Source organism: Nocardioides alpinus (assembly GCF_900112035.1).
GTDB lineage: Bacteria > Actinomycetota > Actinomycetes > Propionibacteriales > Nocardioidaceae > Nocardioides > Nocardioides alpinus.
This window is the reverse complement of the sequence record NZ_FOKC01000015.1, coordinates 1-101,014: the sequence shown is the minus strand read 5'-3', so window position 1 is coordinate 101,014 and position 101,014 is coordinate 1. Positions and strand designations below refer to the sequence as shown.

The following is a 101,014-nucleotide window of genomic DNA, read 5'->3' as shown; positions in this document are numbered from 1 at the left end:
TGCTGCGCAACGCAGTGGCCTGGTTCGCCGAGCGTGGAGTCACCGTCCAGCGGGTGTTGAGCGACAACGGCAGCTGCTACAAGTCGAACCTGTGGCGCGACACCTGCCACGACCTGGGCATCACGCCGAAGAAGACCCGGGCCTATCGGCCACAGACGAACGGCAAGATCGAGCGCTTCCATCGAACCCTCGTCGAGGGCTGGGCGTTCAAGAAGTTCTACAACTCCGAATCCGCAAGACTCGCCGCTCTGCCAGCATGGATCCACGAGTACAACCACCACCGGCCCCACTCAGCAATCGCTGGGCGCTCACCCATCACCAGGTTGGACAACCTGGCTGGGCATCACAACTAGGAGAGACGCCATGGGACTGTTGAAGACTGCGGGAAAGGTGGCCGTGGCCACCAGGGTGCACGGCAACGTGCAGCGCCGCCAGCAGCGGCGGTGGGCCCAGCAGGACCTGGCGGCAGCGGCTGCGGCGCCACCGCCACCGGCGACGCCGCCCGTGGCGTCGAGCGCACCACCACCCCCGGCTGACACGTCGATCGCCGACATGCTGGCTCTCCTGGCCCAGCTCGGGGCGCTGCGCGACAGCGGTGTGCTGACCGACGACGAGTTCGAGACGCAGAAGGCGCACATCCTGAAGAACGCACAGCGCCAGTGAGTGCGGACGGTGGCGCCGAAGACCCACACGTCTCCTGATGGCCCCGGGGTCTGCCCTGCTGAGGGTCGTTCAGCGCACGCGGTCCGATCCGGCGCTGCGGCGCGAGTCGGACATGATGGGCGTCTACGTCTCCATCGCGCTGCTCGCCGCCCTGATCGCCGGCAACGACCACGCGGGCGACAGCCAGTTCGGGGTGCTCAAGGTCGTCTGGGGCACCACCCTCGGCCTGGCGCTCGCGCACTGGTTCGCGGTCACCCTGTCGGCCCGGCTGGTGCACGACCCCGACCCGCACCACACGGCAGCGGAGCTGTTCGCCTCGCAGGTGGTCGTCGTGGGCCTGGTGACGGTTGCGGCCACTCTCGTCGTGGCGTTGCTGCCCGTGGACGTCGAGCGGCTCGGGGCGCGTCTCACCGCCGCGGCCTTCCTCGGTGTGCTGGTCGTCGTGGAGAGCCGAGCCGGTGGGTCGAGCACCGGGCGCGCCGCGGCGTACGGGGTCGGTGCGCTCGCGGTCGCCGCGCTGATCGCGACCATCAAGTGGTTCGTGTCCTACTGACGATCGTCCGGCTCAGTGGTCCCCTCACCCGCTCCGGGTGAGGTCGGCGCGCGTGCGTCCTCCTACATTGCTGACTGGCCAATGGAGCACGGTGCCGGTGCCGTGGTCGATCACCGAGCTGGAGGCTCCGATGAATCCTGTGGTGGCATTCGTAGTCGTCATGCTGGTCTGGACGGTCAGTGACTTCGTCGCCAAGAAGACCCAGTCGTTGCTCTCGTCCCTCTTCGTCGCCTCGATCATCTTCCTGATCGGCTTCCTCTCCGGGATCTTCCCGGAGGACCTGCTGTCGAGCTCGTCGCTGCTCGCGCTCGCGGGGGTCGTGGTGGGCTTCATCATCGTGCACCTCGGCACCATGATCAGCCTCGACGACTTCAAGAAGCAGTGGAAGACACTCCTGGTCGGGATCGCCACGGTCCTCGGCATCGGCGTCGCGCTGCTCGTCGCCGGGTGGGTCTTCGGGCCGCGCATCAGCGGGAGCACGGCCGACGGCTACGCCCAGGCGATCGACTTCGTCGTCGCGGGCACCGGCGCGCTGAGCGGTGGCACGATCTCGGTCCTCATCGTGCAGGACGCGGCGCTCGGGGTCGGGCTGACCAACATCGCCGTGTTCCCGGTGCCGATCGCCGCCCTGCAGGGGCTCATCGGGTTCCCACTCACGTCGATCATCCTGCGCAAGGAGGCGGCGCGCCTGCGCGACGAGTACCGCGCCGGCAACATCGAGGCCGTCGTCGTCGAGGAGAAGGACTCCGCCGGCACCCGCCTGCCGGACGCGCTGACCACCACCGCCGGCACGCTGTTCGTCGTCGGGCTCGTGGTGCTGGCCAGCCTCGGCATCAACAACCTCACCAACGGCGTCCTCAACACCTTCGTCGTCGCCCTCGTCTTCGGCATCACGCTGCGGTCCTTGGGGATCTTCAAGCCCTCCGTGCTGGGCGGCATCGACGCGTTCGGCCTCATGATGATCGCGATCATGATCCTGGTGTTCGGTCCCCTCGCCACGGTCGAGCCGTCGGACGTCAAGGCCCTCGCGTTCCCGTTGCTGCTCGCCTTCGTGTTCGGCGTGGCAGGCATCGCCGGCTTCTCCGCCCTCGTCGGCAAGCTCCTCGGCTACAGCGTGCCGATGTCCGTGGCCATCGGCCTGACGTCCCTCTACGGCTTCCCGGGCACGATGATCCTGTCTCAGGAGGCGGCCAAGGGAGCCGGCGAGACCCCCGAGGAGGTGGCCGCGATCGAGGGCCAGATCCTGCCGAAGATGATCGTCGCGGGCTTCTCGACGGTGACCATCACCTCGGTGATCGTGACGAGCATCATCGCCGGCCGGATCGGCACCGGCTGAGCCGTCCGAGCTGCCTCCGTGCCACGGACCTCGCCGGGCGTGCGGAAGAACTGCGGCCGTACGACGCCCTCGGCGCCTTCCGGGAGGTCGTACGGCCGCAGTTCTTCGGACCGGCGGCGGGCGGCGCAGTCGTCAGAGCGGCCAGACGAGCGGCACGACGACCAGCGCGACGAGGAACCACCAGATCATCACGGGCAGGCCGAGCTTCCAGTAGTCGTCGAAGCGGTAGCCGCCCGGGCTCATGATCATCATGTTGCCGGGGGTCGAGATCGGCGTCAGCAGCGCCGCGCAGCCGGCGATCGCCACGGCCATCAGCAGCGGTTTGGCCGACGTACCCGTGGCGTCCGCCGCGGCCATCGCTATCGGTACGACGACAAGGACCGTCGCGGTGTTGCTGACGACCTGTCCGAGGACGGCGGTCAGGACGAACAGGGCGGCGAGCAGCAGGATCGGACGACCGGACCCGACCGCGTCGATGAGCAGCGAGGCCACCCGGTCGGCTGCACCGCTGGTCTGGATCGCGGTCGACAGCGGGATGAGGGCGCCGACGAGCACCACGGTCTGCCACGACACCGAGCGGTAGGCCTGGGCCACCGAGACCACCCGGAACAGCACGAGGCTGACGGCGGCCGCCATGCCGGCGATGGCAGGCGGCACCTGGCCCGACCCCAGCATCGCGACGAGCGCGGCGAGGACGACGACGGCGCGGGTGGCCTTCGCACCCCACGGGACGGTCTGGCGGCGCACGAGGTCCGGCGAGTCCACGAGCAGCACGTCGCGGTCGCGGTTGAGCTGGTCGAGCGCCGACCACCGTCCGTGGAGGAGGATCGCGTCGCCCTCGGCCAGCTCGATGGGCCCGTCGCCGCGGTCGGTGCCGAGCCGCTGCACCGCGAGGATGATGAGCGCGTTCTCCCGCTTCATCCCTCGGTGCACGGTCTCACCGACCAGCCGCGAGCGGGGAGGTACGACAACCTCGGCCACGCCCGCCTCGCGATTCATCAGGTCCTGGCCGTCGCGGCTTCCGACCATGCTCACGGCCAGGCCGTGGTCGAGGGCGAACTGCGTGATGTCCTGGTGCGGCCCGGTCACGACGAGCGTGTCGTCGTCACTGACGGCCCCGACGACCGAGCGACCGTCACGGCTCTCCGCCGCCACCACCCTGACCCCGGAGTCCTTGCCGAGGGTGTGGGCCGGTCCCTGTCCGATGAGGTCCGAGCGCGAGCGGACCCGCAGGCGGTAGAACCCGTCGGTGATGAGGTACTGGCCCTCGAGCGTCTCCGCCAGGGCACCCAGGTCGGGCGCGGCGTGCGCGGGCGTACGCCGGGGGAGCAGGCGAGGGCCGAGGACCACGCAGAGTCCCACCGTGCCCACCAGCAGGGGGATCCCCACGAGGGCGAACGAGAAGAAGGGGAACGGACCCTCGCCCGCGCCCTTCGCGGCCTCCGAGATGATCACGTTGACCGGGCTGCTCATCAGCATCAGCATCCCGCCGGCGCTGCCGGCGAAGGCGACGGGCATGAGGAGCTGGGAGGGAGACAGCCCGACCCGGTAGCTGATGAGCACCACCAGGGGCAGCAGCGCGGCGACCGCGCCGTTCAGCGTGATGAGCGACGTCAGCACCGCCGACAGGAGGCAGACCGCCACCAGCACCTGCGTGGCGCCCGTCCCGGCCCGCTCCAGCAGCTTCTGGCCGGCCCACGTCGTCACACCCGTCGAGTCGATGGCCTCGCTCACCACGAACAGGGTGGCGATGAAGACGACGACAGGTTCGCCGAACCCGCCCACGGCCTCCTCGGTCGTGACCAGACCGGTGGCCCACAGGCCCAGCGCCGCCAGGAGGGCGACGGTGCCGACCGGCAGCTTGTTCCAGATGAAGAGCGCGACAACGACGGCGAGGACGACCAGGGCCGTCGTTGCGTCATCCATCCGAGCGCCTCATCGCGAGCAGTGGCGTGACCTTCACCGTGGCGTGCTCGGCGGGGCGAAGCGGGTGGCGAGCTCGATGAGGAGCTTCGCGCCGAACCCGCTGGCACCCTTGTTCCGCCACGTGCGCTCCTGGGGCTGCTGGGCGGTGCTCGCGATGTCGACGTGGGCCCAGGGGGTGCCGTCGACGAACTCCTCGAGGAACAGCGCTGCCGTGATGGAGCCGGCGTTGGCGCCGCCCATGTTGGTCATGTCGGCGATCGTGGAGTCGAGCTGCGAGCGGTAGCCGCGGTGCAGGGGCAGCTCCCAGACGGGCTCGTCGGCCACGTCGCCCGCGTGCCGGAGCTGGTCGATGAGCCCGGAGTCGTTGCCCATGACTCCGGCGATGTCGACGCCGAAGGTGCGCAGGCAGGCCCCGGTCAGCGTGGCCACGTCGACCACGGCGTCGACCCCGTCCTCGACGGCGAGGCAGAGTCCGTCAGCCATGACCAGGCGACCCTCGGCGTCGGTGTTGAGCACCTCGACGGTCGTGCCGTTGCGCATGCTGAGCACGTCGCCGAGCTTCATCGCGGATCCGGACGGCATGTTGTCGGTGCAGCACAGGTAGGCCGTCACGGCGCTGGTGCAGCCCAGGTCGCGCAGTGCCGTCATCGCTCCCAGGATCGCGGCCGCCCCGGTCATGTCGTTCTTCATCTGAGCGTGCGACTCGTCGCTGGGCTTCAGGCTGATGCCGCCGGAGTCGTACATGATCCCCTTGCCGACCAGCCCGAGATGCCCGGTGGGGGAGTCGGGACGGTAGGACACCTTGATCAGGCGGGGCTCCTCGATGCTGCCCATGTTGACGCCGAGGATGCCGCCGCAGCCCATCTCCGCGAGCTGCTGGCGGTCGAAGAGCTCGACCTCCAGGTCGCCGAGTCCGGCCACGTCGAGGGCGACCTGACCCATCCGTTCGGCAGAGAGGGTGGTGGCCGGACAGTTGGAGAGGTCGCGGCTGAGCATCGCGGCGCGGGCCACGACCTGGCCGCGGGCGGCGCCGGTGCTGGCCTGCTCGACCAGGTCGGTGGGCACGACGAGCGTCAGGGTGGTGAGGGTGGGCTCGTCGCCGCCGGCGCCGACGAAGAACCGCCAGCGGGCCAGGAGCACTCCTTCGACGACCGCCTGGGCGAAGTCGTCGGGCGAGATCCCCAGGTCGGCGTCCGGGAGCTCGACAGCGAGGGTCTTCTGGCCCGGTACGGCTCGCGCGAACGTCGCGGCGAGGTCGCGCACCAGCTGGAGGTCGACCGTCGCCGCGTCGCCCACGCCGAGCGCCACCAGGGCCCGGCCGTCGGGACCCGGCAGCACGACGACCTGATGGGCCTTCGCGGTGAAGCCGAGCACCGCGAGCTGCGCGGAGCTCGTACGCAGGTCCGGCGGAGGTTCGGCCCCCGCTGTCACCGGCACGGCGAGCGCGGCCGCGTCCGCCACGGTCGGTAGCGAGTCCACGACGGTGACCACCGCCGGGTTCCGCAGCGAGGACACGGGGTCGATGACGTGGAGCGCAGGACTGTTCACCAGGGACCTCCAGGGTGGGGTGGCAGACCTCGAGGATGGCTGCCCCGGCCCCCCGGGATGCTCCCCCGATTCGGGCGAACCCCACGGCGCTCAGCGGACGGGCGGCGACTCCTCGGAGGCGAGGATGTCGAGCCCGAGGCGCCGTGCGAGGTGACGGGCGGCGAGCTGGCCGCGGACGCTGTTGCCGGCACCGTCGAGCAACGGCGAGAACGTCCCGAGCGCGCCCTTGCCGGGGGAGACCGTGACGATCCCGCCCCCGATCCCGCTCTTGCCGGGCATCCCGATGTCGAAGAGCCAGTCGCCGGAGGTCTCGTACATCCCGGCGATGGCCATCACCGCCAACGTGGCGTGGGCGGTCTCTGGGTCCACGACCCGCTGACCGGTCACCGGGTTGGTCCCGCCGTCGGCGAGGGCCGCACCCATCACCGCCAGGTCGGTGGCGGTCACCGACAGGCAGCTCTGGCGGGTGTAGACCTCGACGGCGTCGGCCGCCTCGCCCTCCAGCGCTCCCACCGCGGCCAGCATGTTGGCCAGGCCGCGGTTGCGGTGGTTGGTCGCCCTGGCCGACGCCAGGGTGTCGTGGTCCAGCTCGAGGCGTCGGCCGGCGAACCTGGACAGGGCGTCGTGGACGACCTCCCAGCGCGCCTCGACGCCGTCGCCCGGAACGAGGCTCGCGGTGGCGATGGCGCCGGCGTTGACCATCGGGTTGGTGCGGCCGCGCTGGTCACGCTCGACGGGGACCGTGGAGTCGAAGGCCATCCCGGTGGCGTTGACGCCGACGAAGCGTCGTACGGACTCGATACCGCGCAGCTCGCACGCCAGCGCGAAGACGAACGGCTTGGCCACGCTCATGATCGTGAAGGGCGTCTGCGCGTCGCCCGCGGAGATGACGTCCCCGGTCGTCGTGACCACACTGAGGCCGAAGAGCCCGGGATCGACCGTCGCCAGGGCCGGGTACGTGCCGGACAGGGCGCCGCTCGACTCGGAGCGGAACAGCTCGTGGGCCTCGGTGACGCGATCCTGCGTCGTGGGCGTCGCCGGGAGCCGGCCTGGCGAGACGTGGCGTCGGGCGTCCGTGGTCACGTCGCCGACGGTGCCCGTGAGCGGGTGCGCGCACCACCCCTGAAGCGGGTGAGTGCCCACCGGCGCGGGGGAGCGGACCGGGTCCCGCTCGCGCGTCCTAGGGTTGGGGTGACGTACGGCTCCGCACCACACCACCCGGAGGGCACCCTGAGCACCACCGATCCCCGCGTCGCGCCCACGCTCGCCGCCGTCCTGTGGGACATGGACGGCACCCTCGTCGACACCGAGCCCTACTGGATCGCCACCGAGTACGCACTGGCCGAGAAGTACGGCGGCACCTGGTCGCAGGAGCACGCGCTGAACCTCGTCGGCAGCGCGCTGCTCGACTCGGGTGACTACATCCGCGTGCACATGGGCATCGACCGGACGCCGCAGCAGATCGTCGACGAGCTGCTCGACGGCGTCGTGGCCCGGGTCGAGGACGACGTGCCGTGGCGTCCCGGCGCTCGCGAGCTGCTGACCGACCTCCACGAGCACGGCGTGCCGTGTGCGCTGGTGACGATGTCGTGGCAGCGCTTCGTCGACCCGATCCTCGCCCAGCTGCCGCCCGGCACCTTTGCGACCGTGGTGACCGGCGACCGGGTCGAGTTCGGCAAGCCGCATCCGGAGCCCTACCTGACCGCCGCCGCCGAGCTCGGCCTGGCGCCGGAGGACTGCGTCGCGATCGAGGACTCCAACACCGGCGCCAAGTCCGCGGCCGCCGCCGGGTGCACCGTCCTGTGCGTCCCGCACCACGTGCCGATCCTCGAGGGCGAGGGTCGGGTGTTCGCCGAGACCCTGGACGGCATGGACACGGCCACGCTGGCAGAGATCACCGCTCCCTGACGAGACCCCTCAGTCGGTGGACTCGTCGGTGGACTCGTCGGTCGAGGCGTCCGGGGTCACGGCGACCTGCTCCGGCAGCGGAGGGGTCACGCCGCCCTTGGTCGGGCAGAACTCGTGGTAGGAGCACCAGTCGCACAGCCGTGACGGGCTCGGCTGCCAGTCCCCGGTCTCCTGCGCGAGCCGGATCGCGGCCCACACGGCCTCGACCTTGCGCTCGGTCGCGCGGAGGTCGTCCTCGTCGGGCTCGTAGCGCAGGATCTCGCCGTTGCCGAGGTAGATCAACTGGAGCATCGCCGGGACCACGCCCCGCAGCTTCCAGATGACGAGGGCGTAGAACCTCATCTGGAAGAACGCCTTGGCCTCGTAGCCGACGCCGGCAGACCTTCCGGTCTTGTAGTCGGTGATCCGGATGCGCCCGTCGGGTGCCACGTCGATACGGTCGACGAAGCCGCGCAGCAGCAGCCTGGAGTCGAGGAGGGCCTCCACGTAGAGCTCGCGGTCGGCCGGCTCCAGCCGCGTCGGGTCCTCGAGGTCGAAGTAGCGCGCCAGCGCGGTGCGGCACGACGTCAGCCAGGTCGTGAGGTCGGCACCCTCGGCGCCGAACATGTCAGCGAGCCCCGGCTCGGCCTCGAGCAGCGTGTGCCACGCGGGGACCAGCATCTCGGCCGCACGGTCGGGGGTGCGGTCGGGCGCCGGCAGGTCGAAGAGGTCCTCGAGCACCTGGTGCACGACGGTCCCACGCACCGCGTCGGGCGAGGGCTGCTCGGGGAGCCGGTCGATGGTGCGGAAGCGGTAGAGCAGGGGGCAGGTCATGAAGTCACCGGCCCGGCTCGGCGAGATGGCCCCCAGCACGTCGATGCCGTCGACCGGCGTCGAGACCCGGTCCGCAGGTGAGGGTCCTGGGGCGGGGGAGAGGGGGGCAGCAGGGATCGTCATGGCATCGCAGACCCTAGGCGAGGGGTACGACAGCGTCCGTGCGGCGCCGGCGTCCCCCGTCGGTGTCGCAGGCGTTGAGTAGGCTCGTGCTGTGCCCGACCCCACCGATCCAGCCGCCGCCGAGCCGCCAGCTCCGCGTGGGCCGCGCCCTCCGGGAACGCTCCGGATCGGCTCCATCGCGGGCATCGACGTGCTCATCACCAGCTCATGGATCATCGTGGCGGCCCTGATCTCCGTGGGCTTCGCGCCGCGTATCGAGATCGAGCAACCGGGCCTCGGCGTCTGGAAGTACGTCGCCGGCTTCGTCTTCGCCGTCGTCCTCTACCTCTCGGTGCTGCTGCACGAGGCCTCGCACGCGATCGTCGCCCAGCGCCTGGGCTACGGCGTCACCTCCATCACGCTCCACTTCCTCGGCGGCATGACCGAGATCGACGGGGCGTCACGCAGGCCCCGCCACGAGTTCTGGATCGCGGTCGTGGGACCGCTCACCTCCATCGCCGTCGGCGCCGTCGCCCTCGGAGCGTCGTTCCTCATCCCCGACGGCCTCGTCCAGGTCGCGATCGAGGCACTGGCGGCCGCCAACCTCGTGATCGGGGTCCTCAACCTGGTGCCGGGGCTGCCGCTCGACGGCGGCCGGGTCCTCAAGGCGCTCGTGTGGGGCGCCTCGGGCAACCAGCACCGCGCCACCCTCGTGGCCGGCTGGGGCGGACGCCTCGCCGCACTCGCGCTGCTGGTGTGGCCGTTGGTCCAGGAGCCGCTGATCGGGGTCGAGCCCACCCTGATGGACATCGTGCTGGTCTTCATCCTCGGCCTGTTCCTCTGGACGGGGGCGACCGCAGCGATGGCGCACGCCAGGATCCGGGAGCGCCTGCCCGCCCTCGTCGCGCGTCCCTTGGCGCGACGCACGCTCACCGTGCCGGAGGACCTGCCCCTCGGCGAGGCCGTACGGCGCGCCCAGGAGGCGCAGGCCGGGAGCATCGTCACGATCGCGCCCGACGGCAGCCCGCGCGGCATCGTCAGCGAGGCCGCGGTCACGGCCATGCCCGAGGACCGCCGCCCCTGGGTGCCGGTGTCCGCGGTGACCCGGGCCATGGAAGCCGGCCTGAGCCTGCCCGCGGACGTGGCCGGCGAGGAGCTGATCCTCGCGATCAGCCGCCGACCGGCCGAGGAGTACCTCCTCGTCGAGCCGGACGGCCAGATCTACGGCGTGCTGTCCACCGCAGACGTCGACCGGGCGTTCCGGGCGAACGCCGCCGGCTGAGTGGATCGGCTGCTTCCCCACTAGGGTCTGGCGCATGTCCGAGCCCCGCACCGATGACCGAGTCGACGTCCCCGCCGAGGCCTGGTCCGGCGTCCACCGCGGCCCCCTGCGCGAAGGGGAGTGGGTGCGGCTCGTCGACCAGAAGGGTCGCAAGCACAACTTCGAGCTGGTCGCCGGGAAGCGCTTCTTCTCCAACAAGGGCCACCTCGACCACGACGACATGATCGGTCGCGAGGAGGGCTTCACGCTGACCTCGTCCGCGGCCGGCCAGTACCTCATCTTCCGGCCGCTGCTCAACGAGTTCGTGGTGTCGATGCCCCGGGGCGCAGCCGTGGTGTACCCCAAGGACGCGGCGCAGATCGTCGCGCTGGCCGACATCTACCCGGGGGCGCGCGTCGTCGAGGCCGGTGCCGGCAGCGGCGCCCTCACCTGCTCGCTCCTGCGGGCCGTCGGACCGTGGGGCAAGGTGACGTCGTACGAGCTGCGCGAGGAGTTCGCCGACGTCGCGCGCCGCAACGTCCACCAGTTCTTCTCCGCCCCCGAGGGCCAGACGCACCCGGCATGGGACCTCCGGCTCGGCGACCTCAAGCTCGGCCTCCCCGAGCTCGGACACCAGGTCGACCGCATCATCCTCGACATGCTCGACCCGTGGAACTGCGTCGACGTCGTCGCCGATGCCCTCGTCCCCGGCGGGATCGTGTGCGCCTACGTCGCCACCACGACCCAGCTCTCGCGCGTCGTCGAGACCCTGCGCGTCCACGGCGGCTTCACCGAGCCGCAGCCGTGGGAGTCGCTGGTGCGTGACTGGCACGTGGAAGGACTCGCCGTACGACCGGGGCACAAGATGATCGGTCACACCGCGTTCCTGGTCACCGCGCGCCGGATGGCCCCGGGGGAGAAGGCACCTCGCAAGACCCGACGTCCCGCGCCCGGCGCCTACGGCGTCGACTACACCGGCCCTCGCCCGGCCGACATCCCGCCCGTCGAGACCGACGCCGGCGCCGCCGAGGCCCACGAAGCGTGAGTCCCATCGAGGTGGTGGACTGGTCACCTCGATGGGCCGAGCAGTTCGAGGAGGTCGCGGACGTCCTTCGCCGCGCCCTGGCCGACGTACGCTCCGCGACCGTCGAGCACGTGGGCTCCACGTCGGTGCCGGGGCTGGCCGCCAAGCCGATCCTCGACATCGACGTGATCGTCGACCACGCAGACGTGCCGGACGCGGTGGCCGCGCTGGAGGGCGTGGGCTACGTCCACCGGGGTGACCTCGGAGTGGCCGGTCGCGAGGCGTTCCACGCTCCCGACGACGGACCGCGACGCCACGTCTACGTCTGCACGGCTGGCACCACCCACGTCCGCAACCACCTCGCCGTCCGGGAGGTCCTGCGCACCCGCGACGACCTGCGCGATGCCTACTCGCAGGTGAAGCTCGCCCTGGCCGCCGATCCTCAGATGGACATCGACACCTACCTGGCGGGCAAGTCCGAGGTCGTCCAGCAGGTGCTCGAGGTGTCGGGGGAGTTCAGCGACGACGAGCTGCGCGCCATCCGGCGGCTGAACGACGCGAACGCCTGACGCATCGCACCACCTGTGCGCGCCGTTGCGAAACGGTGATCAACTCAGGCGTGTATTCACTTCCGTCCCACGAGCGAGTGGGTAGTGTCGCAAGCGGAGGAGGAGGTGCCCATGTCCGAACCGACACGCGAGCAGCTTGCCACTCAGGTGCGCTACCTGGAGGCCGAGGTCACCGACCTGCGCCGCCGACTCGACGACGTACCCGGTCAGGCCCGCGGCCTCGAGAGTCGCCTGGCCGACGCCCAGCGGTCCCTGGCGGCCGTCTCGGGCCAGAACGAACGCCTCGCGCAGACGCTGCGCGACGCCCGCGACCAGATCACCACGCTCAAGGAGGAGGTCGACCGGCTGGCCCAGCCGCCTGCCGGCTTCGGCACCTTCCTGTCGCGCAACGACGACGACTCCGTCGACGTGTTCACCGGCGGGCGGAAGCTCCGCGTCAGCGTGAGCCCGGCCGTCGACCTCGACGGTCTCGTGCGCGGCCAGGAGGTCATGCTCAACGAGGCGCTCAACGTCGTCGCCGCGCTCGACTTCGAGCAGATCGGCGAGGTCGTGATGCTCAAGGAGATCCTCGCCGACGGCGAGCGCGCCCTGGTGATCGCCAACGCCGACGAGGAGCGCGTCGTACGCCTGGCCGAGCCGTTGCGCGCCGAGGACGTCACGATCCGCGCCGGTGACTCGCTGCTGCTCGACACCCGCGCCGGCTACGTCTACGAGGTCGTGCCCAAGTCCGAGGTCGAGGAGCTGGTGCTCGAGGAGGTCCCGGACATCGACTACTCGCAGATCGGCGGTCTGGTCGCCCAGATCGACGCCATCCGCGACGCGGTCGAGCTGCCCTACCTCCACCCCGAGCTCTTCAAGGAGCACCAGCTCAAGCCGCCGAAGGGCGTCCTGCTCTACGGCCCACCCGGCTGCGGCAAGACGCTGATCGCCAAGGCCGTGGCCAACTCGCTGGCCAAGAAGGTCTCCGAGCGCACGGGTTCCTCGGGCAAGTCCTACTTCCTCAACATCAAGGGCCCCGAGCTGCTCAACAAGTACGTCGGGGAGACCGAGCGCCACATCCGGCTGGTCTTCCAGCGGGCGCGGGAGAAGGCGTCGATGGGCACGCCGGTCATCGTGTTCTTCGACGAGATGGACTCGCTGTTCCGCACCCGCGGCTCGGGCGTCTCCTCCGACGTGGAGAACACGATCGTCCCGCAGCTCCTCAGCGAGATCGACGGCGTCGAGGCCCTGGAGAACGTGCTCGTCATCGGCGCCTCCAACCGCGAGGACATGATCGACCCCGCGATCCTGCGCCCCGGCCGCCTGGACGTGAAGATCAAGATCGAGCGCCCGGACGCCGAGTCCGCGCGCGACATCTTCTCCAAGTACCTCACCTCCACCCTGCCGCTGCACAGCGTCGACCTCGCCGAGTTCAACGACGACCGCGAGGCCACCGTCGCGGCGATGATCCGGGCGACGGTGGAGCGGATGTACACCGAGTCCGAGGAGAACCGCTTCCTCGAGGTCACCTACGCCAACGGCGACAAGGAAGTCCTCTACTTCAAGGACTTCAACTCGGGCGCGATGATCCAGAACATCGTCGACCGCGCCAAGAAGATGGCGATCAAGGACTTCCTCGACAGCGAGCTCAACCCCGCGCAGCGGGGCCTGAGGGTCCAGCACATGCTGCAGGCGTGCGTGGACGAGTTCAAGGAGAACGAGGACCTGCCCAACACCACCAACCCCGACGACTGGGCGCGGATCTCGGGCAAGAAGGGCGAGCGCATCGTCTTCATCCGTACGCTCATCACGGGCAAGCAGGGCACCGAGCCGGGACGGTCGATCGACACGGTCGCCAACACCGGCCAGTACCTGTGAGGTCGCGGTGACCCACGAGCAGGACCTCGGCCACGGCGACATCGAGGCCGCCCTGGCCACCCGCCGCGAGCTGGGAGCCCGCTACGACGCCGAGCTCGTGGACGGCTTCGCCGAGCGCATCGAGCGCACCGTCGAGCGACGGGTCTCGGAGCAGGTCGCCCTGCAGCAGCGGCGTACGTCCGACGACTCCGGTGGCCGTGTCCGCCAGTTCGCCCTCGGGGTCATCTCCCTCGGGGTCGGCGTGCCCGTGACGATCGTGCCGATGGTGGCGACGGACAACGGACTGCCCGCGGTCATGGTGGCCTGGCTCGGCATCGTCGGCGTCAACGCGGCGCACGCTGCCGCGGTGAACGGCACCCGGCGCCGCGACCACTAGCGGGACGACACGCCCGGTGCGGACACCCCTCGGGAGGGGTTGTCCGGCCCCGCGCAGGACTAGGTTGTGCAGATGCGAACCATTCTGATCATCGTCGTCATCGTCGTCATCGTGCTGTTCCTCGCCGGGTTCCTCCGCCGCGGACGCTGATCCGGAGGCGGTCTCAGACCGCCACCAACCGATATCCGTAGGTCCACGGCCGGGCCATGCCCGGGCCGGGGAGGTAGGACTGCTCGGAGTCCTGGATCCGCCATCCAGCGGCCTCCACGAGCCCGGGGATGTCCCGTGTGAGGTGACAGCCCCCGGCGACGGCGCGCTGCACCGGCTCCCACCGGCGCTGCCACCGGCTTACGGACTCGTCGGGCGCCAGCCCGTGCTCGAGCGCGTGCAGCCGACCGCCCTCGCGCACCACGCGCCGCGCCTCGCGCAGCGCGAGCAGCGGGTCGGGGATGGTGCACAGGCTGAACGTGACGAGCGCGGAGTCGTGCGAGTCGTCGGCCAGGTCGAGGCGCTGCCCGTCGAGGCCCGCCCGCTCGATCGTGGTGGCAGTGCGCGCCCGACGCCGCTCGGACAGCTGCCAGCCGAGGTCCGAGGGCTCGATCGCGGTCACCGAGCTGACCTCCGGCGGGTACCAACGCACGTTGAGGCCGCTCCCGAAGCCGATCTCGAGCACCCGCCCGGTCAGCCCCGCGCAGGCGACCTCGCGCATCTCGCCGACCTCGTGCCCGCGCAGGCTCAGGTCCGTCAGCCGCGGCACCACACGCTCGTCCCACACCCGTAGGCTCATGGCATGAGCGTACGACGCGTGATGGGCACGGAGGTCGAGTACGGCATCTCGGTCCAGGGGCAGCCCTCGGCCAACCCGATGGTCGCGTCCTCGCAGATCGTCAACGCCTACGCCTCCTCGACCGCCAAGGCCCGTCGGGCGCGGTGGGACTTCGAGGAGGAGTCGCCGCTGCGTGACGCCCGGGGTTTCGACATGGCCCGCCAGATCGCCGACCCGACCCAGCTGACCGACGAGGACCTGGGCCTGGCCAACGTGATCCTGACCAACGGGGCCCGGCTCTACGTCGACCACGCGCACCCGGAGTACTCCTCGCCCGAGGTCACCACGCCGCTGGACGTGGTGCGGTGGGAGAAGGCGGGGGAGCAGGTCATGCTCGACGCCTCGAGGATGGCCGCACAGGTGCCGGGCGCCGCCCCGATCGTGCTCTACAAGAACAACACCGACAACAAGGGCGCGTCCTACGGCGCCCACGAGAACTACCTGATGCGCCGCTCGACGCCCTTCGCGGAGATCGTGCGGCACCTGACACCGTTCTTCGTCTCCCGCCAGGTCGTCACCGGCGCCGGCCGGGTCGGCATCGGTCAGGACGGTCGCGACCACGGGTTCCAGATCAGTCAGCGTGCCGACTACTTCGAGGTCGAGGTCGGTCTCGAGACCACCCTGAAGCGGCCGATCATCAACACCCGCGACGAGCCCCACGCCGACCCGGCCGTCTACCGCCGCCTCCACGTGATCCTGGGCGACGCCAACCTCGCCGAGATCTCGATCTACCTCAAGGTCGGCACCACCTCGCTCGTGCTGGCGATGATCGAGGACGGCTTCATCGACCGCGACCTGGCCGTCGAGGGTGCCGTGAAGTCGCTGCGCGAGGTCTCGCACGACCCCACCCTGCGCCACCTGGTCACCCTGCGCGACGGGCGCCGGCTCACCGCCGTACAGCTCCAGCTGGAGTACCTCGACCTGGCGCGCAAGTTCGTCGAGGACCGCTACGGCTCCGACGCCGACGCGCAGACCGTCGACGTGCTGACCCGCTGGGAGTCCGTGCTGACCCGCCTCGAGCGGGACCCGATGGAGTGCGCCACCGAGCTCGACTGGGTCGCCAAGCTCAAGCTGCTCAACCAGTACCGCGACCGCGACGACCTCGACTGGGACGACGCCAAGCTGCACCTCATCGACCTGCAGTACGCCGACGTCCGTCCCGACAAGGGGCTCTACCACCGCCTCGCGGCCTCGGGCCGGATCCAGCGGCTGCTCGACGACGCGACCATCGAGGCGGCCATGCACGACCCGCCGGTCGACACCCGCGCCTACTTCCGCGGCCGCTGCCTCGACAAGTACGCCGACTCCGTGGCCGCCGCGTCCTGGGACTCGGTGATCTTCGACCTCCCCGGCCGCGAGTCGCTCCAGCGCGTCCCGACCATCGACCCCCTCCGCGGCACCCGCGCCCACGTCGGCGACCTGATCGACCGGTGCGACACCGCCCAGGCGCTGGTGGCTGCGATCACCCGCTGAGGCGGCCCCCTCTTGCAGGAGTCACCGCTTACGCGGTGACTCCCGCGCGGATGGGCCGTTGCAACAGCCGAACCGCGCCAGACTTCCCCCACCCGCGGTGCCAGAGGGATTGCTGGGACACAGCTCGCAGCGCGAGCCCAGGTCGGCGAGCGGTGGTGGAGCCACCGTCGAGCGGCCGGGACCGTGGCTGGACCACCGCACCCCGCGGGTCGTACGTCGCCGCGCCGGCGAGCGGTGCTGCAGCCACCGTCGAGCGGCCGGGACCGTGGCTGGACCACCGCCCCCGCTCGCGCCGCACCGCGTACGCCGTCGCGCCAGCGCCGGCGACTCGCGGGGTCCGCCCACGGCGAACGTCCTTGTGGCGTCGGTGCGAGTGGATAGGGTCGAGCCATGGCCCAGGAGCAGAAGCAACCGCGCAGGTCCTCCCAGGAGGAGACGGCGACCGAGGAGGTCGTCGAGACGGACGTGGCCGAACGCAAGGAGATGATCGACGAGGACGTCGACGCGATCCTCGACGAGATCGACGAGGTGCTCGAGTCCAACGCCGAGGACTTCGTGAAGTCGTTCATCCAGAAGGGCGGCCAGTGAGCGACTCCCGCCTGCCCTCCTCCTTCATGGCGCCGGGCACGTCGAGCTTCGCCGACTTCCTCGGCATCGAGGCCCCCGACCTGCTGCCGTCGCGCCGCGCCGTCCCGACGGGCAACGCCGGCGACCTCGCTCCGCACGGCACCACGATCGTGGCCGCCACGTTCGACGGCGGCGTCGTCATGGCAGGAGATCGCCGCGCGACGATGGGCAACATCATCGCCCAGCGCGACATCCAGAAGGTCTTCCCGGCCGACGAGTTCTCCGTCGTCGGGATCGCCGGCACCGCCGGCCTCGCGGTCGAGATGGTCCGCCTGTTCCAGACCGAGCTCGAGCACTACGAGAAGATCGAGGGCACGACGCTCTCCATGGACGGCAAGGCCAACCGCCTCGCGGCGCTCATCCGCGCCAACCTCGGCCTCGCCATGCAGGGCCTGGCCGTCGTCCCCCTCTTCGCCGGGTACGACAACGCCGCCGGCCAGGGCCGCATCTTCAGCTACGACGTCACCGGTGGCCGCTACGAGGAGACCGCGTTCCACTCGGTGGGCTCCGGCTCCCTGTTCGCCCGCGGGTCGCTCAAGAAGCTCTACCGCGACGACTTCAGCGCCGACGAGGCCGTGATGGCCGTCGTCCAGGCGCTCTACGACGCCGCCGACGACGACTCCGCCACCGGCGGCCCCGACCTGACCCGGCGGATCTTCCCTGTCGTGCACCTGATCACGCCCGACGGCGGTCATCGGATGCCGGACGACGAGGTGTCCGCCATCGCCGACCGGATGATCGCGTCGCGGATGCAGCGTCCCGACGGCCCGGCCGCCCCCCTGACGTAGGAGCCCCTCCACATGTCCATGCCGTTCTACGTCTCGCCCGAGCAGATGATGAAGGACCGGGCCGACTTCGCCCGCAAGGGCATCGCCCGCGGTCGTTCCGTCGTCGCGCTCCAGTACGCCGACGGGATCCTGTTCGTCTCGGAGAACCCGTCCAAGGCGCTGCACAAGGTGAGCGAGATCTACGACCGCATCGCCTTCGCGGCGGTCGGGCGCTACAACGAGTTCGAGAACCTCCGCATCGCCGGCGTACGCCTGGCCGACATGCGCGGCTACGCCTACGACCGGCGCGACGTCACCGGTCGGGGGCTGGCCAACGCCTACGCGCAGACGCTCGGCACGATCTTCTCCTCCGGCGGCGAGAAGCCCTACGAGGTCGAGATCTTCGTCGCCGAGATCGGTGACGTCGCCGACGACGACCAGCTCTACCGCCTCACCTACGACGGTCAGGTCGCCGACGAGCACGGCTTCGCGGTGATGGGAGGAGCGGCCGACGTGGTCGCCGGCCACCTGCGTGAGCACTACGTGGCCGGCTCCTCGCTCGAGGACGTCCTCCGCGTCGCTGTCTCTGCGCTGGGTCACAGCGAGACCGACGACCGGGTGATCCCGGTGGGTGACCTCGAGGTCGCCGCGCTCGACCGCACCCGGACCCAGCCACGCAAGTTCCTGCGGCTGCGCGAGACGCGTCTGGCGGAGATCCTCGGCACCCGGGGCGCGGAGGAGGCGGGGGACCCCGCCCCCGAGGACGCGATCGCCGGGAGCGGCCCGCACCACAGCGGGGAGGACGACCCGGCCGACCCGACCGACCAGGTCTCCGGTGCGGTCGCGCCCCTCGAGGACCCGGTGACCGGAGAGCCGACGGCCCAGGCGCCGGTGGCCCCGCCGGCAGATCCTCCCACCGAGCAGGCCCAGCCCCCCGCCGATCCGGATGTCCCACCGACCACACCCCCTGCCACGCCACCGGCGGACTCCGGACCCGCCCGACCCTGACGAGCCACGGAATGTCCCGGCCACGTGCCCGCCACCGCCGTAGGGTGACGACATGGACCGGCGGATCTTCGGTATCGAGAACGAGTACGGCGTCACGTGCACGTTCAAGGGGCAGCGCCGCCTGAGCCCCGACGAAGTCGCCCGCTACCTCTTCCGCAAGGTCGTCAGCTGGGGCCGCTCGTCCAACGTCTTCCTCCGCAACGGCGCCCGCCTCTACCTCGACGTGGGCAGCCACCCGGAGTACGCCACCCCCGAGTGCGACGACATCGTCGAGCTCGTCACGCACGACAAGGCGGGGGAGCGGATCCTCGAGGGGCTGCTCCTCGACGCCGAGCAGCGTCTCCACGAGGAGGGCATCGCCGGCGACATCTACCTCTTCAAGAACAACACCGACTCCGCCGGCAACTCCTACGGCTGCCACGAGAACTACCTCGTCGGTCGGGCGGGCGAGTTCAGCAAGCTCGCCGACATCCTGATCCCGTTCCTCGTGACCCGCCAGATCGTGGTCGGCGCGGGCAAGGTGGTGATGACCCCGCGCGGGGCGTCGTACAGCGTGAGCCAGCGCGCCGAGCACATCTGGGAGGGCGTCAGCAGCGCCACCACCCGGAGCCGCCCGATCATCAACACCCGCGACGAGCCGCACGCGGACGCCGAGCGCTTCCGCCGACTCCACGTCATCGTCGGCGACTCCAACATGAGCGAGACGACCACGATGCTCAAGGTGGCGTCCTGCGACCTCGTGCTGCGGATGATCGAGGAGGGGGTCGTGATGCGCGACCTCACCATGGAGAACCCGATCCGCGCGATCCGCGAGATCAGCCACGACCCGACCGGCCAGCGCAAGGTGCGCCTCGCCAACGGCCGGGAGGCGAGCGCGCTGGAGATCCAGGCCGAGTACCTCGGCAAGGCCCGCGACTTCGTCGACCGGCGCCAGATCTCGACCCCGACCATCGAGCGAGCCCTCGACCTCTGGGAGCGCGGGCTCAAGGCGATCGAGTCCGACGACCTCGGCCTCGTCGACCGCGAGATCGACTGGGTCATCAAGTGGAAGCTCATCGAGCGCTACCGCGCCAAGCACGGGCTGTCGCTCGGTGACGCCCGCATCGCCCAGCTCGACCTCGCCTACCACGACATCCACCGCGGGCGCGGCCTCTACTACCTCCTCGAGAAGCGCGGCGCGGTCGCCCGGGTCAGCACCGACCTGAAGATCTTCGAGGCCAAGAGTGTCCCGCCGCAGAACACTCGCGCGCGGCTGCGCGGCGAGTTCATCCGCAAGGCCCAGGAGCGCCGGCGCGACTTCACCGTCGACTGGGTGCACCTCAAGCTCAACGACCAGGCCCAGCGCACGGTGCTGTGCAAGGACCCGTTCAAGGCGTACGACGAGCGCGTGCAGAGGCTGATCGACGGGATGTGACCCACCCGCGATCTCCACAGCCGAGGTGTCGCGGCACCGCGAGTGGGAGGCGCTGGATAGGGTGACCCGGCAACGCCGTCGAACTGTTTAGGTGAATCCGTGTCTCGTGCTCGTTCCGCTGCCCTCAGCGGTGTCCTTGCCCTCAGCCTGCTCGGCCTCGCCGCGTGCGGCTCGGACTCCAGCGACGCCGGGTCGGGCGGCGCGCCCCTGAGCTCGGTCACGATCGAGGGCGAGCAGGGCGTCGAGCCCAAGGTCACCTTCGACGGCCAGCTCGACGGCTCCCAGGCCGAGACCGAGGTCCTCGTCGAGGGCGACGGCGACGAGGTCGCCGACGGTGACACCGTCTCGGCCAACTGGTGGATCGGCAACGGCTTCACCGAGAAGGAGGCGCAGAGCACCTACACCAAGGACGGCGCCCCGCAGTCGGTCGAGCTGTCCGACGACATCCTCCCGTTCCTGCGCGAGGCGATGATCGGCAACCAGGTCGGCGACCGGGTCGTGCTGCTCACGTCGGCCGAGGAGGCCTACGGCGAGGCCGGCAACCCGAGCATCGGCATCGGCAACAAGGACGCCGTCCTCGTGATCGTCGACATCCTCGGCACCAAGGAGACCGTCCCGCCGCTCGACGGCCCCCAGGGCGAGGAGAAGACGCCCGCCGGATGGGCGCCGACCCTCATCGAGGAGGGCGACGTCATCACCGGCCTCGACTTCACCGACGCCCACACGCCCACCGGCAAGCTCATCGCCACCACCCTGATCAAGGGCGACGGCCCGGTCGTCAAGGAGGGCCAGACCCTCACCGTCGACTACCTCGGCCAGGTCTACAACGCCGACAAGCCGTTCGACGAGTCCTACAGCAAGGAACCGGCCGAGTTCCCGATCGGCGTCGGGCAGGTCATCGACGGTTGGGACCAGCGCCTCGTCGGCCGCACTGTCGGCTCGCGCGTGATCCTCGAGATCCCGCCGGCCCAGGGCTACGGCGCCGAGGGCAACGAGCAGGCCGGCATCAAGGGCACCGACACGCTGTTCTTCGTCGTCGACATCCTCGGCGCTTCCTGACCCAGCAGGACGACGACGAGCGGGCAGGGGACCGGCGATGGCACAGCCTCGGGCAGAGCGTCTGATGAACCTACACATCCTCCTGCTCGGCGCCAAGCGCTTCATCGGCAAGGACGCCATCCGTGAGGCCTGCTACGCCGACCACCCCCGCGGCCCCGCCGGGGACGAGGCCTTCGAGCGCGCCTTCGAGCGCGACAAGGACGCCCTGCGCCAGATCGGCGCAGTGATCGAGGTCGGCAGCGCCGATGTCTTCTTCGACGACGAGATCGGCTACCGCATCCCGTCCGAGCAGACCTCGCTCCCCGAGATCCGTTTCGAGTCCGACGAGGCAGCCGTCCTCGGGCTGGCCGCCCAGGTGTGGCAGCAGGCGACCCTCGCCAAGGCGACCACGCGGGCCCTCGCCAAGCTCAAGGGCCAGGGCGTCGAGATCGACCCGTCCCGCCTCGAGGTCGTCGCTCCGGCGATCACCGCCGACGAGCCTGCCTTCGAGCCGCTCTGGGACGCCGTCGGCAAGCGCCGCCAGGTCACCTTCCCCTACCAGCGCGCGAGCGAGAGCGGTCCGACCATCCGTCGCGTGCAGCCGTGGGGCCTGGCCCGGTCCTCGGGCCGCTGGTACGTCGTCGGCTTCGACGTCGACCGCGGCGCCGAGCGCGTCTTCCGCCTGTCGCGCATCGTGGGACCGGTCCGCGGCGTCGGCAAGTCCGGGGCGTACGACGTCCCCGCCGGCACCGACGTCCGCGAGCTCGCCCGCCGGCTGTCGCCGTCGTTCCCCTCGGTCCGTGCCGAGATCCGGGTGCGGCAGGGGACGGGCATCGGGTTGCGCCGCCGTGCCGAGTCGGTCACGCCCTTGGACGACCACGCCGGCTGGGACAGGCTCGTGGTCGAGGGACCGGTGAACGAGCTCTCCGACGAGGTGCTGACCTACGGCGCCGACGTCGTCGTCGAGTCCCCGCCTGCGCTGCGCGCCGACGTGGTCACCCGCCTGCGCGCCGTTGCCGGAGGCCGTCGATGACGACCCAGCCCGGTGACACCGCACCCGACCAGGTGGCCCGACTCCTCGCCCTGGTGCCCTATCTCCTCGCACGTGGAGAAGTACGTCTCGACGACGCGGCCGCCCACTTCGGCACCGACGCCGAGCAGATCGAGCGCGACCTCCGGTTGCTCTTCATGACCGGTGTCTCGCCGGGCCTGCCGGGCGACCTCATCGAGGTGGACCTGGAGGCCCTCGAGGGCGATCGCATCATCCGGGTCGACAACGCCGACTACCTGGCGCGACCGGTGCGGTTCTCGCCGGCCGAGGCCACCTCGCTCGTCGTGGCGCTGCGCACCATGGTGGAGAGCGCACCCGAGGAGGCCCGTGACGTCATCCAACGCACGCTGGCCAAGCTCGAGGACGCCGCCGGCCAGGACGGGCAGGGGCTGCTCCGGCTGCACGTGAGCCCCACACCGCTCGAGAGCAGCGCCGTCGTGCCGGTGCTCGAGTCGGCCCTCGCGCACGGGCACCAGGTCGAGATCAGCTATCACGTGCCGTCGCGCGACCAGGAGTCGCGTCGCATCGTCGATCCACGAGGACTGGCCCGCGTCGAGGACCTGCTCTACCTCGACGCGTGGTGCCACACCGCGGCGGGCGACCGCGCCTTCCGGGTCGACCGGATCCTGGCGGCCCGCGAGCTGGACACGGCCGTCGCCGACCCGGGAGCACGTGCCAGGGACCTGACCGGCGGCTGGTTCACCGACGCCGAGACCACCACGGTCACGCTCCGTCTCGGTCCGCCCGCGCGATGGGTGATCGAGTACTACCAGGTCACGGCGCAGCGGCCCGGTCCGGACGGGACGGTCGAGGTGGACCTGGAGGTCGCGAGTGAGCAGTGGGCGCAGTCGCTTCTCTTTCGCCTCGCGCCGCACGCCGAGCTGCTCGCGCCCAGCGACTACGCCGACACGTTCACATCCGCGGCACGGGCAACCCTCAGTCTCTATGGGGCTGACGGCGTAGACTCTCCGTGAACGCTGCACGGTCCACGACACGCACCCCCACACTTATCGGAGTGAGCACATGATCAACCCACTGGTCGGTATGCCGCAGGGTCTCGAGTGGCTGGTGATCCTGGCGATCGTCGTGCTGGTGTTCGGTGCGGCGAAGCTGCCCGACCTCGCCCGCAGCTCGGGCCAGGCGCTGAGGATCTTCAAGACGGAGACCAAGGACCTGCGCGACGACACGTCCTCGACGGACGCGACCGTCACGCCCGAGCAGCGCGAGATCGAGGCCCGCAACGAGGCCGCCAGCCATGAGACCACGGGTGACGTGGTGCGCGAGCGGCGCGACGACACCACCGCCTGACCCGGGTGAGGATCACCGGTCTCGTCGGACTCTTCAAGGGTCCGGCGCCCGATGCTGTGGGCCCGGACGGGCGGATGGCGCTCGGCGACCACTTCCGTGAGTTCCGCGCCCGTCTGCTGCGCTCCCTGCTGGTCCTCGTCCTGGCGTTCACCGTCGCCATCATCTTCCGCTACACGTTGCTCGATGCGGTCTACGGACCGTTCACCGACGCGCAGGAGAGGCTTCCCGACGGCGCCACGGTGGCCACCACCAGCGGTCCGGCCGCCGGTCTCCTGCTGTGGCTGACGCTGTGCGGCTTCGCCGCCGTCGTGTTCACCGCGCCCTACTGGCTCTACCAGGTGTGGGCGTTCGTGCTGCCCGGTCTCTACGCGCAGGAGCGCAAGATGAGCCGGATCTTCGTCGGGGTCGCAGGCCCGCTGTTCCTCGCCGGCGTGGCTCTGGGCTACCTCACCCTGCCCAAGGCGTTGGAGGTGCTGATCGGGTTCAACCCCGACGGCGTCACCAACCTCACCGACTTCAACGGCTATCTCCAGTTCTTCACCCGGACGCTGTTCGTCTTCGGGCTCTCGTTCAACATCCCGGTGTTCGTCGTGCTGCTCAACTTCGCCGGTGTGGTCAAGGGCTCGACGCTCACCGCCTACCGTCCGTGGATCGTCATCGGCACGTTCGTCTTCGCCGCGGTGGCCACGCCGTCGGCCGACCCGTTCTCGATGACCCTGATGGCCGTCCCGATGGTCCTGCTGTTCTTCGTCTCCGAGGCCATCGCCCGGATCAACGACCGGCGTCGCGCTCGCAACGCCCCCAACGCCGGGCTGTCTCCCGACGAGCTCTCCTCCATCTGAGGGGCGGCCCACGGGCCTCTGGCAGGCTGGGCCCATGCAGGCCGTCATCATCGACATCGATCCGTTCGACCTGCCCGAGTGGCTGGGCGACCGCGACGTGGTCTGGCGCGCCGATGCCGGTCTGCGCACCGGACACCTGGTGCGGGGGCGCCTGACCGGTGAGGGCGCCGACGACCTCGCGTGCGACCTGCTGGCGGTCGACGAGGCCTATCCCGAGCCGGTCGTCGACGACGCGAGCCGTCTGCGCGTGCACCAGGCCTGGCGCCACGGCCAGGTGGTCATCGGCTGCCTCGATGACGGTGCAGGCGTACGCACGGTGCTGGCCGTGCCCGGCACCGGCTTCGGTCCCGACCTGGTGCTGGATGCCCTCGGGCGCCTGGCGCGTGCCGTCGGCGCACACTCCGAGCGCTACGCGGCCCTGCTGCGGCTGGGTGGCTAGAGGCGGGGGATAGGGTCGCGCTCATGCACGACCCGGCAGCGCCCGACCACCCTGTGCGGGGGCGAGAGATCGCGCTGCTGACCAACCCCACGTCCGGCGGGGGCAAGGGCGCACGACACCGCGACGCGGCCCTCGCCCGGCTGCGCGAGAGCGGGTTCGTGGTCCGCAACCTGCAGGGTCGCGACGCCGACGAGGCCTCCGACCTGGCCCGCGGTTGCGTGGCCGACGGCGTCGAGGCCCTCGTGCTGTGCGGCGGGGACGGCGTGGTCCACCTGGGCGTCCAGGCGGTCGCCGGCAGCGGCGTACCCCTCGGCCTGATTCCCGCCGGCACCGGCAACGACGTGGCCCGCTACCTCGACCTGCCGCGCACCGACCCGGTCGCCGCCGCGGACCGGATCATCGCCTCGCGCCGGCGCACCATCGACCTGGCCCGCAGCGGCGACCGCTACTTCGTGACCGTCCTGGCGGCCGGCTTCGACGCGATCGTCAACGAGCGCGCCAACGCCATGACGTGGCCTCGGGGCCAGATGCGCTACAACCTGGCCACGCTGGCCGAGCTGCGCACCTTCAGGCCCATCCACTACACCCTCGACCTCGACGGCGAGACCGTCCAGCACGAGGCGATGCTCGTGGCGGTGGGCAACGGCCCGTCCTTCGGTGGCGGCCTCCGCATCACCGAGGGCGCCCTGCTCGACGACGGCCTGCTCGACGTCGTGGTCATCACCCGGATGAGCAAGTCCAAGCTGGTGCGGTCCTACCCGCGACTGTTCACCGGCCGGATCGACGGCGTCGCCGAGTACGTCCACCGGCGGGTGCGCTCGGTGACCGTCGCCGGCCCCAGCATCGTGGCGTACGCCGACGGCGAGCGCTTCGGTCCGCTGCCCCTCACGATCGAGTGCGCCCCGGGCGCACTGGAGGTTCTGGCATGAACACCCCGACCGACGACGAGACCAGCCCCGCGGAGCGCTACGCCGACTTCATGCGCAGCAAGGACTTCCCGATGCTCCAGGACTTCGCCGGCCTCTACGGCTTCGAGCTCGACGACTTCCAGATCCGGGCCTGCCAGGAGATCGAGGAGGGGCGCGGCGTGCTCGTCGCGGCGCCGACCGGTTCGGGCAAGACGATCGTGGGCGAGTTCGCCATCCACCTGGCCCTGCAGACCGGACGCAAGGCGTTCTACACGACCCCGATCAAGGCGCTGTCCAACCAGAAGTACCACGACCTCGTGAAGCGCTACGGCGCGGACAACGTCGGCCTGCTGACCGGTGACAACGTCATCAACGGTGAGGCGCCAGTGGTCGTGATGACGACCGAGGTGCTGCGCAACATGCTCTACGCCAGCTCGCGCACGCTGCTGGGGCTCGGCTTCGTCGTGATGGACGAGGTGCACTACCTCGCCGACCGGATGCGCGGAGCGGTCTGGGAGGAAGTGATCATCCACCTCCCGGAGTCGGTGACCCTGGTGTCGCTGTCGGCGACGGTGTCCAACGCCGAGGAGTTCGGCGAGTGGCTGGCGACCGTGCGCGGCGAGACGACCACGATCCTCGAGGAGAAGCGGCCCGTGCCGCTCTTCCAGCACGTCATGGTCGGGCGTCGGCTGCTCGACCTCTTCGCGTCCTCGGACGTCGACGCCAGCGCGGGCTTCGTCAAGGAGGGAGCGCCGGTCAACGAGGAGCTCACCCGGATCGCCCGCGACGACTGGGCCAGCTCGCGCCTCATGCGTGACCGACGCTCGCCCCGCAAGGGCAAGCCGGGATCGTCCAAGAACCCCCGCGCCGTCGGCAACGGCCGGCGGGTGTGGATCCCCAGCCGCGTCGAGGTGGTCGAGCGCCTCGACCGCGAGGGCCTGCTCCCCGCGATCTGCTTCATCTTCAGCCGGGCCGGCTGCGACGCCGCGGTCACCCAGCTGGTCTCGGCCAACACCCGTCTCACCACGGCGGCCGAGCGCGACGAGATCTTCCACCGCGTCGAGCACGCGTCGACGTCGCTGCCGGAGGAGGACCTGCACGTCCTCGGCTACCACGAGTTCCTCGACGGCCTGACCCGCGGCATCGCCGCCCACCACGCCGGTCTGCTGCCGGCCTTCAAGCAGGTCGTGGAGGAGCTCTTCCAGGAGGGCCTGGTCAAGGTCGTCTTCGCGACCGAGACGCTCGCGCTGGGCATCAACATGCCGGCACGGACCGTGGTCATCGAGAAGCTGTCCAAGTGGAACGGCGAGACCCACGCCGAGCTGACGCCGGGGGAGTACACCCAGCTGACCGGTCGCGCCGGTCGCCGGGGCCTCGACATCGAGGGCCACGGCGTCGTGCTCTACCAGCCCGGGATGAACCCCGGCGAGGTCGCCGGCCTGGCGTCGACCCGTACGTATCCGCTGCGCTCGTCCTTCCGCCCGTCCTACAACATGGCGGTCAACCTCGTGCACCAGTTCGGCCGCGCGCGTTCGCGCGAGCTGCTGGAGCAGTCGTTCGCCCAGTACCAGGCCGACAAGGCCGTAGTCGGGCTCGCCCGTCAGGTGCACAAGGCCGAGGAGGCGCTCGAGGGCTACCGCGAGGCCGCGACGTGCCACGTCGGTGACTTCATGGAGTACGCCGACCTGCGCCGCCAGATCTCCGACCTCGAGAAGGGCGCTTCCCGCGAGCGTCGCCAGGACCGACGGGCCGAGGCCATCGCGTCGCTGGGCAAGCTGCGCCCGGGCGACGTGATCAACGTCCCGGCTGGCAAGTTCAGCGGCCTCGCCGTCGTGATCGACCCGGGTGAGTCGGGCGACGAGCCCCGGCCCTACGTCGTCACCGCCGACCGGCAGGCGCGCCGGCTGGCGCCGATGGACTTCCCGGTGCCCGTCGAGTCGATCGGCCGGCTGCGGATCCCGAAGTCGTTCAACGGCCGCAACCCGGCCATGCGGCGCGACCTCGCCACCGCGCTCAAGGCCAAGTCCCACGACTTCGCCAGCCCCGGCTCCCGGCGTACGAAGTCCGCGGACTCGTTCGGCGACACGCCGACCGACCGCAAGATCGCCCAGCTGCGCGCCGAGCTCAAGTCGCACCCGTGCCACCAGTGCCCCGAGCGCGAGGACCACTCGCGGTGGGCGGAGCGCTACTACAAGCTCCAGCGCGACACCGACACCCTGAAGCGCCGCGTGGAGAACCGCACCAACACGGTCGCGCGGACCTTCGACCGCGTCTGCGACGTCCTCACGGCGCTCGGCTACCTCGACGGCGACAAGGTGACCGAGCGGGGCTCGCACCTGCGGCGGATCTACACCGACATGGACCTCGTGGCGGCCGAGGGGATCCGCGCGGGCCTCTTCGACGAGCTCACCCCCTCGGAGCTCGCCGCAGTGCTGTCGGCGCTGGTGTTCGAGGCCCGACGTGCCGACGACGCGTCGTCGCCCAAGCTGCCTGGCGGTCGGGTGAAGCCGGTGCTGGGCGAGCTGGTCAAGCTGTGGAGCCAGCTCGACGCCCTCGAGCGCGACCACAAGCTCGACTTCCTCCGTGAGCCCGACATCGGCTTCGCGTGGGCTGCCTGGCGGTGGGCCGAGGGCGACGACCTCGACGAGGTGCTGCGTGTCACCGGTCTGTCCGCCGGCGACTTCGTCCGATGGATGAAGCAGCTGCTCGACCTCTGCGGTCAGGTCGCCGACGCCGCCGGGGACAGCCCGCTGCGCACCACCGCGCGGGCGACGGCGAAGTCGCTGAAGCGCGGCGTGATCGCCTACAGCGTCCTGGCGGAGTGAGTCTGTGGCAGGCTCACCGACGTGACGGACCAGCGCCTCCTGCTCCTCGATACGGCCTCGCTCTACTTCCGCGCCTTCTTCGGGGTGCCGGACTCGGTGAAGGCCCCTGACGGCACCCCCGTCAATGCCGTCCGCGGCCTGATGGACTTCATCAGCCGCCTGGTGGGGGAGTACGACCCGACCCACCTGGCCTGCTGCTGGGACGACGACTGGCGCCCGCAGTGGCGCGTCGACCTGATCCCGTCCTACAAGGCGCACCGGGTCGTGCAGGCCCGCCCGGGATCGTCGCCGGACGTGGAGGAGGTGCCCGACCCGCTCGAGACCCAGATCCCGATCATCATCTCGGTGCTCGAGGCCTACGGCATCCCGATCGTGGGGCACGCCGAGATGGAGGCCGACGACGTGATCGGCACGCTGGCGACGGACGCCGGCATGGCCGTCGACATCGTCACGGGCGACCGCGACCTCTTCCAGCTCGTCGACGACGAGACCGAGGTGCGGGTGCTCTACGTGGCTCGCGGCGTCAGCAAGCACGAGCGCGTCGACAACGCCTGGGTGCGGACCAAGTACGGCGTCGACGCCCACCAGTACGCCGACCTCGCGACGTTGCGTGGCGACGCGTCCGACGGTCTTCCCGGTGTGGCCGGGGTCGGGGACAAGACGGCCGCGACGCTGCTCAACCGCTTCCACACCGTCGATGCGATCGTCGAGGCTGCGGGTGACCCCGACTCCGACATGGGCCCCGGACCGCGGGGGAAGATCAAGGCTGCGGCCGACTACCTCGCCGTCGCACCCCAGGTGGTCGCCGTGCGCCGCGACCTCGACCTCGGGTCGCCCGACCTGGCTCGGCCACGTACGCCGGTCGACCACGCGGCGGTCGTGGCCCTGGACGAGCGGTGGGGCCTCGGCTCGTCGGCGGTGAGACTCGTGGAGGCCATGTCCGGCTCCCACTAGTGTGACGCGTGTGAGCTCCCACGAGGTCGAGGCCAAGGACCGCCAGATCCTGACGCTGCTGGCCAGCGACGGCCGGATGTCCTTCACCGACCTCGGCAAGGCGACCGACCTCTCGACCTCTGCGGTGCACCAGCGGGTCAAGCGGCTCGAGCAGCGGGGCCTGATCACGGGCTACGGCGCCACCGTCGACCACGACCAGCTCGGCCGCCCGCTGACCGCCTTCATCTCGATCACGCCGATCGACCCGTCGCACCCCGACGACTACCCCGAGCGGCTCATGGGGATCAAGGAGATCGAGTCCTGCTGGTCGGTGGCGGGGGAGGAGTCCTACATCCTCAAGATCCGCGTCCCCACGCCCCGCGACCTCGAGGACCTCCTCGCCCGGATCCGTGGCGCGGCCAGCGTCTCCACGCGCACCACGATCGTGCTCTCGACGCCGTACGAGAACCGCCCGATCGACTGAGCTCCTGCATGAGTCACCGCTGGAGCGGTGACTCCCGCACTGTTGGGCCGTTGCAACGGCCCATCCGCGTCAAGGTCGGCCCACCCCTGGGACCAGAGGGAGTCGTGGGGCTCGCCCGCGGTCGGTGCGGCTCCGTGCTCGGCCCGGTCAGGACGGCAGCGTGTACGAGGGCGCAGCCAGGGCGGTGCCGCCACTGGCCGACGCGGTGAAGGAGGGAGTGACAGGCACGGCGCCGGGATAGGGGTTCACGATCGGCACGCGGAAGACCATCGTGCCGGTGTTCCCGCCCGGAGCTGCGGTCCCGACCCAGTCGAAGCGGTAGACCCATTGGGTCCCGGAGGACGCGACGCTCGTGTACGACCAGCCCACGCCGGACACCGACGTCGCGGCGCCACCTCCGACGACCGTCTTGGGGTAGGACACGGTCAGGATCAGGCTCGTGACCGTGGGAGCGCCGGCGTAGTAGGAGTTCTGCACCTGGACGTTGGACTCGAGCTTCTTCGGGCGGGAGCCGGCGTAGTCCGCCCCGAAGACGTTGGCCGTGTTGAAGGTCAGCTGGGCGCCCAACGGGGACGCCGCATACGCGGGCGCGGTGGCCGCGACCGCCACCACCGGTACCGACCACGCAGAAGCGCGGATCACCGTACGACGAGCGAGGTGCTGAGGCTCCACGTGAGGCTCTCCTCCCGAGGTCACACGGCATGGATGCCTGCGCTCATCGTACGCGCGTGAGCGCCTCTCCGCGGGGACGGTGAAGATGGGAAGCGGTCGCTCTCCGTTGCGGGAGTCACCGCTGAAGCGGTGACTCCCGCACAGATGGGCCGTTGAAACGGCCCATCCGCGTCAAGGTCGGCCCAGCCCTGGGACCAGAGTGAGTCGCGGGCTTCCACCCGGCTCGGCCCGGGAGTACGTTCGGTCGACATGGAGGCCTCGAGCCCGCTGCCCGACCTGGTGCGACAGGAGCGGCGCGCCTTCATCGATCGGCTGCAGTCCCTCACGCCGCAGCAGTGGGAGGCACGATCCCTGTGCAGCGAGTGGCGTGTCATCGACGTCGCCGCGCACCTGGCGTGGGCGCCGACCCTGGGGCCCCTCGAGGGTGGGAGGGCGATGCTGCGCAGCCGGTTGTCGGTCAACAGGATGATCGCGTCGTCGGCCGTCCGGTGGAGCGATCGTGGACGCGTCGCGATCACCGAGCAGCTCGAGCACAACCTCGAGTCCGGAGCGAAGCCGATCGGCATGCCGACCGTGGCAGCGCTCGCGGACGCCGTCGTGCACGGCATCGACGTACGACATCCGCTGGGGCTGGTCCAGCCGCTGTCGGCAGAGGTGCTTGGTCCTGTCGCTGACTTCGTGCTGCGCACACCGTGGCCGCTCAACGGCGTGGTCGGCGGCAGCGCGGCACGGAGGGTGGACGGCGTACGACTGGCGGCGAGCGACGTCGACTGGTCCCACGGAGTCGGACCGGAGGCGCGGGCGTCCGCGGAGGCGATCGCGCGGCTGCTCTACGGCCGCCCGCTGGCGGCCGACGAGCTCACAGGTCCCGGTGCAGACGTGGTGCGGGCCCGGCTGTGACGATCAAGCAGCAGTCGGAGCGCGCTTGTCCAGGATCGCGAGGATCCGGCGAGCGGTCGCCTGCGGGTTCTCCAGGTCGGACCACCCGATCCGGATGCAGATCCAGCCCGTCTCCTGGCAGATGCGTTCCTCCCGCTTCTTCTCGCGCATCAGGTAGTCGGCGAGCGTCTCGCCCGGGCGGCGGAACAGCTCGTACTTGATGCGGCCGTCGAACTCCAGGAACACCCCCTGCTTGGGCCACAGGAAGTCGACGCACCCGAGGAGCGTGCCGAGCGCGTCGTGCACGTCGACCTGCGGCACCGGTAGCGGGACGTTCTCGCGGTAGAACAGGTGGAAGGTGCGACTCTCGGCGATGCTCGAGAGCCTGGGATCGGCCAGGCCGATCGCGATGCGTACTGCGAGGGTGTGGGGCCAGTGCTCCGTGCGGGCTGCCACGGCCCGCACCTCGTCCAGCGTCGTACGTCCGGTGTGCAGCAGGGCGTTGAGCAGGCAGAGGCCGAGCTCGGTGTCGTGGGTGGAGAGGATCTCGATCGCCGTCCTGGGCGGGGTCGAGACCGGTACGCCGTTGCGCACCGTGATGTCGGGCAGGTGGAGGCCACCGGAGTGGTGGACGATCCCCGACTCGTGGCGTCCCGCCACGCCGTCGGTGCGGGTCAGGGCGACGTCGTCGAGGCAGAGGCGCCACAGCAAGTCGATGTGCTCCGCCAACGCCGACTGATGGGTCAGGACGCTGCTGGGGTGAGCCGTCCTGAGCACCGCGCGCGACCGTGCGCGATGCCGGTCCCGGTCCGAGTCGAGCATCCTCCAGAGCTTCGCGTCCACGTAGGCGCCGTAGCGGACGCGGTGGATGAGGCCGCTGCGTACGGCCCGCGCGATGTCGCGGTCCGTCCACCCGGCGGCGATGAGCTCGCGGCGGAGGCTGATGTCGTGGGTCCCGATCGGGAAGGCGTCGTTGGTGTCCATCCGACGAAGATGAACGGCTGCGGGGACATCGAGCAGCCCATGACGGTCTCGCCTGTGGACGACGCGGTTTACCGCCTCCCTGTGGACGGATCCGGGCCCATGGCCGGCAGGCGGGGGGGAGGCCGGGTGGGGGAAGTTGTGCGCGGGTGGGCCGTTGCAACGGCCCACCCGCGCGGGAGTCACCGCTGAAGCGGTGACTCCTGCACGAGCAAAGCGCCCTCAGTAGGCCTGGAGGGCCGCCGTACGCCGCGAGGCCTCGGCCATCTCGGCGGCCTTGAGCGCGGACTCGTCGAGGCGACCGTGCTGCTCCCACCACTGCTGGCCGGACTCGGGCAGCGTGTGGATCGGGTCGTAGTACTCGTAGTGGCGCGAGAGGGCGTCGGTGTCTTCTGCCTCGATGGAGGTGCGGTAGTTCTTCGTCCAGTAGGAGATGCCGCGCTCGGTGTCGTAGTCGGCGAGCTGGTGGACCCAGCGCTTGCCGACGAAGGGCACGTCGCACACGATGCGCGGCGTCGCGAAGCCCGGCAGGTAGCCCATGATGTGGTGCTGCAGGTGCTGGGCGTCGGCGACCGAGACCCGCCAGTGCTCCGAGAACGGGATCATGTCGCACATGTAGAAGTAGTAGGGCATGATCTGCGCGCCGTCGAGCAGGCGGAAGCAGAGGTCGAGCAGGGCGTGGGGGTCGGCGTTGACGCCGTTGAGCAGGACCCCCTGGTTGCGTACGTCGCGCAGGCCGGCGTCGAGCATCGCCCGCGTCGCCTCGGCGACGATCGGCGTCACGGAGTTCGCGTGGTTGGTGTGGGTGTGCATCGCGAGCGATACGCCGCGCGAGCGGGCGATGGTCGCGACGCGGTTGACACCCTCGACGACGTCGGGCTGCAGCCAGTGCTGCGGCAGGCCGATGAGGGCCTTGGTGGCGAGACGGATGTCGCGGACGTTCTCGATCTCCATCACCTCGGTGAGGAATGCCTCGAGGCGGGGCCACGGCATGTTGGCCACGTCGCCGCCGGAGACCACGACGTCGCGCACCGACGGCGTACGACGCAGGTAGTCGAGCATGTCGCCGATGCGGTCGTTGGGCTTGCCGCCGAACTTCAGCTTCTCGATGACCGGCGTCGAGTTGCCGACGAGGTCCATGCGCGTGCAGTGGCCGCAGTACTGCGGGCAGGTCGGCAGCAGCTCGGCGAGCACCTTGGTCGGATAGCGGTGGGTGAGCCCCTCGGTCGCCCACATGTCGTGCTCGTGCAGCGAGTCGCGGGCCGCGTGCGGGTGCGAGGACCAGTCGGTGCGGCGGTCGGAGAAGACCGGGATCATGTAGTGACGGATCGGGTCGGCGTAGAACGCGTCGGTCAGCGAGCCGGCACCACGCGGCTCGACGCCCGGGGCCATCGTGTTCATCATCTGCGGCGGCACGAGCATCGACATCGTGGCCCGCTCGGCCTGGTCGCGCTCGAGGTCGGCGTAGAACCGCTCGTCGAGGAGGTCGCCCATGAGCTCGCGCAGCTGCTTGACGTTCTTGACGCAGTGGGCGCGCTGCCACTGGACCGAGGCCCACTCCTCGCCGGTGACGTCCTTCCACCCCGGGAACCGCGTCCAGTCGGGCTCGACGAGCTCGACCCGCTGATAGGGGTAGGGCTGGTCGGTGGCGAGTGCCAGCTCAACGGGGCTGACGGTCTCGATGCTCATGGTTCTCCTCGGGGTGTTCTGCGCCGGTGAGGCAGGCGTGCGGCGCGCCGGTTGTGTGGGCGGCGACACATCTGGAAGAGTACGTGGAGAACCTGCGGCCAGTCCAATGCCACGCCGCAAGATTTGCTGCCTGTGTGGCGCTCGACGAGAAGGATCATCTGTTGTGACCATCCCCGCGGACCATCGCACCGGCGATCCGACCGGTCTGCACCGCGTGCTGGACGACCGCGCGGTGCTGCCCCAGGCAGCGGAGCGGCTCGATGCCCGCGCCGACCTGTGGCCCGACGAGGTCCGGGTGCGCGTCGAGCGGCTCAACCTCGACGCCGCGTCGTTCCGCCAGCTCGAGCGCAAGCACACGAAGTACGGCGAGACCAGCGGTGACGCAGTACGCGCCGAGGTGCTCGACATCGTCGCGACGCGCGGGAAGATGCAGAACCCCGTCACCGGCTCCGGCGGCATGCTCGTCGGCACCGTCGAGGAGGTCGGTCCCGAGTCCCCACTGGGCCTCGCCGTCGGCGACCGGGTCGCCACCCTCGTCAGCCTCACCCTGACGCCCCTCGTCATCGAGGACGGCCTCTCCAGCTGGGACGGCCGCAGCGAGCAGGTGCCCGCCGACGGGTACGCCATCCTCTTCGGGCGCTCGATCGCCGCGGTCCTCCCCGACGACCTCGACCCGGCGCTGTCGCTCAGCGTCATGGACGTGTGCGGTGCGCCGGCCCTCACCGCCCGCGTGGTGAGGGAGTGGTCCCGGCTGCGCTCGACCGGCGAGGCGGCCGTCGTCGCCGTCATCGGCGGGGGAGGGAAGTCCGGCTCCCTGAGCCTGGCAGCCGCACGCGATGCCGGCTGCCGGCGTGCGATCGGGGTCGTCCCGACCGAGGCCGAGGCGGAGCTGCTGCGCGACTCCGGCCTGGCCGACGCGGTCGTCGTCGCCGACGCGCGCGACCCGATCGCGCTGCGCGACGCCGTCACCGCTGCGGGCGGACCGGCCGACGTCACCGTCGTGTGCGTCGACGTCCCGGGCTGCGAGGGCGGCGCGATCCTGGCCACCGCCGAGGGCGGGACCGTCATCTTCTTCTCCATGGCCACCAGCTTCAGCGCCGCCGCACTCGGCGCCGAGGGCCTGGCCGCCGACGTGCAGATGCTCGTCGGCAACGGCTACGTCCCCGGCCACGCGGCGTACGCCATGGAGCTGCTGCGCGCCGACGCCGGCGTCCGCGGACTCTTCGAGCGGAGGCTCTGATGGCCCGCAGCACCCCGAGCAGGGCGACCAGCCGGCTCGGCATCGACCGCGCCGACGTACGCCGTGCCCGCACGCTCGCACGGCAGGTCGGCAAGCCGATCGTCGACCTCGCCACGCGGCACACCACCGTCTCGGTCGAGCGGGCCACGCTGCGCCTCGCCGGCCTCGGTGGCGCGGACCCCGACGGCACGCCGTGGGTCAACCGCCTCGCCGACGCCGTACGCGCCGACGTCGGGCTCGAGCACGGCGTCAGCCTTCCGGTGTGGGACGCCCTGCTCCGCGGCGAGGGCGACGACCTGCTCACCCTCGCGCAGAAGGCCGCTGCCGGATCGGTGACCTTCCGCATCCCGGAGGGCAAGGACGCCACCCGAGCGATCGCCGCTTCCCGCAAGGCGGTCGGCACCGGAATCAAGCAGATCGACCGGCAGCGCGTCGCGCGGGAGAAGATGGTCGCCAAGGTCGGCGACGCCCCCAGCAAGCCGTGGATCTACCTCATCGTCGCCACCGGCGACATCATGGAGGACATCCCGCAGGCGCAGGCTGCCGCCCGCGAGGGTGCCGACGTGATCGCGGTGATCCGCTCGACGGGACAGTCCCTGCTGGACTTCGTTCCGGAGGGGGCGACCCGCGAGGGCTTCGCCGGCACCTATGCCACCCAGGAGAACTTCCGCCTGATGCGCGCCGCCCTCGACGAGACGTCGCGCGAGCTGGGCCGCTACGTCCGGCTCACCAACTACGCCTCCGGCCTGTGCATGCCGGAGATCGCGGCGCTGGCCGGCCTCGAGCGCCTCGACATGATGCTCAACGACTCGATGTACGGCATCCTCTTCCGCGACATCAACCCGATCCGCACCTTCGTGGACCAGCGCTTCAGCCGCCAGGTCCACGCCCGCGCCGGGATCATCATCAACACCGGCGAGGACAACTACCTCACCACGGCGGACGCGATCGAGGCCGCCCACACGGTCACGACGAGCCAGCTCCTCAACGAGTACTTCGCCAAGGAGGCCGGTCTCGAGGACTGGCAGCTCGGGCTGGGCCACGCCTTCGAGATCGACCCGGAGGTGCCCGACTCCTTCCGCCTCGAGCTCGCCCACGCGATGCTGGCGCGCGAGCTCTTCCCCGACGCCCCGCTGAAGTGGATGCCGCCGACGCGCCACATGACCGGCGACATCTTCAAGGGCTACCTCCTCGACGGCTTCTTCAACCTCGTCGGCGCCCTCACCGGCCAGGGCATCCTGCTCGTCGGGATGATGACCGAGGCAGTGGTCACCCCGTGGATCTCCGACCGCGACCTGGCCCTGCAGAACGTCCGGTACGTCATGAACGCCGCGGGCAAGCTGCACGAGGACTTCCACCCCGCACCCGACGGCTTCATCGCCCAGCGGGCCCGCGAGGTGCTGGGCGAGGCGGTCGCGCTCCTCGAGGAGATCAAGGGCGACCGCACGGTCAAGGGGCAGCCGCCGCTGCTCTCCGCGATCGCGGACGGCACGTTCGGCCTGATGAAGCGACCCCCGCACAAGGGTCGCGGGCTCGACGGCGTGGCCCGCAAGGCGCCTGACTACTACAACCCGGCGACCGAGATCCTGGAAACCCCCGTCCATCGAGCGGAGTCGAGCACATGACCGGACTGATCCGCCCCTACGGCGACACCACCGGCGACGGCATGGTGCAGCTGTCCTTCACGCTCCCCATCGAGCACTCCAAGGTCGCCGAGGGCGCCGCGGTCCAGCTCGCCAACAAGATGGGCATGGACCCCGCCCTGGTCGTGCACGCCAAGCCGATGGGGGAGGGCTTCACGTTCTTCGTCGTCTACGGCCGGGTCAACCACCTCGTGGACCCCAGCGTCGTGGAGGTCGTCGAGCGCGACTACCCGCTGCTGACCCCCAAGGAGGCGAACGCGGCGATCAAGCGATCGATGCGACGGCGCCTGGTCGTGGTCGGCGGCTGCATCGGCACCGACGCGCACACGGTCGGCATCGACGCGATCCTCAACATCAAGGGCTTCGCGGGGGAGAAGGGCCTGGAGTACTACCGCGAGCTCAAGGTGGTCAACCTCGGCGCCCAGGTCTCGGTGCCGGAGCTCGTCGAGGCGGCGCGCGAGGAGAAGGCCGACGCGGTCCTGGTCTCGCAGGTCGTCACCCAGCGCGACGCCCACCTGCTCAACACCCGCGAGATGTCCGCGGCGTTCCGCGAGGCCTACCCGGCCGCCAAGCGCCCCCTCCTGGTCGTCGGTGGACCGCGCTTCGACGAGACGATGGCCGACGAGCTCGGGGTCGACCGCGTCTTCACCCGCGGTACGACGCCGGGCGAGGTGGCGTCGTTCATCGTGCACCGCCTCACCTCGCCGCGTCCCCCCGCGGCGACCACCACCACGACCACCACGATCGAGACCGAGAAGGCGTCATGACCGAGAGCACCGCGGACCGCGTCGGCACCGTCGTCACGCACCGCCGCTACGTCCCCTACTCACACGCCCACTACGCCGGCAACCTGGTCGACGGCGCCTACAGCCTCGGCCTGTTCGGCGACGTGGCCACCGAGATGTGCGTCGTGCTCGACGGTGACGAGGGACTCTTCGCGTCCTACTCCGACGTGCAGTTCAAGGCCCCCGTGCGGGCCGGTGACCTCCTCGAGATCACCGCCACCCTGGTCAGGGAGGGGAGCCGCAGCCGGGTCATGGAGTTCGCCGTGCACGTGGTCGGACGGGGTGCTCCCACGCCCGAGGCGCCCGGCGCCGCGGAGGTGCTCGACCCCCCGGTCGTGGCCACCACGGCCACGGGCACAGTCGTCGTACCTCCCGCCTCCCGCTGAGGCCCCGCCGACCACCCGCTGGACCACCCGCTGAGACCGGGGTCGAGGGCAGGCACTGTCCCGGCGTGTCACCGGACGACACGCCGTGAGCGGCAAAATTGTCTCTCAAGATTTTTCCGAGCCGCACCGCGTTGACCTGCACTAACGCGTGTTCACGCAGGTCAGGCCCGTGTTGACACCCGCCACCGCGGGAGAGAGGGTCTCGGGGTCCGCCTGTGCAGCCCGCGGGTGGCGCGACCGGCAGTGAGAGGTCTGACGTGGGGTACGCGAAGCCAGCGATGCCCGTCGCCAGTCGTCTCGTCGTGCGTGCTCCGCGGTGGCTGGATGCGGGAGGAACCCCGGAGCCGTAGACAACTTCGCGCGATCGTCAGCCAGGCGGTCGTGTGTTGGTCCGAAGCCCCGCCGTTCCTCCCGCACCGCAGCAGGCGCGCAGGCGTCGGCTACGGTCTGGGACGTGCTGCTCCGCTGCCTCCTCGCCCTCGCGGGCGGTCTCGCCCTGGCAGCCGCCTTCGAGCCGGTCGGACTGTCCTGGCTGATGCCCCCGGCGATCGCCGCCCTGGTCTTCGCGGTCCGCGGCCTGCGTCCCGGCCTGGCCTGGATCCCGACGCTGCTCTACGGCATCACCTTCACCTATGCCGTCATGGTCTGGATGAGGGCGGTCGGCACCGACGCGTGGATCGCGATGTGCGCCCTGGAGGCGTCGTTCTTCGTGCCTCTGGGCCTCGGGCTCGCCTGGAGCCTGCGCCTGCGTGCCTGGCCCGTCTGGGCTGCGCTGTGGTGGGTCGGGATCGAGACCTGGCGCAGCGGCTTCCCCTTCAGCGGCATGCCGTTCGGCCGGCTCGTCTACGCCACCGCGGACACGCCGTGGGCCGACGCGCTCCCGTGGATCGGGATGACCGGGGTCAGCTTCCTGGTGGCCCTCACCGGGACCACGCTCGCGTGGCTCCTGCTCCACGTCCGCACCGCGGATCGCACCACGTACGCCGTCGTGGCCGGGCTCGCCGTCGTCACCGTCGCGCCGCTCCTGGTGCCGTTCGAGGTCGAGGAGAGCGGTACGACGACGGTCGCCGCGGTCCAGGGCGACGTGCCCGGCACCGGCCTCGACGTCGTCGCCGTCAACCGCGAGGTGACGGCCAACCACGTACGGCTCACCCAGGAGCTCGCCGACGCGGTCGCCGCAGGGGACGAGGTGCAACCCGACTTCGTGGTGTGGCCCGAGAACTCCACGGCCGTGGACCCCTTCACCGATGCGGAGGTCAACGCCGGGATCGTCGCAGCCACGGATGCCATCGGCGTACCGGTCATCGTCGGTGGCATGGCCAACGACCCGCTGGACGACGGGCAGGTCCTCAACCAGGGCATCGTCTTCCGCCCCGGTCTCGGCAGCGGGGATCGCTACACCAAGCGGCACCCGGTGCCCTACGGCGAGTACATCCCGTTCCGCGGGAGCCTGATCCCCGAGAGCTACGGCAAGCTGCGCATGGTGCCGCGCGACATGGTCAGGGGCACCAGCCTCGAGCCGCTGCGCGTCGGCGACCTGCTCGTGGCCGACGCGATCTGCTTCGACGTCGCCTACGACGAGGGGATCGGCGGCCAGGTCGCCCGGGGTGCGCAGCTGGTGACCGTCCAGACCAGCAACGCGATGTTCAGCCGGACCGGGCAGCTGGCCCAGCAGTTCGAGATCAGCCGCCTGCGCGCACAGGAGACCGGCCGCTGGGTCGTCGTGGCCGCCATCAACGGCATCTCCGGTGTCGTGAGCCCCGACGGCCAGGTCGTCGCCTCGGTGCCCGCGCGTGGTCAGGAGGTGCTCGTGGAGACCGTCGGGCTCAGCACGACCATCACCCCTGCCGTGCGGCTGGGCGTGTGGCCGGCCCGGCTCGCCCTCGTCTTCCTGGTCCTGCACACGGGGTGGGTCCTCGTCACCTATCGTCGTCGCCGACGGGGCGACCGCACCGTCGGGGGACCGGTCGAGCAAGGGAGCAACGCGTGAGTGTCGAAGGCCTCGGACGGTGCGTGATGGTCATCCCGACCTACAACGAGTCCGAGAACCTCGAGTGGATCGTCGGACGCCTCCGCGCCGCCCAGCCCGGCGTCGACGTGATGGTCGTCGACGACAACAGCCCTGACGGCACCGGCGACATCGCCGACAAGCTCGCAGCCGAGGACGACGCGGTCTCGGTCGTGCACCGCACCGAGAAGGCCGGCCTCGGAGCGGCCTACCTCAACGGCTTCGCGGTGGCGCTGGCCGCGGACTACGACGTCATCGGCGAGATGGACGCCGACGGCTCGCACCAGCCCGAGCAGCTGCAGCGGCTGATCGACGCCCTGCACACCGCGGACCTCGTCATCGGCTCGCGCTACGTGCCCGGCGGCTCGGTAGTCAACTGGCCCGTGCAGCGCCTGCTCCTCTCACGCGGCGGCAACCTCTACGTGCGGCTGCTCCTCGGCATCAACGTCAAGGACGCCACCGCCGGCTTCCGGCTCTTCCGCCGCACCACGCTCGAGGCGATCGACCTTGGCGCGGTGCTGTCTACTGGATACGTGTTCCAGACCGACCTCGCCTACCGCACGCTCACCCGTGGCCTGCGCATCACCGAGGTGCCCATCGAGTTCATCGAGCGTGAGCGGGGCGACTCCAAGATGAGCGGCCAGGTGGCGAGCGAGTCGCTGAAGCTGATCACCCGGTGGGGACTGGCCGAGCGCCGCGCGAGGCTGCGCAGGAGCCGGAGCACGACGTGAGCCAGCCCGCCGCACCACGACGTACGCCGTCTCGTCGGCGCAGGTGGGTGCGCCCGGTGCTGGCTGCGGCCTTCGTGCTGGTGCCCCTCGTCGAGATCTGGGCGATCCTGCAGGTCGGCCAGCTCGTGGGCCCCTGGTGGACCATCGCGCTGCTCGTCCTGGACAGCATGATCGGGGCGTGGCTGATCAAGCGTGAGGGCGGACGCGCCTGGCAGGCGCTGCGTCAGGCCCTGCAGGGCGGCAAGATGCCGGCACGCGAGCTCGCCGACGCCGCGCTGATCCTCATCGGCGGCACCCTCATGCTCAGCCCCGGGTTCGTCCTCGACATCGCGGGGATCCTCCTGATCCTGCCGTTCACCCGGCCCATGGCCCGCCGGCTGCTGACCAGGGTCGTCGAGCGTCGGCTGGTCGCCGTACCCGAGTTCGGTGCGGGGAGTGGCTTCGGCACCGGGTTCGGCACCGGGTTCGGCCCGGGTTTCGACGCTGGCTTCGGTGCCGGAAATGCCGATCGCCCCGGACCCGGGCCCGAGGGCCCGATCGTCCGGGGCGACGTCGTCGACTGAGTCGAGGTCGTCAGCTGACGGCTGTCAGGAGACGCGCTTCTTCTTGTTGGCGCGGTGCAGGTGCGCCGGGCCGATCTCGCCGCCGCGCAGCAGCTCGAGGCGCTCCTTGAGGATGTCCTCGAGCTCCTTCTCCGAGCGACGCTCCAGGAGCATGTCCCAGTGCGTGCGAGCGGGCTTCTCGACCTTCTCCTCGGGCAGGATGCCTGCTGTGCTGAGCGCCTCGGCTCCGCAGCGCGGGCACTCCCACTTGGCCGGGATGTCGGCCTCGACCGACATCGTGACCTCGAAGTCATGACCTTGCTTGCACAGATATCCGACCTGCTGACGAGCTGCGAACTCAATGCCGCGCTCGTCCTCGAAACTCTGGCCGCCGAGCCTCGCGCCACGCAGTGTGCGCTCCGCCACCGTGCCCACCTCCAGTAGGGTTTGCTGACCCCGTTGTGTTTGTGTACCGGGTAAAGGTGAAACGAGCCGGACCGGAAAACGTGACGCCGGTCGCTGCGCCGCTCGTGACGACGCGGCTCGCCTCCTGTGATCTTCAACCGTAGCGGGGACGCCCACATTCCGCGGATTCACCGTGGCACGGGCCACGCTCAGGCGAGACGAACTTCACCCCGAGGGGTGGAGGCCCGATCTGGTGACCTCCGACACGACGATCCGGCTCAGATGACGGCCGGCAGGTCGTTGCCGGCCTCGCGGATGCCGCGCTCGGTGTCGACCCTTGTCAGCAGCAGGCCACCGATGAGGAAGAAGGCGATGAGAGCGAAGATCGCCGGTCGGTAGGAGTCGGTGACGGCGAGGACGATGCCGAACGTGGCGGTGCCGAACCAGGACGTCCCGCGGTCCATGGCGTGGTAGAAGCTGAAGTACTCAGCCTCCTTGCCGCGGGGGATGAGCAGCGAGAAGTAGGAGCGTGCCAGGGCCTGGGTGCCGCCGAGCACGATGCCGATCGCGGCGCCGAGGGTCAGGAAGAGCGGCACGTTGCCGGCCGGCAGCCACAGCGCGACGGTCACGATGACCATCCAGATGCCGAGCCCGATCAGGATCGTGCGCTTGGCCCCGAGGCGGCCGGCGAGCCGGCCGAAGAACAGCGCACCACCGAAGGCCACGAACTGCACCATCAGGATCGTCGCGATCAGGACCGTCTGCGAGTGCCCGAGCTCCTCCGCGCCGAAGACCGAGGCGGACGCGATCACGGTCTGGATGCCGTCGTTGAAGAACAGGTAGGCGAGCAGGAAGGTGAGCGCCATCGGGTAGTTGCGCATGTCGCGGAGCGTGGCGGCGAGCTGGCCGAAGCTGCGGCGGATCGCGCTGCCCTCGACCTGCTCGACGTCGACGGGCGGGTGGTCGCTGAGCCGGAAGAACGGGATGAGGGTGAACCCGGCCCACCACGCGGCCGCGGACAGCATGCAGAGCCGCGCCGCGAGCCCCTCGTCGAGCCCGATCGCCTCGTGCCCGAGGTAGACGCCCAGGTTGAGGACCAGCAGGAGGCCGCCACCGAGGTAGCCGAACGCCCAGCCGCGCGACGAGACGCGGTCGCGGTCGGACTCGTCGGAGATCAGCGGGAGGATCGAGTCGTTGACCACGCCGGCCGCGCCGAAGAACAGGTTGCCGAAGACGATGCCGACCGCGGCCAGCAGCCAGTTGTCGCCGGTGGCGAAGAAGATCAGCGCCGCGAAGAAGGAGCCGGCCCACGCGAGCGTGGCCAGCAACCGCTTCTTGTTGGCCACCCGGTCGGCGTACGCCCCCAGCGGGGGGAGCACCAGCGCGGACAGGATCGTGGAGACGGTGATCAACCAGAAGAACAGCGAGTCGGGCGGGAGCGAGAAGGAACCGACCTCGAAGCGGCCGTCCTCGCCACCGACCGCGTTCTCGGCGAGGTTGATGAAGTACGGGCCGAAGAAGACCGTGCCGATGGTGGTCGTGTAGGCGCTGTTGGCCCAGTCGTACCAGTACCAGGCCTTCTGCTCCTCCGCCTGGGCCAGCGGCCTGAGGTTGGCGATCTCGCTGGTCACGTCGCTCATGAGTCACCTTCCGGAGCCGGCTCGATGCCGTGCCACTGTCCGCGGGCGCGGAGCACGTCCCTGAGTATGTCCGTGCGATCGGTCATGATGCCGTCAACACCACGGTCCAGGAGGGTGTTCATCTCGATCGGGTCGTCGATGGTCCAGACATGCACCTGGATGCCGGCCGCGTGCGCACGGCGTACGAGCCAGCCGGAGGCCACCGTCAACGGGCCCTGCCGGTGGGGGATCTGCAGCGCGACCGGTCGTCCCCGCGTCAGCAGGCGCGCGAGGCGTCCGCTGGGGGAGAGGACGAACGCCACCACCTCGAGCGGGTGGGCCGACGTCGCGACCCGGCCCTGCGTGCGCCGACGGAACGCCTCCATCCGCCGTGCCGAGAACGACCCGATCAGCACCCGGTCCCACGCCTCGCGCTCCTCGATGAAGGCGGCCAGCGCCTCGACCGACCCCTCCGACTTGAGGTCGATGTTGAACCGGGCTTGAGGGAACGCATCGAAGAGCGCGGCCAGGGTGGGCACGGGCTCGGCCCCACCGATCAGGGCGTGCTGCACCTCGGCGTACGTCGAGTCCGCGATGCTCCCGGTGCGGTCGGTGACCCGGTCGAGGACGGTGTCGTGGAAGGCGAGCAGCACCCCGTCGCGGGTCACGTGGACGTCGGTCTCGAGGTAGGTGTAGCCGAGGTCCACCGCGTGGGTGAACGCGGCGAGCGTGTTCTCGAGGCCCTCGATCTCGGGATGGTAGGCACCGCCCCGGTGGGCGAAGGCGAGCGGTCGGGGGGAGTCCAGGTAGCGCGGCGCGGTCACGGGAGAAGTATGGCTGCGAGGAGTACCTTCAGGGGATGGAGAGCATCACCTGCCCGCAGTGCGGCGTCGAGATGGACGAGCGGAGCCTCGGCCAGGCCACGGTCAGCCAGTGCCCCGAAGGACACGGCGTGTTCCTCGCGCGGGCCGACCTGGGCCTGCTGATCGAGGCGGAGACCGACTGGCACCGCAACGCCGGCCAGCACACCGCCCCGATGCCGCGGATCACCGCCGACATGACCGCCCCGCCGTCCGCGAGCAAGGTCTCCCGCGCCTGGGTAGAAACCCTCTTCAACTAGCGAGCTCCGCCCGCGGACACCGCGAGCGGAGCTCGCTCTTATATGTCTCTAAAAGTCTCGATGTTGGCGCCGAGCTGGTTGAGCCGCTCGGCGAGGTCCTCGTAGCCACGGTGGATGACGTACGTCGAGCGCAGCACCGACGTGCCCTTCGAGGCCAGCATCGCCAGCAGGATGACCACGGCCGGGCGCAGCGCCGGCGGGCAGACGATCTCCGCGCCGGAGAAGTGGGTCGGTCCGTCGATCAGCACGCGGTGCGGGTCGAGCAGCTTGACCTGGGCGCCGAGCTTGTTGAGCTCGGTGAGGTAGATGGCGCGGTTCTCGTACACCCAGTCGTGCAGCAGCGTCTGGCCCTCGGCCACCGCCGCGATGACCGCGAAGAACGGCAGGTTGTCGATGTTGAGGCCCGGGAACGGCATCGGGTGGATCTTGTCGAGCGGTGCCCGCAGCTCGGAGGGGTGCGTGGTGAGGTCCACCAGCCGGGTCATGCCGTTGTTGGCGACGTACTCCTCGGTCCGGTCGTAGCGGAAGCCCATCTCCTCGAGGATGGCGAGCTCGAGCTCGAGGAACTCGATCGGCACCCGGCGGATGGTGATCTCGGACTTCGTCACGATCGCCGCGGCGAGCAGCGACATCGCCTCGATCGGGTCCTCGGAGGGGGAGTAGTCGACGTCGACGTCGATGGACGTCCTGCCAGTGATGCGCAGGGTGGTCGTCCCGATGCCCTCGATCTGCACGCCGAGCTTCTCGAGGTAGAAGCAGAGGTCCTGGACCATGTAGTTGGACGAGGCGTTGCGGATCACGGTGGTGCCGGGGTGGAGCGCGGCGGCCATGAGCGCGTTCTCGGTGACCGAGTCGCCGCGCTCGGTGAGCACGATGGGGCGCACGGGCTCGATGGTCCGGTTGACGCTGGCGTGGTAGCTGCCGTCGGTCGCCTTGACGTCGAGACCGAAGGGGCGCAGCGCCGACATGTGCGGCTCCACCGTGCGCTCGCCGAGGTTGCAACCACCGGCGTAGGGGAGGTCGAACTCGTCGTAGCGGTGCAGCAGCGGGCCGAGGAACATGATCACCGAGCGCGTACGCCGCGCTGCCGCCTCGTCGATGGCGGCGAGGTTGAGCTCGGCGGGCGGGATGATCTCGAGGTCGTTGTCGTCACCGATCCAGCGGGTCGCCACGCCGAGGGAGTTGAGCACCTCGAGCAGCCGGTTGACCTCCTCGATCCGCGCGACCTTGCGCAGCGTCGTACGTCCCTTGTTGAGCAGGGAGGCGCACAGGAGCGCGACACCGGCGTTCTTGGACGTCTTGACGTCGATCGAGCCCGAGAGCGTGGTGGGACCGTCGACGCGCAGGTGCGTGGGGCCGGCACCGAGCGCGACGATCTCGGAGTCGAGCGCTGCGCCGATGCGGGCGAGCATCTCGAGGGACAGGTTCTGGTGCCCTTTCTCGATGCGGTTGATCGCACTCTGGCTCGTGCCGAGCAGCTCCGCGAGCTGGTGCTGGGTGAGTCCGCGGTGCTTGCGCGCGTCGCGGATGAGGTTGCCGATGCGACCCTTGTAGTCAGCCATGCCGACACTTTATCTCAGATATGAGATAAGGCCACTCCGCCACGCACCCCCCGGAGCGGAGAGGGGGTGGGAGCCCCGTGGCAGGATCGCCGCCATGCGAGCAACCACGATCCACGCCCCTGGTGACATCCGCTTCGAGGAGGTTCCCGACCCCGTCATCGAGGAGCCCACGGACGCGATCATCAAGGTCGTCGCGGGCTGCATCTGCGGCTCCGACCTGTGGCCCTACCGCGGCGCCAACGACATCGACAGCGGCTCCACGATCGGCCACGAGTGCGTGGGCGTCGTCGAGGAGGTGGGGTCGGCCGTCAAGGACTTCACGCCGGGCGACTTCGTCATCGTGCCGTTCTGCCACTGCGACAACACGTGCGCCCACTGCGCTGCCGGCGTGCAGTCGGGTTGCGACAACCTCGGCTTCACCGCGAGCGGCCAGGGCGAGTACGCCCGGGTGACGCAGGCCGACGGCAGCCTGGTCAAGACCGACGGGATGCCCGACGCGTCCTTGATCCCGTCGCTCCTGACACTGTCCGACGTGATGGCCACCGGCTGGCACGCGGCCGTCGCCGCCGGCGTGAAGCCCGGCGGCACCGCGGTCGTGATCGGTGACGGTGCGGTGGGCCTGTGCGGCGTGCTGGCCGCGGCCCAGCTCGGCGCCGAGCGGGTCGTCGCGATGTCGCGCCACGAGCCACGCCAGGCGATCGCCCGCGCCTTCGGCGCCACGGACATCGTCGCCGAGCGGGGCAAGGAGGGTGGCGCCCGCATCGCCGAGCTGACCAAGGGCATCGGAGCCGACGCCGTGCTGGAGTGCGTCGGCACCGACGAGTCGATGAAGACCGCCTTCGCCATCGCCCGACCGGGAGCCACGGTCGGCTTCGTCGGCGTCCCCCACGGGGTCGAGCTCCCGGTGCGGCGGATGTTCCAGAGGAACGTCGGCCTCGCCGGCGGCATGGCGCCAGTGCGGCGCTACCTGCCCGACCTGCTCGAGCGTGTGCTCTCCGGGGCCATCGACCCCGGGAAGGTGTTCGACCTGACCCTGCCGATGGCGGAGTCCCCCGAGGGCTACCGCGCGATGGACGAGCGTCGCGCGATCAAGGTCCTCCTCCAGCCGTGAGCGGGACCGACAGCCCCCTGCTCCTCGGGCCCCTCCTGCGCTACGTCGACGACTCCTCCGCCTCCGTGTGGGTGGAGACGCGCGGACCCGGCACCGTGTCGGTGCGCCGCGGCGACGCCTCCGCGAGCGCCCGCACGTTCGTGGTCCACGGGCACCACTACGCCCTGGTCGAGCTGGACGGACTGGCTCCCGGCACGTCGGAGGCCTACACCGTGGCCGTCGACGGGGAGCAGGTGTGGCCCGAGCCCGACTCACCCTTCCCCGCCCCGGTCATCGCCACCCTCGAGGACGGGCGTCCGCTGAGCCTGGCCTTCGGCTCGTGCCGCACCTCGGTGTCCCACGACGCGAAGGGCAACGAGACCCACGGCGTCGACGCCCTCCGGGCGTGGGCCCTGCGTGCCGCCGACCAGGTCCCGGCCGCGGACCCGGACGACCACGACCTGGCCCCCGACCGCCTGCCCGACCTGGTGCTCTTCCTCGGCGACCAGGTCTACGCCGACGAGACGACCGACGAGATGCGGGCCTTCATCGAGTCGCGGCGCGACATCGAGGCGCCGCCGTGGACCGAGCTGCAGGACTACGAGGAGTACGCCCACCTCTACGCGCTCGCGTGGTCCGACCCGGCCAACCGCTGGCTGCTGTCGACCGTGCCGAGCGCGATGATCTTCGACGACCACGACATCCGCGACGACTGGAACACCTCGCAGGAGTGGCGCCGCGAGATGGAGTCCACCTCGTGGTGGCACGGCCGCATCGTCGCGGGTCTCGGGTCCTACTGGGTCTACCAGCACCTCGGCAACATGTCCCCGGCCGAGCGCCGCGGGGACGAGCTCTACGCTCAGGTCCTGGCGCACACCGGCGACGACGAGTACGACTTCGGCCCGATCATCGACGCGTTCGCCGAGCGGGTCGACCAGGAGCCCCAGACCTACCGCTGGAGCTACACGCGTGAGTTCGACACCCAGGCCCGGCTGGTCGTGGTCGACTCGCGCGCAGCCCGGCAGCTGGATCCCGACCACCGGGCGCTGCTCGACGCCGACGAGGCGTCCTGGCTCGACGAGCAGCTGCGCGGCGACGTCGACCACCTGCTCGTCGGCACGTCGCTGCCCTTCCTGCTGGCTCGCGGCCTGCACCACCTCGAGGCCTTCAGCGAGGCGCTCGCAGCGGGGGCATGGGGTGACCGTGGTGGCCGGATGGGTGAGAGGCTGCGGCAGGTCGTGGACCTCGAGCACTGGGGCGCCTTCCAGACCAGCTTCCAGGAGGTGGCCTCACAGGTGATGGAGGTCGCCGCGGGGGAGCGGGGGCGCGCACCCTCGACGGTCACGTTCCTGTCCGGCGACGTGCACCACAGCTATGTCAGCGAGGCCCAGCCCGTCGACGGCCGCCGACCGCTGCAGTCGACGATCCTGCAGGCCGTCTGCTCGCCGATCCGCAACCCGCTCTCGCGCAACATGCGCTTCGCGACGGCGGTCCTGTCCTACGGCGTCGCGGGACCGGTCGGGCGGCTGGCGTCGAAGTCGACGCGCGTGCCCGACGCGCCCCTCACCTGGCGCTACGCCGAGGGGCCGTGGTTCGACAACAACCTCGCCTGCCTGCGGGTCACCGGACCCAGCCTGAAGATGTGGTGGGTCACCGGTGAGGTGATCGACGACCACGAGCGGCCGAGACTGGCGAAGGTGGCGAGCTACGAGCTCGACGAGCAGGGCCGTCCGCCGGCGCACGAGAAGGTGCGCGAGCGGTTCGGGCGCGGTCTGCGGCGCCGCTACCGCGACAAGGTCAAGGACCGGGTCAGACAGCGCTGAGGACGCGGTCGCGTCCGTGGGCGCAGGCGCACGTGTCGGAGCACGGCAGGTAGGTGTGACGTGCGTGGCCGCAACCCGTGCACGGAAGATCGTGCGACAGGTGCACCGGATTGGTCTCGACGGTGTCCCACATGGTCGTGCTCCCCACTGCTGTGACGCTCCGGGCGTTCGCCCGCTGATGCTGGTGTGACGTCCAGAGTGGCACCCGATGACGCGATGGAGCGCCGAACACGCCCTGAACTGCCCGATCAAGGGGAGGAATGACCCGATCGGGCCATGGTCGGGTGGTCAGGATGAGTCCCGGCTGCCAGTGGGCAGACTCGATCACGCGGCGAGCCTAGGATCGCCTGCATGGCTTCGGCGAAGGTGCATGAGCTCACCCCGCAGCAGGCCCGCCGGATCGCCGTACGCGCGCAGCTGCTGGACGCACCGCGGCCCACCGACCCCCTCGACGTGGTTCGGCACCTCGGTTTCCTGCAGGTCGACCTGACCCAGGTGGTGGCCCAGCACGCCGACCTCGTGCTCTGGTCGCGGATCGGGCACGGCTACGAGCCGGAGGACCTCGAGGAGCTCCTCGGTGACGGCGCGCTCGTCGAGCACCACGCCCTGCTCCGCCCCAGCGAGGACATCGCCCTCTTCCGGGCCGACATGGACGCGTGGCCGGGCCGGCCGCCGCTGAAGGTGTGGCAGGAGGACCTGGCCGACTGGGTGGGCGCCAACGACGGTTGCCGGCGCGAGATCCTCGACGTCCTGCGCGCCGAGGGACCCACCGCCGCCCGCGACATCCCGGACGGCTGCGAGGTGCCGTGGCGTTCGAGCGGCTGGACCAACAACAAGAACGTGATGAAGCTCCTCGAGTGCATGGAGCAGCGCGGCGAGGTGGCCGTCGCCTCCCGCGAGGGCCGCGAACGACGGTGGGACCTGGCCGAGCGGATCCACCCCGGCGACCCGGCCGTGCCGGCGGAGGAGGCGCACCGGACCCTCGCCGGGAGGCGGCTCCGGTCCCTCGGGCTCGCTCGGCCGCGTGCACTGGAGGCGTGGCACGAGCCGTACGCGGTCCGCGACGTCGGCGAGGCGGCGCGCGTGGAGGGCGTACGCGGTCTGTGGCGGGTCGACCCCGCCTACCTCGACGGCAGCTTCGAGGGACGTACGGCCGTCCTCTCGCCCCTGGACCGCCTCGTCTTCGACCGCAAGCGCATGGAGGAGCTCTTCGCCTTCGACTACCAGCTGGAGATGTACAAGCCCGTGGCCCAGCGGCGGTGGGGCTTCTGGGCGATGCCGGTCCTCGACGGCGACGAGCTGGTCGGCAAGATCGACGCGACCGCCGACCGTGGGGCGGGGGTGCTGGTCGTCGACGCGGTGCACGAGGACGGCGACTGGTCCTCCGGACGTCGCAGGCGCGTGGACGCGGAGCTGGGGGCGCTGGGGGAGTGGCTGGGCCTCGAGGTCGTCCGGGACTGATCGGGACCACCTCCGACCGCCACCCCTAGGGGTGTATCAGCGGCTGGGCCCACCTCTCCTCAAGAGGTAAGGACACACCCAACTCGGAGGTTCTCATGCCTGACATTCCTGACGTACCGATCATCAACACCCTCGAACACCTCGCCCGTCAGCGGTGGGAGGTCGCCCGCCTCCGGCCGGAGATCTTCCGACCGTGGTGGAACCCGATCACGGTCAAGCTGCTGCTCGTCACCGACGGGCTCGACTTCGGTGACGGCGACTTCGGCCTGTCCGCGTTCGTCACCAGCCTGATCAACGACGGCCGCCGCTACGCCCGTTTCGACATCACCCTCGGCCACCTGCAGTCCACGGTGACCGACCAGCAGATGCTGATCCGGGAGTCTCGGATCAGCAATCGCATCAAGGGCTTCCGTTTCGACGTGGCCAGCCACTTCAGCGCCACGATGTACGACGAGGTGTGGCTGTTCGGGGTGGAGACCAACTTCAAGCAGTCCGCCTACGGGACCCGCGACACGAGCGCCGGCTATCCCGCGGATCGCCTCAGCGACGCCGAGCTCGACCGGTTGACCGCGCACATGAACGGCAAGCGCGGGCTGTTCGCCACCGGGGACCACGCGTCCCTCGGCGCCGGCCTGGGGAAAGCCGTGGACCGGGCGCGCAACATGCGTCACTGGGCGGACTTCGGCAGCGGTGAGACCAGCATGGGCGGGCCGAACCGCAACGACTCGAACGCCGTCGGTCATGACCCCGGCACCCAGTTCAGCGACCAGAGCGACGACGTCCCGCAGCGCCTCGACCTCGAGCTCTACCACTCACCGACCGGGTGGTTCCGCGAGGAGCGCTACCCCCACCCCATCCTGTGCAGCCCCACGGGACGCATCGACGTGTTTCCCGACCACCCGCACGAGGGGGAGGTACGCGTGCCGCCCGACCTCGGGCTCGCCTGTCGCGACGGCAGCGCGGAGTACCCCGGACGACTGGACGGAACCGGCCGCGAGGACCCCCGGGTCATCGCCCGGGGCAAGGTGCCGGCCGGGAACACCGCCGGCAGCAAGCAGGCCACCGTCGCCCACGGGTTCGGCGTGCTGTGTGCGTACGACGGACACGCGGCGGGCGTGGGCAGGGTCGTCACGGACTCGACCTGGCACCACTTCGTCAACGTTAACCTGATCGGCATCTTCGAGGGCGGCGTGTTCGACGACTTCGACCGGCCGGGGGAGGACCCGACCAAGCACACCGGCTTCCTGGCCAGTGCCCAGGGGCAGGAGGTGCTCAAGAAGATCCAGCACTACTACGTCAACACTGCCGTCTGGCTCGCGCCGCCCGACCTGGTCCGGGCGATGAACGACCAGTGGTGGTGGGACCTGGTCTGGAGCGACCGGGTCGTCGAGGCGACCCTGCTGGATCCCGCCACCACGATCGGTGACGTCCGGGTGCACGAGTTCTACGAGATCGGCTCGCAGGCCCGTGACGTGCTGGGTCGGCGCGCGACCGTGTGCCGGTCACTGCACTTCGTGTTTCCCTACCTCGACGAGGTCTGGGAGGAGTTCGTGCCCTGGGTGAACCCGTGGGACCCGGTCATCCGCGACGGTCTCCCCGAGCTGCCCTGGATCGACCCCGGTCCGCTGGTGTCCATCGCCCTCGGCGGAGCACTCGTGGCCCTGCGCGAGGCCCACCCGTACCCGACGGCGAAGCCGCCGAGGTTCGGGGAGGCGGAGGCAGCCATCGTGACCCGCGGCATCGCCACGGCCCTGGCGGTCGGGGTCCGCCACCTGCAGCGCGACCTCGCCTCGTTGTCCCTGGCCGTCGACGCGGGCGCGGGCAGGATCGAGAAGGCGGCGAAGGAGCCCGTGAGTGGGAAGTCCCCGGCCCGGCGCACCGCGAAGGCTGCGACGAAGCGCACGACGAGGACGAAGAAGTAGGCGGCGGGAGCCAGACCGACGGTCGGTCCTGATCCGTCCGGACCGGCCTCAGGCCAGGCGCAGGACGGCGAGCACGGTGCTGTCCGAGTCGCCCACGGTGCCGCTGAGGTGCAGGCCCCCGCCGAGCGGCGTACCCACGAGCCGGGCCAGGTCGATCTCCAGGCCCGAGCAGCGCACCGTGGTCACGCCGCCCTCGTCGCGCACCGAGTCGACGGACCTGATGGCCGGGCCGTCGACACCTGCGCCGCTGCCCAGCACCTCCATACGGGCAGGGATGTCGATGCGCTGGCCGTCCTCCTCGACGAACATCTGCGACTGGCGGGCGCCGGTGACGATGCCTGCGGCCAGGGTGGCGGCCCACACCGGGTCCCCGCAGCCGTCGTACGCCCAGCGCTGGCCGAGGACGGAGTGCTGGGTGGTGCCGATCAGGTGCTCCTCGGCCCCGGCGAGCGGGGCGGCGCGGTAGGTCAGGGGCGTCTGCAGGACGCTGCCGTCCTCGGTGAGCCAGAGGATCGTCTCCACACCGACCTCACCGGCCGGGTCGTCGAAGCGGTACTCGGCGACCTTCTCGGCGATCCGGTGGCCGTCGGCCCAGGGGCGGCCCGGCAGCCAGGACTCGACGAGCTCCTGCTTGGACGGCGACAGCGTGGCCTTGTGGATGATGCCCATGCGGCGAGACTAGGCACGCAGTCCGAGGGACTCGGCGAGTCCTTCGGGGTCGGCCACCGCGAGGGTGGCCCCCGGGTGGGTGATGGTCGCGGTCGGGTCGATCGCCGGCACCGGCTCGTGGAAGGACAGGCACAGCGCCCGGTCACCGTTGGTGGTGAAGGAGACGCCCTTGTCGCTCAGCGACAGGTGCGGCGGGCCGGCGGTCTTGACGAAGGAGAAGCCGCCCGTCACCTCCGCGGAGGCGATGTTGCTGCGGGGGGTCAGCAGGCGCCACGGCCCGAAGCGGACGAACAACCACACCGGACCGACCTCGACCGTCGTGGATCGTGGCGTGATGCCGAAGGGCCGCCCGGCGAGGGCGTACGTCGGGTCGAACGCGAAGTCGAAGGCCCGGACCGGTTCCTCGTCGGTGCCCAGCCCGCTCCGGTCACGGACGAGCCTCTTGAGGGCGGCCGACGCCGGGATCCGGTAGGGCTGCAGCAGCGCGGCTGATCGCCCGGGCACCCGGAGGAGGGCCCGGCTGCCGCCGCCGGCCGCGGGGACGACGTGATGGTCCATGTGCACGGCGGCGGGGCCTCTGCCGACCCTCCACGACCAGGACCGCTGGTCCGGGTCGACGGACGTGACCTCGAAGTCCACCGCCACACCGGGAGGACCCTGCACCCGGCCGGTGGTGCCGGCGGCGAGGACCGGCTCGGTCGCCTCGACCTCGCGGATGAGCGGTGCCCACACCGGCCACGAGGCCGGCGTGGTGAAGCGCAGCCATGCGTCGTCCGCAGCGGCCCGACCGTGCGCGTCGACCAGCATCAGAGGGTGACGGTGGCGTTGTCGCCCAGGTCGGGCTCGGCGTCGCTGACCAGGCCCTTGGCGAGCTGGATGGCGGTGCTCACCTTGCCGGGGGACTCCCAGAACTCCGCGGTCGCGCCGTCCACCGCGAGCAGCACGTTGGAGGCGTCCTCGGGCCCTCCCGACATGAAGATGCCGGCGGAGGCGTCCCACAGCTCCTTGAGCTTGGCCCGGTCCTCGTCGACGTGGGCGGTGCCGGTGAGCGAGACCCACCCCGACTTGCTGGAGAACGAGACGTTGACACGCGGGTCGGCCTCGATGGCGTGCACCTTGTCCGTGTCGCGCTCAGTGATGAACCAGATGGTGCCGGGGTGCTCGAAGTCCTGCATGCCCATCGGCGTCGACACGAGGGAGCCGCCGGGCGCCACGTAGGTCAGCACGGCGATCCGCGTGTCCTTCATGATCTGGGCAACGGTCCCGAGCTGGTCGTCGTGAGTGGTCGTCATGTCCTCGACGATGGCACCCACGGTGAAACCGTGCCTCATCCGCAGGGGCGTGCGGTCACATCGCGACCCCGTGGCGCGTCGTACTGGCAGGATTGCCTGCAGCCACCGGGTGGGCAGGCACCGGGCGGGCACACACGGGAGACGCGCAGATGACGAGCACGCACGCGGCAGACGACCACGACATGATCAAGGTCCAGGGGGCCCGGGAGAACAACCTCAAGGGCATCGACGTCGAGCTGCCCAAGCGCCGCCTGACGGTGTTCACCGGTGTCTCGGGCTCCGGCAAGAGCTCGCTGGTCTTCGCCACCATCGCCGCGGAGTCCCAGCGGATGATCAACGAGACCTACAGCGCGTTCGTGCAGGGTTTCATGCCGTCGCTGGCGCGCCCCGACGTCGACCACCTCGAGGGCCTCACCACCGCGATCATCGTCGACCAGGAGCGGATGGGAGCGAACCCGCGCTCGACGGTGGGCACGGCCACCGACGCCAACGCGATGCTGCGGATCCTCTTCAGCCGCCTCGGCGACCCCTACGTCGGTCCGCCGACGGCGTACTCGTTCAACGTCCCCACCCGCAAGGCGAGCGGGATGATGACCACCGAGAAGGGCGGTCGGACCGAGCGGAAGACCGTCAAGCAGGAGGTCTACCTCGGTGGCATGTGCCCGCGCTGCGAGGGGATGGGACGGGTCAACGACATCGACCTCACGGCGCTGTACGACGCCGACAAGACGCTCGCCGACGGGGCGCTGACCGTGCCCGGCTACTCGATGGACGGGTGGTACGGCCGGCTCTTCGAGGGCATGGGCCTGCCGATGGACAAGCCGATCAGGTCGTTCACCAAGAAGCAGCTCGACACGATGCTCTGGGCCGAGCCGACCAAGATCAAGGTCGAGGGCATCAACCTCACGTTCAACGGGATCATCCCGCAGATCCAGAAGTCGATGCTGTCCAAGGACCCCGAGGCGATGCAGCCGCACATCCGCCGCTTCGTCGACCGCGCGGTGACGTTCCAGACGTGCCCCGACTGCGAGGGCACCCGACTGACACCCGAGGCCCGGTCGTCGAAGATCGCGGGCAGGTCGATCGCGGACCTCTGCGAGATGCAGATCAGCGATCTCGCCGACTGGGTGCGCGAGCTGGACGAGCCCTCCGTGGCGCCGCTGCTGCGCGGTCTGCAGCACATCCTCGACTCGTTCTCCGAGATCGGCCTGGGCTACCTCTCGCTCGAGCGACCGGCAGGCACGCTGTCGGGTGGGGAGGCGCAGCGCACCAAGATGATCCGCCACCTCGGGTCGTCGCTGACCGACGTCACCTACGTCTTCGACGAGCCCACCATCGGGCTGCACCCCCACGACATCGAACGGATGAACCAGCTGCTCCTGCAGCTGCGTGACAAGGGCAACACCGTCCTGGTCGTCGAGCACAAGCCGGAGACCATCGCGATCGCCGACCACGTCGTCGACATCGGTCCCGGGGCCGGCGCGGCCGGCGGCACGATCTGCTTCGAGGGCGACATCGCGGGCCTGCGCGCCAGCAACACCATCACCGGCCAGCACCTCGACGACCGCGCCCACCTCAAGGACTCCGTACGCACGGCGACCGGGAAGCTGGAGGTGCGGGGGGCCGCGACGCACAACCTGAAGGACGTCGACGTCGACGTGCCGCTCGGGCTGCTGACCGTCGTCACCGGTGTCGCAGGCTCGGGCAAGAGCTCCCTGATCCACGGCTCGCTGGCGGGTCTGGACGACGTCATCGTGATCGACCAGGCGGCGATCAAGGGCTCGCGGCGCAGCAACCCCGCGACGTACACCGGGTTGCTCGAGCCAATTCGCAAGGCCTTCGCCAAGGCCAACGGCGTCAAGCCGGCCCTCTTCAGCTCGAACTCAGAGGGCGCCTGCCCGACGTGCAACGGTGCCGGCGTGATCTTCACCGAGCTCGGCCCGATGGCCACCGTCGAGTCACCGTGCGAGGAGTGCGAGGGTCGCCGGTTCCAGGCCGAGGTCCTGCAATACACCTTCGGCGGCAAGGACATCGCCGAGGTGCACGAGATGTCGGTGAGCGACGCGCTCGAGCTCTTCGGCGCCGGCGAGGCCCGGATCCCGGCAGCGGTCAAGATCCTCGAGCGGCTGACCGACGTCGGGCTCGGCTACCTCACCCTCGGGCAGCCGCTGACGACGCTGTCCGGCGGCGAGCGCCAACGGGTCAAGCTCGCCAACCAGATGGGCGACAAGGGCGCGGTCTACATCCTCGACGAGCCCACGACGGGACTGCACCTGGCCGACGTCGCCAACCTCCTCGGCCTGCTCGACCGGCTGGTCGACTCCGGCAAGTCGGTGATCGTCATCGAGCACCACCAGGCCGTGATGGCGCACGCCGACTGGATCATCGACATCGGTCCGGGTGCCGGTCACGACGGCGGCACGGTCGTCTTCGAGGGACCGCCCGCGGACATGGTCGCCGCGAAGGAGCCGACGCTCACCGGCAAGCACCTGGCGGCGTACGTCGGGCGCTGAGGACTCAGGCCTGGCAGACCGGGCACCAGAACAGCCGCCGCGCCGCGACCAGCGTGTCCTGGACGGGGGTGCGGCAGGTGCGGCAGGGGAGACCGGCGCGACCGTAGACGTAGTGCGAGTCCACCCGCCGGGGCCGCCCGGAGGGTCGTTCCCGGTCGTCGGGGGAGGTGGTGACGATGCGACCTGCGCGGACGCCCGCGCGCAGCAGCACGACGAGGTCGTCCCAGACGGCCCGCAGCTCACCGGCGTCGTGGTCGCGACCGAGGCGGAAGGGATCGAGGCGCTGGCGGAACAGCACCTCGGCCCGGTAGACGTTGCCGACGCCCGCGACGACCGACTGGTCCATCAGCAGCGTGCCGATCGGAGCACGGCTGCGCAGCACGCGGTCCACGAAGGCGTCGGCGTCGGGACGGCGGCGCAGCGGGTCCGGGCCGAGCCGGGCCAGGACGACCTTGCGCTCGGCATCGGTGAGGAGCTCGCACGCGGTCGGTCCGCGCAGCTCCAGCCAGTGCTCCTCGCCCACCAGCCGCAGCCGGAGGGCGCCGCGGGCCTCGGGTGCGGGCAGCAGCCCGTCACGGAACTTGCCGTAGAGGCCCAGGTGCACGTGCAGCCACACGTCGTCGTACTGGTGGAAGAGATGCTTGCCCCAGGCGTCGGTGGCGCTGAGGACGCGACCGTCGAGCAGGCGTGCGCCGTCCTCGAAGCGGCCCTGCGGGCTGTCGGCGGTGACGCGCTGGCCGACGAGCAGCCGGGCATGGCGGCGCGCGAGTCGGTGGATGGTGTGTCCCTCTGGCACTCCGTGATCGTGTCCGACCGGTCCAACCCGGACGCCGTACGTCACCTGCGACGATGGTGCGCATGAGCCGCACCGACCTCCGCTCAGCCATCGCTGACCGCCCCGTCGTCCTCGACGGCGGGCTCGCCACGCTCCTCGAGCAGCACGGACACGACCTGTCCTCCGACCTGTGGTCCGCGCGCCTGCTGCGCGACGACCCGGGCGCCATCGAGGCGGCGCACCGCGAGTTCTTCCTCGCGGGTGCCCAGGTGGCCACGACCGCGTCCTACCAGGTGTCGTTCGAGGGCTTCGGTGCCGTCGGCGCCGACCGCGACGAGGTCGGGCTGCTGCTGAGGCGCAGCGTCGCCCTCGCCGCCGCGGCGCGGGACGAGGTGGCGCCCGCCGGGTGGGTCGCGGCCTCGGTGGGCCCGTACGGCGCGGTGCTGGCCGACGGCTCGGAGTACCGCGGCGACTACGACCTCGACGTCGCCGGGCTGCGCGCCTTCCACCGGCCGCGGCTCGACGTGCTGGCGTCCACCGTCGGAGAGGGCGCCGACGTGCTGGCCATCGAGACCGTGCCCTGCCTCGCCGAGGTCGAGGCCGTGCTGGCGGAGCTCGACGGCACCGGCGTCCCGGCCTGGCTGTCCCTGTCGGCCGCCGACGGACGGACCCGCGCCGGCGAGCCGCTCGAGGAGGCGTACGCGATGGCGGCCGACGTCGCCGAGGTCCTCGCGGTCGGGATCAACTGCACCACTCCCGCCGATGCCGGACGCGCGGTGGCGCTGGCGGGGGCGGCTGGGCCGGCCGTCGTCTACCCGAACTCCGGCCAGGCCTGGGACGCCGAGGCCCGGTCGTGGACGGGGCGCTCGGCCTTCGAGCCGGCAGACGTGTCGGCCTGGGTCGCTGCCGGCGCCCGGCTCGTGGGCGGGTGCTGCCGGGTGGGACCGGCCGACATCTCGTCACTGCGCGCGACGCTCGTGCCATGACGTCCGACGCCGGCGCGTCCACGCGCCCGTCCTCCGTCCCGATCCTCGACGCGATGGGCATCCGGGTCCTCGAGGCCTCGTCGGGCAGGGCCGTCGCCGAGCTGCCACCCGAGCCCAACGTCAACCACTTCGGTGTGACCTACGCCGGCTCGCTCTACAGCGTCGCCGAGATGCTCGGCGGAATCCTGGCATTGAGCACCTTCGACCTCGAGGGCGAGCTCGCCGGCTTCGTGCCCCTGGTCAAGGAGTCGACCATCCGGTTCCGCCGACCCGCGCTGGGCGTCGTACGTGCCTCGGCGTTCCTCGCCGACGAGGAGGTCGCGCGGGTGCGTCGCGACGCCCTGGAGACGGGCAAGGGGGAGTTCGTGCTGGAGGCCACGCTGACGGACGCGCAGGGCGAGGTCGTGGCGTCGACCGTCGGTACCTACCAGCTGCGCCGCTTCTGATGCGGCGCTGCCGCCTGCACGTGGTGGGGGCCAGCGGGTCGGGTACGACGACGCTGGCGCGCACGCTGGCGTCGTACTGGTCGGTGCCGCACGCGGACGCCGACGACTACTTCTGGGTGCCCAGTGACCCGCCCTACGTCGCGAAGCGTGCCGAGGCCGAGCGGACCGCCCTCATGCAGCAGGTGTTCGTCCCTCGGGAGGCATGGGTGCTCTCGGGCTCGATGATGGGGTGGGGCGCGGAGGTCGTGGCCGCGTGCGACGCGGTGGTCTTCCTGACCCTCGATCCCGACGAGCGGATGCGACGGCTGCACGCCCGCGAGGTGCTGCGCCAGGAGGGACAGACCTTCGACCCGGTGGCGTGGGAGGAGTTCCTCACCTGGGCGCGCGGCTACGACGACCCACAGTTCGCCGGCCGGACCCTGAGGGCGCACCAGGAGTGGCTGGCCGGTGTCGGTCGACCGGTCCTCACGCTCGACAGCGCCGCAGGTCCCGAGGCGCTCCGCGACGCAGTGCTCGCCTGGGAGCCGTGACTCAGCCGAGCGGAGCCCGCGTGGCGCAGGAGGCCATCCCGAGCCACGTGTGCCGGTTGCCCCACCAGCACCAGCCGACCTTCGGTGCGTCCTTGCGCTCGCGGCCGTCGCGCCCGGTGCCGTTGCTGATCCACAGCGCCGGCGTGCGGGCGTCGTACGACCCGTTCGCCCGGCGCAACCGAGAGCCGATCGTCATGAAGCAGTGGTTGCGCTCCAGCACCTCGGGTGCCTGGAGGAGCCAGTGGATGCCCTCGCCGAGGGTGAGTGGTGAGCGGCCGGCAGCGAGGATCTCTGGGAGGCACTCGTCCGGGGTCCGGTTGGCGTACACGTCGCCGCGATCGAGGCCGGTGATGACGTACGACGTCGGCGGAACGGGGGAGGCGTCCGTCGGGAGGAACGCGTCGACGTCGGTCATGTCCTCCACCACGAACCCGGGCTTGTCACCGCGGCCCAGGAGCGGCGCGAGCTGCGAGGCGGGCGCCGGCGTGACGAGCAGGCCGTCCGGGCACGTCGTCGCTGTGGCGCGGAGCTCATCGGCGGAGAGGTCGGCGTACGTGTGCACGCCGAGGGAGATCAGTCGTTCGGCCTGGTCGACGGGGGAGGGCAGCATGAGGTCCTTTCGGAGGCGATGAGGGCAGACGTTCAACGCACGGTGCGGCACCAGGGTTCCCGCGCCTCGTGGCACAGTCGTGCCCATGGCGTCCCAGGCCCGCTTCGTACTCCACGACCACCGTCGCCCGAGCCCGCACTTCGACCTGCGGCTCGAGGAGGACGGCGTGCTGCGCAGCTGGGCGGTGCCCAAGGGACTGCCCGACGACCCGGCGCACGACCGGTTGGCGATCGCGGTCGACGACCACGAGCTCGACCACGTCGACTTCGAGGACGAGCACAAGTCGATCGCCGACACGGGCACCTGGCACGAACATGACCGGGACGAGCGCCGCATCGTCTTCTCGCTGCACGGGCGCAACGCCGTACGCCGGTTCGCCCTGATCCACACCGGAGGGAAGCAGTGGCTGCTGCACCTGACCAAGGAACAGCCCTGACGATACGTCGACCGTCGCGCCCATGACGCTGCGGTTCGCGATGCTTCAGCACGGATGCGCACGAGGTACGCGGACGTGCTGCGACGACTCGGCGAGTGACCACCTACCTGTCGCTCGAGGACCTGCTGACACTGGCGGAGGACCTCGGGATCGGGCCCGTGCGGGACCTCGGACTGCTCGACTCGGCCGGCCATCGACCACAGGCCCGACTGTGGGGATCCGACGCCTGGGCGCGGCCCACCTGAACGAACGTCGTGGAGCTCGCGAGCCGCCTCACGACTCACGAGCTCCACGATCCGGTGCTGACTTCCGTCGCCCCTGGAAATATCGCCGATAACTGACATTATGTCAGTTTGCACAGATCGAGCCGCCCTCACGCCTCGAGACCGCCGACCTCCCCTGCCAGGTGTGGACCCGCGAGGCACACAGCCGCCTGGGCCGCCCCGGCGTGCAGCGCCGCGGTCAGGTCGGCGCCGGCGAGACGAGCCACCAGGAAGCCGGCGAAGAACGCGTCGCCGGCGCCGTTGGTGTCGTCGACGTCCAGCGATGCACCCGGCACCTCGGCCCAGGTGCCGTCAGGACCCACAGCAGCCGAGCCGGCAGCGCCGTGCGTGACGACGACCGAGGTGCCGTCGGCTGCGGACCGCTCGGCGAAGTCGCGCCACCCGGGCATGGCGACGGACGAGAGCTGGACGTGGTCGGCCAGTGCGAAGGCCGCGTGGAAGGCGGATCTGCCGTCGAAGTCGTGCAGGTCGGTCCACGCAGGTACGCCGGCGTCCTGCGCCCACGCGACCCAGGGCCGGGCGTGCCACGCCAGATCGGCCACGACGACGTCCTTCCCCGCCAGGTGCTCGGCGGCATCTGCACGGGTCCACTCGGCGACGGGTTCGGGGAGGTGGGCGTAGATCGAGACCCGCTCCCCTGCGGCCATCAGGTTCACGTGGCGCTCGCAGAGCCCGCTACGGCTCTCGCGGCTGATCACGCGCACGCCCGCCGCCTCGAGCGAACGACGTACGCGCCTCGCCACGTCGTCGGTGCCGAGCACCGTCAGCAGGGTGACGTCGGCACCGAGGCTCGCGAGGTTGAGCGCCTTGCCGGCCGAGGTGCCGCCCAGGGTCGCCCATGAGCGCTCGGCGAAGTGGGTCCCCGGGACGGCCTCCGGCAGGGCGGCGAGGTGGATGATCTCGTTGCAGCTGGCGGGGCCCACGACGAGGACACGGGGCGTCATGCCCCCAGCATCTCCCGATAGGTCGGCACCATGTCCACCCAGCGCGCCTCGTCCTCGTCCCGCGCGCTCCCCGCCACGTGTGCGGCCAGGTCCTCGGCGTGCACCTGCCAGCCGGCACCGTACGTCGCGAGCTGGTCCAGCGGCACCCCTCGTTCCTCGATCACCAGCCGTGTGCCGCCCTCCACCTCGGAGAGGGTGGCCTCGATCGTCGACTCCTGGTCGGCCGCTTCGTCCTCCCAGGTCGTCAGCACCAGGCGGTGCGGTCGCTCGCAGACGTCGACGCGTCCGTTGCCCTCCCACCCGCTGGTGAACCGGGCCGTGAAGGCGCCGCCCACCTCGAGGTCACCCGAGACGCTCGCGATCCAGCGAGCGAGGCGCTCGGGCCGGGTGCACGCCTCCCACAGGTCCTCGATGTCGGTGGCGTAGACGTCCTCCACGCGCACCGCTCCCCTGGTCTCGTCGAGCCGGTGCAGGGTTGCCAGGATCTTCACGACTGCTCCTTCGTGCGTCGCGACGTCCCGCGCGCGACCTCGGTGTGCAAGGCATCGAGCCGGTGCTGCCACAGCGACCGGTAGGACTCCAGCCACGCGTCGACCTCGACCAGTGCCTCCGGGCGGAGGCTGTAGATGCGGCGCTGCGCATCCTGCTCGACCGACACCAGGCCCGCCTCGCGCAGCACCCGCAGGTGGCGTGAGACACCGGGTCGCGCGATCGGCAGCGCGTCGGCCAGCTCGGTGACCGTCGCCGGGTGGTCGCGGAGGATCTCCAGCATCGTGCGCCGGCTCCCGTCCCCCAGCGCCTGCAGTACCGCGTCCATACCCGCAACGTACCAGACATGGTACGTACCCGCAACGTTACGTACGGCGCAGCCGCCATTTCATCGACGCCACAAAGGTCAGCGCCTGACCTCGCACTGGCGCACGGTCTCGCCGTTGAGGCAACGGTCCCGCCCCGCATCACCGCGCAGGATGTCGCGACCGGGACCTCCGTCGAGCAGGTCGGCGAACCTCCCGCCCACCAGGTTGTCGCGACCCTGCCGGCCGAAGGCCTTGATCCGCAGGTTGGCGCCGGCGTAGAGGGAGTCCTGTCCGGCGCCCCCGTGGAAGGTCAACCGGCCCCGCGGCGCGGAGAAGCTGAGGTCCTCCGCGCCCTGGTAGACGAGGCGCTTCCGACCGTCCGCGGTGATCTTCTCCCGCGGGACGTCGACGACCCAGCGGGTGCCCGGGTCGAAGGTCGCCTTCGGTGCGGTCAGGCGTACGACGTCACGCCCGGGGCCCGCGTCGACCTCATGGCCCTTGCGCCGACCCACCACGGCGTTGATCTCGTCCCGACCACCGCCACCGTGCACGCTCACCCGATCGCCCGCTTCGAAGTAGTCCTTGCCGTCGCCACCTCCCAGGTCGCTCCCACGGCCCTCACCGAACAGGACGTCCTGGCCCTCCTCGCCGAGGACGCGGTCCCTACCGAGGCGGGAGAACACGTAGTCGGCGCCGCCGCCGGCCCGTACGACGTCATCGCCGGGGGCGAGGGTGGGGTCGTGCTGCTGCATGGTCCGCGGTCCGACCCGGTCCGGCTCGAGGGTGTCGTCGCCGCCACGTCCGAAGATGCGGTCGTCCCCACCCCCACCCTGGATGGTGTCGCGCGCGTCCGACCCGACGAGGACGTCGTCGAACGCGGTGCCCACGATGCCGCCGGAGTAGGGCGGCACCGCGATCGTGTCGGTCCCCTCACCCGTCGCCCGACCGGTCGAGAAGTCCACCGCGACCGGGCCGGCGGCGTCGCGGTAGGACACCCGGTCGTAGTCACCGGGCCCACCGTCGGCCGACCCGCCGGCGGACTGGGGGTCGTCGCCGAGGTCGACGTGGTCGTCGCCGGGGCCGGGCACCAGGAGGTCGCCCTCGTAGGAGTCGTCGGAGAAGTACTCGCCGTCGAGGCCACCGAAGAGCCGGTCGTTGCCCGGGCCGCCGATCAACGTGTCGCGCCCGTCGAGCCCGCAGATGGTGTCGTTGCCGGCGCCACCGTCGATGACGTCGCCGAGTGCGGTGCCCAGGATGACGTCGTCGCCGGCTGTCCCGGTCGTCGGTGTGCCAGCGACCGCGACGACGGTGGGGTCCTTCCCGTCGCAGGTGGTCTCGGCTGCAGCGGATCCGGCGGCCCCCATGACGATCCCCAGCGGCGCCACCAGGGCGATCAGCGGGACGAGGGCGTGGGTGCGGCGCATGGGAGCTCCTCCGGAGGTCGTCGTGCCCGCGTGCTCATCGGGCTGTCGTACTGGGGACGCCACGACCGCCGGAATAGTTGCGTCGGGTCGACGAGATGGTGCGCGGGCCTAGGTTGGAGGCATGGCTGACATCCCCACGTACGTCCTCAACGACGGCACCACACTGCCCGCCATCGGGTTCGGCACCTATCCCCTGCGCGGCGAGGACGGCACCGCCGCGATGGTCCGCGCGCTGGAGACCGGCTACCGCCTGCTCGACACGGCCGTGAACTACGAGAACGAGACGGAGGTCGGCGAGGCGATCCGGCGCTCGGGCCTGCCGCGCGACGAGGTGCTGGTCGCCAGCAAGATCCCCGGCCGCCACCACGCCTACGACGACGCCATCGCGTCCGTGCGCGCATCACTGGAGCGGCTGGGCCTCGAGCGCACCGACCTCCACCTCATCCACTGGCCCAACCCGAGCCGGGGCACGTACGTCGAGGCGTGGCGCGCGCTCGTCCAGCTCCAGAAGGACGGGCTCGTGCGGTCGATCGGCGTCTCCAACTTCACCGAGGAGCACCTGAGCCGCATCATCGACGACACCGGCGTCACCCCTGCGGTCAACCAGGTCGAGCTGCACCCACGCTTCCCGCAGGCGCACATGCGCGAGGTCCACGAGCGCCTCGGCATCCGCACCGAGGCCTGGAGCCCGATGGGCAAGCGTCGCGCGCCGCTCGAGGAGTCGGCCGTGACCTCCGCCGCGACGGCGTACGACGTCTCCCCCGGGCAGGTCATCCTGCGCTGGCACGTCCAGCTCGGGTCGCTGCCGATCCCCAAGTCGGCCGACCCTGCTCGGCAGGCCGCGAACCTCGATGTCTTCGGCTTCGAGCTCACCGACGACGAGATCGCGGCGATCGCTGCGCTGGCCGAGGACGAGGGCCGGCTGTTCGGCGGGGATCCGGACACCCACGAGGAGATGTGACGGGTCGCTGGCTACCATCGGCGCCATGCTGAAGCGACTTGCCGCCGTCACTGCCTGCCTCTCCGTCCTCGCCCTCGCGGGCTGCGGCAACGAAGGGGACGCCGACACCGCGTCCGACACGTCCAGCGCGTCGCCGTCGGAGTCGGAGTCCTCGGAGCCGGCCGCCGGTGGCGAGACCACCACGTGCGACTACCCCTCGGACGGTCAGGAGCCGGCCCGCGACGTCGAGCCCCCCGACGCCGAGGCCCAGGGCGAGGGCACGGTCGCGGCCACCATCACGACCAACTTCGGCGAGATCGGCCTGACCCTCGACGCCGCCGCCGCCCCGTGCGCGGTGGACTCGTTCGTGTCGCTCGCCGAGCAGGGCTTCTACGACGACACCCCGTGCCCGCGCATCGGTGACCAGGAGGGCTTCGGCATCCTCCAGTGCGGCGACCCGACGGGCACCGGCGCCGGCGGAGCGGGCTACTCCTTCGCCGACGAGCTGAGCGGCGATGAGACCTACCCGGCGGGCACGCTCGCCATGGCCAACGCCGGCCCCGACACCAACGGGTCGCAGTTCTTCCTGGTCTTCCGCGACTCGCAGTTCCCGCCGAGCTACACGGTCTTCGGGACCATCGACGAGTCCGGACTCGCGACCATCGACAAGATCGCGGCCGTCGGCAACGACGGCGCCAACCCCGCCGGCGGCGGCGCCCCCAAGGAGGACGTCACCATCGAGCAGGTCACCGTCGGCTGACCACCCGCTGGTCCAGGAAGCGCCCGGCAGCTCTCACGGGACCCGGTTCTCGTACACGACGTCCTCGCCGAGCTGCACGGTCCTCGAGACCGTGCACAGCCGGTCGCGCGACATCTCGATCGCGGCCTGGACGCGATCGCGCGCGGCGTCGCCCTCGGGCCCATCGGGGAAGGCGACGTCGAAGCTGACCCGCAGGCCGGTCAGGTGGTTGCCGTTCCCGTCGCGGACCTTGTGTCCCTCCGCCTGCACGGCGAAGGTCGTGCTGGAGGCGCGCTTGTGCGTGATCGCCTCGACGTCCAGGGCGCTGCAGCCCGCGATCGCGGCCAGCAGCAGCTCGACGGGAGTGAAGTCCGGGTCGTCTCCCCCGACGCCCATGAAGGTCTCTCCCCCGCGGTCGTTGGTGGCCTTGAAGCGGGCCGGCCCGATCCGGGTGAGCTCGATGCTGCGCAAGGTGTCGTCCGTCATGGCGAACACCCTGCCAGAGCAGGGCTCGGACAGGGTGTCGGTGACCCGGCGGTGGGGTCCGCGGGCGTCGTGCTGGGGGGGATCAGCGGGTGACGCGGCGCGCGGCGCGCCGGGCACGGCGCTCCTCACGACGGGCGATCTCCACATTGCGCAGGAGGGCGCGGTCCTCGGCCGAGTGAGCCCGCGCGTCAACGAGGCTGAGGGCGAGGTGCAGCTGCGGGTTCATGGAGATCTGTCCTTCCGAGGGGTTCTGGCCCTCGAGTCGTGAGTGAAGTTGTGTAAGACGTGGCCGCTCCGTTGCGACTCTTACATTCTACGGACGAAGAAGGTCCGGACCGGCATCAGCGCGTACGTGATCTCGGCCACCAGCCGTCACCCACCGACGGCTAGGGTCGGGGCGTGATGAGCCAACGGCCACGACGCCCCGGACCGTCGGTCCGCACCCGTGTCGTCGAGCACACGACCGACGCTGAGATCCCGCGCGAGGACCGGCTGATCACCGAGGAACCGCTCGAGATCCGGGTCCGCGCCGAGCTCGTGGAGCCGAGGCGCGCCTGGGTCACCATGCGCACCCCGGGACACGACTTCGAGCTCGCCGCCGGCTGGCTGGTCAACGAGGGCCTCGCCGCCCGCGACTCCGTGGCGCAGGTCGCCTACTGCACCGACGCCGACCTGGCCCCGGAGCAGGAGTTCAACGTCGTCACCGTCACCCTCGCGGGCGCGGCCGACCTCCCCCACCGCCACGTCGCCTCGTCCGCCGGCTCCTCGGCCTGCGGCGTCTGCGGCAAGGACAGCATCTCCGACGCGCTGGCCACCCGGACGGCGACCCCGTGGCCGGGGCCCCGCCCCGACGCGTCCGTCGTACGACGCCTCCCCGAGGCGCTGCGCGAGCGCCAGTCGCTCTTCGCGAAGACCGGCGGCGTCCACGCGGCCGGCCTCGCCGATGCCGACGGGGTCCTCGAGGTCGTCAGGGAGGACGTCGGACGCCACAACGCTGTCGACAAGGTGGTCGGCGCGCGCGTGCTGGCCGGCGCGGATCCTGCCGGGGCGTGCCTCGTCCTGAGCGGCCGGGTCGGCTTCGAGCTCGTCCAGAAGGCCGCCGCCAGCGGGATCGGTGCCATCGTCGCCGTCGGAGCGCCGACCAGCCTCGCCGCGCGGCTCGCCCACGAGGCGGGCATCGACCTCTGGGGCTTCACGTCCCCGGGACGCACCGTCCGCTACGGCTGAGCGCGGACGGTGGCCCTCCCAGCGGCGTGGTGGCCAGCGGGTGTCGGTGCGGCGTTCTAGGTTCGTCCTGTGCGCATCCTCCACACCTCCGACTGGCACCTGGGGAGGTCCTTCCACCGCGAGGACCTGCTCGGGCACCAGGGTGCGTTCGTCGACCACCTCCTCGAGGTCGTCGAGGACGAGAAGGTCGACGTGGTGGTCGTCGCGGGCGACGTCTACGACCGGGCACTCCCCCACGTCGACGCGGTCGCGCTGGCCGACGAGACCTTCGCCCGGCTGGCGGCCTCGCGCGCCAAGGTGGTCGTCAGCAGCGGCAACCACGACAGCGCCCAGCGCCTCGGCTTCGGCTCCCGCCTGATGGACGCCGCGGGTGTCTTCGTCCGCACCGACGCCTCCACCGTCGGCACCCCCGTCGTGCTGAAGGACCGGCACGGCGAGGTCGCCATCCACGCCATCCCCTACCTCGACCCGTCGGCGCTCCTCGAGCCGTGGAGCCTCGGGCACCGCAGCCACGAGGCCGCCCTGTCCGAGGCGATGACCCGCGTACGCCGTGACCTGTCGGCCCGCGTCAAGACCCGCTCGGTCGTGCTGGCCCACGCCTTCGTCGCCGGGGCCACGCCGTCGGAGTCCGAGCGCGACATCAGCGTGGGCGGTGTCTCGCGGGTGGCCACGTCGACCTTCGACGGCATCGACTACACCGCCCTCGGGCACCTCCACGGCCCCCACGAGCTCGCACCGGCGCTGCGCTACTCCGGTTCGCCGCTGGCCTACTCCTTCTCCGAGGCCGACCAGCAGAAGGGCACCTGGCTCGTCGAGCTGGGCGCCAAGGGCTTCTCCAAGGCCCACTTCGTCCCGGCGCCCGTCCCGCGGCGGCTGTCGCGGATCACCGGCTCGCTCACCGACCTGCTCGCCGACCCGGCCCTCGCCGAGCGGGAGCAGGACTGGGTCCAGGCCACCCTCACCGACGTCCCGCGTCCCGCGCGGGCGATGGAGCAGCTGCGCCAGCGCTTCCCCCACACCCTCGTGCTCCAGTTCCCCACCCCGGTCAGCGACCACCCGACACCGGGGCGCCCGGCGAGCGGCACGAGCGACCACACCATCGCCCTCGACTTCGTGCGGCACGTGCGCGGCGCGCCGGCCACGACCGCGGAGTCCGACCTGCTCCAGGAGGCCATCGACTCCTGCTGCCACGACCCCGACCAGGACGTGCTCGTCAGCGCCTCGACGGGTGGGGCCCGATGAGGCTCCACCAGCTCAGGATCATCGGGTTCGGGCCCTTCGCCGACCCGGTCACGATCGACTTCGACGCGCTGTCGGACGCCGGCCTCTTCCTGCTGAGCGGTCCGACCGGTGCCGGCAAGTGCAGCATCCTCGACGCGGTCTGCTTCGCCCTCTACGGCGACGTGCCGGGCGACCGCTCGGCGGCCAAGCGGCTGCGCTCCGACCATGCCGGTGACGACGTGGTGCCGCGGGTCGAGCTCGAGGCGACGTTGTCGGGGCGCCGCTTCCGGATCGATCGGTCGCCCGCCTGGACCCGCCCCAAGAAGCGTGGCACCGGGACGACCCTGGAGCAGGCCCGGGTGGTGATCTCGGAGCGGCGGTCGGCGGACGACGGCAGCGACGTGTGGCACCCCCTGAGCACGCGTCTCGACGAGACCGGCCACCTCGTGACGCGGCTCGTCGGAATGACGCTCCCCCAGTTCTGCCAGGTGGCGATGCTGCCCCAGGGGCGCTTCCAGGCCTTCCTGCGGGCCCGCTCCGAGGAGCGGCACGCGCTGCTGCAGCAGGTCTTCCAGACCGGGCGCTTCGACCGCACCGAGCGGTGGCTGCGCGACCGGCGCGTCGAGCTGCGTCGGACCGCGGAGCAGCACCAGGCTGCGGTCGCCGACCTGGTGAGCCGGGTGAGCGAGGTGGGTGGTGTGCAGGCGCCCGCCGACTGGCCGACCGACCCGACCTCGCTGGGCCGGTGGATGGACGAGCTGTCGACGACGGCCGTCGCCGCCTCGGTGGCGCAGGCCATCGAGGTGGAGGCCGCCTCGGCGGCCGAGGTCGCGGCGTCCGAGGCATCGGCCGCCGGCATCGAGCTGGCGGGGCTCCGGGCCACGCACGCGGCTGCCCGACGTGCCTGGGCCACCCTCGAGGCGGCGGCACCCGACCACGAGTCCCGCAGGCGCACCGTGGCGCAGGCGCACCGCGCTGTTGCCGTACGCCCGCTCCACGACCTCGCGGTGGAGGCCCGCCGAGAGGTGCGCGAGCTGGACCAGCAGGGGCGCGCGGCCAGGGAGCAGCTGGCTGAGCTCCTGGGACGGACCACCCTGGACGACCAGGAGATCGCCGAGCACCAGCGCGTGGCGACCCGGACCCTCACCGACATCGCCCGGATCCGACCCCTGCGCCGCCAGGCGGTCGACCTCGAGCGCCAGCTCGGGCGGCTCGCACGCAGCCAGCAGGAGACCGCGGCCCAGCTGCAGCGGGTGGAGACCCGCGCCGCGGAGATCCCCGACCTCCTGCTCAGCGTCGAGCCCGCACTCACCGCGGCGCGCGAGTCGGTCACCCTCGCCGCCGACCTCGCCGCCGACCTCGAGGTGCTGCGTTCCCGCACCCGCGCCGCCCGGTCCGCCGAGTCCCTCACCACCCAGCTCGTGACGGCGGAGCAGGCGATGGGTGCCGCCACCCAGGCCCGGCTCCTGGCCCGGGAGACGCTGGTCGCGATCCGTGAGCGTCGCCTCGACGGGATGGCCGCCGAGATCGCGCTCAAGCTGGCCGTCGGAGCGTCCTGCCCGGTCTGCGGGTCCGCCGACCACCCCTCCCCCGCTTCACCCGCGCCCGGAGCGCCCGACGAGGTGGCCGAGCGCGAGGCACGCCGCGAGGTCGACGACCTCGAGGTCGTCGTGGAGGCCCACTCCCAGCAGGTCCGCGGGCTCGAGGCCCAGCGGGCGACCGCGCTGGCGGAGTCGGGTGACTCCGTCGAGCACCTCCTCGTCGAGGAGGAGGACACCCTGGCCCGGCTCGAGCGTGCTCGGAGCCAGGCCGCCACCCTCGACGCCCACACCGCTCGTGCCGACGCGCTCCACGCCGAGCGGCTGGATCTCACCCGCGAGCGCGAGCAGCTGGCCACCGCCCTCACCCGGCTCGACACCGAGTCCGCCGTGCTCCGCGCACGGATCGAGAGCCTGAGCGACCAGGCCGCGGAGGTGGTCCCCGTGGGAGCCGACCTCGATGCGCTGACCGCGCTCCACCAGCAGGTCGAGGTGCTCGCCCAGCAGTGCTCCGCAGTGGCTGCCGACCTCGCCCGCGCCCGTGCCACCGCGACCAGCACCCAGGAGGCCGCCGATGCCCTGGCGGCCGCGTCCGGCTTCGACTCCTCGGCGTGGGCGGCCGCCGCCTGGCTCGCCGAGGCCGACATCGCCGCGCTCCAGCACCAGATCGACCGCCACGAGCGGGAGGTCGCCCGGGTCCGCGACCTGCTGACCGACGAGGCCCTGCTCAGCTCCGCAGCAGTCGACGCGCCCGACCTCGAGGCGCTCGCCCAGGCCCACCACCGCACCCGGGAGGCTGCCGCGCTCGCCCGTCAGACCGACATGGCGCTGCGCGACCGGGGCCGGCGGCTGCACGGCCTGGCCGCCGAGATGGCGGACGCGCTCGCCGTGTGGGGGCCGGTCCGCGCCGACCTCGACCTCGTCGCCGAGCTGGCTTCCCTCGTCGAGGGCAAGCACCCCGACAACCGGATGCAGATGCGCCTCTCCGCCTACGTCCTCTCCCACCGGCTGGGCCAGGTCGTCGAGGCGGCCAACCTGCGGCTGTCCACCATGAGCGACCAGCGCTACTCCCTCGTCCACACCGGCCAGCGCGGCGCCGGCGAGACCCGCGGCGGGCTGAGCCTGCTCGTCCGCGACGACTGGACCGGCGACACCCGCGACCCGGCCACCCTCTCCGGGGGCGAGACGTTCGTGGTGTCGCTGGCGCTCGCCCTCGGCCTCGCCGACGTCATCACCGAGGAGGCCGGGGGCACCGACCTCGACACGCTCTTCGTCGACGAGGGCTTCGGATCGCTCGACTCCGAGACGCTCGAGGACGTCATGGACACCCTCGACACGCTGCGCGACGGAGGCCGCGTGGTCGGCGTGGTGAGCCACGTCCCCGAGCTCCAGACCCGGATCCCGACCCAGCTGCGGGTGCACCGCGGCCGGCACGGCAGCCGTACGTCACTCAGCCTGGGCTAGCGGCGCGTCCTGGCCACGCGAGCCGGTCCGGCCTCGGATAGGTTCGGGGCCATGAGTGCGCCCGGGCTCGACCCGACCTTCAACGACCTGCCGCACCGCCGCCTCGGCGACGTGGCCCTGGCCCGTGCCCAGGAGCTCGGTGCCACCCACGCCGACTTCCGTCTCGAGCGGATCCGCTACCAGTACCTCGGCGCGCGTGACGGCATCCTCCAGACCGCGAGCGACGCCGAGGACCTCGGCTTCGCGGTCCGCGTGGTCCACGGCGGCGCGTGGGGATTCGCCTCCGCCGTGGTGCTGACCGACGCCGAGGCCCGACGCGTGGCGGAGACGGCGGTCGCGGTCGCTCGAGTTGCCGCCGCCATGACCACCACACCGGTCGAGCTGGCTCCCGAGCCGGTCCACGACGACGTCACCTGGATCTCCGCCTACGACATCAACCCGCTCGAGGTGCCGACCCGCGAGAAGGGGGACCTGCTCGTCGACTGGACCGAGCGGCTCCGCTCCGGCGCCGCGGTGGCGCACGCCACCGCGTTCCTCCAGCAGGTCCAGGAGAACAAGTACTACGCCGACCTCTCCGGCACCCGCACGACGCAGCAGCGCGTACGCCTCCAGCCCGGCTTCGAGGCCACCGGCGAGGACGAGCAGACCGGCATCTTCGACTCCATGGCCTCGATCGCACCGCCCGCCGGCCGTGGCTGGGAGTACCTCACCGGCGCCCACTGGGACTGGGACGCCGAGATCGCCGAGGTGCCCGACCTGCTCGCCGAGAAGCTCAAGGCGCCCAGCGTCGAGGCCGGGTCGTACGACCTGGTCGTCCACCCCTCCAACCTCTGGCTCACCATCCACGAGTCGATCGGCCACGCGACCGAGCTGGACCGGGCGCTGGGATACGAGGCCAACTACGCGGGCACCTCGTTCGCCACCTACGACAAGCTCGGCACGCTGCAGTACGGCTCCGAGGTGATGAACGTCCAGGGTGACCGCACCCAGGAGCACGGCCTGTCGACGGTCGGCTACGACGACGAAGGCGTGCAGACCCAGAGCTGGGACATCGTCCGTGACGGCGTGCTCGTCGGCTACCAGCTGGACCGCTCGATGGGCCACCTCAAGCCCGAGCTCAACGACGGCCGGTCCAACGGCTGCGCCTATGCCGACTCCTCCGGCCACATCCCGATCCAGCGGATGGCCAACGTGTCGCTCATGCCCGGCACCGACGACCTGTCCACCGACGACCTGATCGGCCGGGTCGAGCGCGGCATCTACGTCGTCGGTGACAAGTCGTGGTCGATCGACATGCAGCGCTTCAACTTCCAGTTCACCGGTCAGCGGTTCTACACGATCAAGGACGGCAAGCTCGGCGGCATGCTGCGCGACGTCGCCTACCAGGCCACCACCACCGACTTCTGGGGCTCCATGGAGGCCGTCGGCGGACCCGACACCTGGGTGCTCGGCGGCGCCTTCAACTGCGGCAAGGCCCAGCCGGGCCAGGTGGCCGCAGTCAGCCACGGCTGCCCGACGTCGCTGTTCCGCGGCGTCAACATCCTCAACACCCTCGACGAGGCAGGCCACTGATGACGATCTCCGTGGGCCACACGGCCCAGCAGCTGGTCGAGCACGCGCTCGCCACCTCGACCGCCGACGACTGCATCGCGATCGTCCGCGACGTCACCAGCGCCAACCTGCGCTGGGCCAACAACACCCTCACCACCAACGGCGTGATGACCGAGATGTCCGTGACCGTGGTCAGCTTCGCCTCCGTCCAGGGCGGCACCTCCACGGGCTCGGTGTCCGGCAGCGCCGCGACGACCGACCAGGTCACCGCGCTCGTGCAGGCCGCTGATGCGGCGGCCCGTGCCGGCTCACCCGCCGAGGACGCCGGCGAGCTGGTCGGCGACGTGACGTCAGCGGACTGGGACGTCGAGCCCGAGACCACCGACATCGGGGTGTACGACGCCTTCGCACCCGCTCTCGGTGAGGCGTTCCGCGAGGCCACGGCCGAGGACCGGCTGCTCTACGGCTTCGTCAACCACGAGGTCGCCACCACCTACCTCGGCTCCAGCCGCGGCCTGCGGCTGCGGCACGTCCAGCCCACCGGGCACTACGCCTGCACCGGCAAGGACACCTCGCTGTCCCGCAGCGCCTGGACCGGGGGCGCCACCCGTGACTTCCGCGACGTCGACGCGGCGGCGATGGCCGCGACGGTCGCCCAGCGGCTGCGCTGGGCCGAGCGCCGCATCGACCTGCCCGCCGGGCGCTACGACACGATCCTGCCGCCGTCCTCGGTGGCCGACCTGATGATCGACGCCTACTGGGGTGCCGGCGCCCGCGTCGCCCACGAGGGCGAGTCGGTCTACAGCCGGCGTGGTGGCGGCACCCGCATCGGCGACAAGGTCGCGGCACCCGGTGTCGGCCTCTTCTCCGACCCGGCGTACGCCGGACTGGAGTGCGCGCCCTTCGTGATCGCCGGCGCGTCCGACAACACCGACTCCGTCTTCGACAACGGCCTGGCGCTCCATCGCACGGACTGGATCCAGGACGGCCTCCTCACCGGGCTGCTGCAGACCCGTCACTCCGCAGGGATGACGGGGCAGAGCGTCACGCCGATGATCGACAACCTCGTCCTGGAGGTCGGCGACGGCGCGGGCTCGATCGACGACATGATCGCCGGCACCCAGCGCGGCCTGCTGCTCACCTGCCTCTGGTACATCCGTGAAGTGGACCCGCAGACCATGCTGCTGACCGGCCTGACCCGCGACGGCGTCTACGTCGTCGAGGACGGCGAGATCGTCGGTGCGGCCAACAACTTCCGCTGGAACGAGAGTCCCATCGACCTGCTCAACCGCTTCAGCGCGGCCACCGAGACGGTGCCGAGCTTCAGCCGCGAGTGGGGCGACGACTACTTCTCCCGCACCGCCACCCCGGCGCTGCGGATCCCCGACTTCAACATGTCGAGCGTGTCCCAGGGCGTGTGACCCGCCGGTCCACTGGACCTCGTGAGCGGTGCTGCACCCACGTTGGAGCGGCCAGGCCGTCTCAGCCCAGCCGCTCCACGCGCTCGCGGTGGTCCTCGCTGTTGTCGCCGTCGATGTCGGAGTCCCGGGTCCTGGAGATGTGGTCGACCTTCTCCTCCGACCCCTCCACCGGCTGCGCCTTGATCAGGGTGTCGCGCTCGAAGGCGTGGGACTTGTCGTTGTTGCGGTAGTAGCGGTAGAGCGACCAGTACGTCGCCACGGCACCCGCAGGACCGGCCGCGAGCAGCCAGATCGGGGCACTGTCGCCGGAGGTGGCCATCACGACCGCCATGACTGCCTGGTCGATCATGCGGTCGCCACCAGGATCGCTCCGGCGATGCCTTCGAGGAAGGTGCCGACGGTCAGGGCCGCCGTGATGAGCTTCCACTGCGCGACGGGGACGCTGCCCATCGTCTCGCCCGTGCGCGCGTTGACCGCGATGTAGTGCAGCATCTCGGTGTCCTCCTGGTAGTAGGAGTAGAGCCAGACCGGGAGGTACATCGCGATCCAGCGCGAGCCGCCGACGTCGATCTGCTCGCCCTCCCAGCGCACTCCGCGGTCGAACTTCCCGAGCGACTCGTGCACCTGCGAGCGCCCGATGGAGAGCAGCTGGCTCTCCAGCACGGGCTGCAGCGCACCCACGTCCAGGTCGCGCTTCTCGCTGGTGAATCCCACGAGATAGCTGGAGTTCCACTTCACGGCGTTCTTGGTGTCGAACGGGAGGACCGTGTTGATGATGTTGTTGGTGGTCCGAGCGTCGAACTTCGCCCGGCCCGCTGCGCCCTCGATCGTGAGGTCGTCGACGGTGAAGGAGACCGAGCGGTCGACGCGGTAGACGTCGGCCGCGTAGTAGGTCGTCGAGTTGTCCCCGACCTTCTCGGTCCAGCGTCGCGTCTGCACCTCCCCCTTCCCGACGTACGCCGCCTCGGCGCGGGCGTCGATCACGAGGTAGGGCAGGTAGACCCCGAGGACGTTCTCGGGGATGAACTCCTTCTTGAACCGGCCGAGCGCGAAGAGGCGCCGCTTCGAGGCGAACTCGCGGATCCTCTCCACGGCCTCGGTGTGCGTCAGCTTGAACGGCAGCACGGCGTCGGGCACCGCTCCGTTGGACGTCCGCTCGTTGACGTTGAGCGTGTGGCGGCACCAGTGGCAGCGTGCGTTGAGCGCGTGGGCCGTGTCGACCACCACCGAGGCGCCGCACCCGCCGCACGTCAGGGTCATGACGTCGTCGCCCGAGATCGTCGCCGCGCCGCCGGCGACGACGGTGCCCTCGAGGTCGTCGATGCCGACGCCGAGCCCGAGCTCCTCCTCGACCCGGGCCTCCTGCCACTCGTGGCGGCAGAACAGGCACACCAGCTGGCCGGTCGAGCCGCGCAGCCGGACGTCGGTGGACCCGCACTTGGGGCAGCGGTTGACGCCATCGGCCAGGGACTCGTTGAGGGTGTCGATGGCAGGGCCCGCCTCGGGCTCCGCACGCGCAGCCGCGAGCTCCTCCTCCAGGGACAGCGGAGGGCCGTCGAAGACGGGCGCGTCGGGATCTCGGTCCTGCTGGGGCTGCCCCTGGGCGTCCCCGTCTGCTTCCTGGGTCATCTCAGAGACCGAGCGCCTTCGCCTTCGCCGCGTCGTAGTCGGCCTGCGTGATCAGGCCGGCGTCCAGCATGTCCTTGGCACGCTTGAGCACAGCCACGGGGTCCTCGGCCGCCGGCGCGGCCGGGGCCGCGGGCGCAGCCGGTGCGGCGGGCGCGGCCGGCGGCTGCTGCAGTCCGCCCAGACCCATCCCACCGGTCGCCATGCCCATGCCGATCAGTCCACCCGGGCCGGCGTTCTCACCGGCGGACTCGATGCCCGCAGCGACGGAGGCCTGCAGGTTGGAGTTGCCGCGCGAGCCCGACAGGGCGTCGGCACGCTGGACGTTCTTGAGCAGCTCGCGGGTGTTCTCGTCGTACTCGATCGAGATGATCGCCGTCTTCGCGATCTCGAGGCCGCGGTCGGTGCGCCAGCGGTAGTTCTCCTCCACCGCCGCGGAGAGCGACTGCGCGAACCCCACGGAGTCCTGCTGGAGCCGGCTGATCCGGTTGCCCTTGGCCGGGTCGTTCGTGTACATCGAGAAGGCCGGCGCGAGCGAGCCGACGACCTCGTTGAAGAGCTGCTCGCCCGCCGGGTTGTCGAGGTCGGTGAAGTCAAAGATCGCCTGCCCGCTGATGACGCTCGCGGAGACGAAGTTGCGGATGAACGTGAGCGGGTCGGTGATCTTCAACGTGTAGGTGCCGCGGGTGATCGTGCCGACCTGGGTGTTGAGGAAGGCGTCGTCCCAGTAGATCTCCGACTGGGTGCCGAACTTGTTGTTGGGCAGCTCCTTGAGCGCCACGAAGAGGGCCGTCTGCTGCGACGCCGGCCGACCGCCGAACTTGAAGCGCTCCCAGCTCTGCTTGATGACCGAGTCGACCAGACCGCCGCCGGAGAAGACCGACTGCGACGCAGCCTGCTCCGAGTCCCAGATGTAGCCGCCCGGCTGCGCGGCGAAGCCGGTGAAGGCCCCGTCCTCCATCAGCACCAGGCCGTAGCCCTCGGGGACGACGATCCTCGACCCGTTGGTGATCACGCCGTCCGAGGCGCGGTCGTTGCCGCCGCGGCCCGCGTTCTCGCCCTTGCGCACGGCCGGGAAGAGGGCGGCCGTGGCCGGGAGCCCGTCCGGGACGCCGAAGAAGTCGAGCCACTGGTCGGCGAGAGCGCCGCCGATGGCCCCGGACACTGCCTGGAAGAGTCCCATGCCGATTCCCATCCGTCGGGTTCAGGTGGGCGGTGCCGCCCCCGTGTGGTCGACCGTCCTCAGCGGAGGCCGACGGCGGCAACAGTAGCGGTCGAGACACGGCCAGGCAGCCCGTTCCGGGTCACGAGGGGAGCCGCGGGTGACCACCCGGGATGTCCACCTCGGGGTCGTAGGGGGTGCGCGTGTAGACGAAGGTGGCGCACTCGAGGTTGCGGATCGACCCGTCGTCACGCCGTACGACCTCCAACCGCTCGCCGCGGTGGTAGCCGCTCACCCCGACCAGGCCTCCGTCGACGAGCTCGAAGCGCTCCTTCAGGAGCCCGCCGCGCGCCATCAGGCGCAGCTCGAGGCCCTCGTTGTGCCAGCGCACGTCGTACGCCGTGTTGCCCCAGAACCAGACGCCCGGCACCCCGACCACGTCGTCGGGCAGCACGAGCGTCGGTCGCCACGGCGCGGGTCGTGCGGAGTCGGCGTCGGGGTCGCCCTCGATGAGCGAGACCGCGAGCTCCTGCGGCGCGATGCCCGTCGTCGCGTTGGCGAGCACGACGGCGCCGATGCCGCTGTCGGGATCCACCTGCAGGGAGGCGAGGAAGCCCGGCATCGAGCCGTCGTGGCCCACCAGCCGCCCACCGGGATGGACGCCGAGCATCAGGCCGAGGCCGTAGCCGGGCTGCACCGCGCGCCCCATCTCCGCGAGGGTCCCTGCCGCCAGCACGTCGGGGCGGGCACCGCCGAGAAGCTGCCCCCAGACCACCAGGTCGCCCAAGGTCGACCAGAGCTGACCGGCCGGCGCCATGGCGCCGGTGTCCGTGAGCGGCTCGTGGACCCGGATGCCGGTGAAGTGGTGGACGCTCCAGCCCGGCTGCGCCCCCGGTCGCGGGAGGTAGGACGTCGCCCGCATCCCCAGCGGCTGGAGCAGCCGCTCCGCGACCAGGTGTCGCCACGGGGCACCGAGCCGTCGGGCCAGCACCTCGCCGAGGAGGCCGAAGCCCAGGTTGGAGTAGTGGAACCACTCCCCCGCTCCCGCGACGCGACCGGCGCCGTCGTTGGCCGCGACGAGTGCGTCGAAGTCGCCACCGCGGGTGCGTTCCCACCATGGTCCGCGCGGCTCGCTCTGCATGCCCGACGTGTGCGCGAGCGCGTCGCGGATCGACACCTCGGCGTAGCCGACGTCCCCGAGGTGGTCGCCCAGCCGGTCGGTGAGGTCCAGCAGCCCGGCGTCCCTGGCCTGCATGACCAGCACCGCCGTCATCGACTTGGTGATCGAGCCGATGCGGTACTGCCCGTCGATGCCGGGAGCCGTCCCGGCACCACCCGCCCAGACCGCGCCGTAGCGGTCGAAGACGGCACCGACCACCGACGTGAGCCGACCCTCTGCCTGGGCCACGTCGAGGAGCCGCTGCCGCTGGTCGCTCACTCGGCGAAGGCCTCCGGCGGCGGACAGGCGCACACGAGGTTGCGGTCGCCGTAGGCCTGGTCGATGCGAGCCACCGGCGGCCAGTACTTGTCGGGGTCGATCCCCTGGGGGAACACCGCCAGCTCGCGGGTGTAGGGCCGGTCCCAGTCTCCGACGAGGGCTCGCGCGGTGTGCGGCGCGTGGCGCAGCGGCGAGTCCTCGGGCGTCCACTCGCCGGCCTCGACCCGCGCGATCTCGGCGCGGATCGCGATCATCGCGTCGCAGAACCGGTCGATCTCGGCGAGGTCCTCGGACTCGGTCGGCTCCACCATCAGCGTCCCGGCCACCGGGAACGACATCGTCGGCGCGTGGAAGCCGTAGTCGACCAGCCGCTTGGCGACGTCGTCCACGCTCACGCCGCTGGCCTTGGTGATCCCGCGGAGGTCGAGGATGCACTCGTGGGCCACGAGGTCGCCGTGGCCGCGGTAGAGCACCGGGAAGTGCTCCTCGAGCCGGTGGGCGATGTAGTTGGCCGAGAGCACCGCGACGGCTGTCGCCCGGGTCAGGCCCTCCGCCCCCATCATCCGGATGTAGGCCCAGGTGATCGGCAGGATGCCGGCAGACCCGTAGGGCGCCGCGCTGATCGGGCCGATCCCCTGGCGCTTGGCGGCCTCCGGGTGCCAGCCGTGCGAGGGCAGGTAGGGCGCGAGGTGCTCGCGTACGGCGACCGGGCCGACGCCGGGACCGCCGCCACCGTGCGGGATGCAGAACGTCTTGTGCAGGTTGAGGTGCGAGACGTCGCCGCCGAACTCACCCGGCCGGGCATAGCCGAGCAGCGCGTTGAGGTTGGCGCCGTCGACGTAGACCTGCCCGCCGTGGTCGTGGACGATCTTGCAGAGGTCGGTGATGGTGTCCTCGTAGGCCCCGTGGGTCGAGGGGTAGGTCACCATGATCGCCGCCAGCGTCTCGGCGTGCTGGTCGCACTTGGCGAGCAGGTCGTCGAGGTCGATCGAACCGTCGTCGGCCGCCTTCACGACCACGACCTTCATCCCGGCCATCACCGCCGAGGCGGCGTTGGTGCCGTGCGCCGACGACGGGATCAGGCAGATGTCGCGGGCGGTGTCACCGTTGGCACGGTGGTAGCCCCGGATCGCCAGCAGTCCCGCGAGCTCACCCTGGGATCCCGCGTTGGGCTGGACGGACACCTTGTCGTAGCCGGTGACCTCGGCGAGCCAGCCCTCGAGATCGTCGACGAGCTCGCGGTAGCCGGTGGCGTCCTGCGCCGGGGCGAACGGGTGGAGGTCGGCGAATCCGGGCAGGCTCACCGGCTCCATCTCGGTCGTGGCGTTGAGCTTCATCGTGCACGAGCCCAGCGGGATCATGCCGCGGTCCAGGGCGTAGTCGCGCTGGGAGAGGCGCGCGAGGTAGCGCACCATCTGCGTCTCGCTGTGGTGGGAGTTGAAGACCTCGTGGGTCAGGAAGTCCGTGGTCCGGTGCAGGTCCTCGGGGAGCCCGGACGGCACGTCGTCGGTGGCGGCGGGCGCGCCGAAGGCCCGCACCACGGCAGCGACGGTCGACGGGCTGGTGCGCTCGGAGGTCGAGACGCCGACGTGGTCGGCGTCGATGAGCCGCAGGTGGAGCCCGACGGTGCGGGCCGCGGCGACGACCTCGCCGGCGCGGCCGGGGACCGACACGGTGAGGGTGTCGAACCAGCTGTCGTTGACGACTTCCACTCCCCCGGCCCGCAGTGCCGCTGCGATCCTGCTGGCGGAGTCGTGCGTACGACGTGCGATCCGCCGCAGGCCCTCGGGCCCGTGGTAGACGGCGTACATCGAGGCGACGACGGCGAGCAGCACCTGCGCGGTGCAGATGTTGGACGTGGCCTTGTCGCGGCGGATGTGCTGCTCGCGGGTCTGGAGCGCGAGGCGGTAGGCCGGGCGGCCCTCGGCGTCGACGGAGACGCCGACGAGGCGACCGGGCAGGTGACGCTCGAGCCCGGCGGACACCGACATGAAGCCGGCGTGCGGACCGCCGTAGAAGAGGGGTACACCGAAGCGCTGCGACGAGCCGACGACGACGTCGGCCCCGAACGTCCCGGGCGCCTCGAGCACCGCGAGGGCCAGGATGTCGGCGGCCACGACTGCCAGCGCACCACGCTCGTGGGCGGCGTCGATCACGGGCCGCGGGTCCGCGACCCGGCCCGAGGCGCCGGGGTACTGGATGAGCACGCCGCTGAGGTCGCCCTCGGGCAGGCCCTGGGTCAGGTCGGCCACGACCACCTCGATCCCCATGCCCTCGGCACGTGTCCGGACCACCTCGATGGTCTGGGGCAGGGCGTCGGCGTCGACGACGAACGGACCGGTCGCGTTGCGCTGCGCACGGCGTACGAGCGTCATCGCCTCGGCAGCGGCGGTCCCCTCGTCGAGGAGCGAGGCGTTGGCCGTCGGCAGCCCCGTCAGGTCGGCCACGACCGTCTGGAAGTTGAGCAGCGCCTCGAGCCGGCCCTGGGAGATCTCGGGCTGGTAGGGCGTGTAGGCGGTGTACCACGAGGGGTCCTCCAGCACGTTGCGGCGGATCACCGGCGGCGTGATGGTCGCGTGGTAGCCCAGACCGATCATCGCCTCGGCCGGGCGGTTCTGCGAGGCCAGCGTGCGCAGCGCCCGCGCGGTGGCCTCCTCGTCGAGCGGGTCCGGGAGGTCGAGCGCGGCGGCGGCTCGGATCCCGCCCGGGATCGCGGCACTCATCAGCGATTCCAACGACTCGTGGCCGACCGCCTCCAGCATGCGCGACACGTCGAGGTCGTCGGGACCGATGTGGCGGGCGACGAACTCACCCAGCGAGGACTGGTCGGTGGTGGTCGAGGTCTCGATCGGGCTGGCGTCCGCCACGTGGGCTCCTTGAGGTCACGAAGATGACCTCCCCTCTGTCAGCCGGGTGGCCTCCAGAGTGCCAAGCCGTACGGTCCGGGTGCCTGAGAGGTTCCGGGAGGAATTGCCCCTTCGGCGCACCGCGGCCGACCAGCGACCGCGATGACTCTCCCGCACGGGATTGTCAGCGCTCGCAGTCTAGCCCGGTCCCGGGAAAGTGAACGAGGCCGCCCGGTTTCCCGGGCGGCCTCGTCGGAGGGTCTGACGGTCGAGCTCAGCCGGTCTGACGAGCAGCGCGGCGGGCGGCGAGCTCGTCGCCGGCGACCGGCGACGCCGGCTCCTCGGCGGTGCGCTCGCTGGGGAGCTCGGCGAGGGTGCCCTCGATCTCGCGCCAGACGCCGCCGATGGCGATGCCGAAGACGCCCTGGCCACCCTGGAGCAGGTCGATGACCTCGTCGTTGCTGGTGCACTCGTAGACCGAGGCGCCATCGCTCATGAGGGTGACGCGCGTCAGGTCGTCGGTCCCGCGCTCGCGCAGGTGGGCCGTCGCGGTGCGGATCTGCTGCAGCGAGATGCCGGCGTCGAGGAGACGCTTGACGACCTTGAGGATCAAGATGTCACGGAAGGAGTAGAGACGCTGGGAGCCGGAGCCGGCTGCACCGCGCACGCTCGGCTCGACGAGGCCGGTGCGGGCCCAGTAGTCGAGCTGGCGGTAGGTGATGCCGGCGGCGTTGCACGCGGTGGGACCGCGGTAGCCGGTGTCGCTCGGCAGCGGGGAGACGTCGTCGGCGAAGAGCAGACCCTGCTCCTCGGCGAGCTCCGCTGCTTCGGACGCGGCCTTGGCCGCGGCGGCGTCGGCGCCCTGCTCGTTCTCGTTGCTACCCACAGCCAAACCCTCCAGGTCAGTGCCCTCGATGAGCAGCAACTCCTGGGGGAAGGACCCGCGCGGTGCCGGTGGAGCTGACAACCACAGCGGTGGAGTTACAACGAAGACAGTTCAAGGTAAGCCCGGGAGTGAGGGTTGTCCATCCATGGCGCGGCGTGTCGCAACCCTCAACCTCAGGTTGAGGGTCAGTGTTACGGCTGGGACTCAGGAGACTCGAAGTCGTCCGGGGACACGTGGTCGAGGAACTCACGGAACCGTTCGACCTCGTCCTCCTGCTCGGCGGGCACCGCGAGACCGGCCTCCTCGAGGACCGCCTCGGCACACACGATGCGGGTGCCGGTGCGCAGGGCCAGGGCGATCGAGTCGGACGGCCGGGCCCCGACCTCGGCGCCACCGTCGAACACCAGCTGGGCGAAGAACACCCCGTCCTGCATGTCGACGATCCGCACCTCGTCCAGGCGCTGGCCGGTGGCCTCGAGCACGTCCTTCATCAGGTCGTGCGTCAGCGGCCGCGGCGGCGTCACCCCTTGCTGGGCGAAGGCGATGGCGGTGGCCTCGACGGCCCCGATCCAGATGGGGAGGTAGCGCTCCCCCGTCACCTCGCGCAGGAGCACGATCGGTTGGTTGGAGGGCATCTCGACGCGGACTCCCACGACGTCCATTTCGCGCATGTCCCCACCCTACTCAGGTGCCCTGCACGCGATCAGCCGCGGTCGAGACCGACCTTCACCAGCGTGGCGTGCAGGCGCACCGACAGCGCAGCGATCTCGGACGTGGCGTCGTCGGCCCGTCCCTTGGCAGCCGCATCACGGCCGCGGGCCAGGGGGGCGACCACCTGCTGGACCAGCCCGACCTCGCGGTCGGCAGCGGTCTTGAAGGCGCGCAGGTGGCGCGGCTCGAAGCCGAAGTCGGCCAGCTCGCGGGCGGTCTGTGCCACGACGAGGGCGTCGCTGTCGAAGTGGCCGGTGCCGGTGCGCGCACTGATGAGGCCGTACTGCTCGAGCTGGGAGAGCAGGTCCTCGGAGATGTCGGCCACCTTGAGCAGCTCGCGGCGCGAGAGCCGCAGGTCGCTCGTGCGCCGGAACGACTCGGGGCTGGGCAGCCCGTCAGCCGACAGCGCGACCTTGGGGACCGTGGGCACGACCGAGTCGATCGCAGGCGGCTCCAGGCCGCGGTCGATCGCGTCGAGATGGTCGCCGATGACCTTGAGGGGCAGGTAGTGGTCACGCTGCATGAGCAGGATGTAGCGCAGCCGGGAGACGTCGTCGCCCGAGAACTTCCGGTAGCCGGCGGCGGTGCGCTCGGGCTTGACCAGGCCCTGGTCCTCGAGGAACCGGATCTTCGGGATGGTCACCCCGGGGAAGTCGGGGCGGAGCTGGTCGAGGACCTGCCCGATGTTGTAGCGGGCGCCGCGACTCGCGCCCGCGGACGTCGACGCGCTCACGGATCAGCTGTCCGGGTGGGACGAGAAGAACACCAGGCGGTACTTGCCGATCTGCACCTCGTCGGCGTCGTTGAGCTCCACCGAGTCGATCCGGTCGCGGTTGACGTAGGTGCCGTTGAGGCTGCCGACGTCGCTGACGGTGAAGCCCGACCCGGAGCGGCGGAACTCCGCGTGGCGTCGCGAGACCGTGACGTCGTCGAGGAAGATCCCGCTGTCGGGGTGGCGACCGGCGCCCACCACGTCGGTGTCGAGCAGGAACCTGCTGCCGGCGCTCGGGCCGCGCTGCACGACCAGGAGCGCGTGGCCCTCCGGGAGGGCGTCCACGGCGGCGGCGTCGACCGGGCTGAGCTGGCGGTCCGAGGACTCACGTGCGTCCGGGACCCCGAAGGTGATCGTGGCTGTGGACTCGACCTGGCTCGCGCCGACAGCGGTGGCACCGGTGTCTTCCCCGGCGACCAGCTTCGTGCCGCACTGGGCACAGAAGCGGGCATCGTCAGGGTTCTGCTTGCCACAGGCGGTGCAGAACGGCATGGAAACTCCTCGACGGGACGACGCCCAACCCTCAGCCGAGGGTTGAGGTTGACGGTTGGTCCGAACCTACCAGCCCGGTGATGGGGCGGTCCGGCCCGTGGGTGCGAACACGGAGTGGATCAGCCGTCCAGGCTGGACTGGTAGGTGGCGGCGTCCATCAGCCCGTCGACCTGGGCGGCGTCCGACACGCTGACCTCGAAGAGCCAGCCGGCCTCGTAGGGGTCGCTGTTGACCAGCTCGGGGGTCTGGTCCAGTGCCGCGTTGGTCGCCACGACCTCACCGGTCACCGGCGCGTAGATGTCGCTGACCGACTTGGTCGACTCCAGCTCACCGCACGTGTCACCGGCCGTGACGGAGTCGCCCACCTGCGGGAGGGAGACGTACACGATGTCCCCGAGCGCGTCCTGGGCGAAGTCGGTGATGCCCACCCGCACCGAGCCCGCGGCGTCGCCGGGCGTGCGCACCCACTCGTGCTCGCTGGTGTACTTCAGGTTCTCCGGATACACGTCGGCTCCTCGTGCTGTGGATGGCAGGTGGTGGTGGCAGGTGGTGGTGCGGGCTGGTGACTGCCCGGCAGGCTACTGGCCCGTGCCGAGCTCCGCATACTCAGGTCGGGGTGCCTCGCGCACGCTCGTGATCTCGACGGCCTCGACGTCCTCGATGGCCACGGTGGCGCCGTCGAACTCCAGCGCCTCGACCGGCCCGGTGGAGAACGTCAGCGCCGTGCGCAGGATGTGCGGGTCGCCGATGACGTCCAGCGTGTAGGGAGACTCGAGCAGCTGGCCATCGAGCTCGATGCCACCGACGGCGTTCTCGAAGGAGCTGTCCGCGCCCAGCCGGATCGAGTCGTCGAACTCCATCGCCTCGGCGCCCGCGGTGCGCAGCTCCTGGACGGTGTCGAGCAGCGACCCGACGGTGACCCGGTCGGTGGACTCGGTGATCGTCACGCGGAGGCCGGGACCGGACACGGGCACCAGTCCGGCGATGATGTTGAGGGTCCGCACCCGTTGCTCGGCCTCGTCGAGGGCCGCCGCGCGCGCACTGTTCTCGTCCTGCAGGTCGTCGCGTCGCGTCTCGAGCCGGTCGACCTCACGGCGCGCCCGCTCGGCGGTCCCGGTGAGGCCGTTGAGCACCTGGATGAGGTCGCTCTCCCGCACACCGGCATAGGTGTCGTTGGCCTTGGTGTCGCGCACCTGCACGACGAAGGCGAAGCCGAGCACGGCCAGCAGCACCGCGACCACCGCCTGCCGGCGCGAGGGTCGGGAGAAGGCCCCGCGGAGCCGGTCGCGGGCGGGATCCTGGTCGGGCGGGGTCTCAGGCATGGAAGACGTGCCTCCGGATGGCTGCGACGTTGGAGAAGATCCGGATGCCGAGGACCACCACGACGCCGGTCGTCAGCTGGGAACCGACGCCGAGCTGGTCGCCCAGGTAGACGATGGCGGCGGCGATGACGACGTTGCTGACGAAGGAGACGACGAAGACCTTGTCGTCGAAGATCCCGTCGAGGTAGGCACGCAGGCCGCCGAAGACCGCGTCGAGGGCGGCCACGACCGCGATCGGCAGGTAGTTCTGCAGGCTCAGCGGCACGTCGGGCGCGAACACCAGCCCGGCGATGATGCCGATCAACAGACCGAGGGCGGCTATCACGGCGCGCTCCCCTCTCCCTCAGGTACGCCGTCCGGGTCGGCGTTCAGCTCGATCACATCACGCAACGGACGCTCGGGGGCAGCCGGCAGGCGGATGTCGTCCACGTCCTCGGCCGAGTAGTCGAAGTCCAGGCCGTTGACGAGGGCGAACCACTCCTGGCCCTCGGTGGTCTGCAGCAGGCGTGCCTGCAGCGTCCGGTTGTCGCCGATCGCCGAGACGACGTACGGCGGGTTCACCGGACGCCCGTTGACGTGGATCGCGCGGTTGGTGTTGCGGATCCCACCGAGCGCGTTGATCCTCTGGTCGTTGATGGCGACCGCCTCGGCCCCGGCCTCGAACAGGCCGTCCACGAGGACCGCCAGGTCCTCGTCGCGGATCTCGCTGTCGACGTCGACACCGGGACGGTTGTCGACCGTGATGCGCACGCCGGGTCCGTGCACCGCGGCGTACCCCGTGTTGAGCTCCGCCCGGCGCACGCGGGTCGCGATGTCGTCCAGCCGCTCCTGCACGAGGGTGCTGTTGGCGGCCAGCGCCTGGTTGGACGACGCGAGCGTGGCGACCTCGCCCTGAAGGCCGCGCAGGTCGTCGCGCCGGGAGTTGATCTGCTCCACCAGCGCGGCCCTGCTGAGCTCGTTGACCTCGGCCTGTCGGTCGGTCTGGACCGCCACCACCGCCGCCAGCACGCCGAGGGTGGCGATCGCCACCAGGCTGGCCCAGTGGGGATGGGTGGTCTGCGCGCGCGTGTCCCCCGCCGCCGCTCGCTTCTGGGCGACGTGGGCGTAGTCCTCGTCCATCGACCGGGCCGTGATCAGCGTCAGCAGGGGCGTGGTGACGTGGTCGGGCAGCTCGCGCGGCGGCGCGCCGGTCACCTGGTCAGCCATGGTCGGTCGCCGGCGACGTACGCCGTGGTGTCTCGCGCAGCAGCGTGCGCACCTGCCAGGCGTAGAGGACCCCGGCCCACCAGTAGAGCCCGATCCCCCACCAGGCGAACGCCCAGCCGAAGTTGCGGGCCAGCGTGGCGACGATGCCGGTGCCCTCGCCGAGCAGCAGCAACGGGAAGGCGTAGAGCAGGTTGAAGGTGGCGGCCTTGCCGAGGAAGTGGACGGGCAGGGCGGAGAAGCCGCGGGTGCGCAGGATCGGCACGAGCCCCCACAGGAGCAGGTCGCGCAGCGGGAGCGCGAGGGCCACCCACCACGGGATGATGTCGCGCAGGTAGAGCCCGATCACGACCGCGAGGATGTAGAGCCGGTCGGCCACCGGGTCGAGGATCTCGCCGAGCTTGGAGAACTGGTCGAGCCGCCGGGCGAGCCAGCCGTCGAGGTAGTCGGTGAACCCGGCGACCATCAGGACGACGAGCGCGGCCGCGTCGGCCTCGGGCCCCAGGACCAGCCACAGGAAAAGGGGCACACCGGCGAGCCGCACCACACTGATGATGTTGGGCACGGTCCAGATGCGGGTCGCCTCGTCGGACACGGTCAGACCCTATCCGCGGGTCACGAGGCGTCGACGCTGGACACGTCGTGGTGCGCCGCGTCGCGGATCTCGCCGACCAGCTCCTCGAGGACGTCCTCGAGGGTGACCAGCCCGATCACCGCGCCGTCACGCTGCACCACCCGGGCCATGTGGGCGCCCTTGACCTGCAGGCTCTCCAGGGCGTCGTGCAGCAGGTCGTCGGGGTTGACCGAGGCGAAGGGACGGATCCACTTGTCCTCGATGACCCGCGAGCGGCGGTGGTCGTCGGACTCGAGGGCGTCCTTGATGTGGAGGTAGCCGAGCAGCGTCCCGTCCGCCGCCGCCACCGGGAAGCGGCTGAATCCCGTCGAGGCGCACAGCGCCTCCACGTCCGCCACGGTCGACCCGGGCGCCACGGTCGCGAGCGTGTCGGGCGTCATCAGGATCGACCCGACCGCCTTCTCGGTGAATCCCAGCGCACCGGACAGCCGGTCGTACTCCTCGGCCTCGATGAGGCCCTCGCCGCGCGACTCCTCGACCAGCGCGGCGACCTCCTCGCGGGTGAAGCTCGAGTGCACCTCGTCCTTGGGCTCGATCCGGAGCATCCGCAGCACGGCGTTGGCGACCATGTTCATGGCGGCGATGACCGGCCGGAGCACGGTGACGATCACCATCATGGGCGGGCTCAGCACCATCGCCGCGCGGTCGGCGCCGGCGAGCGCGATGTTCTTGGGCACCATCTCGCCGAGGACGACGTGGAGGTAGACCACGATCGACATCGCGACCACGAACGACACCGGGTGCAGCAGGTTGTCGGGCAGGCGGGCCTGGTGGAACAGCGGCTCGAGGAGGTGGGCGACGGCGGGTTCGCCGATGGCGCCGAGGCCCAGCGAGCAGACGGTGATGCCGAGCTGGGCGCCGGCCATCACGAGGGAGACGTTCTCCATCGCGCGCAGTGTGGTCCGCGCCGCGCGCGAGCCTTCCTGTGCGCGCGGCTCGATCTGGCTGCGTCGGGCGGCGAGCAGGGCGAACTCGGCGCCGACGAAGAAGGCGTTGAGGGCCAGCAGGACGACAGCGAGCAGCACGCCGAAGAGGTCGCTGTTCATCGTCGACCTCCTTCTGCATCGGCGCTGGCGCCTGCGTCGGTGGCGGCCTCCGTCGCGACGAGGCGCAGGTCGAGGCGGTCGATGCGCAGGCCGTCCATCCGCTCGACGGTCAGGGTGACGAGCCGCTCGCGCGGCTCGTGCGGGTCGGAGCGGTCGGGCACGGGAACCTCGATGCGGTCGCCGGGCTCGGGGATCTTGCCGAGCTCGCGCATGACGAGGCCCGCGACCGTGTCGTAGTCCTCGCCCTCGGGGAGCTCGACGTCGGTGGCGTCCTCCACCTCGTCGGGCCTCAGCAGGCCCGACAGCGTCCAGCTGCCGTCGCGCCGCTGGCGGATCCGCGCGCCGAGGCGGTCGTGCTCGTCGGAGATGTCACCCACGATCTCCTCGACCACGTCCTCGAGGGTCACGATGCCCGCGTGGCCGCCGTACTCGTCGAGCACGATGGCCATCTGGAAGCCGTCCTGGCGCAGCAGCGAGAGCAACGGGTCGAGCCGCAGGCTGTCCGGCACGACGACGGGGCGGACCATGACGTGCCTGATCCGGGTCGTCGTCCGCTCGTGCACGGGCACGGCGACGGCGTGCTTGACGTGCACGGTGCCGACCACGTTGTCCTCGGTGTCGAGCACCGGGAAGCGGGAGTGACCGGTCTGGCGAGCCAGGTCGATGACGGACGACACCCGGTCACCGTCCTCGACGGTGGTGGTGCGCACGCGCGGCGTCATGATCTCGCCGGCGGTGCGGGTGCCGAACTCGACGGAGCGCTCCATCAGCTCGGCGGTGTCGGCATCGAGCGTGCCCTGGTCGGCCGAGCGCTGCACGAGCGAGGCCAGCTCCTGCGAGCTGCGCGCCGAGCGCAGCTCCTCCTGCGGCTCGATGCCGAGGCGGCGCACGATCATGTTGGCCGAGCCGTTGAGGAGGCGGATGGGTCCGCGGCTCAGCGCGGTGAAGCCACGCATGAAGCCCTGCGTGGTCCGCGCGGTCTCGAGGGGGCGGGCGATGGCGATGTTCTTGGGCACCATCTCCCCGAAGATCATCGTCACCACGGTGCCGATCGCCAGGCCCAGACCGAGGGACAGCGGCGTGACCACGCCCTCCGGCATCCCCGTTGCGGCCAGCGGTCCGTCGATGAGGTCCGAGATGGCCGGCTCGGCGAGGAAACCGATCGCCAGGTTCGTGACCGTGATGCCGACCTGGGCGCCGGACAGCTGGGTCGACAGCGAGCGGAGCGCGAGCTGTACGCCGCGCGCGCCCTCGTCGCCCTCGGCGGCCGCGCGCTCGACGCTCGGCCGGTCGACGGTGACGAAGGAGAACTCGGCTGCGACGAACAGCCCGCACGCGGCCACGAGGGCCAGCGAGACGAGCAACAACAAGAAGGGGGTCACGACGCGCACCCGGTGTTCAGTGCGGTCGTGCGGGGACTTTGACTGTCGTCCATGGTCGGCGCGGGGGTTCCTTGTCTCGGCGTCGGCGAAGCCTCAGACTACCGGTCCCGACCCGCTTGACCACACTCGTCGTGTCGCTTTGGGGAGGACCTCTCCGGCCCCCTACTCTGTCCCCCGTCGGAGGAGTCAGCGGGACCCTCCGGTCCGGGCGGGGGAATGACCTAGATGCGTGTGTGGGCGCAGTCGATCGCGGCTGCACTGCTCGTCGTGCTGGTCGCGACCCTCGCCACCGTCACCGCCACCGGCGGCTCGAGCGCTTCCGACTCGGTCCGCATGGTGCAGACGACGCAGGCTCCCGGCGGGGAGCCGAGCCCGGCCCGGACAGACTCGGCCGAGCCGGTCCTCGACGACCGGCCCAACATCGTCTTCGTCCTGACCGACGACATGCGCGACGACGACCTCGCCCACATGCCGATCACGCGTCGCCTCCTCGCCGACCAGGGCATGGAGTTCACCGACGCGATCTCCCCGCACCCGCTCTGCTGCCCGGCCCGCGCCCAGCTCGCGACCGGGCAGTACGCACAGAACAACGGCGTGCACCACAACCGCGGGGTCCACGGCGGCTTCCAGGCGCTCGACCCGACGCAGGAGGCGAGCTCCTGGTTCCGTGACAACGGCTACCGCACGGGCTTCGTCGGCAAGTTCCTCAACGGCTACAACCCCCACGACGTACGCCCTGCCGGCTGGACGCGCTGGGACGCGCTCACCCGCGGCGTCTACGACTACGTCGACTTCTCCATGACCGGTGACGGCGACCCCCAGCGCTACACCGACAGCTATGTCACCTCGGTGATCGAGGACCACACCAACGAGGCCATCACCGACTTCGCCGCCTCGGGTGACCCCTTCGTCGTCTATGCCTGGCACCTCGCCCCGCACTACCGGATCAGCCCCGAGGGCGGCCGTGGTCTGCCGCCCGCGCTCCCGCAGGACCAGGACCTCTTCGCCGACACGCGCCCGTCGGCGTTCGACGCACCGGCGTTCGACGAGGACGACGTGAGCGACCAGCCGGCCTACCTGCGTCACCTCTCCCCCGTCGAGCGCGCCGAGATCAGCGCCGAGAACACCGCCCGCCTGCGGTCGCTCCAGGCGGTGGACCGCGCCGTCGGGTCGCTCGTCGACACGCTGGACGAGCAGGGCGTCCTCGACGAGACCTACATCGTCTTCTCCTCCGACAACGGCTACTCCCTCGGTGAGCACCGCTTCGTCGGCAAGGACGTGCTGACCGACGAGGCGCTGCAGGTGCCGCTGCTCGTGCGCGGCCCCGACATCGCCCCGGGCTCGACGTCGGACCTCCCGGTGACGCTGGTCGACCTCCCTGCCACCTTCGCGGCGCTGGCCGGTGTCTCGCCCGGTTGGCAGGTCGACGGCACGTCGCTGGCCCAGACCCTGCGCGGCGACGAGCAGGTCTTCCGCGACACCACGCTCATCCAGACCGGGCGGACCCTGGGCGACGGGTGGTCCCACCGCGGGGTCCGCACCGAGCGCTACCTCTACGGCACCGACGGTGCCGACGCCTTCCTCTACGACCACCTCCGCGACCCCGACGAGATGGTCAACGTGATCGACGACCCCGCCTACGCCGAGGTGCAGGCGGCCCTGGAGATGCGCCGCACCGCGCTGGTCGACTGTGCCGGCTGGACGTGCAACCAGGTGTTCGGCCCGTTGCCCGATCCGTCATCCTGACCATCGTGCCCGACGTCCTCCACCCCGTCCTGGAGCAGGTGCTCCCGGTCGCGGTGTTCCTCCTCGCGATCACCGTCACCGCCGAGATCGCCCAGCTGGCCGGTGTCTTCGACGTGGCCGCCCACGCGATGGCGCGCCGGGCCCGGCACCGTGTCGTCCTGCTCTGGCTGCTCTTCGCCGCGCTGGCCGTGGTCAGCACGATCGTGATGAGCCTCGACACGACGGCGGTGCTGCTGACGCCGGTCGGCCTCGCCATCGCGCGCCAGACGGGCATCGCGCCGATGCCCTTCGCGCTCACGACGCTCTGGATCGCCAACACCGGGTCGCTGCTGCTGCCGGTCTCGAACCTGACCAACCTGCTGGCCGTGCACCGCTTCGAGGACCTCGGCGCCGGACACGGCGACTACGTGCGTACGGCGGCGCTGCCGGCGCTCACCGCCATCGTCGCGACCCTCGTGCTGATCGCCGTGCTCCAGCGCCGGGACCTGCGCGGGACGTACGCCGTCGACCCGCCGGCCGAGCCGCACGACCGGGTCCTCCTCCTGATCGCCGGCGCGGTGTCACTGGCCATCGGTCCGCTCTTCGCCGTCGGGCTCGAGCCGGCGGCGGTGGCGCTGGCGTCCGCCGTCGTCCTGCTGGCCGCCGTGCTGTGGCGCGCACCGTCGATGCTGCGTGAGGTCCGACCTCCGTGGCTGATGGCCGGCGCCTTCGTGGTCGTGGCCGGTCTGCTGCGGCTCGCGCAGGCCGAGGGACTCCTCGACTGGCTGGCACCGCTGGTCGGCACCGGCACCCGTCCGCTGGACCTGCTCCACCTCGCCGGCACGTCGGCGCTGGCGGCCAACTTGGTCAACAACCTGCCCGCCTACCTCCTCATCGAACCCGCAGCCGCCGACGACGTACGACGTCTCGTGGCCACGCTGGTCGGGGTGAACGCCGGTGCCCTCGTCACCCCGTGGGCGTCCCTCGCGACCCTCCTGTGGCTCCAGCGCTGCCGGTCGGCGGGCCTGCAGGTGCCGCTCCTCAAGCTGGCCGGTTGGGGCGCCCTCTGCGCCACCGTCTGCGTCACTGCGGCGACACTGACGATCCGCTGATCAGGCGACCGGCGACGGGTCATCGCGTGGTCGGATCGGCCAGGACGGACGCCAGGACCACCTCGGCCGCGCCGTGGAGCTGGGCCGACGTGCCGAGAGCGCTGGGCACCACCCGGACCGGCTGCGACACCGGGCCCAGGCACCTCGCGTGCATCGCGTCGAGCATCGGCTCGCGGACGAACGGGAACAGGGGCTGGAGGATTCCGCCCAACACCACGACCTCGGGGTTCAGGAGGTTGGTGATGTTGCCGACGCCCACGCCCAGCCAGTGGCCGATCTCCGCGACCGCAGCCGTCGCGGCCGCGTCTCCCGCCATCACCCGCGTCAGCACGGCGTCCACCGCAGCCAGTCCCCGTACGTCCCTGACGCCGGCAGCGCGCAGCAGCGCCGACTCACCCACCTCGGTCTCCCAGCACCCCGACGACCCGCAGGTGCAGGGGCGACCGTCGGGGTTCACGAGCATGTGCCCTGCCTCCCCCGCATATCCGGCCGCGCCCAGCATCGGCTGACCGCCGATGATGAGGCCGGCCCCGATGCCGACCTCGCCGGAGATGAACACCAGGTGCCCGCAGCCGCGGCCCGCGCCACGTCGGTGCTCACCCACCGCCCCCAGGTCGGCCTCGTTGCCCACCCGCACCCGATCCAGCGGCACGTCGAAGGCCTCCGCGAGCAGACCACCCAGGGCGACGTCCTTCCACCCGAGGTTGGGCGCGACGTGGACGAATCCGTCGGCCCGGCGGACCAGCCCGGGGACCGCCACGCCGAGGCCGACGGCCCGCGGGTGCGTCGGCCCGATGTCCATGCCGCGGACCAGGTCGGCCACCTGACGCACGGTGTCCTCCGGCGACACCCGCATCCCGGCGAGCTGGACGCTCCGGTGGTCCACGACGTCGCCGCCCAGGCCGATCACCGCTGCCGAGACCGCGTCGACCCCGAGCTCCACGACCACGGCCACCGCAGCGGAGCCCCGCAACCGCACGATGGGAGAAGGACGCCCCGGACCGGAGCTGGGAGACACCCCGTCCTCGACGACCAGACCGCTCCGCACCAGCTCGTGCACGAGATCGGCCACCGTCGAGCGGCTCAGTCCCGTGGTCGCGCCCAGCTCCGACCGCGACGCGGGCCCCTCGAGGTGCAGGCACTCCAGCAGCAGTCCCAGGTTGTGCCGGCGCACGACGGAGGCGCGGGCACCGCCTCGCGTCGCCGGTGCCGACCGTTCGTCCTTGCCGGTCGCGGGCGCAGCCGGGGAGTCCATGCGCACATCCTGCCGCGCACCTCGTCGCGGCAGGGCCGTTGACACCCGTGTGACGCACGTCATACGTTGCCGTGGATTTGTTTGGCACTCGGACAAATACGCCCACGCGTCTCCCCGGAAGGACACACCCATGAGGCATCCCGCTCGACTGACCGCGACCATCGCCGCCATCGCCGGCGCGCTCACCCTGACCGGATCGGTGGTGGCGCCCAGCCAGGCCACCCTCGACCCGGTCGCCGACGTCGCGGAGGCCGCCCCCTACAAGGTGCTGGTCGTCGGCAAGACGCTCGGCTTCCGGCACTCCCACATCGACGACACGACGAACGCGGTGATCAAGCTGGGCCAGGAGAACGGCTTCACCGTCGACGTCTGGGACGACAAGCAGCCGGCGCTCACGATGCCCACGACGCCGTTCACCAGCGCAGAGTCGCTCGACCAGTACGCCACGATCCTGTTCGCGTCCAACGTCGACGGCACCAACGACCAGAACCCGGCACGGCCCCGCACCCTCGACGACGCCGAGCTCGCCGCGTTCCAGGGCTACATCCGCGACGGAGGGGGCTTCGTCGGCCTGCACGCCGCGACGGACGCCATGCACGCCGTGCCGTGGTACGGCGAGCTCACCGGCGGCAGCGCGCGCTTCCGCAACCACCCGCAGCAGCAGACGGCCACCATGCGGGTGGAGAGTCCCACCCACCCGTCCACCGAGATGTTGCCGAAGGAGTGGATCCGCTTCGACGAGTGGTACAACTTCACGTCCAACCCGCGCGAGGACGTGCACGTCCTGCTGACCCTGGACGAGTCGACCTACAACCCCGGCAGCGGTCGCATGGGCGCCGACCACCCGATCGCCTGGTGCCACAACTTCGAGGGCGGTCGCTCGTGGTACGAGGGCGCGGGCCACGTCGACGCGGCCTACACCGACCCGACGTTCCTCGACCACCTGCTCGGTGGCATCGAGTGGACCGCGGGCGTGGTCGAGGGCGGCGGTGACTGCGTGACCTTCAAGGAGGCCGACGGACTCGTCGAGGTCGCTGGCACCGAGGGAAGCGTGCGCGCCGCCAAGCTGAGTCGCGACGTGGCCGGCTACCTCGAGCAGGCCGAGACCGCGCACGAGGAAGGTCGCCACGCCGCCGCAGCCCACACGCTGAAGCAGGCGCAGGGCAAGGCACACGGCCTGCAGGACGACGTGCTCGTCGCGAAGATCGGTGACCTCATCGAGTGGCAGCAGGGCCTCATCGGCTTCTGACACCACCACCCGGCATCGCTGCCGGCGGACCGCGGCCCGGTCGCCCCTGGACACACCCCGTGATGTCCGGTCGGCGGCCGGGCCGTCGCTGTCGGTGACGGACCCCGCCTCAGGCCCGAGCGGGGAAGGCCTGCTCCCAGGCGGTCCGCACGGCCGGGTCGACGTGATCGACGTACGCCTGCTCAGGTCGCGCGCCCAGTGCGCCGTTGACGGTCGAGAACGCGAGGCGGAGCGCGACGAAGACGGTCAGGCTGAGGACCTGGGCGTCGTCGAAGCCGGCCGCCCGGACAGCGCGCACGTCGGAGGCCGTGACCGCCTGCGGCGCGGTGGCGACCTTCCCGGCCCAGGCAGCGATCGCCCGGCTGCGGTCGTCGAGCAGCTCGTCCGAGCCGCCCATGACCGACACCGCCACGTCGGGGCTCGCGAACCCCGCCAGCTTGTCTCCCCAGGCGAGCGGGCAGTAGGTGTCGCCCACGAGGCGGGTGGCGGTGATGGTGGCCACCCCGCGCTCGGCGACGGTCATCGCGGCCCCGTGGGCGGACGAGCCGATCAGGGCGAAGAGTGCCTCGAAGGCGGCCGGGGCGTGCATCCACACGCGCGTCGCGTTGGTGACGAACCCGAGGTCGTCCTCGTCCTCGGTGGCCAGCGTCGCAGCGGCGGCCGTCGTGGGTGCAGCGTCGAGGTGCACCGTCGTCGGCGCAGGAGGCACGAGCGCGGTGAAGCCGACGCAGTCGATCTCGGCGCGCAACGGGAGCCCGTCGCGCACCCGCGCCGACGCCACCTCGATGCAGTATAGGTGGAACTCCTCCTCCCCCACGGCCTGGATCGCCTCGTACGCCGGCCCGGTTGAGGCGAGCATCCGCGCGAAGGTCTCCGGGTCGGGAAACTCCCACACGAACGGCACGCTGTGCCGGCGTACGCCGACGAAGCGGGCGGCGGCGAGGACCTCCTCACCCACCCCCGGTCGCCCGAGTGCCTTCATCTCGGCCTGGACGCGCACCTTCGGGTCGGCGGCCAGCGCGAACGGCGTCAGCGCCCACATGCCGGGAGACGCTTTCACGTGACCCCACGTCGTGACCGAGAGGCGCCCTCCGGGGCGCAGCACCCGGTGGGCCTCGGCCAGGGCCTCAGGGGTGGTCGCCCACACGCCGCGGAAGCTGGTCACCGCGTCGAACGTGTGGTCGCCCCAGGGCAGGGCAGCCATGTCCCCTGCACGGACGTCGGCCCCGGGGAGCCGGTCGCGGGCGATCTCCACGAGTCGCGGGGACGCATCGATGCCCGAGACCGTCGCGCCGCGCGCGCTGGCCAGCTCGAGCGCGAGGCCCGAGCCGCAGGCGACGTCGAGCACGTGGTCGCCGGACCCGAGCCCGAGGTGCTGGTGCATGGCGACGTACTCCCGGCAGGCCCCGAGTTCGAGCAGCGTGGCGAACTCGACGGCCCTGCGGCCCCACCCCTCGTCGACGGTCAACCACTGCTCGCTCATGGTGCTCCTCGTCCCAGTCCGTGGCCGACGGCGTACGCCGCGGCTGCTGCCCGTGATCCGAGGTCGAGCGCGGTGTAGATGTTGGCGACGTGCCGGTGCACGGTGTGCTCGCTGACCTGGAGCTCCGCGGCGATCTCGCTGTTGTTGAGGCCGCGTGCGATCAGCCGGATGACCTCCACCTGGCGTCCCGTGAGGGGGCCAGCGTCGCTGCGGTCGGCTCTCGCGCGCAACGGCGCGAGCACCGCCAGCGCCCGCGCCTTCTCCTCGCGGGCTCCCGCGTCGTCGCCGCCGTGGTGCAGGGCCTCGGCGAGCTCCAGCCGCGCGTCGGCCTCGTCGAAGACCAGTCCGGCGACGTGGAAGCGCCGCACGGCGTCCTGCCAGAGGGGGACGTCGTCGCCGGGGCCGGACATCCGTGCCTCCGCGGCATCGGCGTGGGCGGTGATGGCCGAGGTGGCGACCCGGTCGGCGATGCGACGCAGCTCGTCGGCAGCGCCTCGGGCCTCGAGCTCGTGGCCCGAGGCGAGTGCGGCCGGGACGGCCACCGCCAGTGCGTCCACCCTGTCGAGCAGCTGGGTGGTCGGGATGCGCCGGAGCAGCTCGGCGACGGTCGACCACGCGCGCGACGGGTCGCCCTCGTCGAGCCGCAGCTGGGCCAGGCTGGTGAGGGCCGACGGCAGGTAGCCCGCCTGCCCGAGCAGCTGCTCGGCCTCGACGAGACGGCCCTGCCGCCGGCGTACCTCCCCCAGCTGCGAGACGGCGTCGAGCCGGCTGAGGCGCCGCGACCGCTCCAACCCGGCCAGCACCTCGACGAGGGTGGACTCCGCCCCACGCGAGTCCCCGCTCGCGTGCAGCACCGAGGCGTACTGCGTCCGGCACACCGCGAAGAGCGGGGCCAGGTCACGGCGCAGGCAGATCTCCTCGACCCGCGCGCACCAGTCGCTGGCCCGGCCGAGGTCGTGCGTCTCCTGGCAGGCACTGATCAACCAGCAGCAGATCTTTCCCATCCACATGAGGTCGTCGACGTCACCGGCCGTGGCTGCGGCCGCGGCCGAGTCGAGCAGCGCCATCCCGGCGTCCACGTCCCCCAGCCTGACGTGGGCGAACCCGGCCAGCGCGGCTGCGACGACCACCAGGTCGGCGTCCGCGGTCGCACGGCCGACCTCCCGTGCGTTCGTGGCGTGGCCCAGCGCCACGGCGGCGTCATGGTCGACGTTGAGCGCGACCTCCGCGCGGCGTACGGACAGCCACCCCACCTCCGGCACGTCGACCCGCTCGCCGAGCAGGTCCGACGACCGCGCGAGCCACCCCCGGCCGACCGCGACCCCCGCCCCGAAGAGCATCGAGTCATAGCCGAGAGCCGCAGCAGCCCGGGCCGCTCCCCGGTCGTCCCCGGCCGCCCGGAAACCCCGGTAGGCCGCTTCGCGGGCACCCAGCGCGGTCGCGGCGTCGTCGAGCCACCACGCCGCCTGTGCGAGGCCCTCGTGGGCGTGCGGGTCGTCGGTCTCCGCCGTCAGCGCCGTGAACAGCTCTGCCGCCCGCACCCACCGGCCCGCCCGCAGCTCGGCGACCGCGTCCGCACCGTCATCCGTCGTCCGCACGCGATCAGACTCGCGCTCCGCGAGGAGCACGGCAAGGCTCACGCCCCGGCACCGGCTGCCAGGGCGTGCACGTCGGCCGTGGTCAGCGCGTTGCCGGCGATCCCCCAGTCGCCGCTGGCGACCTCGCGGATCACGCACCAGGTGACGGGCCGCATGTTCTCCCCCTCGACGCTGACCATGGCGTCGGTGAGCCGGGTGATGAGCCGGTTCTTCTGCTCGGGCGTGAAGACGTCCTCGATGACGCTGACCTCGATGAAGGGCATGGTGGTCTCCTGTCGGCGTACGCCGCTCCGCTGTGGACCGGCACCTCCCAACGTCCTCCGCGAGGCCCGCTGGCGCCTCGACCGTGCGGGCCATCTTCGGCGCAAGACCTGATGGCCCGAACGGGCCACGGGGTCATGGTTCTCCCCATCGGGGCCCGGCCGAACCGGGCCCGGGTGCCGAATCGAGCAATCTCACCGTAGACAGCGCTGTGCACACGCGAAGCGTTACGGGCGAACGGGAAATGGATGCAGACCCGCTCCTCGGGTACGTGCACACCACGTCCAACCTGCCGAGGTTTCCCGATGTTGCAAGGCCTGTTAATCGTCGTCTGTGTCCTGACCGGCATCTATGGCCTGCTCTTCGCCATGGCTGCTCTGGAGCCCAGCAAGGACCCCTCCCACCCTGCGCGCCGCGAACCGTGACGGGCGCCGGCATCACCAGTGCAGGAAGCCCACCTTGACTGATCTTCTGGTCACCGTGAGTGCCTCTGGAGGTTGCGTGCACGGATGGTGGGTTGCGACCCCGAGCCTCACGCGTGCCGACGCCGACTGACCGGTCCGTCACGGAGGAAGCGCCGGATGGCGCCCGCGACCGTACGGGGCCTGAGAACCTCCGACAGGTCGGACCCACCGTCCTGCATGCCGCGCACGGTCTCTGTCAGCACCTGGGTCGCGTCCTTGGCGGCCGACCAACCCAGTTCGGACGTGGCTCTCGAGGTGTCCATGAGCGGCACGGCGTAGGCGAGGTCGATCCACCCGGCGTCCAGCGGCTGGAGCCGGGCATGCCAGCTCATGGAGACCGCAGCTCGTACAGCGGCGGCTGGGACATGCACCATCCGGGCATCCAGCGCGCGTGCGATGTCGTCCGCCGTCACCGTCGGCGCGGCCGCCACGTTGAACGCACCGGGCGCCACGGACTCGAGCGCCAGCACGGTCGCCTCTGCGAGGTCGTCGGCGTGCACCATCGGGATGGCCAGTCCACGGTCAAGTGGCAGCACAGGCACATGGGAGAGCAGCGACCGCGGGACGATCCCCGGTAGGCCGTAGCGCAGCAAGGCGCTCCCCGCGCTGCTCTGACCGACGATGCCGGGACGCAGTCGCGTGATCACCGGGCCTGCTCCGTCGGACTCGAGCCGGTCGAGCAGCCGCTCGGCCTCTGCCTTGTGCCGGCTGTACATCGAGGTGGGCACGCCGTGCGTCGGCCAGGACTCGTCCACCGGCACGTCGTCCTGCTTCGGCGAGTAGGCCCCGACCGAGGACATGTGCACCAAGTGCGGCACCCCGGCGGCCAGCGCTGCCTCGATGACCCGACGCGTGCCACCGACTCCGAGCTCGGCAAGGTAGTCCTCGCGGTGCGTGGGCTGGAAGCCCCACGCGAGGTGCACGACAGCATCAGCGCCGGCGAACGCCGCAACGAGGGCGGGCTCGTCCCGGCCCCGCGACAGGTCCACCGTGTGCCACTCGACGGCAGCGAACGGGTCGACCTCCAAGGGTCGTCGTCGGACGACGCCAACCACGTCGTGACCTCCGCGCTCGGCCAGCCTGCGCAGCAGCGCGGACCCGACGTTTCCACTGGCGCCAGTGACGGCAATCCGCATCGTTCTCTCCCTGACTGTCGAGCACCGATCATCGTTCGTTCGCCAGGAGTACCCACCCCTGGACTGGTCATGTCTCTCGTCGGGGGACTCGGCCATCGCCCGCCACACGAGGGTGGGCTCGATCCCGAGGTCCCACAGCCCTTCTGGCCGGACACGTCGTGCACCTCTAGGTGTGATGCCCAGGCACGTTGGTCGAGATCGTGTGACGAGACGATCTGAAGTTCTGGACTGGTGAAGACCTCCCGATGTGGAGTGGAGCTATCTAGGAACCGCTCCACATCCAGGAGGTCTTCGTGTCCCACGCTACCCATTCCAACGCTGCGCTGACGCCACGCGCTCGACTGCGGCTCGCTCGCCTGATCATCGACCACGGCTGGCCACCTGCCCGCGCGGCCGAGCGCTATGACGTGTCGTGGAAGACCGCGAAGAAGTGGGCCGATCGGTACGCGGCCGAAGGCGCTGCAGGCATGACTGACCGATC

99 protein-coding genes and 1 riboswitch are annotated in these 101,014 nt (G+C 71.1%); of the genes, 55 read left to right on the top strand and 44 right to left on the bottom strand.

Features of this window, described 5'->3' with window-relative positions; all coding sequences use genetic code 11:
- The 4 genes from BM127_RS20665 to BM127_RS20650 form a co-directional block, all read left to right on the top strand.
- Positions 1-353: integrase core domain-containing protein (locus BM127_RS20665; protein WP_139227823.1), on the top strand; the 353-nt coding region annotated here is incomplete at its 5' end.
- 10 nt (positions 354-363) lie between these two features.
- Entirely contained in the window at positions 364-663 is a 300-nt protein-coding gene (locus BM127_RS20660; protein WP_091201807.1) for an SHOCT domain-containing protein, read from the top strand.
- A gap of 37 nt (positions 664-700) precedes the next feature.
- Positions 701-1,216, top strand: a complete 516-nt coding sequence (locus tag BM127_RS20655) for a hypothetical protein (RefSeq protein ID WP_091201805.1) — start codon at positions 701-703, stop codon at positions 1,214-1,216.
- Positions 1,217-1,358: 142 nt separating this feature from the next.
- Positions 1,359-2,552: a hypothetical protein gene (locus BM127_RS20650; protein ID WP_198554387.1), complete on the top strand. Its 1,194-nt coding sequence runs from the start codon at positions 1,359-1,361 to the stop codon at positions 2,550-2,552.
- A gap of 132 nt (positions 2,553-2,684) precedes the next feature.
- Here the strand turns inward: BM127_RS20650 and BM127_RS20645 are convergent, their stop codons facing one another.
- From BM127_RS20645 to glsA, 3 genes are all read right to left on the bottom strand, one after another.
- Entirely contained in the window at positions 2,685-4,478 is a 1,794-nt protein-coding gene (locus BM127_RS20645; RefSeq protein WP_091201804.1) for an SLC13 family permease, read from the bottom strand.
- Positions 4,479-4,511: 33 nt separating this feature from the next.
- A complete protein-coding gene (locus tag BM127_RS20640; protein WP_091201802.1) occupies positions 4,512-6,026 on the bottom strand; it encodes a leucyl aminopeptidase family protein in 1,515 nt (504 codons plus the stop codon).
- Between the two features lie 90 nt (positions 6,027-6,116).
- A complete protein-coding gene (gene glsA, locus BM127_RS20635) occupies positions 6,117-7,109 on the bottom strand; it encodes a glutaminase A (protein WP_091201840.1) in 993 nt (330 codons plus the stop codon).
- A gap of 108 nt (positions 7,110-7,217) precedes the next feature.
- On the opposite strand from glsA, the gene BM127_RS20630 reads away from it, so the two are divergent.
- Positions 7,218-7,934 carry an HAD family hydrolase gene (locus BM127_RS20630; RefSeq protein WP_231263467.1) on the top strand — a complete coding sequence of 239 codons (717 nt, stop codon included), beginning with the start codon at positions 7,218-7,220 and terminating at the stop codon, positions 7,932-7,934.
- Between the two features lie 9 nt (positions 7,935-7,943).
- Here BM127_RS20630 and BM127_RS20625 read toward each other — a convergent pair whose 3' ends face one another.
- On the bottom strand, positions 7,944-8,870 hold the full coding sequence (locus tag BM127_RS20625; protein ID WP_091201799.1) for a RecB family exonuclease: 927 nt from the start codon (positions 8,868-8,870) through the stop codon (positions 7,944-7,946).
- 91 nt (positions 8,871-8,961) lie between these two features.
- On the opposite strand from BM127_RS20625, the gene BM127_RS20620 reads away from it, so the two are divergent.
- The 5 genes from BM127_RS20620 (at position 8,962) to BM127_RS20600 (ending at position 13,936) form a co-directional block, all read left to right on the top strand.
- Complete coding sequence (locus BM127_RS20620; protein ID WP_091201797.1) at positions 8,962-10,131, top strand: site-2 protease family protein; 1,170 nt, start codon at positions 8,962-8,964, stop codon at positions 10,129-10,131.
- A 34-nt stretch (positions 10,132-10,165) separates the two neighbouring features.
- On the top strand, positions 10,166-11,155 hold the full coding sequence (locus BM127_RS20615; protein ID WP_091201795.1) for a tRNA (adenine-N1)-methyltransferase: 990 nt from the start codon (positions 10,166-10,168) through the stop codon (positions 11,153-11,155).
- On the top strand, positions 11,152-11,703 hold the full coding sequence (locus BM127_RS20610) for a GrpB family protein (RefSeq protein WP_091201793.1): 552 nt from the start codon (positions 11,152-11,154) through the stop codon (positions 11,701-11,703). The genes BM127_RS20615 and BM127_RS20610 overlap by 4 nt, the downstream gene beginning before the upstream one ends.
- Positions 11,704-11,814: 111 nt before the next feature.
- On the top strand, positions 11,815-13,560 hold the full coding sequence (arc, locus tag BM127_RS20605; RefSeq protein ID WP_091201791.1) for a proteasome ATPase: 1,746 nt from the start codon (positions 11,815-11,817) through the stop codon (positions 13,558-13,560).
- Positions 13,561-13,567: 7 nt separating this feature from the next.
- Positions 13,568-13,936 (top strand): hypothetical protein, encoded by a 369-nt coding sequence (locus BM127_RS20600; RefSeq protein WP_091201789.1) that lies wholly within the window; start codon positions 13,568-13,570, stop codon positions 13,934-13,936.
- A gap of 163 nt (positions 13,937-14,099) precedes the next feature.
- Here BM127_RS20600 and BM127_RS20595 read toward each other — a convergent pair whose 3' ends face one another.
- A complete protein-coding gene (locus BM127_RS20595; RefSeq protein ID WP_175507467.1) occupies positions 14,100-14,723 on the bottom strand; it encodes a class I SAM-dependent methyltransferase in 624 nt (207 codons plus the stop codon).
- A gap of 3 nt (positions 14,724-14,726) precedes the next feature.
- Here BM127_RS20595 and dop point away from each other — a divergent pair, with 3 nt between their 5' ends.
- The 15 genes from dop (at position 14,727) to BM127_RS20520 (ending at position 29,879) form a co-directional block, all read left to right on the top strand.
- On the top strand, positions 14,727-16,235 hold the full coding sequence (dop, locus tag BM127_RS20590; RefSeq protein ID WP_091201788.1) for a depupylase/deamidase Dop: 1,509 nt from the start codon (positions 14,727-14,729) through the stop codon (positions 16,233-16,235).
- Positions 16,236-16,625: 390 nt separating this feature from the next.
- Positions 16,626-16,823 carry a ubiquitin-like protein Pup gene (locus BM127_RS20585; RefSeq protein WP_091201786.1) on the top strand — a complete coding sequence of 66 codons (198 nt, stop codon included), beginning with the start codon at positions 16,626-16,628 and terminating at the stop codon, positions 16,821-16,823.
- A complete protein-coding gene (prcB, locus tag BM127_RS20580; RefSeq protein ID WP_231263466.1) occupies positions 16,820-17,650 on the top strand; it encodes a proteasome subunit beta in 831 nt (276 codons plus the stop codon). Before BM127_RS20585 ends, prcB begins: the two co-directional genes overlap by 4 nt.
- A 12-nt stretch (positions 17,651-17,662) precedes the next feature.
- Positions 17,663-18,637: a proteasome subunit alpha gene (prcA, locus tag BM127_RS20575; RefSeq protein ID WP_091201784.1), complete on the top strand. Its 975-nt coding sequence runs from the start codon at positions 17,663-17,665 to the stop codon at positions 18,635-18,637.
- A 52-nt stretch (positions 18,638-18,689) separates the two neighbouring features.
- On the top strand, positions 18,690-20,051 hold the full coding sequence (gene pafA, locus BM127_RS20570) for a Pup--protein ligase (protein ID WP_091201782.1): 1,362 nt from the start codon (positions 18,690-18,692) through the stop codon (positions 20,049-20,051).
- Between the two features lie 99 nt (positions 20,052-20,150).
- Positions 20,151-21,110 (top strand): FKBP-type peptidyl-prolyl cis-trans isomerase, encoded by a 960-nt coding sequence (locus BM127_RS20565; protein ID WP_091201780.1) that lies wholly within the window; start codon positions 20,151-20,153, stop codon positions 21,108-21,110.
- A 64-nt stretch (positions 21,111-21,174) separates the two neighbouring features.
- Complete coding sequence (locus BM127_RS20560) at positions 21,175-22,122, top strand: helix-turn-helix transcriptional regulator (protein ID WP_231263465.1); 948 nt, start codon at positions 21,175-21,177, stop codon at positions 22,120-22,122.
- On the top strand, positions 22,119-23,114 hold the full coding sequence (locus tag BM127_RS20555) for a helix-turn-helix transcriptional regulator (protein WP_091201776.1): 996 nt from the start codon (positions 22,119-22,121) through the stop codon (positions 23,112-23,114). Before BM127_RS20560 ends, BM127_RS20555 begins: the two co-directional genes overlap by 4 nt.
- Positions 23,115-23,163: 49 nt before the next feature.
- Entirely contained in the window at positions 23,164-23,448 is a 285-nt protein-coding gene (gene tatA / locus BM127_RS20550) for a twin-arginine translocase TatA/TatE family subunit (RefSeq protein ID WP_091201775.1), read from the top strand.
- Positions 23,449-23,453: 5 nt separating this feature from the next.
- Positions 23,454-24,290: a twin-arginine translocase subunit TatC gene (gene tatC / locus BM127_RS20545; RefSeq protein WP_231263464.1), complete on the top strand. Its 837-nt coding sequence runs from the start codon at positions 23,454-23,456 to the stop codon at positions 24,288-24,290.
- A gap of 34 nt (positions 24,291-24,324) precedes the next feature.
- Positions 24,325-24,729 carry a hypothetical protein gene (locus BM127_RS20540; RefSeq protein WP_091201773.1) on the top strand — a complete coding sequence of 135 codons (405 nt, stop codon included), beginning with the start codon at positions 24,325-24,327 and terminating at the stop codon, positions 24,727-24,729.
- 23 nt (positions 24,730-24,752) lie between these two features.
- On the top strand, positions 24,753-25,658 hold the full coding sequence (locus BM127_RS20535) for a YegS/Rv2252/BmrU family lipid kinase (protein WP_091201772.1): 906 nt from the start codon (positions 24,753-24,755) through the stop codon (positions 25,656-25,658).
- Complete coding sequence (locus tag BM127_RS20530) at positions 25,655-28,462, top strand: DEAD/DEAH box helicase (protein ID WP_091201770.1); 2,808 nt, start codon at positions 25,655-25,657, stop codon at positions 28,460-28,462. Before BM127_RS20535 ends, BM127_RS20530 begins: the two co-directional genes overlap by 4 nt.
- 21 nt (positions 28,463-28,483) lie before the next feature.
- A complete protein-coding gene (locus BM127_RS20525) occupies positions 28,484-29,416 on the top strand; it encodes a 5'-3' exonuclease (RefSeq protein ID WP_231263463.1) in 933 nt (310 codons plus the stop codon).
- Positions 29,417-29,426: 10 nt separating this feature from the next.
- Complete coding sequence (locus BM127_RS20520) at positions 29,427-29,879, top strand: Lrp/AsnC family transcriptional regulator (protein WP_091201828.1); 453 nt, start codon at positions 29,427-29,429, stop codon at positions 29,877-29,879.
- 147 nt (positions 29,880-30,026) lie between these two features.
- Here BM127_RS20520 and BM127_RS20515 read toward each other — a convergent pair whose 3' ends face one another.
- Positions 30,027-30,551: a hypothetical protein gene (locus BM127_RS20515; RefSeq protein WP_139227822.1), complete on the bottom strand. Its 525-nt coding sequence runs from the start codon at positions 30,549-30,551 to the stop codon at positions 30,027-30,029.
- 249 nt (positions 30,552-30,800) lie between these two features.
- Between BM127_RS20515 and BM127_RS20510 the strand changes: the two genes are divergently transcribed.
- Positions 30,801-31,451, top strand: a complete 651-nt coding sequence (locus tag BM127_RS20510) for a maleylpyruvate isomerase family mycothiol-dependent enzyme (RefSeq protein ID WP_091201767.1) — start codon at positions 30,801-30,803, stop codon at positions 31,449-31,451.
- Positions 31,452-31,454: 3 nt separating this feature from the next.
- Here the strand turns inward: BM127_RS20510 and BM127_RS20505 are convergent, their stop codons facing one another.
- Both BM127_RS20505 and BM127_RS20500 read right to left on the bottom strand, forming a co-directional pair.
- Positions 31,455-32,414 carry a type IV toxin-antitoxin system AbiEi family antitoxin domain-containing protein gene (locus tag BM127_RS20505; RefSeq protein WP_091201765.1) on the bottom strand — a complete coding sequence of 320 codons (960 nt, stop codon included), beginning with the start codon at positions 32,412-32,414 and terminating at the stop codon, positions 31,455-31,457.
- A gap of 219 nt (positions 32,415-32,633) precedes the next feature.
- Entirely contained in the window at positions 32,634-34,100 is a 1,467-nt protein-coding gene (locus BM127_RS20500) for a KamA family radical SAM protein (RefSeq protein ID WP_091201763.1), read from the bottom strand.
- 163 nt (positions 34,101-34,263) lie between these two features.
- Here BM127_RS20500 and kdd point away from each other — a divergent pair, with 163 nt between their 5' ends.
- From kdd to BM127_RS20465, 7 genes are all read left to right on the top strand, one after another.
- A complete protein-coding gene (gene kdd / locus BM127_RS20495) occupies positions 34,264-35,340 on the top strand; it encodes an L-erythro-3,5-diaminohexanoate dehydrogenase (protein WP_091201762.1) in 1,077 nt (358 codons plus the stop codon).
- Positions 35,340-36,965 carry a lysine 5,6-aminomutase subunit alpha gene (gene kamD, locus BM127_RS20490; RefSeq protein WP_091201760.1) on the top strand — a complete coding sequence of 542 codons (1,626 nt, stop codon included), beginning with the start codon at positions 35,340-35,342 and terminating at the stop codon, positions 36,963-36,965. The genes kdd and kamD overlap by 1 nt, the downstream gene beginning before the upstream one ends.
- Positions 36,962-37,750 carry a lysine 5,6-aminomutase subunit beta gene (gene kamE / locus BM127_RS20485; RefSeq protein ID WP_091201758.1) on the top strand — a complete coding sequence of 263 codons (789 nt, stop codon included), beginning with the start codon at positions 36,962-36,964 and terminating at the stop codon, positions 37,748-37,750. The genes kamD and kamE overlap by 4 nt, the downstream gene beginning before the upstream one ends.
- The gene (gene kal / locus BM127_RS20480; protein WP_091201757.1) at positions 37,747-38,154 is read left to right on the top strand and encodes a 3-aminobutyryl-CoA ammonia lyase; all 408 of its coding nucleotides are present in this window, start codon (positions 37,747-37,749) and stop codon (positions 38,152-38,154) included. Before kamE ends, kal begins: the two co-directional genes overlap by 4 nt.
- Before the next feature lie 454 nt (positions 38,155-38,608).
- The gene (gene lnt / locus BM127_RS20475; protein ID WP_091201754.1) at positions 38,609-40,144 is read left to right on the top strand and encodes an apolipoprotein N-acyltransferase; all 1,536 of its coding nucleotides are present in this window, start codon (positions 38,609-38,611) and stop codon (positions 40,142-40,144) included.
- Positions 40,145-40,170: 26 nt separating this feature from the next.
- Positions 40,171-40,893 (top strand): polyprenol monophosphomannose synthase, encoded by a 723-nt coding sequence (locus BM127_RS20470; RefSeq protein ID WP_091201826.1) that lies wholly within the window; start codon positions 40,171-40,173, stop codon positions 40,891-40,893.
- Positions 40,890-41,456, top strand: a complete 567-nt coding sequence (locus BM127_RS20465; RefSeq protein ID WP_091201825.1) for an FxsA family protein — start codon at positions 40,890-40,892, stop codon at positions 41,454-41,456. The genes BM127_RS20470 and BM127_RS20465 overlap by 4 nt, the downstream gene beginning before the upstream one ends.
- A gap of 24 nt (positions 41,457-41,480) precedes the next feature.
- Here the strand turns inward: BM127_RS20465 and BM127_RS20460 are convergent, their stop codons facing one another.
- The 3 genes from BM127_RS20460 to BM127_RS20450 form a co-directional block, all read right to left on the bottom strand.
- Positions 41,481-41,861, bottom strand: coding sequence for an RNA polymerase-binding protein RbpA (locus BM127_RS20460; RefSeq protein WP_091201751.1), 381 nt, complete (start codon positions 41,859-41,861; stop codon positions 41,481-41,483).
- A 257-nt stretch (positions 41,862-42,118) separates the two neighbouring features.
- A complete protein-coding gene (locus tag BM127_RS20455; RefSeq protein WP_091201749.1) occupies positions 42,119-43,480 on the bottom strand; it encodes an MFS transporter in 1,362 nt (453 codons plus the stop codon).
- Positions 43,477-44,283, bottom strand: a complete 807-nt coding sequence (locus tag BM127_RS20450) for a glycerophosphodiester phosphodiesterase family protein (RefSeq protein ID WP_091201747.1) — start codon at positions 44,281-44,283, stop codon at positions 43,477-43,479. The genes BM127_RS20455 and BM127_RS20450 overlap by 4 nt, the downstream gene beginning before the upstream one ends.
- A gap of 35 nt (positions 44,284-44,318) precedes the next feature.
- On the opposite strand from BM127_RS20450, the gene BM127_RS20445 reads away from it, so the two are divergent.
- Positions 44,319-44,579 carry a zf-TFIIB domain-containing protein gene (locus BM127_RS20445; protein ID WP_091201745.1) on the top strand — a complete coding sequence of 87 codons (261 nt, stop codon included), beginning with the start codon at positions 44,319-44,321 and terminating at the stop codon, positions 44,577-44,579.
- Positions 44,580-44,617: 38 nt separating this feature from the next.
- Here the strand turns inward: BM127_RS20445 and BM127_RS20440 are convergent, their stop codons facing one another.
- A complete protein-coding gene (locus BM127_RS20440; protein ID WP_091201743.1) occupies positions 44,618-46,141 on the bottom strand; it encodes a helix-turn-helix domain-containing protein in 1,524 nt (507 codons plus the stop codon).
- A 94-nt stretch (positions 46,142-46,235) separates the two neighbouring features.
- Between BM127_RS20440 and BM127_RS20435 the strand changes: the two genes are divergently transcribed.
- The 4 genes from BM127_RS20435 to BM127_RS20420 all read left to right on the top strand — a co-directional run bounded on the left by BM127_RS20435 (position 46,236) and on the right by BM127_RS20420 (position 52,437).
- Entirely contained in the window at positions 46,236-47,252 is a 1,017-nt protein-coding gene (locus BM127_RS20435) for a zinc-dependent alcohol dehydrogenase family protein (protein WP_091201741.1), read from the top strand.
- Positions 47,249-49,054 carry an alkaline phosphatase D family protein gene (locus tag BM127_RS20430; RefSeq protein ID WP_091201739.1) on the top strand — a complete coding sequence of 602 codons (1,806 nt, stop codon included), beginning with the start codon at positions 47,249-47,251 and terminating at the stop codon, positions 49,052-49,054. The genes BM127_RS20435 and BM127_RS20430 overlap by 4 nt, the downstream gene beginning before the upstream one ends.
- A gap of 351 nt (positions 49,055-49,405) precedes the next feature.
- Positions 49,406-50,515: a DNA glycosylase AlkZ-like family protein gene (locus BM127_RS20425; RefSeq protein WP_091201737.1), complete on the top strand. Its 1,110-nt coding sequence runs from the start codon at positions 49,406-49,408 to the stop codon at positions 50,513-50,515.
- A 95-nt stretch (positions 50,516-50,610) separates the two neighbouring features.
- Positions 50,611-52,437 carry a hypothetical protein gene (locus BM127_RS20420; protein WP_091201735.1) on the top strand — a complete coding sequence of 609 codons (1,827 nt, stop codon included), beginning with the start codon at positions 50,611-50,613 and terminating at the stop codon, positions 52,435-52,437.
- 48 nt (positions 52,438-52,485) lie between these two features.
- Here BM127_RS20420 and BM127_RS20415 read toward each other — a convergent pair whose 3' ends face one another.
- Genes BM127_RS20415 through BM127_RS20405 form a run of 3 tightly spaced genes read right to left on the bottom strand, consistent with a single transcriptional unit; the run spans position 52,486 to position 54,398 of the window.
- Positions 52,486-53,106, bottom strand: coding sequence for a CG0192-related protein (locus BM127_RS20415; RefSeq protein ID WP_091201733.1), 621 nt, complete (start codon positions 53,104-53,106; stop codon positions 52,486-52,488).
- Between the two features lie 9 nt (positions 53,107-53,115).
- Positions 53,116-53,913, bottom strand: a complete 798-nt coding sequence (locus BM127_RS20410; RefSeq protein WP_091201731.1) for an SRPBCC family protein — start codon at positions 53,911-53,913, stop codon at positions 53,116-53,118.
- The gene (locus tag BM127_RS20405; protein ID WP_091201823.1) at positions 53,913-54,398 is read right to left on the bottom strand and encodes a pyridoxamine 5'-phosphate oxidase family protein; all 486 of its coding nucleotides are present in this window, start codon (positions 54,396-54,398) and stop codon (positions 53,913-53,915) included. The genes BM127_RS20410 and BM127_RS20405 overlap by 1 nt, the downstream gene beginning before the upstream one ends.
- A 149-nt stretch (positions 54,399-54,547) precedes the next feature.
- On the opposite strand from BM127_RS20405, the gene BM127_RS20400 reads away from it, so the two are divergent.
- Positions 54,548-56,911 (top strand): ATP-binding cassette domain-containing protein, encoded by a 2,364-nt coding sequence (locus BM127_RS20400; protein WP_091201730.1) that lies wholly within the window; start codon positions 54,548-54,550, stop codon positions 56,909-56,911.
- Between the two features lie 4 nt (positions 56,912-56,915).
- Here BM127_RS20400 and BM127_RS20395 read toward each other — a convergent pair whose 3' ends face one another.
- Positions 56,916-57,707 (bottom strand): Fpg/Nei family DNA glycosylase, encoded by a 792-nt coding sequence (locus BM127_RS20395; protein ID WP_091201727.1) that lies wholly within the window; start codon positions 57,705-57,707, stop codon positions 56,916-56,918.
- 62 nt (positions 57,708-57,769) lie between these two features.
- On the opposite strand from BM127_RS20395, the gene mmuM reads away from it, so the two are divergent.
- Genes mmuM through BM127_RS20380 form a run of 3 tightly spaced genes read left to right on the top strand, consistent with a single transcriptional unit; the run spans position 57,770 to position 59,648 of the window.
- Positions 57,770-58,672, top strand: coding sequence for a homocysteine S-methyltransferase (gene mmuM / locus BM127_RS20390; RefSeq protein WP_091201821.1), 903 nt, complete (start codon positions 57,770-57,772; stop codon positions 58,670-58,672).
- The gene (locus tag BM127_RS20385; protein WP_091201726.1) at positions 58,669-59,118 is read left to right on the top strand and encodes a PaaI family thioesterase; all 450 of its coding nucleotides are present in this window, start codon (positions 58,669-58,671) and stop codon (positions 59,116-59,118) included. Before mmuM ends, BM127_RS20385 begins: the two co-directional genes overlap by 4 nt.
- Positions 59,118-59,648 carry a P-loop NTPase family protein gene (locus BM127_RS20380; RefSeq protein WP_091201724.1) on the top strand — a complete coding sequence of 177 codons (531 nt, stop codon included), beginning with the start codon at positions 59,118-59,120 and terminating at the stop codon, positions 59,646-59,648. The genes BM127_RS20385 and BM127_RS20380 overlap by 1 nt, the downstream gene beginning before the upstream one ends.
- A gap of 1 nt (position 59,649) precedes the next feature.
- On the opposite strand, the gene BM127_RS20375 is transcribed toward BM127_RS20380, so the two are convergent.
- Positions 59,650-60,258, bottom strand: a complete 609-nt coding sequence (locus tag BM127_RS20375; RefSeq protein ID WP_091201722.1) for a DUF5701 family protein — start codon at positions 60,256-60,258, stop codon at positions 59,650-59,652.
- 85 nt (positions 60,259-60,343) lie between these two features.
- Between BM127_RS20375 and BM127_RS20370 the strand changes: the two genes are divergently transcribed.
- Both BM127_RS20370 and BM127_RS20365 read left to right on the top strand, forming a co-directional pair.
- Positions 60,344-60,694, top strand: a complete 351-nt coding sequence (locus tag BM127_RS20370; RefSeq protein WP_091201720.1) for a DNA polymerase ligase N-terminal domain-containing protein — start codon at positions 60,344-60,346, stop codon at positions 60,692-60,694.
- Between the two features lie 95 nt (positions 60,695-60,789).
- Positions 60,790-60,939 (top strand): hypothetical protein, encoded by a 150-nt coding sequence (locus tag BM127_RS20365; protein WP_198554386.1) that lies wholly within the window; start codon positions 60,790-60,792, stop codon positions 60,937-60,939.
- 128 nt (positions 60,940-61,067) lie between these two features.
- Here the strand turns inward: BM127_RS20365 and BM127_RS20360 are convergent, their stop codons facing one another.
- The 4 genes from BM127_RS20360 to BM127_RS20345 all read right to left on the bottom strand — a co-directional run bounded on the left by BM127_RS20360 (position 61,068) and on the right by BM127_RS20345 (position 64,143).
- On the bottom strand, positions 61,068-61,922 hold the full coding sequence (locus BM127_RS20360) for a carbohydrate kinase family protein (protein WP_091201718.1): 855 nt from the start codon (positions 61,920-61,922) through the stop codon (positions 61,068-61,070).
- A complete protein-coding gene (locus BM127_RS20355) occupies positions 61,919-62,413 on the bottom strand; it encodes an SRPBCC domain-containing protein (RefSeq protein WP_091201716.1) in 495 nt (164 codons plus the stop codon). Before BM127_RS20355 ends, BM127_RS20360 begins: the two co-directional genes overlap by 4 nt.
- Positions 62,410-62,739, bottom strand: a complete 330-nt coding sequence (locus tag BM127_RS20350; RefSeq protein ID WP_091201714.1) for an ArsR/SmtB family transcription factor — start codon at positions 62,737-62,739, stop codon at positions 62,410-62,412. Before BM127_RS20350 ends, BM127_RS20355 begins: the two co-directional genes overlap by 4 nt.
- Positions 62,740-62,817: 78 nt before the next feature.
- A complete protein-coding gene (locus BM127_RS20345) occupies positions 62,818-64,143 on the bottom strand; it encodes a calcium-binding protein (protein ID WP_091201712.1) in 1,326 nt (441 codons plus the stop codon).
- A 121-nt stretch (positions 64,144-64,264) separates the two neighbouring features.
- Between BM127_RS20345 and BM127_RS20340 the strand changes: the two genes are divergently transcribed.
- Together BM127_RS20340 and BM127_RS20335 are read left to right on the top strand one after the other, a co-directional pair.
- Positions 64,265-65,104 (top strand): aldo/keto reductase, encoded by an 840-nt coding sequence (locus tag BM127_RS20340; RefSeq protein ID WP_091201710.1) that lies wholly within the window; start codon positions 64,265-64,267, stop codon positions 65,102-65,104.
- Between the two features lie 25 nt (positions 65,105-65,129).
- A complete protein-coding gene (locus BM127_RS20335) occupies positions 65,130-65,843 on the top strand; it encodes a peptidylprolyl isomerase (protein ID WP_091201708.1) in 714 nt (237 codons plus the stop codon).
- Positions 65,844-65,876: 33 nt separating this feature from the next.
- Here BM127_RS20335 and BM127_RS20330 read toward each other — a convergent pair whose 3' ends face one another.
- Both BM127_RS20330 and BM127_RS22440 read right to left on the bottom strand, forming a co-directional pair.
- Positions 65,877-66,308, bottom strand: a complete 432-nt coding sequence (locus BM127_RS20330) for an OsmC family protein (RefSeq protein ID WP_091201819.1) — start codon at positions 66,306-66,308, stop codon at positions 65,877-65,879.
- Between the two features lie 82 nt (positions 66,309-66,390).
- Complete coding sequence (locus tag BM127_RS22440) at positions 66,391-66,534, bottom strand: hypothetical protein (protein ID WP_157829604.1); 144 nt, start codon at positions 66,532-66,534, stop codon at positions 66,391-66,393.
- Between the two features lie 176 nt (positions 66,535-66,710).
- Here BM127_RS22440 and BM127_RS20325 point away from each other — a divergent pair, with 176 nt between their 5' ends.
- From BM127_RS20325 to BM127_RS20305, 5 genes are all read left to right on the top strand, one after another.
- Entirely contained in the window at positions 66,711-67,535 is an 825-nt protein-coding gene (locus tag BM127_RS20325; RefSeq protein ID WP_091201706.1) for a formate dehydrogenase accessory sulfurtransferase FdhD, read from the top strand.
- Positions 67,536-67,604: 69 nt separating this feature from the next.
- A complete protein-coding gene (locus tag BM127_RS20320) occupies positions 67,605-68,777 on the top strand; it encodes an exonuclease SbcCD subunit D (RefSeq protein WP_091201704.1) in 1,173 nt (390 codons plus the stop codon).
- Positions 68,774-71,758 carry an AAA family ATPase gene (locus BM127_RS20315; protein WP_091201702.1) on the top strand — a complete coding sequence of 995 codons (2,985 nt, stop codon included), beginning with the start codon at positions 68,774-68,776 and terminating at the stop codon, positions 71,756-71,758. Before BM127_RS20320 ends, BM127_RS20315 begins: the two co-directional genes overlap by 4 nt.
- Positions 71,759-71,809: 51 nt before the next feature.
- Positions 71,810-73,330: a TldD/PmbA family protein gene (locus tag BM127_RS20310; protein ID WP_091201699.1), complete on the top strand. Its 1,521-nt coding sequence runs from the start codon at positions 71,810-71,812 to the stop codon at positions 73,328-73,330.
- Positions 73,330-74,730: a metallopeptidase TldD-related protein gene (locus tag BM127_RS20305; RefSeq protein ID WP_091201697.1), complete on the top strand. Its 1,401-nt coding sequence runs from the start codon at positions 73,330-73,332 to the stop codon at positions 74,728-74,730. Before BM127_RS20310 ends, BM127_RS20305 begins: the two co-directional genes overlap by 1 nt.
- 61 nt (positions 74,731-74,791) lie before the next feature.
- On the opposite strand, the gene BM127_RS20300 is transcribed toward BM127_RS20305, so the two are convergent.
- The 16 genes from BM127_RS20300 to BM127_RS20225 form a co-directional block, all read right to left on the bottom strand.
- Complete coding sequence (locus tag BM127_RS20300; RefSeq protein ID WP_198554385.1) at positions 74,792-75,079, bottom strand: hypothetical protein; 288 nt, start codon at positions 75,077-75,079, stop codon at positions 74,792-74,794.
- On the bottom strand, positions 75,076-76,359 hold the full coding sequence (locus tag BM127_RS20295; RefSeq protein ID WP_175507466.1) for a TFIIB-type zinc ribbon-containing protein: 1,284 nt from the start codon (positions 76,357-76,359) through the stop codon (positions 75,076-75,078). The genes BM127_RS20300 and BM127_RS20295 overlap by 4 nt, the downstream gene beginning before the upstream one ends.
- 1 nt (position 76,360) lies before the next feature.
- Positions 76,361-77,539 (bottom strand): SPFH domain-containing protein, encoded by a 1,179-nt coding sequence (locus BM127_RS20290; protein ID WP_091201695.1) that lies wholly within the window; start codon positions 77,537-77,539, stop codon positions 76,361-76,363.
- A 121-nt stretch (positions 77,540-77,660) separates the two neighbouring features.
- Positions 77,661-78,956, bottom strand: coding sequence for a serine hydrolase domain-containing protein (locus tag BM127_RS20285; RefSeq protein ID WP_157829603.1), 1,296 nt, complete (start codon positions 78,954-78,956; stop codon positions 77,661-77,663).
- A complete protein-coding gene (gene gcvP / locus BM127_RS20280; RefSeq protein ID WP_372476680.1) occupies positions 78,953-81,823 on the bottom strand; it encodes an aminomethyl-transferring glycine dehydrogenase in 2,871 nt (956 codons plus the stop codon). Before gcvP ends, BM127_RS20285 begins: the two co-directional genes overlap by 4 nt.
- 61 nt (positions 81,824-81,884) lie before the next feature.
- Positions 81,885-81,986, bottom strand: a riboswitch (glycine riboswitch).
- Between the two features lie 90 nt (positions 81,987-82,076).
- The gene (locus BM127_RS20275) at positions 82,077-82,688 is read right to left on the bottom strand and encodes a MerR family transcriptional regulator (RefSeq protein WP_269800901.1); all 612 of its coding nucleotides are present in this window, start codon (positions 82,686-82,688) and stop codon (positions 82,077-82,079) included.
- Between the two features lie 191 nt (positions 82,689-82,879).
- Entirely contained in the window at positions 82,880-83,359 is a 480-nt protein-coding gene (locus BM127_RS20270) for a bifunctional nuclease family protein (protein ID WP_091201691.1), read from the bottom strand.
- 32 nt (positions 83,360-83,391) lie between these two features.
- Positions 83,392-84,132 (bottom strand): transcriptional regulator FtsR, encoded by a 741-nt coding sequence (ftsR, locus tag BM127_RS20265; protein WP_091201689.1) that lies wholly within the window; start codon positions 84,130-84,132, stop codon positions 83,392-83,394.
- A 3-nt stretch (positions 84,133-84,135) separates the two neighbouring features.
- Positions 84,136-84,663 (bottom strand): FHA domain-containing protein, encoded by a 528-nt coding sequence (locus BM127_RS20260; protein ID WP_091201687.1) that lies wholly within the window; start codon positions 84,661-84,663, stop codon positions 84,136-84,138.
- A gap of 119 nt (positions 84,664-84,782) precedes the next feature.
- The gene (gcvH, locus tag BM127_RS20255) at positions 84,783-85,169 is read right to left on the bottom strand and encodes a glycine cleavage system protein GcvH (RefSeq protein ID WP_091201685.1); all 387 of its coding nucleotides are present in this window, start codon (positions 85,167-85,169) and stop codon (positions 84,783-84,785) included.
- Between the two features lie 72 nt (positions 85,170-85,241).
- A complete protein-coding gene (locus BM127_RS20250) occupies positions 85,242-85,985 on the bottom strand; it encodes a DUF881 domain-containing protein (RefSeq protein ID WP_091201684.1) in 744 nt (247 codons plus the stop codon).
- The gene (locus BM127_RS20245) at positions 85,978-86,310 is read right to left on the bottom strand and encodes a small basic family protein (protein WP_091201683.1); all 333 of its coding nucleotides are present in this window, start codon (positions 86,308-86,310) and stop codon (positions 85,978-85,980) included. The genes BM127_RS20250 and BM127_RS20245 overlap by 8 nt, the downstream gene beginning before the upstream one ends.
- Positions 86,307-87,191: a DUF881 domain-containing protein gene (locus BM127_RS20240; protein ID WP_091201681.1), complete on the bottom strand. Its 885-nt coding sequence runs from the start codon at positions 87,189-87,191 to the stop codon at positions 86,307-86,309. Before BM127_RS20240 ends, BM127_RS20245 begins: the two co-directional genes overlap by 4 nt.
- Positions 87,184-87,789, bottom strand: a complete 606-nt coding sequence (clsA, locus tag BM127_RS20235) for a cardiolipin synthase ClsA (RefSeq protein WP_175507469.1) — start codon at positions 87,787-87,789, stop codon at positions 87,184-87,186. The genes BM127_RS20240 and clsA overlap by 8 nt, the downstream gene beginning before the upstream one ends.
- Positions 87,790-87,803: 14 nt before the next feature.
- The gene (locus BM127_RS20230; protein ID WP_091201677.1) at positions 87,804-88,868 is read right to left on the bottom strand and encodes a hemolysin family protein; all 1,065 of its coding nucleotides are present in this window, start codon (positions 88,866-88,868) and stop codon (positions 87,804-87,806) included.
- Positions 88,865-90,250 carry a hemolysin family protein gene (locus BM127_RS20225; protein WP_091201811.1) on the bottom strand — a complete coding sequence of 462 codons (1,386 nt, stop codon included), beginning with the start codon at positions 90,248-90,250 and terminating at the stop codon, positions 88,865-88,867. The genes BM127_RS20230 and BM127_RS20225 overlap by 4 nt, the downstream gene beginning before the upstream one ends.
- Positions 90,251-90,475: 225 nt before the next feature.
- Here BM127_RS20225 and BM127_RS20220 point away from each other — a divergent pair, with 225 nt between their 5' ends.
- Positions 90,476-91,996: a sulfatase family protein gene (locus tag BM127_RS20220; protein ID WP_091201675.1), complete on the top strand. Its 1,521-nt coding sequence runs from the start codon at positions 90,476-90,478 to the stop codon at positions 91,994-91,996.
- A 5-nt stretch (positions 91,997-92,001) separates the two neighbouring features.
- Positions 92,002-93,087, top strand: coding sequence for an SLC13 family permease (locus BM127_RS20215; protein ID WP_091201672.1), 1,086 nt, complete (start codon positions 92,002-92,004; stop codon positions 93,085-93,087).
- Positions 93,088-93,106: 19 nt separating this feature from the next.
- On the opposite strand, the gene BM127_RS20210 is transcribed toward BM127_RS20215, so the two are convergent.
- The gene (locus tag BM127_RS20210) at positions 93,107-94,342 is read right to left on the bottom strand and encodes an ROK family protein (RefSeq protein ID WP_175507465.1); all 1,236 of its coding nucleotides are present in this window, start codon (positions 94,340-94,342) and stop codon (positions 93,107-93,109) included.
- Positions 94,343-94,472: 130 nt separating this feature from the next.
- On the opposite strand from BM127_RS20210, the gene BM127_RS20205 reads away from it, so the two are divergent.
- Positions 94,473-95,591, top strand: a complete 1,119-nt coding sequence (locus BM127_RS20205; RefSeq protein WP_157829601.1) for a ThuA domain-containing protein — start codon at positions 94,473-94,475, stop codon at positions 95,589-95,591.
- Between the two features lie 109 nt (positions 95,592-95,700).
- Here BM127_RS20205 and BM127_RS20200 read toward each other — a convergent pair whose 3' ends face one another.
- The 4 genes from BM127_RS20200 to BM127_RS20185 form a co-directional block, all read right to left on the bottom strand.
- Positions 95,701-97,074 carry a methyltransferase domain-containing protein gene (locus tag BM127_RS20200; RefSeq protein ID WP_091201668.1) on the bottom strand — a complete coding sequence of 458 codons (1,374 nt, stop codon included), beginning with the start codon at positions 97,072-97,074 and terminating at the stop codon, positions 95,701-95,703.
- The gene (locus BM127_RS20195) at positions 97,071-98,672 is read right to left on the bottom strand and encodes a helix-turn-helix domain-containing protein (RefSeq protein ID WP_139227820.1); all 1,602 of its coding nucleotides are present in this window, start codon (positions 98,670-98,672) and stop codon (positions 97,071-97,073) included. Before BM127_RS20195 ends, BM127_RS20200 begins: the two co-directional genes overlap by 4 nt.
- A gap of 38 nt (positions 98,673-98,710) precedes the next feature.
- A complete protein-coding gene (locus tag BM127_RS20190; RefSeq protein WP_091201665.1) occupies positions 98,711-98,935 on the bottom strand; it encodes a tautomerase family protein in 225 nt (74 codons plus the stop codon).
- A gap of 530 nt (positions 98,936-99,465) precedes the next feature.
- On the bottom strand, positions 99,466-100,533 hold the full coding sequence (locus BM127_RS20185) for an NAD-dependent epimerase/dehydratase family protein (protein ID WP_091201663.1): 1,068 nt from the start codon (positions 100,531-100,533) through the stop codon (positions 99,466-99,468).
- Between the two features lie 293 nt (positions 100,534-100,826).
- On the opposite strand from BM127_RS20185, the gene BM127_RS20180 reads away from it, so the two are divergent.
- Positions 100,827-101,014: helix-turn-helix domain-containing protein (locus tag BM127_RS20180; RefSeq protein WP_175507464.1), on the top strand; the 188-nt coding region annotated here is incomplete at its 3' end.

Bases quoted from the DNA above. Each gene is read 5' to 3' on its own strand.
- BM127_RS20385 (WP_091201726.1), top strand. From the start codon at position 58,669: ATGACGTCCGACGCCGGCGCGTCCACGCGCCCGTCCTCCGTCCCGATC.
- BM127_RS22440 (WP_157829604.1), bottom strand. From the start codon at position 66,534: ATGAACCCGCAGCTGCACCTCGCCCTCAGCCTCGTTGACGCGCGGGCT.
- BM127_RS20660 (WP_091201807.1), top strand. From the start codon at position 364: ATGGGACTGTTGAAGACTGCGGGAAAGGTGGCCGTGGCCACCAGGGTG.
- BM127_RS20370 (WP_091201720.1), top strand. From the start codon at position 60,344: ATGGCGTCCCAGGCCCGCTTCGTACTCCACGACCACCGTCGCCCGAGC.
- BM127_RS20425 (WP_091201737.1), top strand. From the start codon at position 49,406: ATGGCTTCGGCGAAGGTGCATGAGCTCACCCCGCAGCAGGCCCGCCGG.
- BM127_RS20415 (WP_091201733.1), bottom strand. From the start codon at position 53,106: ATGGGCATCATCCACAAGGCCACGCTGTCGCCGTCCAAGCAGGAGCTC.
- BM127_RS20535 (WP_091201772.1), top strand. From the start codon at position 24,753: ATGCACGACCCGGCAGCGCCCGACCACCCTGTGCGGGGGCGAGAGATC.
- BM127_RS20420 (WP_091201735.1), top strand. From the start codon at position 50,611: ATGCCTGACATTCCTGACGTACCGATCATCAACACCCTCGAACACCTC.
- BM127_RS20530 (WP_091201770.1), top strand. From the start codon at position 25,655: ATGAACACCCCGACCGACGACGAGACCAGCCCCGCGGAGCGCTACGCC.
- BM127_RS20295 (WP_175507466.1), bottom strand. From the start codon at position 76,359: ATGACCCAGGAAGCAGACGGGGACGCCCAGGGGCAGCCCCAGCAGGAC.
- BM127_RS20270 (WP_091201691.1), bottom strand. From the start codon at position 83,359: ATGCGCGAAATGGACGTCGTGGGAGTCCGCGTCGAGATGCCCTCCAAC.
- BM127_RS20410 (WP_091201731.1), bottom strand. From the start codon at position 53,913: ATGCTGGTCGACGCGCACGGTCGGGCCGCTGCGGACGACGCATGGCTG.
- BM127_RS20455 (WP_091201749.1), bottom strand. From the start codon at position 43,480: ATGAGCGACGTGACCAGCGAGATCGCCAACCTCAGGCCGCTGGCCCAG.
- BM127_RS20220 (WP_091201675.1), top strand. From the start codon at position 90,476: ATGCGTGTGTGGGCGCAGTCGATCGCGGCTGCACTGCTCGTCGTGCTG.
- BM127_RS20205 (WP_157829601.1), top strand. From the start codon at position 94,473: ATGAGGCATCCCGCTCGACTGACCGCGACCATCGCCGCCATCGCCGGC.
- BM127_RS20210 (WP_175507465.1), bottom strand. From the start codon at position 94,342: ATGGACTCCCCGGCTGCGCCCGCGACCGGCAAGGACGAACGGTCGGCA.
- BM127_RS20315 (WP_091201702.1), top strand. From the start codon at position 68,774: ATGAGGCTCCACCAGCTCAGGATCATCGGGTTCGGGCCCTTCGCCGAC.
- BM127_RS20345 (WP_091201712.1), bottom strand. From the start codon at position 64,143: ATGCGCCGCACCCACGCCCTCGTCCCGCTGATCGCCCTGGTGGCGCCG.
- mmuM (WP_091201821.1), top strand. From the start codon at position 57,770: ATGAGCCGCACCGACCTCCGCTCAGCCATCGCTGACCGCCCCGTCGTC.
- BM127_RS20300 (WP_198554385.1), bottom strand. From the start codon at position 75,079: ATGATCGACCAGGCAGTCATGGCGGTCGTGATGGCCACCTCCGGCGAC.
- kamD (WP_091201760.1), top strand. From the start codon at position 35,340: ATGGCCCGCAGCACCCCGAGCAGGGCGACCAGCCGGCTCGGCATCGAC.
- BM127_RS20190 (WP_091201665.1), bottom strand. From the start codon at position 98,935: ATGCCCTTCATCGAGGTCAGCGTCATCGAGGACGTCTTCACGCCCGAG.
- tatA (WP_091201775.1), top strand. From the start codon at position 23,164: ATGATCAACCCACTGGTCGGTATGCCGCAGGGTCTCGAGTGGCTGGTG.
- BM127_RS20615 (WP_091201795.1), top strand. From the start codon at position 10,166: ATGTCCGAGCCCCGCACCGATGACCGAGTCGACGTCCCCGCCGAGGCC.
- BM127_RS20350 (WP_091201714.1), bottom strand. From the start codon at position 62,739: ATGGACGCGGTACTGCAGGCGCTGGGGGACGGGAGCCGGCGCACGATG.
- BM127_RS20500 (WP_091201763.1), bottom strand. From the start codon at position 34,100: ATGAGCATCGAGACCGTCAGCCCCGTTGAGCTGGCACTCGCCACCGAC.
- prcA (WP_091201784.1), top strand. From the start codon at position 17,663: ATGTCCATGCCGTTCTACGTCTCGCCCGAGCAGATGATGAAGGACCGG.
- BM127_RS20445 (WP_091201745.1), top strand. From the start codon at position 44,319: ATGGAGAGCATCACCTGCCCGCAGTGCGGCGTCGAGATGGACGAGCGG.
- BM127_RS20400 (WP_091201730.1), top strand. From the start codon at position 54,548: ATGACGAGCACGCACGCGGCAGACGACCACGACATGATCAAGGTCCAG.
- BM127_RS20645 (WP_091201804.1), bottom strand. From the start codon at position 4,478: ATGGATGACGCAACGACGGCCCTGGTCGTCCTCGCCGTCGTTGTCGCG.
- BM127_RS20505 (WP_091201765.1), bottom strand. From the start codon at position 32,414: ATGGACACCAACGACGCCTTCCCGATCGGGACCCACGACATCAGCCTC.
- BM127_RS20340 (WP_091201710.1), top strand. From the start codon at position 64,265: ATGGCTGACATCCCCACGTACGTCCTCAACGACGGCACCACACTGCCC.
- kal (WP_091201757.1), top strand. From the start codon at position 37,747: ATGACCGAGAGCACCGCGGACCGCGTCGGCACCGTCGTCACGCACCGC.
- BM127_RS20230 (WP_091201677.1), bottom strand. From the start codon at position 88,868: ATGAACAGCGACCTCTTCGGCGTGCTGCTCGCTGTCGTCCTGCTGGCC.
- BM127_RS20405 (WP_091201823.1), bottom strand. From the start codon at position 54,398: ATGACGACCACTCACGACGACCAGCTCGGGACCGTTGCCCAGATCATG.
- BM127_RS20185 (WP_091201663.1), bottom strand. From the start codon at position 100,533: ATGCGGATTGCCGTCACTGGCGCCAGTGGAAACGTCGGGTCCGCGCTG.
- BM127_RS20380 (WP_091201724.1), top strand. From the start codon at position 59,118: ATGCGGCGCTGCCGCCTGCACGTGGTGGGGGCCAGCGGGTCGGGTACG.
- arc (WP_091201791.1), top strand. From the start codon at position 11,815: ATGTCCGAACCGACACGCGAGCAGCTTGCCACTCAGGTGCGCTACCTG.
- BM127_RS20290 (WP_091201695.1), bottom strand. From the start codon at position 77,539: ATGGGACTCTTCCAGGCAGTGTCCGGGGCCATCGGCGGCGCTCTCGCC.
- BM127_RS20470 (WP_091201826.1), top strand. From the start codon at position 40,171: ATGGTCATCCCGACCTACAACGAGTCCGAGAACCTCGAGTGGATCGTC.
- BM127_RS20540 (WP_091201773.1), top strand. From the start codon at position 24,325: ATGCAGGCCGTCATCATCGACATCGATCCGTTCGACCTGCCCGAGTGG.
- BM127_RS20310 (WP_091201699.1), top strand. From the start codon at position 71,810: ATGAGTGCGCCCGGGCTCGACCCGACCTTCAACGACCTGCCGCACCGC.
- BM127_RS20305 (WP_091201697.1), top strand. From the start codon at position 73,330: ATGACGATCTCCGTGGGCCACACGGCCCAGCAGCTGGTCGAGCACGCG.
- BM127_RS20625 (WP_091201799.1), bottom strand. From the start codon at position 8,870: ATGACGATCCCTGCTGCCCCCCTCTCCCCCGCCCCAGGACCCTCACCT.
- BM127_RS20240 (WP_091201681.1), bottom strand. From the start codon at position 87,191: ATGGCTGACCAGGTGACCGGCGCGCCGCCGCGCGAGCTGCCCGACCAC.
- BM127_RS20510 (WP_091201767.1), top strand. From the start codon at position 30,801: ATGGAGGCCTCGAGCCCGCTGCCCGACCTGGTGCGACAGGAGCGGCGC.
- BM127_RS20325 (WP_091201706.1), top strand. From the start codon at position 66,711: ATGAGCCAACGGCCACGACGCCCCGGACCGTCGGTCCGCACCCGTGTC.
- kamE (WP_091201758.1), top strand. From the start codon at position 36,962: ATGACCGGACTGATCCGCCCCTACGGCGACACCACCGGCGACGGCATG.
- BM127_RS20655 (WP_091201805.1), top strand. From the start codon at position 701: ATGGCCCCGGGGTCTGCCCTGCTGAGGGTCGTTCAGCGCACGCGGTCC.
- BM127_RS20260 (WP_091201687.1), bottom strand. From the start codon at position 84,663: ATGCCGTTCTGCACCGCCTGTGGCAAGCAGAACCCTGACGATGCCCGC.
- BM127_RS20360 (WP_091201718.1), bottom strand. From the start codon at position 61,922: ATGACGCCCCGTGTCCTCGTCGTGGGCCCCGCCAGCTGCAACGAGATC.
- BM127_RS20335 (WP_091201708.1), top strand. From the start codon at position 65,130: ATGCTGAAGCGACTTGCCGCCGTCACTGCCTGCCTCTCCGTCCTCGCC.
- BM127_RS20250 (WP_091201684.1), bottom strand. From the start codon at position 85,985: ATGCCTGAGACCCCGCCCGACCAGGATCCCGCCCGCGACCGGCTCCGC.
- BM127_RS20560 (WP_231263465.1), top strand. From the start codon at position 21,175: ATGAACCTACACATCCTCCTGCTCGGCGCCAAGCGCTTCATCGGCAAG.
- BM127_RS20200 (WP_091201668.1), bottom strand. From the start codon at position 97,074: ATGAGCGAGCAGTGGTTGACCGTCGACGAGGGGTGGGGCCGCAGGGCC.
- BM127_RS20555 (WP_091201776.1), top strand. From the start codon at position 22,119: ATGACGACCCAGCCCGGTGACACCGCACCCGACCAGGTGGCCCGACTC.
- BM127_RS20585 (WP_091201786.1), top strand. From the start codon at position 16,626: ATGGCCCAGGAGCAGAAGCAACCGCGCAGGTCCTCCCAGGAGGAGACG.
- pafA (WP_091201782.1), top strand. From the start codon at position 18,690: ATGGACCGGCGGATCTTCGGTATCGAGAACGAGTACGGCGTCACGTGC.
- BM127_RS20375 (WP_091201722.1), bottom strand. From the start codon at position 60,258: ATGCTGCCCTCCCCCGTCGACCAGGCCGAACGACTGATCTCCCTCGGC.
- dop (WP_091201788.1), top strand. From the start codon at position 14,727: ATGAGCGTACGACGCGTGATGGGCACGGAGGTCGAGTACGGCATCTCG.
- BM127_RS20595 (WP_175507467.1), bottom strand. From the start codon at position 14,723: ATGAGCCTACGGGTGTGGGACGAGCGTGTGGTGCCGCGGCTGACGGAC.
- BM127_RS20435 (WP_091201741.1), top strand. From the start codon at position 46,236: ATGCGAGCAACCACGATCCACGCCCCTGGTGACATCCGCTTCGAGGAG.
- BM127_RS20330 (WP_091201819.1), bottom strand. From the start codon at position 66,308: ATGACGGACGACACCTTGCGCAGCATCGAGCTCACCCGGATCGGGCCG.
- BM127_RS20440 (WP_091201743.1), bottom strand. From the start codon at position 46,141: ATGGCTGACTACAAGGGTCGCATCGGCAACCTCATCCGCGACGCGCGC.